This is a genomic window from Microbacterium sp. 8M (assembly GCF_902506375.1).
Lineage (GTDB): Bacteria > Actinomycetota > Actinomycetes > Actinomycetales > Microbacteriaceae > Microbacterium.
This window is the reverse complement of sequence record NZ_LR733284.1, coordinates 225,508-337,773: the sequence shown is the minus strand read 5'-3', so window position 1 is coordinate 337,773 and position 112,266 is coordinate 225,508. Positions and strand designations below refer to the sequence as shown.

At 70.6% G+C, this 112,266-nt stretch carries 102 protein-coding genes; 40 read left to right on the top strand and 62 right to left on the bottom strand.

Features of this window, described 5'->3' with window-relative positions; translation table 11 throughout:
• Positions 1-38 precede the first annotated feature (38 nt).
• Entirely contained in the window at positions 39-1,340 is a 1,302-nt protein-coding gene (locus tag AERO9AM_RS01555) for an ABC transporter substrate-binding protein (protein ID WP_159574581.1), read from the bottom strand.
• A gap of 292 nt (positions 1,341-1,632) precedes the next feature.
• Between AERO9AM_RS01555 and AERO9AM_RS01550 the strand changes: the two genes are divergently transcribed.
• Positions 1,633-2,940 (top strand): glycoside hydrolase 5 family protein, encoded by a 1,308-nt coding sequence (locus AERO9AM_RS01550; protein ID WP_201298550.1) that lies wholly within the window; start codon positions 1,633-1,635, stop codon positions 2,938-2,940.
• Positions 2,941-2,965: 25 nt separating this feature from the next.
• On the opposite strand, the gene AERO9AM_RS01545 is transcribed toward AERO9AM_RS01550, so the two are convergent.
• Positions 2,966-3,451 carry an adenylyltransferase/cytidyltransferase family protein gene (locus tag AERO9AM_RS01545; protein ID WP_159574580.1) on the bottom strand — a complete coding sequence of 162 codons (486 nt, stop codon included), beginning with the start codon at positions 3,449-3,451 and terminating at the stop codon, positions 2,966-2,968.
• Between the two features lie 146 nt (positions 3,452-3,597).
• A complete protein-coding gene (locus AERO9AM_RS01540) occupies positions 3,598-4,620 on the bottom strand; it encodes a LacI family DNA-binding transcriptional regulator (RefSeq protein ID WP_159574579.1) in 1,023 nt (340 codons plus the stop codon).
• Positions 4,621-4,707: 87 nt separating this feature from the next.
• On the opposite strand from AERO9AM_RS01540, the gene AERO9AM_RS01535 reads away from it, so the two are divergent.
• Positions 4,708-7,800: an alpha-mannosidase gene (locus tag AERO9AM_RS01535; protein WP_159574578.1), complete on the top strand. Its 3,093-nt coding sequence runs from the start codon at positions 4,708-4,710 to the stop codon at positions 7,798-7,800.
• 324 nt (positions 7,801-8,124) lie between these two features.
• On the opposite strand, the gene AERO9AM_RS01530 is transcribed toward AERO9AM_RS01535, so the two are convergent.
• From AERO9AM_RS01530 to AERO9AM_RS01515, 4 genes are all read right to left on the bottom strand, one after another.
• Positions 8,125-8,598 (bottom strand): S-ribosylhomocysteine lyase, encoded by a 474-nt coding sequence (locus AERO9AM_RS01530; protein ID WP_159574577.1) that lies wholly within the window; start codon positions 8,596-8,598, stop codon positions 8,125-8,127.
• A 107-nt stretch (positions 8,599-8,705) separates the two neighbouring features.
• Positions 8,706-9,371, bottom strand: a complete 666-nt coding sequence (locus tag AERO9AM_RS01525) for a hypothetical protein (protein WP_159574576.1) — start codon at positions 9,369-9,371, stop codon at positions 8,706-8,708.
• Between the two features lie 70 nt (positions 9,372-9,441).
• Complete coding sequence (locus tag AERO9AM_RS01520) at positions 9,442-10,020, bottom strand: hypothetical protein (RefSeq protein WP_159574575.1); 579 nt, start codon at positions 10,018-10,020, stop codon at positions 9,442-9,444.
• 67 nt (positions 10,021-10,087) lie between these two features.
• Positions 10,088-10,912 carry a serine hydrolase domain-containing protein gene (locus AERO9AM_RS01515; RefSeq protein ID WP_159574574.1) on the bottom strand — a complete coding sequence of 275 codons (825 nt, stop codon included), beginning with the start codon at positions 10,910-10,912 and terminating at the stop codon, positions 10,088-10,090.
• Positions 10,913-11,012: 100 nt separating this feature from the next.
• Between AERO9AM_RS01515 and AERO9AM_RS01510 the strand changes: the two genes are divergently transcribed.
• Both AERO9AM_RS01510 and AERO9AM_RS01505 read left to right on the top strand, forming a co-directional pair.
• Positions 11,013-11,609 (top strand): carboxymuconolactone decarboxylase family protein, encoded by a 597-nt coding sequence (locus tag AERO9AM_RS01510; RefSeq protein ID WP_159574573.1) that lies wholly within the window; start codon positions 11,013-11,015, stop codon positions 11,607-11,609.
• Positions 11,606-12,502, top strand: coding sequence for an RNA polymerase sigma-70 factor (locus AERO9AM_RS01505; protein ID WP_159574572.1), 897 nt, complete (start codon positions 11,606-11,608; stop codon positions 12,500-12,502). The genes AERO9AM_RS01510 and AERO9AM_RS01505 overlap by 4 nt, the downstream gene beginning before the upstream one ends.
• Positions 12,503-12,938: 436 nt before the next feature.
• On the opposite strand, the gene AERO9AM_RS01500 is transcribed toward AERO9AM_RS01505, so the two are convergent.
• Positions 12,939-13,727 carry a hypothetical protein gene (locus tag AERO9AM_RS01500; RefSeq protein WP_159574571.1) on the bottom strand — a complete coding sequence of 263 codons (789 nt, stop codon included), beginning with the start codon at positions 13,725-13,727 and terminating at the stop codon, positions 12,939-12,941.
• 14 nt (positions 13,728-13,741) lie between these two features.
• The gene (locus AERO9AM_RS01495) at positions 13,742-15,127 is read right to left on the bottom strand and encodes a glycine--tRNA ligase (RefSeq protein ID WP_159574570.1); all 1,386 of its coding nucleotides are present in this window, start codon (positions 15,125-15,127) and stop codon (positions 13,742-13,744) included.
• Between the two features lie 135 nt (positions 15,128-15,262).
• Between AERO9AM_RS01495 and AERO9AM_RS01490 the strand changes: the two genes are divergently transcribed.
• A complete protein-coding gene (locus AERO9AM_RS01490) occupies positions 15,263-16,732 on the top strand; it encodes a peptide MFS transporter (protein ID WP_159574569.1) in 1,470 nt (489 codons plus the stop codon).
• Between the two features lie 110 nt (positions 16,733-16,842).
• On the opposite strand, the gene AERO9AM_RS01485 is transcribed toward AERO9AM_RS01490, so the two are convergent.
• From AERO9AM_RS01485 to AERO9AM_RS01470, 4 genes are all read right to left on the bottom strand, one after another.
• The gene (locus AERO9AM_RS01485) at positions 16,843-17,718 is read right to left on the bottom strand and encodes an NAD-dependent epimerase/dehydratase family protein (protein WP_159574568.1); all 876 of its coding nucleotides are present in this window, start codon (positions 17,716-17,718) and stop codon (positions 16,843-16,845) included.
• A gap of 260 nt (positions 17,719-17,978) precedes the next feature.
• On the bottom strand, positions 17,979-18,389 hold the full coding sequence (locus AERO9AM_RS01480) for a hypothetical protein (protein ID WP_159574567.1): 411 nt from the start codon (positions 18,387-18,389) through the stop codon (positions 17,979-17,981).
• A 265-nt stretch (positions 18,390-18,654) separates the two neighbouring features.
• Complete coding sequence (locus AERO9AM_RS01475) at positions 18,655-20,622, bottom strand: M13 family metallopeptidase (RefSeq protein ID WP_159574566.1); 1,968 nt, start codon at positions 20,620-20,622, stop codon at positions 18,655-18,657.
• Positions 20,623-20,682: 60 nt separating this feature from the next.
• Positions 20,683-21,111, bottom strand: coding sequence for an SRPBCC family protein (locus tag AERO9AM_RS01470; RefSeq protein WP_159574565.1), 429 nt, complete (start codon positions 21,109-21,111; stop codon positions 20,683-20,685).
• Between the two features lie 181 nt (positions 21,112-21,292).
• Here AERO9AM_RS01470 and AERO9AM_RS01465 point away from each other — a divergent pair, with 181 nt between their 5' ends.
• On the top strand, positions 21,293-22,960 hold the full coding sequence (locus AERO9AM_RS01465) for a GspE/PulE family protein (protein WP_159574564.1): 1,668 nt from the start codon (positions 21,293-21,295) through the stop codon (positions 22,958-22,960).
• A gap of 48 nt (positions 22,961-23,008) precedes the next feature.
• Here AERO9AM_RS01465 and AERO9AM_RS01460 read toward each other — a convergent pair whose 3' ends face one another.
• From AERO9AM_RS01460 to AERO9AM_RS17615, 10 genes are all read right to left on the bottom strand, one after another.
• Positions 23,009-24,247: a type II secretion system F family protein gene (locus AERO9AM_RS01460; RefSeq protein ID WP_159574563.1), complete on the bottom strand. Its 1,239-nt coding sequence runs from the start codon at positions 24,245-24,247 to the stop codon at positions 23,009-23,011.
• Entirely contained in the window at positions 24,247-25,386 is a 1,140-nt protein-coding gene (locus tag AERO9AM_RS01455) for a type IV pilus twitching motility protein PilT (RefSeq protein ID WP_159574562.1), read from the bottom strand. Before AERO9AM_RS01455 ends, AERO9AM_RS01460 begins: the two co-directional genes overlap by 1 nt.
• Positions 25,383-26,156, bottom strand: a complete 774-nt coding sequence (locus AERO9AM_RS01450; RefSeq protein WP_159574561.1) for a hypothetical protein — start codon at positions 26,154-26,156, stop codon at positions 25,383-25,385. Before AERO9AM_RS01450 ends, AERO9AM_RS01455 begins: the two co-directional genes overlap by 4 nt.
• Entirely contained in the window at positions 26,153-26,824 is a 672-nt protein-coding gene (locus tag AERO9AM_RS01445) for a hypothetical protein (protein WP_159574560.1), read from the bottom strand. The genes AERO9AM_RS01450 and AERO9AM_RS01445 overlap by 4 nt, the downstream gene beginning before the upstream one ends.
• Positions 26,824-27,870, bottom strand: coding sequence for a pilus assembly protein PilM (pilM, locus tag AERO9AM_RS01440; protein ID WP_159574559.1), 1,047 nt, complete (start codon positions 27,868-27,870; stop codon positions 26,824-26,826). Before pilM ends, AERO9AM_RS01445 begins: the two co-directional genes overlap by 1 nt.
• A 42-nt stretch (positions 27,871-27,912) precedes the next feature.
• A complete protein-coding gene (locus tag AERO9AM_RS01435; RefSeq protein WP_159574558.1) occupies positions 27,913-28,818 on the bottom strand; it encodes a prepilin peptidase in 906 nt (301 codons plus the stop codon).
• Positions 28,815-30,551 carry a hypothetical protein gene (locus AERO9AM_RS01430; RefSeq protein WP_159574557.1) on the bottom strand — a complete coding sequence of 579 codons (1,737 nt, stop codon included), beginning with the start codon at positions 30,549-30,551 and terminating at the stop codon, positions 28,815-28,817. The genes AERO9AM_RS01435 and AERO9AM_RS01430 overlap by 4 nt, the downstream gene beginning before the upstream one ends.
• Complete coding sequence (locus AERO9AM_RS01425; protein WP_159574556.1) at positions 30,542-31,126, bottom strand: PulJ/GspJ family protein; 585 nt, start codon at positions 31,124-31,126, stop codon at positions 30,542-30,544. The genes AERO9AM_RS01430 and AERO9AM_RS01425 overlap by 10 nt, the downstream gene beginning before the upstream one ends.
• Positions 31,123-31,497 carry a type II secretion system protein gene (locus AERO9AM_RS01420; protein ID WP_159574555.1) on the bottom strand — a complete coding sequence of 125 codons (375 nt, stop codon included), beginning with the start codon at positions 31,495-31,497 and terminating at the stop codon, positions 31,123-31,125. Before AERO9AM_RS01420 ends, AERO9AM_RS01425 begins: the two co-directional genes overlap by 4 nt.
• Positions 31,498-31,569: 72 nt before the next feature.
• The gene (locus tag AERO9AM_RS17615; protein WP_159574554.1) at positions 31,570-31,950 is read right to left on the bottom strand and encodes a prepilin-type N-terminal cleavage/methylation domain-containing protein; all 381 of its coding nucleotides are present in this window, start codon (positions 31,948-31,950) and stop codon (positions 31,570-31,572) included.
• A 374-nt stretch (positions 31,951-32,324) separates the two neighbouring features.
• On the opposite strand from AERO9AM_RS17615, the gene AERO9AM_RS01410 reads away from it, so the two are divergent.
• A complete protein-coding gene (locus tag AERO9AM_RS01410) occupies positions 32,325-34,481 on the top strand; it encodes a M66 family metalloprotease (RefSeq protein WP_159574553.1) in 2,157 nt (718 codons plus the stop codon).
• A gap of 171 nt (positions 34,482-34,652) precedes the next feature.
• Here AERO9AM_RS01410 and AERO9AM_RS01405 read toward each other — a convergent pair whose 3' ends face one another.
• The gene (locus tag AERO9AM_RS01405) at positions 34,653-35,804 is read right to left on the bottom strand and encodes a sensor histidine kinase (RefSeq protein WP_236602442.1); all 1,152 of its coding nucleotides are present in this window, start codon (positions 35,802-35,804) and stop codon (positions 34,653-34,655) included.
• A gap of 218 nt (positions 35,805-36,022) precedes the next feature.
• Complete coding sequence (locus tag AERO9AM_RS01400) at positions 36,023-36,751, bottom strand: response regulator transcription factor (protein ID WP_159574552.1); 729 nt, start codon at positions 36,749-36,751, stop codon at positions 36,023-36,025.
• Between the two features lie 152 nt (positions 36,752-36,903).
• Here AERO9AM_RS01400 and AERO9AM_RS01395 point away from each other — a divergent pair, with 152 nt between their 5' ends.
• Together AERO9AM_RS01395 and AERO9AM_RS01390 are read left to right on the top strand one after the other, a co-directional pair.
• Positions 36,904-37,374, top strand: a complete 471-nt coding sequence (locus tag AERO9AM_RS01395; RefSeq protein WP_159574551.1) for a DM13 domain-containing protein — start codon at positions 36,904-36,906, stop codon at positions 37,372-37,374.
• A complete protein-coding gene (locus AERO9AM_RS01390) occupies positions 37,371-37,901 on the top strand; it encodes a hypothetical protein (protein WP_201298549.1) in 531 nt (176 codons plus the stop codon). The genes AERO9AM_RS01395 and AERO9AM_RS01390 overlap by 4 nt, the downstream gene beginning before the upstream one ends.
• Positions 37,902-38,047: 146 nt before the next feature.
• On the opposite strand, the gene AERO9AM_RS01385 is transcribed toward AERO9AM_RS01390, so the two are convergent.
• Positions 38,048-38,584, bottom strand: a complete 537-nt coding sequence (locus AERO9AM_RS01385; protein ID WP_159574550.1) for a J-domain-containing protein — start codon at positions 38,582-38,584, stop codon at positions 38,048-38,050.
• 649 nt (positions 38,585-39,233) lie between these two features.
• Here AERO9AM_RS01385 and AERO9AM_RS01380 point away from each other — a divergent pair.
• Entirely contained in the window at positions 39,234-40,400 is a 1,167-nt protein-coding gene (locus tag AERO9AM_RS01380) for an HNH endonuclease signature motif containing protein (protein WP_159574549.1), read from the top strand.
• A gap of 56 nt (positions 40,401-40,456) precedes the next feature.
• On the opposite strand, the gene AERO9AM_RS01375 is transcribed toward AERO9AM_RS01380, so the two are convergent.
• Entirely contained in the window at positions 40,457-40,909 is a 453-nt protein-coding gene (locus AERO9AM_RS01375) for a hypothetical protein (protein WP_159574548.1), read from the bottom strand.
• A gap of 186 nt (positions 40,910-41,095) precedes the next feature.
• On the opposite strand from AERO9AM_RS01375, the gene AERO9AM_RS01370 reads away from it, so the two are divergent.
• Together AERO9AM_RS01370 and AERO9AM_RS01365 are read left to right on the top strand one after the other, a co-directional pair.
• Positions 41,096-42,400, top strand: a complete 1,305-nt coding sequence (locus AERO9AM_RS01370; RefSeq protein WP_159577298.1) for an MATE family efflux transporter — start codon at positions 41,096-41,098, stop codon at positions 42,398-42,400.
• Positions 42,401-42,516: 116 nt separating this feature from the next.
• Positions 42,517-42,702: a hypothetical protein gene (locus AERO9AM_RS01365; RefSeq protein ID WP_159574547.1), complete on the top strand. Its 186-nt coding sequence runs from the start codon at positions 42,517-42,519 to the stop codon at positions 42,700-42,702.
• Positions 42,703-42,732: 30 nt separating this feature from the next.
• Here AERO9AM_RS01365 and AERO9AM_RS01360 read toward each other — a convergent pair whose 3' ends face one another.
• Complete coding sequence (locus tag AERO9AM_RS01360; RefSeq protein ID WP_159574546.1) at positions 42,733-43,455, bottom strand: TrmH family RNA methyltransferase; 723 nt, start codon at positions 43,453-43,455, stop codon at positions 42,733-42,735.
• 376 nt (positions 43,456-43,831) lie between these two features.
• Here AERO9AM_RS01360 and AERO9AM_RS01355 point away from each other — a divergent pair, with 376 nt between their 5' ends.
• The 3 genes from AERO9AM_RS01355 to AERO9AM_RS01345 all read left to right on the top strand — a co-directional run bounded on the left by AERO9AM_RS01355 (position 43,832) and on the right by AERO9AM_RS01345 (position 46,408).
• On the top strand, positions 43,832-45,121 hold the full coding sequence (locus AERO9AM_RS01355) for an Nramp family divalent metal transporter (RefSeq protein WP_159574545.1): 1,290 nt from the start codon (positions 43,832-43,834) through the stop codon (positions 45,119-45,121).
• A 199-nt stretch (positions 45,122-45,320) separates the two neighbouring features.
• Positions 45,321-45,668: a hypothetical protein gene (locus tag AERO9AM_RS01350; protein WP_236602441.1), complete on the top strand. Its 348-nt coding sequence runs from the start codon at positions 45,321-45,323 to the stop codon at positions 45,666-45,668.
• A 107-nt stretch (positions 45,669-45,775) separates the two neighbouring features.
• The gene (locus AERO9AM_RS01345; RefSeq protein WP_159574544.1) at positions 45,776-46,408 is read left to right on the top strand and encodes a metal-dependent transcriptional regulator; all 633 of its coding nucleotides are present in this window, start codon (positions 45,776-45,778) and stop codon (positions 46,406-46,408) included.
• A gap of 166 nt (positions 46,409-46,574) precedes the next feature.
• Here AERO9AM_RS01345 and AERO9AM_RS01340 read toward each other — a convergent pair whose 3' ends face one another.
• Positions 46,575-47,969, bottom strand: a complete 1,395-nt coding sequence (locus AERO9AM_RS01340; RefSeq protein ID WP_159574543.1) for an FAD-binding oxidoreductase — start codon at positions 47,967-47,969, stop codon at positions 46,575-46,577.
• Positions 47,970-48,121: 152 nt separating this feature from the next.
• Here AERO9AM_RS01340 and AERO9AM_RS01335 point away from each other — a divergent pair, with 152 nt between their 5' ends.
• From AERO9AM_RS01335 to AERO9AM_RS01315, 5 genes are read left to right on the top strand one after another with little or no spacing between them, the layout of a single operon-like run.
• Positions 48,122-49,261 (top strand): helix-turn-helix transcriptional regulator, encoded by a 1,140-nt coding sequence (locus AERO9AM_RS01335; protein ID WP_159574542.1) that lies wholly within the window; start codon positions 48,122-48,124, stop codon positions 49,259-49,261.
• 34 nt (positions 49,262-49,295) lie between these two features.
• Complete coding sequence (locus AERO9AM_RS01330; protein ID WP_159574541.1) at positions 49,296-49,679, top strand: VOC family protein; 384 nt, start codon at positions 49,296-49,298, stop codon at positions 49,677-49,679.
• A gap of 51 nt (positions 49,680-49,730) precedes the next feature.
• On the top strand, positions 49,731-50,561 hold the full coding sequence (locus tag AERO9AM_RS01325; protein ID WP_159574540.1) for an HAD-IIA family hydrolase: 831 nt from the start codon (positions 49,731-49,733) through the stop codon (positions 50,559-50,561).
• 2 nt (positions 50,562-50,563) lie between these two features.
• Positions 50,564-51,136: a YdeI/OmpD-associated family protein gene (locus tag AERO9AM_RS01320; protein WP_159574539.1), complete on the top strand. Its 573-nt coding sequence runs from the start codon at positions 50,564-50,566 to the stop codon at positions 51,134-51,136.
• Entirely contained in the window at positions 51,133-51,297 is a 165-nt protein-coding gene (locus AERO9AM_RS01315; RefSeq protein ID WP_201298548.1) for a hypothetical protein, read from the top strand. The genes AERO9AM_RS01320 and AERO9AM_RS01315 overlap by 4 nt, the downstream gene beginning before the upstream one ends.
• Positions 51,298-51,857: 560 nt before the next feature.
• Here AERO9AM_RS01315 and AERO9AM_RS01310 read toward each other — a convergent pair.
• Both AERO9AM_RS01310 and pyrE read right to left on the bottom strand, forming a co-directional pair.
• The gene (locus tag AERO9AM_RS01310) at positions 51,858-52,784 is read right to left on the bottom strand and encodes an ROK family protein (RefSeq protein ID WP_159574538.1); all 927 of its coding nucleotides are present in this window, start codon (positions 52,782-52,784) and stop codon (positions 51,858-51,860) included.
• A 163-nt stretch (positions 52,785-52,947) separates the two neighbouring features.
• Entirely contained in the window at positions 52,948-53,523 is a 576-nt protein-coding gene (pyrE, locus tag AERO9AM_RS01305; protein WP_159574537.1) for an orotate phosphoribosyltransferase, read from the bottom strand.
• A gap of 48 nt (positions 53,524-53,571) precedes the next feature.
• Between pyrE and AERO9AM_RS01300 the strand changes: the two genes are divergently transcribed.
• From AERO9AM_RS01300 to AERO9AM_RS01290, 3 genes are all read left to right on the top strand, one after another.
• Entirely contained in the window at positions 53,572-54,114 is a 543-nt protein-coding gene (locus AERO9AM_RS01300) for a YbhB/YbcL family Raf kinase inhibitor-like protein (RefSeq protein ID WP_159574536.1), read from the top strand.
• Positions 54,115-54,243: 129 nt separating this feature from the next.
• On the top strand, positions 54,244-54,675 hold the full coding sequence (locus AERO9AM_RS01295; RefSeq protein WP_159574535.1) for a GlcG/HbpS family heme-binding protein: 432 nt from the start codon (positions 54,244-54,246) through the stop codon (positions 54,673-54,675).
• A complete protein-coding gene (locus tag AERO9AM_RS01290; RefSeq protein ID WP_159574534.1) occupies positions 54,672-56,843 on the top strand; it encodes a malate synthase G in 2,172 nt (723 codons plus the stop codon). Before AERO9AM_RS01295 ends, AERO9AM_RS01290 begins: the two co-directional genes overlap by 4 nt.
• Positions 56,844-56,929: 86 nt before the next feature.
• Here the strand turns inward: AERO9AM_RS01290 and AERO9AM_RS01285 are convergent, their stop codons facing one another.
• The gene (locus tag AERO9AM_RS01285) at positions 56,930-57,457 is read right to left on the bottom strand and encodes a DUF6611 family protein (protein WP_159574533.1); all 528 of its coding nucleotides are present in this window, start codon (positions 57,455-57,457) and stop codon (positions 56,930-56,932) included.
• Between the two features lie 138 nt (positions 57,458-57,595).
• Between AERO9AM_RS01285 and AERO9AM_RS01280 the strand changes: the two genes are divergently transcribed.
• Both AERO9AM_RS01280 and AERO9AM_RS01275 read left to right on the top strand, forming a co-directional pair.
• On the top strand, positions 57,596-58,441 hold the full coding sequence (locus AERO9AM_RS01280) for an exodeoxyribonuclease III (protein ID WP_159574532.1): 846 nt from the start codon (positions 57,596-57,598) through the stop codon (positions 58,439-58,441).
• Positions 58,441-59,487, top strand: a complete 1,047-nt coding sequence (locus AERO9AM_RS01275; RefSeq protein WP_159574531.1) for an HAD family hydrolase — start codon at positions 58,441-58,443, stop codon at positions 59,485-59,487. The genes AERO9AM_RS01280 and AERO9AM_RS01275 overlap by 1 nt, the downstream gene beginning before the upstream one ends.
• 38 nt (positions 59,488-59,525) lie before the next feature.
• Here the strand turns inward: AERO9AM_RS01275 and AERO9AM_RS01270 are convergent, their stop codons facing one another.
• The 7 genes from AERO9AM_RS01270 to AERO9AM_RS01240 form a co-directional block, all read right to left on the bottom strand.
• On the bottom strand, positions 59,526-60,086 hold the full coding sequence (locus tag AERO9AM_RS01270; protein WP_159574530.1) for a hypothetical protein: 561 nt from the start codon (positions 60,084-60,086) through the stop codon (positions 59,526-59,528).
• 103 nt (positions 60,087-60,189) lie between these two features.
• On the bottom strand, positions 60,190-60,738 hold the full coding sequence (locus AERO9AM_RS01265; protein ID WP_159574529.1) for a hypothetical protein: 549 nt from the start codon (positions 60,736-60,738) through the stop codon (positions 60,190-60,192).
• Positions 60,739-60,782: 44 nt separating this feature from the next.
• Positions 60,783-61,361, bottom strand: coding sequence for a hypothetical protein (locus tag AERO9AM_RS01260; RefSeq protein ID WP_159574528.1), 579 nt, complete (start codon positions 61,359-61,361; stop codon positions 60,783-60,785).
• 131 nt (positions 61,362-61,492) lie between these two features.
• Positions 61,493-62,668 (bottom strand): carboxypeptidase regulatory-like domain-containing protein, encoded by a 1,176-nt coding sequence (locus AERO9AM_RS01255; RefSeq protein WP_236602440.1) that lies wholly within the window; start codon positions 62,666-62,668, stop codon positions 61,493-61,495.
• A 278-nt stretch (positions 62,669-62,946) separates the two neighbouring features.
• Positions 62,947-63,564 carry a dihydrofolate reductase family protein gene (locus AERO9AM_RS01250; protein WP_159574526.1) on the bottom strand — a complete coding sequence of 206 codons (618 nt, stop codon included), beginning with the start codon at positions 63,562-63,564 and terminating at the stop codon, positions 62,947-62,949.
• Positions 63,565-63,813: 249 nt separating this feature from the next.
• Positions 63,814-64,494, bottom strand: coding sequence for a winged helix-turn-helix transcriptional regulator (locus AERO9AM_RS01245; RefSeq protein WP_159574525.1), 681 nt, complete (start codon positions 64,492-64,494; stop codon positions 63,814-63,816).
• Between the two features lie 18 nt (positions 64,495-64,512).
• The gene (locus tag AERO9AM_RS01240; RefSeq protein ID WP_201298547.1) at positions 64,513-64,971 is read right to left on the bottom strand and encodes a VOC family protein; all 459 of its coding nucleotides are present in this window, start codon (positions 64,969-64,971) and stop codon (positions 64,513-64,515) included.
• A 152-nt stretch (positions 64,972-65,123) separates the two neighbouring features.
• Between AERO9AM_RS01240 and AERO9AM_RS01235 the strand changes: the two genes are divergently transcribed.
• The 6 genes from AERO9AM_RS01235 (at position 65,124) to AERO9AM_RS01210 (ending at position 71,621) form a co-directional block, all read left to right on the top strand.
• Positions 65,124-66,392 (top strand): sensor histidine kinase, encoded by a 1,269-nt coding sequence (locus AERO9AM_RS01235; RefSeq protein ID WP_159574524.1) that lies wholly within the window; start codon positions 65,124-65,126, stop codon positions 66,390-66,392.
• Complete coding sequence (locus tag AERO9AM_RS01230) at positions 66,389-67,168, top strand: response regulator (protein ID WP_159574523.1); 780 nt, start codon at positions 66,389-66,391, stop codon at positions 67,166-67,168. The genes AERO9AM_RS01235 and AERO9AM_RS01230 overlap by 4 nt, the downstream gene beginning before the upstream one ends.
• Positions 67,169-67,255: 87 nt before the next feature.
• Positions 67,256-68,515 carry a benzoate/H(+) symporter BenE family transporter gene (locus AERO9AM_RS01225; RefSeq protein ID WP_159574522.1) on the top strand — a complete coding sequence of 420 codons (1,260 nt, stop codon included), beginning with the start codon at positions 67,256-67,258 and terminating at the stop codon, positions 68,513-68,515.
• Positions 68,516-68,817: 302 nt separating this feature from the next.
• A complete protein-coding gene (locus tag AERO9AM_RS01220; protein ID WP_159577295.1) occupies positions 68,818-69,702 on the top strand; it encodes an ABC transporter ATP-binding protein in 885 nt (294 codons plus the stop codon).
• The gene (locus tag AERO9AM_RS01215) at positions 69,699-70,811 is read left to right on the top strand and encodes an ABC transporter permease (RefSeq protein ID WP_159574521.1); all 1,113 of its coding nucleotides are present in this window, start codon (positions 69,699-69,701) and stop codon (positions 70,809-70,811) included. The genes AERO9AM_RS01220 and AERO9AM_RS01215 overlap by 4 nt, the downstream gene beginning before the upstream one ends.
• A gap of 225 nt (positions 70,812-71,036) precedes the next feature.
• Positions 71,037-71,621 carry a nitroreductase family protein gene (locus tag AERO9AM_RS01210; protein WP_159574520.1) on the top strand — a complete coding sequence of 195 codons (585 nt, stop codon included), beginning with the start codon at positions 71,037-71,039 and terminating at the stop codon, positions 71,619-71,621.
• Between the two features lie 86 nt (positions 71,622-71,707).
• Here the strand turns inward: AERO9AM_RS01210 and AERO9AM_RS01205 are convergent, their stop codons facing one another.
• Positions 71,708-73,651 carry a glycoside hydrolase family 15 protein gene (locus AERO9AM_RS01205; RefSeq protein WP_236602439.1) on the bottom strand — a complete coding sequence of 648 codons (1,944 nt, stop codon included), beginning with the start codon at positions 73,649-73,651 and terminating at the stop codon, positions 71,708-71,710.
• Positions 73,652-73,811: 160 nt separating this feature from the next.
• Between AERO9AM_RS01205 and AERO9AM_RS01200 the strand changes: the two genes are divergently transcribed.
• Together AERO9AM_RS01200 and AERO9AM_RS01195 are read left to right on the top strand one after the other, a co-directional pair.
• Positions 73,812-75,200, top strand: a complete 1,389-nt coding sequence (locus AERO9AM_RS01200; RefSeq protein WP_159574519.1) for a glucose-6-phosphate dehydrogenase — start codon at positions 73,812-73,814, stop codon at positions 75,198-75,200.
• 234 nt (positions 75,201-75,434) lie between these two features.
• Positions 75,435-76,772 carry an MFS transporter gene (locus tag AERO9AM_RS01195; RefSeq protein ID WP_159574518.1) on the top strand — a complete coding sequence of 446 codons (1,338 nt, stop codon included), beginning with the start codon at positions 75,435-75,437 and terminating at the stop codon, positions 76,770-76,772.
• Between the two features lie 10 nt (positions 76,773-76,782).
• Here AERO9AM_RS01195 and AERO9AM_RS01190 read toward each other — a convergent pair whose 3' ends face one another.
• The gene (locus AERO9AM_RS01190; RefSeq protein WP_159574517.1) at positions 76,783-77,781 is read right to left on the bottom strand and encodes an AsnC family transcriptional regulator; all 999 of its coding nucleotides are present in this window, start codon (positions 77,779-77,781) and stop codon (positions 76,783-76,785) included.
• 87 nt (positions 77,782-77,868) lie between these two features.
• On the opposite strand from AERO9AM_RS01190, the gene AERO9AM_RS01185 reads away from it, so the two are divergent.
• Together AERO9AM_RS01185 and AERO9AM_RS01180 are read left to right on the top strand one after the other, a co-directional pair.
• Positions 77,869-79,305, top strand: coding sequence for a M28 family metallopeptidase (locus tag AERO9AM_RS01185; RefSeq protein ID WP_159574516.1), 1,437 nt, complete (start codon positions 77,869-77,871; stop codon positions 79,303-79,305).
• Positions 79,302-80,360 (top strand): alpha/beta hydrolase family protein, encoded by a 1,059-nt coding sequence (locus AERO9AM_RS01180; RefSeq protein WP_159574515.1) that lies wholly within the window; start codon positions 79,302-79,304, stop codon positions 80,358-80,360. The genes AERO9AM_RS01185 and AERO9AM_RS01180 overlap by 4 nt, the downstream gene beginning before the upstream one ends.
• Before the next feature lie 113 nt (positions 80,361-80,473).
• Here the strand turns inward: AERO9AM_RS01180 and AERO9AM_RS01175 are convergent, their stop codons facing one another.
• From AERO9AM_RS01175 to AERO9AM_RS01110, 14 genes are all read right to left on the bottom strand, one after another.
• Positions 80,474-81,841 carry an 8-oxoguanine deaminase gene (locus tag AERO9AM_RS01175; RefSeq protein ID WP_159574514.1) on the bottom strand — a complete coding sequence of 456 codons (1,368 nt, stop codon included), beginning with the start codon at positions 81,839-81,841 and terminating at the stop codon, positions 80,474-80,476.
• A 106-nt stretch (positions 81,842-81,947) separates the two neighbouring features.
• Positions 81,948-83,408, bottom strand: coding sequence for a nucleobase:cation symporter-2 family protein (locus AERO9AM_RS01170; RefSeq protein WP_236602438.1), 1,461 nt, complete (start codon positions 83,406-83,408; stop codon positions 81,948-81,950).
• A gap of 371 nt (positions 83,409-83,779) precedes the next feature.
• A complete protein-coding gene (locus AERO9AM_RS01165) occupies positions 83,780-86,002 on the bottom strand; it encodes an ATP-dependent Clp protease ATP-binding subunit (RefSeq protein WP_159574513.1) in 2,223 nt (740 codons plus the stop codon).
• A gap of 246 nt (positions 86,003-86,248) precedes the next feature.
• A complete protein-coding gene (gene allB / locus AERO9AM_RS01160; protein ID WP_159574512.1) occupies positions 86,249-87,646 on the bottom strand; it encodes an allantoinase AllB in 1,398 nt (465 codons plus the stop codon).
• 79 nt (positions 87,647-87,725) lie between these two features.
• Positions 87,726-88,451 carry an aspartate/glutamate racemase family protein gene (locus AERO9AM_RS01155; RefSeq protein ID WP_159574511.1) on the bottom strand — a complete coding sequence of 242 codons (726 nt, stop codon included), beginning with the start codon at positions 88,449-88,451 and terminating at the stop codon, positions 87,726-87,728.
• A gap of 18 nt (positions 88,452-88,469) precedes the next feature.
• Positions 88,470-89,999 carry an NCS1 family nucleobase:cation symporter-1 gene (locus AERO9AM_RS01150; RefSeq protein WP_159574510.1) on the bottom strand — a complete coding sequence of 510 codons (1,530 nt, stop codon included), beginning with the start codon at positions 89,997-89,999 and terminating at the stop codon, positions 88,470-88,472.
• 172 nt (positions 90,000-90,171) lie between these two features.
• A complete protein-coding gene (locus AERO9AM_RS01145; protein WP_159574509.1) occupies positions 90,172-91,185 on the bottom strand; it encodes a LacI family DNA-binding transcriptional regulator in 1,014 nt (337 codons plus the stop codon).
• 157 nt (positions 91,186-91,342) lie between these two features.
• On the bottom strand, positions 91,343-92,491 hold the full coding sequence (locus AERO9AM_RS01140; protein ID WP_159574508.1) for a glycerate kinase: 1,149 nt from the start codon (positions 92,489-92,491) through the stop codon (positions 91,343-91,345).
• Positions 92,492-92,510: 19 nt separating this feature from the next.
• Positions 92,511-94,298, bottom strand: a complete 1,788-nt coding sequence (gcl, locus tag AERO9AM_RS01135) for a glyoxylate carboligase (protein ID WP_159574507.1) — start codon at positions 94,296-94,298, stop codon at positions 92,511-92,513.
• Positions 94,299-94,438: 140 nt separating this feature from the next.
• Positions 94,439-95,353: a 2-hydroxy-3-oxopropionate reductase gene (locus AERO9AM_RS01130; protein WP_268892388.1), complete on the bottom strand. Its 915-nt coding sequence runs from the start codon at positions 95,351-95,353 to the stop codon at positions 94,439-94,441.
• The gene (locus tag AERO9AM_RS01125) at positions 95,350-96,150 is read right to left on the bottom strand and encodes a hydroxypyruvate isomerase family protein (RefSeq protein WP_159574505.1); all 801 of its coding nucleotides are present in this window, start codon (positions 96,148-96,150) and stop codon (positions 95,350-95,352) included. Before AERO9AM_RS01125 ends, AERO9AM_RS01130 begins: the two co-directional genes overlap by 4 nt.
• Positions 96,151-96,523: 373 nt before the next feature.
• Positions 96,524-97,342 carry a bifunctional allantoicase/(S)-ureidoglycine aminohydrolase gene (locus AERO9AM_RS01120; RefSeq protein ID WP_159574504.1) on the bottom strand — a complete coding sequence of 273 codons (819 nt, stop codon included), beginning with the start codon at positions 97,340-97,342 and terminating at the stop codon, positions 96,524-96,526.
• The gene (locus tag AERO9AM_RS01115; RefSeq protein WP_159574503.1) at positions 97,339-98,613 is read right to left on the bottom strand and encodes a DUF6986 family protein; all 1,275 of its coding nucleotides are present in this window, start codon (positions 98,611-98,613) and stop codon (positions 97,339-97,341) included. Before AERO9AM_RS01115 ends, AERO9AM_RS01120 begins: the two co-directional genes overlap by 4 nt.
• A 5-nt stretch (positions 98,614-98,618) precedes the next feature.
• The gene (locus AERO9AM_RS01110) at positions 98,619-100,010 is read right to left on the bottom strand and encodes an NAD-dependent malic enzyme (RefSeq protein ID WP_159574502.1); all 1,392 of its coding nucleotides are present in this window, start codon (positions 100,008-100,010) and stop codon (positions 98,619-98,621) included.
• Between the two features lie 193 nt (positions 100,011-100,203).
• On the opposite strand from AERO9AM_RS01110, the gene AERO9AM_RS01105 reads away from it, so the two are divergent.
• Together AERO9AM_RS01105 and AERO9AM_RS01100 are read left to right on the top strand one after the other, a co-directional pair.
• Entirely contained in the window at positions 100,204-100,995 is a 792-nt protein-coding gene (locus AERO9AM_RS01105) for an IclR family transcriptional regulator (RefSeq protein ID WP_159574501.1), read from the top strand.
• 176 nt (positions 100,996-101,171) lie between these two features.
• The gene (locus AERO9AM_RS01100; protein ID WP_159574500.1) at positions 101,172-101,477 is read left to right on the top strand and encodes a GIY-YIG nuclease family protein; all 306 of its coding nucleotides are present in this window, start codon (positions 101,172-101,174) and stop codon (positions 101,475-101,477) included.
• A gap of 112 nt (positions 101,478-101,589) precedes the next feature.
• Here AERO9AM_RS01100 and aceE read toward each other — a convergent pair whose 3' ends face one another.
• Entirely contained in the window at positions 101,590-104,295 is a 2,706-nt protein-coding gene (aceE, locus tag AERO9AM_RS01095) for a pyruvate dehydrogenase (acetyl-transferring), homodimeric type (RefSeq protein WP_159574499.1), read from the bottom strand.
• Between the two features lie 111 nt (positions 104,296-104,406).
• Here aceE and AERO9AM_RS01090 point away from each other — a divergent pair, with 111 nt between their 5' ends.
• Positions 104,407-105,177, top strand: a complete 771-nt coding sequence (locus tag AERO9AM_RS01090) for an SDR family oxidoreductase (protein WP_159574498.1) — start codon at positions 104,407-104,409, stop codon at positions 105,175-105,177.
• Between the two features lie 254 nt (positions 105,178-105,431).
• On the opposite strand, the gene pucL is transcribed toward AERO9AM_RS01090, so the two are convergent.
• The 6 genes from pucL to coaBC all read right to left on the bottom strand — a co-directional run bounded on the left by pucL (position 105,432) and on the right by coaBC (position 110,341).
• On the bottom strand, positions 105,432-106,325 hold the full coding sequence (pucL, locus tag AERO9AM_RS01085) for a factor-independent urate hydroxylase (RefSeq protein WP_159574497.1): 894 nt from the start codon (positions 106,323-106,325) through the stop codon (positions 105,432-105,434).
• Between the two features lie 12 nt (positions 106,326-106,337).
• Positions 106,338-106,679 (bottom strand): hydroxyisourate hydrolase, encoded by a 342-nt coding sequence (uraH, locus tag AERO9AM_RS01080; protein ID WP_159574496.1) that lies wholly within the window; start codon positions 106,677-106,679, stop codon positions 106,338-106,340.
• Positions 106,676-107,179 carry a 2-oxo-4-hydroxy-4-carboxy-5-ureidoimidazoline decarboxylase gene (gene uraD / locus AERO9AM_RS01075; RefSeq protein ID WP_159574495.1) on the bottom strand — a complete coding sequence of 168 codons (504 nt, stop codon included), beginning with the start codon at positions 107,177-107,179 and terminating at the stop codon, positions 106,676-106,678. Before uraD ends, uraH begins: the two co-directional genes overlap by 4 nt.
• Before the next feature lie 411 nt (positions 107,180-107,590).
• Positions 107,591-108,058 carry a thioredoxin-dependent thiol peroxidase gene (bcp, locus tag AERO9AM_RS01070; RefSeq protein ID WP_159574494.1) on the bottom strand — a complete coding sequence of 156 codons (468 nt, stop codon included), beginning with the start codon at positions 108,056-108,058 and terminating at the stop codon, positions 107,591-107,593.
• Positions 108,059-108,154: 96 nt separating this feature from the next.
• Complete coding sequence (locus tag AERO9AM_RS01065; RefSeq protein WP_159574493.1) at positions 108,155-109,030, bottom strand: HpcH/HpaI aldolase/citrate lyase family protein; 876 nt, start codon at positions 109,028-109,030, stop codon at positions 108,155-108,157.
• A gap of 93 nt (positions 109,031-109,123) precedes the next feature.
• The gene (coaBC, locus tag AERO9AM_RS01060) at positions 109,124-110,341 is read right to left on the bottom strand and encodes a bifunctional phosphopantothenoylcysteine decarboxylase/phosphopantothenate--cysteine ligase CoaBC (RefSeq protein WP_159574492.1); all 1,218 of its coding nucleotides are present in this window, start codon (positions 110,339-110,341) and stop codon (positions 109,124-109,126) included.
• A gap of 128 nt (positions 110,342-110,469) precedes the next feature.
• Between coaBC and AERO9AM_RS01055 the strand changes: the two genes are divergently transcribed.
• On the top strand, positions 110,470-111,174 hold the full coding sequence (locus AERO9AM_RS01055; RefSeq protein ID WP_201298546.1) for an NRDE family protein: 705 nt from the start codon (positions 110,470-110,472) through the stop codon (positions 111,172-111,174).
• Between the two features lie 2 nt (positions 111,175-111,176).
• Positions 111,177-111,920: a lipoate--protein ligase family protein gene (locus tag AERO9AM_RS01050; protein ID WP_159574490.1), complete on the top strand. Its 744-nt coding sequence runs from the start codon at positions 111,177-111,179 to the stop codon at positions 111,918-111,920.
• Positions 111,921-112,266 lie beyond the last annotated feature (346 nt).

The following is a 112,266-nucleotide window of genomic DNA, read 5'->3' as shown; positions in this document are numbered from 1 at the left end:
TCCGGGTGCTGGCGTCCTGCATGTCTGTTCTCCCGGTCCTACTTGTCGATGCGGTTCTGGTTGGCGTAGTCGACGGCCTTCTTCAAGGCCTCCTTCGGCGTGATGTCGCCCTTGACCGCCAGTGCCATCTGCTGGTCGAAGTACTTCTTCATGTCATCGGTCCACTGGAAGGGCGAGGCCTTCGCGTCCTTGATCGCACCGAACATGATCTTCATCGCCTGCACCTGCGCGGGATCGGTCGTGCCCTTCGCGACGTTCTCGACGACCTGATCGGATCCCTCGGCCGTGCCGGGCGCGAAGCCGACGGCAAGCGAGACGAACTTCACCTGGTTCTCCTCGTTGGTCGCGAACTCTGCGAACGCGAGGGCCGCCGCCTTGTTCTTCGAGGACTTCGCCACGTTCAAGCCCTGCACGAACAGGGGCGGGACGCCGGGCCGAGCGGTGGCGACCGTGCCTGCGACGAGCGTCGGCGCCTTGGCCTTCAGGTCGCCCGCGAACCCGGAGCCGCCGGTCGTGTACGCGACCTTGCCCTGCAGATACGCCTCGGCGTTCCCGCCGTATGCCGCCGTCAGCGCCTCGGGCGGCATCGCGCCGGCCTTGTAGGCGTCGGCGTACTGCTGCACGAGCTTCTCCGCCTCGGGAGAGTCGAACACGAAGGTGCCGTCGTCCTTCATGACCGGGATCTTCGCGGCGATGAAGGTGTCCAGACCCGGCATGGACGAGACCAGCTGCACCTTGCCCTGAGACTCGGCCGCGACCTTCTTGGCGAGCTCCAGCCAGTCGGTGGTCGAGGTCGGCAGGTTGTCCGCCGTCACGCCGTACGGCTTGAGCATGTCGAGGTTCCACCAGGACGCGTCCGTGCCGAGGTACCAGGGCAGACCGTATGTGCCGGTGACGCCGGAGTAGTTGCTGTAGGCGCTCAGCCCGCCCGCGTTGTAGACGTCCTTGATCTTCGGATCGGCCTTCGCGAGATCCACCAGCTGCCCGGCCTTCACGAGGGGGAAGGCGATGTCGGGCGGCAGGTTGAGCACATCGGGCAGATCGCCCGCCTTCGCCTGACTCAGGATCTTCTCCTGGTAGCCGTCACCGGGCTGGTCGAGCCATTCCACCTTGACCTTCGGGTGCGCCTTCTCGAAGGCGGCGATGAGGTCGTTGAAGTACGGGGTGAACTTCTCGTTCTTGAGGGACCAGGTCTGGAAGCTGATGCTGCCGCTCAGCTCACCGCTCGTGTCGATCGGCCCGTCGCTGCCGCTCGAGGCAGCGGATCCGCCCGTGCAGGCGCTCAGCGTCAGCGCGGCGATCGCGGTCAGGCCGACCGCGAGGGATGCTCGGAACTTCATGGACTTTCTCCTTCGAAATGGCCAAGGGCCGTCGCCCGGGAGGACGACGCAGATACTGAAACGCTATAGCCGAAACCCTGCCATATCCGGAAGGCGTCGTCCAGTCGCAGTTTGGACCCTGTCGAACAATCCCTGATTTTCCGCATTCTGCTGGCCGCTTCGGGCCAGCGCGGGACCCCTGGCTCTGAGTCATTTGACCTACACGGGGACTAAACCCCTATAGTTGATGGATCTCCGCCCCCGCGCCGTTGCACGACGCTCACAGGCCTGGACGTCTCCGAGAGGACCCCGCGTGACCACGCCCGCCACTGCCGATACCCCCGTGCGGTTCGGTGCGAACTACACGCCGTCACAGGACTGGATGCACGCCTGGCTCGACCTCGACCTCGACGCCGTGCGCCGCGACTTCGCCGGACTCGCAGCGCTCGGTCTGGACCACGTGCGGATCTTCCCGCTGTGGACCGTGCTGCAACCCAACCGCACCCTCATCCGCGAGAAGGCGATCGCCGACGTCCGAGCAGTGGTCGACGCAGCTGCCGAGTTCGGCCTCGACGCGAGCGTCGACGTGATCCAGGGCCACTTGTCGAGCTTCGACTTCATCCCGTCGTGGCTGTTCACCTGGCACGACAAGAACATGTTCACGCACCCGCAGGCGCTGAGCGGCCAGGTCGCCCTCGTCGAGCGACTCGGCGAAGCGCTGCGCGACGCGCCGGGCTTCCTCGGCTTCACGCTCGGCAACGAGGTGAACCAGTTCTCCGCCGCCGTGCACCCGCACCCCTGGCCGGTCACCCCCGATGAGGCGGCGGGCTGGCTCACCACGCTGCTCGACGCGGCGGAGCGCTCCGCCCCGGGGCTGCCGCACGTGCACAGCGAGTACGACGCGGCCTGGTACATGGATGGGCACGGCTTCGTGCCGAGCCACGCGAGCCGCATCGGCGCGATGACCACCGTGCACTCCTGGATCTTCAACGGCACCGCGCAGCGCTACGGCGGGCGCAGCGTCGCCAGCGACCGGCACGCCGAATACATGATCGAGCTCTCCCGGGCGTTCGCGACCGATCCGCGGCGTCCCGTCTGGCTGCAGGAGGTGGGCGCCCCGTCGAACTGCCTCTCCGCCGACGAGATGCCGGGCTTCCTCGAAGCGACGGTGCGGGCCGCGGCGCGCACGGAGAACCTCTGGGGCGTCACGTGGTGGTGCTCGCACGATGTGAGCCGCCAGCTGGCCGACTACCCCGAGCTGGAGTACTCCCTCGGGCTCATCGACCAGAGCGGCGCGGCCAAGCCGATCGGGCGCCGCTTCGCCGAGATCATCCCCGAGCTGCGGGAACGGCGTCCGGCGCCCGCACGGCCGACCGCGATCGAGATCGAGATCGACGAGCAGGAGATCCCGGTCAGCCGCGCCGCGATGAGCCCCGGCGGCGCGATCTTCCAGGCCTGGGTCGACGCGTGCGAATCGGGCCTCGACCCCGCCTTCGTGACATCCCGCGACGCATCCGATCCCGCGGCCCTCGCCGCGCGCGGGATCAGCGGCCTCATCCGCCCCGACCTGAGCACCGGATCCGGCACCTACTCCTCAAACAACACCGTCGTGGAGGCCTGACCCGGATCCGGACGAGGTCCTGCGGTCAGGCCCCGGCGGATCCGTTGACCCGCTCGGCCTCCTTGGCCGCGACGATCTTGCGCAGACCGGAGCTCGAGAAGCGGTGGTCGCGACGGTTGAAGTACAGCTCGATGCCGGCCTCTTCGCAGTAGGCGCGGCCGGTGAAGTCGCGGTCCTGGTACTCGTCGCCGACGATGCGCACGTCGAGCTTGAAGGAGCGGAGGATGTCCTCCAGATCCTGCTCGGTGGAGTACGGCACGATCTCGTCGACGTACTCGCAGCCGCGCAGCTGGATGTAGCGCTCGACCACGGTCTGCGTGGGGGCGTTCTTCTCCGGGCGGTCGAGCGTGGGATCCATCTGCAGACCGCAGATCAGGTAGTCGCACTGCCGCTTGGCCTCGGCGAGCATCATGATGTGGCCTGCGTGCAGCAGGTCGAAGGTGGAGAAGGTGATCCCCACGCGCGGCCCCGGGTTGTAGTCCTGGTGCTTCTTCGCGGCGTCCGGCGTCATCTGCGGTTCCTCTCGTCGGGCGTAGGGAGATCCTATCGGACCGGCCCGCACGGGCTCTGGGAGGGGCCGCCTCCGGAAGGCCCTCGGCAAGCCGCTCAACGGCCCAGGCTCGCCGCCCGCGCCGGGCGGGTCAGCGAGCGACCGTGTCAGTGCGCAGGCGCGGCCGTGCTCTCGCGGATCGTCAGCGCGGGCGCCGTGCCGCGGCGCGAGGGCAGCGGCTCGGCGGATCCGATCCGCTCCAGCAGGAAGGTCGCCGCCTGCTCGCCGAGGGCGAAGGTGTCGCGGGTGAGGCAGGTGATGGACGGGTGCACCAGCCCGGTGACCACGGAGTCGTCGAAGGATGCCACCGACAGCGCGCGCGGCACAGCGACGCCCATCTCCTGGGCGACCCTGAGGCCCGCGATCGCCATCACGTCGTTGTCGTAGACGATGGCACTGGGTCGGGCGGCGCGGCTCAGCAGCGTGCGCGTGGCCGCGGTCGCCGCCGCCGGCGAGAAGTCGGTGACGAGGGTCTCCCCCGTCGCTCCGCGGCCGGCGAGCGCGGCGAGCACGTCGGAGCGGATCCGGGTGTGCTGGAACTCCGCGGGGCCCGAGACGTAGGCGATCTGGCGGTGCCCGAGCGCGGCGAGGTAGTCGAACAGCGCATGCGCGGCCGCTTCGTCGTCGAGCCAGATCGTCGGCGGATCACCGGCGGAGTCACTGCTGCCGATCACCACGGCGGGCAGCGGCAGGGACGGCAGCAGCGCCAGACGCGGGTCGTCGTCGCGCGGGTCGATGACGATCACGCCGTCGACCTGGTTCGCACTGTGCCAGCGCCGGTAGGTCGCCATCTCCTCCTCGATCGAGGAGACCACGACGAGCTGCAGCGCGATGCCGTGCAGGGCGAGCGCGGACTGCACGCCGGCGATGAGGTCGGTGAAGAACGCCTCGGTGCCGAGGGTGCGCGCAGGGCGGTTCACGGCGAAGCCGACGACGTCGGCGCGGGATCCGACCAGCGCGCGGGCGGCCGAGCTGGGCTGCCACTGGTGCTGCTCCGCGATCTCGAGGATGCGCCGGCGCGTCTGCTCGCTGACACCAGGGCGCCCGTTCAGCGCGAACGAGACGGCGCCCGGCGACACACCGGCGAGGCGCGCGATATCGGCGATGGTGATGCGCTTCGCCTGTGACATAGACTCACCGTACTAGATCGTTTTAGTTGGGCTACGGGACCAGGATCCCCGGCGTCCCCATTCTCGCACCGCAAAGGAGCACCCCCCGTGCACGAAGAGACCTCGCTCACCGTCGGCCGCGTCATCCGCGTGCTCACCGAGCGGGTGCGCCCCGCCGTCCACTCCACCCGCGTCCCGCTGGAGATCGCCGCGCACGCCTTGCCCGGCGAGCCCATCGCGCCCGCCGACGGCCTGGCCCTCGACTACGCGCCCTTCAGCGCGGGTCAGCAGTGGGGGCCCGCATGGGGCACCACGTGGTTCCGGCTCCGCGGCACGGTGCCCGCGGAGTGGGCGGGCAAGCGCGTCGAGGCGCTCGTCGACCTCGGCTTCGACATCAACATGACCGGCTTCCAGTGCGAGGCGCTGGCCTATCGCGTCGGACCCGATGGCGAGCCCGTGCCGGTGAAGAGCCTCAACCCGCGCAACCAGTGGCTGCCGATCGCCGAGACGGCCGAGGGCGGCGAGACCGTCGAGCTGTTCCTCGAGGGAGCGTCCAACCCCGTGCTGCTGGACTACCACCCCTTCCTGCCGACCCAGGAGGGCGACATCCTCACCTCCTCGCCGGATCCGCTCTACCGCGTCCGGCACATGGATCTCGCCGTGTTCGAGACCGAGGTGTTCGAGCTCTCCCTCGACCTCGAGGTGCTGCTCGAGCTGCAGGCGGAGCTGCCCGAGACCAGCCCCCGCCGCATGCGGATCCTGCAGGCGCTCGACAACGCCCTCGACGTGCTCGACCTGCAGCGCATCGTGGAGACCGCCGGCGACGCCCGCGCGCAGCTGGCGGAGGTGCTGGCCGCGCCGGCCGACGCGAGCGCCCACCGCATCGCCGCCATCGGACACGCGCACATCGACTCCGCCTGGCTGTGGCCGCTGCGCGAGACGGTGCGCAAGGTCGCCCGCACCACGTCGTCGATGACGAGCCTGCTCGAGGAGCAGCCGCAGTTCCGCTACGGCATGTCCAGCGCGCAGCAGTACGCGTGGATGAAGGAGCACCGCCCCGAGGTGTGGCAGCGGATCAGGGCCGCCGTCGCCGAGGGCCGGTTCCTGCCGCTCGGCGGCATGTGGGTGGAGTCCGACACGGTGATGCCGACGGGCGAGTCGCTCGTGCGGCAGTTCTCGCACGGGCAGCGGTTCTTCGAGCGGGAGTTCGGGATCCGATCGAAGGGCGTCTGGCTTCCCGACAGCTTCGGCTACTCCCCCGCCCTGCCGCAGCTCATGCGCCGGGCCGGTTTCGAGTGGTTCTTCACGCAGAAGATCTCCTGGAACCAGCGCAACGTGTTCCCGCACCACACGTTCGAGTGGGAGGGCATCGACGGATCCCGGATCTTCACGCACTTCCCGCCGATGGACACCTACAACTCGCAGCTCAGCGGCATGGAGGTCGCCAAGGCGTCCCGCCAGTTCAAGGAGAACCGGGTCGCGACCCGCTCGATCGCTCCGGTCGGCTGGGGCGACGGCGGCGGCGGCACGACCCGCGAGATGACCGGCAAGGCCTCGCGCCTCGCCGACCTCGAGGGCAGCGCGCGGGTGGAGTGGATCCATCCCGACGAGTTCTTCGACGCCGCCAAGGCGGAGCTGCCGGATCCGTCCGTGTGGGTCGGAGAGCTCTACCTCGAGCTGCACCGCGGCACCCTCACCAGCCAGCACGCCACCAAGGCGCTGCACCGCTGGGCCGAGCAGGCGCTCATCGAGGCGGAGCTGTGGGCGTCGACCGCCGCGGTGCGCCTCGGCGCGGCCTATCCGCATGACGAGCTCGACCGGCTGTGGCAGACCGTGCTGCTGCACGAGTTCCACGACATCCTGCCTGGCACGTCGATCGCCTGGGTGCACCGGGAGGCCGTCTCCGTGCTGTCCGGCGTGCTCACCGATGCGCGCGCGCTGTCCGACGCCGCGCGCACGGCGCTCGCGGGATCCGGCGAGGTGGAGCTGGTGTTCACGCCCACGTCCGTCGGCGTCGGATCCGGCGCCCGTGCGCTGGGCGCCGCGGCCCTCCCCACGGGGTCGTTGAGCGAGGACGGCGAAGCCGGCCGAGACGAAACGCCGTCCGACGCCGATCCCGCGCAGATCCGTTACGTGCCCCTGCCCGTCACCCTCACAGAGACCCCCGACGGCTACCGTCTCGAGAACGGGATGGTGATCGTCACGGTCTCGCCGGAGGGTCTCATCACCTCCGCGATCGACAAGGCGTCGGGGCGCGAGACGATCCCCGCGGGCCGTCCGGCGAACCTGTTCCAGCTGCACCAGGACTTCCCCAACATGTGGGACGCGTGGGACATCGACAAGTACTACCGCAACCGCGTGGACGACCTCACCGAGGTGGCGTCGATCACCGCGTCAGTCGAGGACGGCGTCGCGACCGTCGTCGTGGAGCGCCCGTTCTCCGCGTCGTCGCTGCGGCAGACGATCACGCTGGCTCCCGGATCCCGCACCGTGCACCTGCGCAACGAGATCGACTGGCACGAGACCGAGAAGCTGCTAAAGCTGGCGTTCCCGCTGGACGTGTTCGCGCGGGAGACGGCCGCTGAGACGCAGTTCGGCTTCCAGCGCCGCGTCACGCACGTGAACACGAGCTGGGAGGCCGCGAAGTTCGAGACCTCGATGCACCGCTTCGTGCTGGTGCAGGAGGACGGCGGGTTCGGCGCCGCGCTGGTGAACGACTCGATCTACGGGTACGACACCACGCGCGACGTCGACGGCGACGACGTCACCACCACGGTGCGGCTGTCGCTGCTGCGCGCTCCGCGCTTCCCCGACCCGGACACCGACCACGGCCGGCACGAGATCCGGGTGGGCCTCGTGATCGGCGCGGACGCCGCGATCGCGACCGCCGAGGGCATCGCCCTGAACGCGCCGGCGACCATCGTCCGCGGTGCGAACGAGGTCGAGCCGCTGGTGTCCGTCGACGGTGAGGGAATCGTGGTGTCGAGCGTGAAGCTCGCCGACGACCGTTCCGGCGACGTCATCGTGCGCGTATACGAGGCGCTCGGCCGGCGCGCGAGCGGATCCCTGTCGGTCGGCTTCGAGCACGGCGGGATCCGGGAGGTGTCGCTCATCGAGGACGAGCTGGAGGCCCCGCGCACCGGCGAGGCGCTGTCGCTGCGCCCCTTCGAGGTGCGCACTCTGCGCATCGCCCGCGCCTGACGCCCTTCGTCTCGTCGCTGCGCTCCTCGCTCAGGGACCGGCCCCGGTTCCTGAGCGAGCGCAGCGAGACGAAGGACCCGACCCCCTGGTTCCTGAGCGAGGAGCAGCGAGGCGAAGGACCCGACCCCCTGGTTCCCGAGCGAGCGCAGCGAGACGAAGGACCCCACCCCCTGGTTCCTGAGCGAGCGCAGCGAGACGAAGGACCCCGGACCCCGCCCTTCGTCTCGTCGCTCCGCTCCTCGCTCAGGGACCGACCCCGGGCACTCCGCCCTTCGTCTCGTCGCTGCGCTCCTCGCTCAGGGACCGACGCCGAGCGCAGCGCCGTCAGGCCAGGATGCGCGTGAACGCATCGCGGCTGATCCCTTGCTCCAGGATCCTGGCCGACCACTCCCGGGCGCCGTGCAGGCTGTGGTCGCGGTAGTTGCCGCACTCGATCGCGCTGACACCGGGCACGTCGCTCCACTCGGCCTCCTCGGCGATGAAGCGCAGGCTGTCGGTGATGGCGGCGACCAGCGCCGGAACCTCGGGGCGCCCCCAGGTGATGAGGTGGAAGCCGGTGCGGCAGCCGAACGGCGAGATGTCGATGACGCCCTCGACGCGGTCCCGCAGGAGGGATGCAAGGGTGTGCTCGATCGTGTGCAGTGCGGCGGTGGGGATCTCGCCCTCGTTCGGCTGCACGAAGCGCACGTCGAAGTTGGAGATCTCGTCGCCGTGCGGACCCTGCTCGACGCCGATGAGGCGGATGTAGGGCGCCTTGACGGCGGTGTGGTCCAGGGTGAAGCTCTCGACCTCGGCCATGGCGGTTCTCCTTCGGTGGCGACAGGTGACGGAACCGGATCCGGTCCGGATCCGAGGCTACCCCGCCCCCTGCGGGCGAGGGCCACGGCCCGCAACACGATGACGGGTCAGGAGTTCGCCGAGGAGTACACGGGCACGGATCCCGACTCGGACCGCACTCCCAGCACGATCGCGAGGATGCCCAAGAAGACGACGGCGAGCGGCCGCACGAGTCCGAACGCACGGAACACGGCGAGCAAGCCGGATACGTCCTCACCGGATGAGAACAGCGGCGACCAGAACGGCGCGTTCGGAATCAGGAACGCCAGCGTCACCGTCCCCAGCGCCCAGAGGGGCGCCCAGTTCCATGGTCGCGGAACGACCCCGACGCGCGCGATTTGCGTCGCTCCGATCATCGCCAGCATGAAGACCACTGTCAGCTGGGTCCAGAAGAAGATCTCGCCGATGGACACCTGGCTGCGGAGCGGAACGACCCTTCCCTCGGTGGCGGGGAGCACAACGGACGCGACATAGGGCGCGACCAACTGGACCACCACGAGTGCGATCACCGCTCCGGTGCCGAGCGGTCGCCGCGCCGTCACGCTGCCGGCGCGCCCGATCCCGATCACCAGCAGGAGCGCCCCGGCGGCGAACAGCCAGTCGGAGGCGCGGTACAGCGGGGCGAGCGCTCCCTGTGCGAGCTGCACGAGCGCAGAGGCGACCAGAAGCGCTCCGCCGAGGATCCACGTGCGCCGGCGCTGGACCGCCCCGGATCCGCTGTCGACGATGACCATATCCAGACGCTAGCCTGGCAAGCGGCCCGCCCGCATCCACGGCGCGCGAATCCGGCCCGCGACGACCGTTCTACTGCCGGAGCGGCGGCGGCAGCACGCCGGACGCGGTCGTGGCTCGCGTACCCAGCACGATCGCTACGGCACCGAGGAACGCCTCACCCAGCACCGCTGCGATCATGCCGGCCCATGCTCCGATCGTCGAGACAGGCGTACCGAGCGACCCTGACGAGAACAAGCCGAGCCCCACTGCGCCGATGACCCACGAGAAGGCGAGCACCCACGCCGGAGCCCAGTTCCACGGCGAGGGAACAGTGCGTACGACGCCGATCAGGACGACGGCGAGCACGGTCAGCACCACCACCACGGCCTGGTACGGGAGGTAGACGGCCGCCCAGGCGTCTTCCTCCGCGTAGGGATTCCCTTCATCTTTCGGGATGAGACCGGATACGAGTCGCTCCGCCAGCGGGTTCGCCACTGCGAGCTGCAGAATGACCACGATCGTCGCGAAAGGGCGTCGTCCGGTCACGCTCCCGGCCGAGCCCCAGCCGATCACGAGGATCAGGACGCCGAGCGCCCACAGCGCGTCCTTCGCGTACGCGATCCCGGCCAGTGGACCTCGTGCGACCAGGCCGAATACGGCGGACAGCACCAAGAGACTCCCGCCGATCACCCAAGTGCGCCGACGCTGGAGATCAGCGTGCGCAGGCGCACTGTCCTCAGTCGCCATAGCGGTCGGCGATCTCCTCGGTGAGCGCGGGCCAGATCCGCTTGTGCTCCTCGCCGAACGGCACGCCGGAGAGGAACGCCGCCGCGATGTCGCGGGAGCGGTCGATGAACAGGAAGCTGCCGAGCGCGCCGAAGTGCCCCGCGGTCTCGGGCGGGAACGTGTCGGCCAGCCAGTGCGGCGACTTGACGCCCTTGAGCTCGAAGCCCAGGCCCCACTGGTTGTCGGCGTACGAGCCGTAGCCGGGCACGATGCCGCGCAGTCCCGGGTGGGAGACGGTGAGAGCGAGGTCGCGCAGGGCCACGGGGATCAGCGTGGGGCGCAGCACCTCGCGGCCGAAGGCCAGCAGATCCTCGATCGGTGCGAGCGCTCCCGCCGACGGCCGGCCGGTGACGTCCGTGCGCTCCATGCCGAGGGGCAGGACCACCTCACGGAGCATCCAGTCGGCGAAGTCCATCCCCGCCGCGTCGCCGATGTGCGCGGCAAGCGCGTCGAACCCCGCGTTCGAGTAGATGCGGCGCTCGCCGACCGGACGCAGGGGCTCCTCCCCCTCCATGGGCAGGCCGCTGGTGTGGTCGAGCAGGTTCAGCACGGTCGCGCCCGCGGGGCCGGCCGGCTCGTCCAGATCGACGAGCCCGCGATCGACGGCGACGAGCGCGCCCCAGGCGGTGAGCGGCTTCGTCACCGAGGCCAGGGGCAGGACGGCCTGGGGGTCCCCCTGCACGGCGAGCGTGCGCTCGGGGCCCGTGACCCCGACGAGGGCCGGATGCGGGAAGCCGTCGGTCGCGGCGAAGGTCGTCGTCTCCACGGGATCCATCGTCCCATGAGGCGGATCCGGATCCGGATGTCACACTTCGGCGCCCGGCGGTGTCTCCATGATCGAAGGCGCGAGGAACGCGCCACGGAAGGAGCAGATCATGACGAACACGACCAGGATCCCGGCCGTCGAGGTGACCGGCCCGTTCGGTGCGCTGGTGAAGACCATCGCGCGACGCAAGCTCGGCCTCGTGCCCGACTCGCTCGGGGTGATGTGGCAGCACCGGCCGGTGATGATGGACATGATGAGCTTCGGCGGCAAGACCGAGAAGTGGCACGAGCTCGACAAGGGGCTCTCGACGCTGGCGACCATGGCGGCGGCCGCGACCGTCGGCTGCAGCTTCTGCCTCGACCTGCACTACTTCATGGCGCACGACCACGGCCTCGACGAGGACAAGGCCCGCGAGGTGCCGATCTGGCGCGAGTCGACGCGGTTCACGCCCCTGGAGCGCCTCGTGATGGAGTACGCGGAGGCCATGAGCCAGACGCCGCCGGCGGTCACCGACGAGCTGTCCGACGCCCTGCTGGCGGAGATCGGCGCACCGGCGCTGCTCGAGCTCGCCGCGAAGGTCGGCTACCTCAACGCGACCGCCCGCACGAACATCGCGCTGGGCATCCACTCCGACGGCTTCGCGGATGCATGCGGGCTGGCGCCGCTGGCGACGGCCGCCCGGACCGGCGTAGCGTCGCAGTCATGACCAGCGCGCCGGGAGCCGAGTCCGAGGATCCGTTCGTCACCCACCGCGGGCTGCTGTTCACGGTGGCGTACGAGATCCTCGGATCCGCGGCCGACGCGGAGGACGTGCTGCAGGAGTCGTGGCTGCGCTGGGACGAGGTGGATCGGGAGCGGATCCAGGATCCGCGCGCGTACCTTGTGCGGATCGTCACGCGGCAGGCGCTGAACCTGCTCAGGGCGGCGTCCCGCCGACGCGAGGAGTACGTCGGCCCGTGGCTGCCGGAGCCGCTGCTGACCACCGCGGATGTGGCCGAGGACGTGGTGCTCGCCGAGAGCGTGTCCGTGGCCATGCTCACGGTGCTGGAGACGCTCGGGCCGACCGAGCGCGCCGTGTTCGTGCTGCGTGAGGTGTTCGACGTGCCGTTCGACGAGATCGCGGAGGCCGTCGGCAAGACCCCGGCGGCGGTGCGCCAGATCGCGCACCGGGCCCGCAGCCACGTCGCCGCCCGGCGCCCGCGGGTCGCGGTGGACGCCTCCGAGCACGACCTCGCGGTGCAGCGGTTCATCGCGGTGATGAACTCCGGCGACGTGCAGGGGCTCATGGACGTGCTGGCACCCGACGTGGTGTCGGTCACCGACAGCGGCGGTCTCGTGCGGCACGCGGCACGCCGCCCGCTGCACGGCGCGGACCGGGTGGTGGCGTTCCTGCAGGGCAGCATCGCCAAGCTCGACATGGCCTTCACCGTCGTGCCGCTCCGGGTCAACGGCATGCTCGCCGCGGGCATCCGGGTCGGCGGCGAGCTGCTCGCGGCCGTGAGCTTCACGGTCGAGGACGGCCGCATCACGCAGGTGTTCTCCGTCGCGAACCCGGGCAAGCTGTCCGCCCTCGACGCGGCGGCGCCCCTCGCCCGCTGACGGCGGCGCTCGGCTCTTCAGGCTTCGCGCGCCGAAGCCCCCTCCGCGCGCCGACGCCCCCTCCGGATCGTGTCCGCCCGGAGGGGCGTCGGCAGCCTGAGGGGGCCTGGATGATTGATCCGCCCGCGGTGCGCAACCCGCTGGCGCAGGCGGGGCGGATCCCGGGGTTCATCGCCCAGCTCGTTCCTTGCATATTGCGAAGGATCTGCGCTTCTTTCCAGGCAGATCGCCGATAAGAGCCGGCGAATACGCGTGAAACTGGTTCCAGACCCCCTCCCGCACGCAAAGGAGCACCCGCATGGAACGCGACCCCGAACTGTTCGACACCGACGCGCTGCTGCACATCGGCCGCCCGGTCTGGTTCGAGAAGCACCCCTCGCAGGCCGAGGGCGAGGACTTCTGACCGCGCGCCGATCGGCACGGACGAGGCCGCGATTCACTTCTGTGATTCGCGGCCTTTCCTCTGCCCGCCCGTGCGCGGCCTCTGCCCGCCCGTGCGCGGCGCACGGCGGGCACGCTCCTCGCGGCGTTCGACGCGGAAGTAGGCGAGCACGCACGCCACCATCACCGCCACGAGGACGCGGGTGACCCATAGCATCGGCTCCGACCTCACCGTGACGGCGTCGATCGGCACCCCGAACACCACGGCGAACATCGCCAGACCGGAGCCGCGTGACGGCGACCAGCCGTGTGTGTCGAGTGCCGCGGTCGCCGTGGCGCCGGAGATCGCGACGAGAAGTAGCAGCACCATGGTGAGGATCGTGCGCGGCGCCCGATCGCCGCGTCGGGTCAGCGCCTGCAGCAGGACCACCACGGGCCACAGCACGATCATCCCGACGAGGATCCCGAGGAGCTCGGCGAGCGGCACGAGCAGCAGGGCGAACAGCAGGGCGGATCCCGGCCCCTCGCCGTATCCGTCCGGCAGCGCGATCGCGGCCCCGCAGGGCAGCCCCGCGGCCGGCACCATGCCCCCGGCGCCCCACCACGCCGCCCGGGACGCAACCGGAGCTCCGGTCAGGGCGAGGGCCGTGACCACCGCGGAGACGAGCGCCGCGGGCAGCCCGCCGAGAGCCATCAGCCGCGCCGACTCCGGATCCTCGATGCCCCGCATCGCGAACACGACGACGGCGCATCCGAGCACGAGCAGGATCCCGACCGCGATGACCGCGTCGACCGCGCGACGACCGCGCGACGATGCCCCCGCCGAGACGTCCGGCGAGGGCATCGGCGAAGTCACGCTCAGGCGCCCTTCAGGCGCTCCGACAGGTAGGCGTCGAGGCCGGCGAGTGGCACGCGCTCCTGGGCCATGGTGTCGCGGTCGCGCACCGTCACCGCGTCGTCCTCGAGCGAGTCGAAGTCGATGGTGACGCAGTACGGGGTGCCGATCTCGTCCTGGCGGCGGTAGCGGCGGCCGATCGCGCCGGCGTCGTCGAAGTCGATCGCCCAGTGGCCGCGCAGCGTGTCGGCGACCTCGCGCGCGAGCGGCGAGAGGCGCTCGTTGCGGCTCAGCGGCAGCACGGCCACCTTGACCGGAGCCAGGCGCGGGTCGAGCTTCAGCACGGTACGCACGTCGGTGCCGCCCTTGGCGTTGGGCACCTCCTCCTCGACGTAGGCGTCCACGAGGAACGCCATCATCGAGCGGGTGAGGCCGAACGACGGCTCGATCACGTACGGCACGTACTTCTCGCCCGAGGCCTGGTCGAAGTAGCTGAGCGAGGATCCGGAGGCCTCGCTGTGGCTGGAGAGGTCGTAGTCGGTGCGGTTGGCGACGCCCATGAGCTCTCCCCACTCCTTGCCCGCGAAACCGAAGCGGTACTCGACGTCGATGGTGCCGGCGGAGTAGTGCGCGCGATCCTCCTCGGGGACGTCGAACTGGCGCATGTTCTCCGGGTCGATCCCGAGGTCGACGAACCAGTCCCAGCACGCCTGCACCCAGTGCTCGAACCACTCCTGCGCCTCCGCCGGAGGCACGAAGTACTCGATCTCCATCTGCTCGAACTCGCGGGTGCGGAAGATGAAGTTGCCGGGGGTGATCTCGTTGCGGAACGCCTTGCCCACCTGGCCGATGCCGAACGGCGGCTTCTTGCGGCTCGCGGTGAGCACGTTCGAGAAGTTCACGAAGATGCCCTGCGCCGTCTCCGGGCGCAGGTAGTAGAGGCCGGACTCGTCGTCGACGACGCCGAGGTAGGTCTTCACCAGACCGGAGAACGCCTTCGGCTCGGTGTACTGCCCCTTGGTGCCGCAGTTCGGGCAGGGCACGTCCGCGAGGCCGTTCTCGGCCGGGCGCCCCTTGCGGGCCTCGAAGTCCTCGATGAGGTTGTCGGCGCGGAAGCGCTTGTGGCAGTGCAGGCACTCGACGAGCGGATCCGTGAACGTCTCGACGTGGCCCGAGGCCTCCCACACGCGCTTGGGCAGGATGATCGACGAGTCCAGGCCGACCATGTCGCCGCGGCCGCGCACGAACGTCTGCCACCACTGGCGGCGGATGTTCTCCTTGAGCTCGGTGCCGAGGGGTCCGTAGTCCCATGCCGACCGGGAACCGCCGTAGATCTCACCCGCTTGGAAGACGAACCCGCGGTGGCGGGCGAGGGCGATGACCTTGTCAAGACGGGACTGTTCGGCCACGGTGGCTCCAATGGTCGCGATGAGGCGGGGAATGCGCACGAAGAGGCGCATTCCAATCCTATCCGGGCCGCTCCGCGATCCCTTCCCCGGGGCCGCGGGCATGCCCTCCGCGGTCGAGGCGCGTACGGTCGAAGGATGAGCACCGCACCGGAGAAGGCGAAGCACGGCGAGCACGACACCCGATTCTTCGGGCAGCCCTGGGCGCTCGCGCACCTGTTCGGGGTGGAGATGTGGGAGCGGTTCAGCTTCTACGGCATGCAGGGGATCCTGCTGATCTACCTGTACTACTCGGCGACCGACGGCGGTCTCGGACTCGACAAGGCCGTCGCCGGCGGCATCGTCGGCGCGTACGGCGGATCCGTCTACCTGTCGACGATCCTGGGCGCCTGGATCGCGGACCGGATCCTGGGATCCGAACGCACCCTGTTCTTCAGCGCGATCGTCATCATGGCCGGCCACATCGCCCTCGCCCTGTTGCCCGGCGTCGCGGGCGTCGGCGTCGGACTCGTGCTCGTCGCGATCGGATCCGGAGGGCTCAAGGCGAACGCGACCTCGGTGGTCGGCACCCTCTACAGCGCCGACGACCCGCGGCGCGACGGCGGGTTCTCCCTCTTCTACCTCGGCATCAACCTCGGTGCGTTCCTCGGTCCGATCCTCACCGGCCTGCTGCAGTCGACGATCGGCTTCCACTTCGGCTTCGGTCTCGCCGCGGTCGGCATGGCGGCGGGCCTCGCGCAGTACTCGTTCGGGCGGCGCGGCCTCCCCGAGGAGGCGCACCGGGTCGCGAACCCGCTGCCCCGGGGCCGCTACGGCGTCGCCGCGGCCATCGCGGCCGGCGCCATCGTGCTGCTCGTGGTGCTCGTGCTCACCGGCGTGATCCGGGCGGACAACCTGTCGACGGTCGTCATCATCGCCGCCGCGGTCGCCGCCATCGCCTATTTCGCGGTGATCCTCACCAGCCGCCGCATCGACGCCACCGAGCGCTCGCGGGTGTGGGCGTTCCTGCCGCTGTTGATCACGAGCGTCGCGTTCTGGTCGCTGTACCAGCAGCAGTTCACCGTGCTCACGGTCTATTCGGATGAGCGGCTGAACCGCGACCTGTTCGGGTGGGAGATGCCGGTGTCGTGGGTGCAGTCGATCAACCCGGTGTTCATCATCGTGCTCTCCGGCGTGTTCGCCGCGGTCTGGACGAAGCTCGGCGCGCGCCAGCCCTCCACGCCCGTGAAGTTCGCGCTGGGGGCGATCGTGATGGGCGCCGCGTTCCTGCTGTTCCTGCCGTTCGCGAACGGCCCGGCGAACTCGACGCCGCTGCTGGCGATCATCGGGATCCTGCTGGTGTTCACGATCGCGGAGCTGCTGCTCTCGCCGATCGGGCTGTCGGCGGCGACCAAGCTCGCGCCCGCCGCGTTCCACACCCAGATGGTGGCGCTGTTCTTCCTGTCGGTCTCACTCGGCACGGCGATCTCCGGCTGGCTGGTGGGGTTCTACGACCCGAAGAACGAGGTGCCGTACTTCTCGATCCTCGGCGCCATCGCGGTGCTGGTCGGCGTCGGGCTGCTGGTGTCCGCCAGGCCGGTGCTCGCGCTCATGAAGGGCGTGCGCTGACCTGACGCCGGGCGGCGGCCTGCGCTGAACGTGCGGCGGGCCGGGCGATCGCAGCCCGGCCCGCCGTGGTGCGCAGCGTGCGGTGACGCGCTGGCCCGCCCGCCGTCGCATCAATGCGCGGCGACGCGCTCGCCGAGGTACTCGCCCGCGGCGAGCTGCTCCAGGAGCGGGCGCGCGGCCGGGGTCCAGCCGAGCTCGGTGCGCGCCTTGGCGCCGGACGCCTGCTCGTCGAGGAGGAGCGCATCCGCGAACGCCTCGCCCAGCCGGGCGCGGGTGTCGGCGGCGCTCTCCGGGCGCACGCCCTCGGCCACGTCGTACCCGGCGGCGATGGCCTCACCGAGCTCGCGGACGGTGGGGTTCTGTCCGGACGCGCCGATGTAGGTCTCCCCCGCGCGGCCGTTCTCGAGCGCGAGCACGTACAGCGCACCCAGGTCGTCGACGTCCACCGTGGTCCAGTGCTGGCTGCCGTCGCCGATCAGGCGCACTCCGCCGTCGGTCTCATCGGTGAGCAGCCGGATCAGCCCGCCGCCGCGCCCGTACACCAGAGCCGGGGCGACGACGATCCCGCGCACGCCCGCGGCGCTCAGGACCCGCTCCTCGCCCGCGCCGCGCCAGGCAGTGAGGGCAGGGCGGTCGAGGGGCGTCTCCTCGGTGATGTCGTCGCCGGAGCCGTAGCTCCAGATGCCGCCGGTGTGCACGAACGGCTTGCCGGTGCCCTCGATCGCGCCGAGCACGGCATCGATGAACGCGGCGTCGTGCTCCGCGGTGGAGGCCGTGTGGATGACACCCTCGGCCGCGGCCGCCGCCTCGGCCACGAGGGCGGCGTCTGCCACGTCGCCGATGAGGGCGACGGCGCCGGCCGCCTCCGCAGTGCGCGCCTTGGCCGCGTCGCGGACGAGAGCGGTCACGGTGTGCCCCTGCTCGAGCAGGCGGGCGAGGACAGAGGATCCGATGTAGCCGGTCGCGCCGGTGAGAAGTACCTTCATGCCTTTCGCGAACGCCCGCCGCGCCGGATCCTATTCCCGCCGGTCATTCCGGCCGGGCACGGGCGCGGCGCCGGCGAGCGGGCGCGGGCGTGGCGTCGGTGCGCGGGCGCGGGCCGGTGCACGGGTTGCGGCCGACTGCACGGCCTGTCGACGCAGGCATGCCGTGCGCTCGACGAGATCCCGCGCGCCGGGGGCGCACGAGGCCTGCGCTGGCGGAGTCAGCGGCGCGCCCACCCATCAGCCGGCGCAGCGACCCTCGGTCAGCGGGCGAGGGTGCGGCCGTCGGGGTCGCCGGGGCGGTGCGGCCGCAGCCGGGGCGGAAGCGGCCATTCCAGGACGTAGCGCTGCGTGGGCGGGCGCTGCATGTCGCCGAAGTCGTCGACCTTGACCGTGATCCGGCCGTCGCCCTCGGGAACGACCTCCACGATCCGCACGCGCAGCAGCTCGGTCTCTGAGCCGGTCGAGGGGCTCTCGCCCTCCAGGATCCACGGATCCGCGAGCCAGCCGATCCCGTGCTCCTCGAGCGCTGCCTCGGCGTCCAGCCAGTCGATCGGCCCGGTCACCTCGCGCCCGAGCACGTCGACTGCGAGCCAGTCCGTGCCCTCGGGCCGGATCCATCCGAGCAGCTCGCCGTCCTCACGGCGGTGCGGTATCCAGTCTGCGGGGATCATGCGCCGAGCCTAGCCCGGCGGGATCCGGGCCCGTCCCTGAAAGACTCCCCGTCGCCGAAAGATGGAAAAGGTCGCTCCCCGGTCTCTCCGAGCAGCGGAATCCATCTCGCCGCCCGGCTGCCCTTCCCCGCGAGATGGAAAACGTCGTTCCCCGGCCCCCCTGAGCAACGAAATCCATCTCTGCGCGGGGCGCCCGCTCCGGCCTCACCCGACGCGCGAACGCCCGCCCCGCAGTCGGGACGGGCGCTCGGCGCGGAACGCAGGGTCACCAGATCGTGACGCGCTCCTCGGGGGCGAGCCACAGCTTGTCCGACTCGGTCACGTCGAACGCGTCGTAGAACGCGTCGATGTTGCGGAGGATCTGGTTGCAGCGGAACTCGTTCGGCGAGTGCGGGTCGATCGTGAGCAGGCGGATCGTCTCGGCCTCGCGGCTCTTCTGCTGCCAGACCTGACCCCAGCTCAGCAGCAGGCGCTGCACGCCGGAGTACCCGTCGATCACGGGCGCCTCCTGGCCGCCGAGCGCGATCTCGTAGGCCTTGAGCGCGATGCCCAGGCCGCCGAGGTCGCCGATGTTCTCGCCGATCGTGAGGGCGCCGTTCACGTGGTGCTCCGCGGCGAGACCCTCCGGCACGAGCGCGTCGTACTGCGCGATGAGCGATGCCGTGCGCTGCTCGAACGCGGCGCGGTCCTCGTCGGTCCACCAGTCCTGCAGCTTGCCGTCGCCGTCGTAGCGGCTGCCCTGGTCGTCGAAGCCGTGGCCGATCTCGTGGCCGATCACGGATCCGATCCCGCCGTAGTTCGCGGCCGCGTCGCGGCCCGCGTCGAAGAACGGGTACTGCAGGATGGCCGCCGGGAACACGATCTCGTTCATGAGCGGGTTGTAGTACGCGTTCACCATCTGCGGCGGCATGAACCACTCGTCGCGGTCGATGGGCTTGCCCACCTTGCCGATCTGGCGGTCGTGCTCGAACTGCGCGGCGCGGCGGGCGTTGCCGACCAGGTCGCCGGCGTCGATCGTGACGCTCGAGTAGTCGCGCCAGGTCTTGGGGTGGCCGATCTTCGGCGTGAACGTGTCGAGCTTCGCGAGCGCCTTCTCGCGGGTTGCCGGGCTCATCCACTCCAGCGTCGTGATCGACTGCCGGTAAGCCTCGAGCAGGTTCGCGATGAGCTCGTCCATGGCGGCCTTGGCGGACGGCGGGTAGTGCCGCTCGACATAGACCTTGCCGACGGCGTCGCCGAGCGAGCCCTCGACGAGCGAGACGCCGCGCTTCCACCGCTCCCGGATCGTGGGGACGCCGGTGAGCTCGGTGCCGTAGAAGGAGAAGTTCTCCTGCACGATGTCGTCGGTGAGGTAGGCGGCGAGGCCGTGCACGACCTTCGCGCGCAGCCAGGCCTTCCAGTCGTCGAGACGCTCGGCGGTGAGCAGGGATCCGAGGCCGGCGAAGAAGCTCGGCTGATAGACGACGACCTCGTCGAAGGCGGCGGATCCGGCAGGGCCGGCGACGGCGTCGCGCCACGGGGCGAGATCCACGCCCACGAGCTCCTGGAGCTCGTCCCAGCTCTTGAGGTTGTAGGTCTTGACCGCGTCGCGGCTCTCCACGTTGTCCCAGTGGTGCGCGGCGATCTCGTGCTCCAGCGCGAACGCCCGCTCGGCCTGGTTCCCGGCGTCGGCGACGCCCGCGAGGGTGAGGATCCGCTCCAGGTGCGCCCGGTACGCGGTGCGGGTGCCCTCGAAGTTGTCCAGACGGTAGTAGCTCTCGTCGGGCAGCGACAGCCCCGCCTGCACGAGGAACGGGACGTAGCGCTCGGGGTCGCCCGGATCCGGCTCCACGAAGACGCCGATGAGCGCCGCGACGCCCTGGCGGTCGAAGGAGCCGACAGTCGCGAGGAACTCGCCGATCGTGGTGATCGCGTCGACGGCGGCGAGCGGCTCGGCCAGCGGTGCCGTGCCGAGGGCCGCGATGCGCTCGGTGTCCATGAAGCTCGCGTAGAGGTCGCCGATCTTGCGCGCCTCGGTTCCGGGTTCGGCCGTCTGTGCCTCCTCGATGATGGCGCGGACGTCCTTCTCGGACTGGTCGGCCAGCATGTGGAAGGATCCCCAGCGGGCCTTGTCGGCGGGGATCTCGGTGTTCTCGAGGAACGTGTGGTTGACGTGCCGGTAGAGGTCGTCCTGGGGACGGATCGCGGGGTCGAAGTCGCCGATGGCGAGCCCGGAGGGAAGAACGTCGGTCATGACGATCAGCCTATGCGGCGCGGTCGACATCGCAGGGGCGCCATCGCGATTCGCGAAACGTCAGGACTCGAGCAGCGCCTTCGCCTTGTCGAGTGCCGCCATCTCCGCGTCCATACTCTTCTGCACGGCGCCACCCATGAGCAGCTTCTTCACACCGGTTACCTCGGCCGACAGCGTGAACGTGACGCTCGTGCCGGCCGGTGTCCCGGCGAAGGTGTAGCTGCCCACCGGTCGCACGGGGCCTGCGATCGTTACGAACGCGTAGCGCCTCGGCACGACGTACTCGGTGATCCGGATGTCGGCGGTGATCGCGCGTCCGCCGGGGCCGGCGACCACCTGGTGCACGATCGCGCCCCCGGCAGGAGCGCCCTCCGCGCGCATCTCCTTCACGCCGCGGCGCCACGTCGGATCTTTGCTCGGGTCGGTGAAGAACGCGAAGACGGTCTCGATAGGGGCGGCGATCTCGATCGTCCGGGATGCGGCGGGCATGAGGCGATTATCCTGCCTCGCGGCAGCCGCGGGAAGACGTCGGGACGGGTCGTCGACGCCCCGCGGAAGCGGCCCGCACGGCTCGGCAGAGCCAACCGGAATATCGCTCTGCCGCAGCGGCCCGCGCCGCTCTAGGATGAGCGGAGAGCGGCTTTGGGGAGTCGCCCGGATTGGGGATCCCATGCGCGGTCTGGGACAGATGCTCGTGCTCACCGGCGCGGCGCGCGCCGAGGACGTGAACGCCGCCGTGTCCGCTGTCGGCGACGGAGACGCACTGCCCGGCTACCTGCTGCGGCACGGCCTCGTCAACGAGGTGCAGCTCGCCGAGGCGGTGTCGGTGGCGACGAGCACGCCGTACGTCGACCTCTCCACCTACCCGCTGGATCCCGAGGTCATCGCGCTCGTGCCGGGGCAGCTCTGCCGCCGCTACCGCATGATCCCGCTGCGCCACAACCGCGACCAGCTCACCGTCGCGATGGTGGATCCGACCGACATCATCGCCCTCGACGACGTCGCCAGCCTCACCGACCTGCGGGTGAGCCCCGTGGTGGTCACCGATGAGGCGCTGAATCAGGCGTTCGAGCGCTTCCTGCGCTCCGACGAGGAGCTCACCGACCTCTCCGAGCAGATCGGCGAGGCGTCGGGGGCGTCGAACGTCGTCTTCACGGAGCAGCTCGACGACCAGGATGCGGATGCGCCCGTGGTGCGGTTCGTGAACCTGCTGATCACGCAAGCCATCAACGACCGGGCGAGCGACATCCACATCGAGCCCGGCGAGCACCGGCTCACCGTGCGGTTCCGCATCGACGGCGTGCTGCACGAGATGCAGCGCGCCGACCGCAGCATCCAGGACGGCGTGATCTCGCGCCTGAAGATCATGTCGTCGATCGACATCGCCGAGAAGCGCGTGCCGCAGGACGGCCGCATCTCGGTGCTGCACGAGGGGCGCAGCGTCGACCTGCGCGTGGCGACCCTGCCGACGGTATGGGGCGAGAAGATCGTGATGCGCATCCTCGACAACAGCGGCCAGGTCATGCTCATGTCGGATCTGCTCTTCTCGGAGCGCAACGAGGAGCGCTTCACGCAGGCGATCTCGCGCCCGCACGGCATGGTGCTCGTCACCGGACCGACCGGATCCGGCAAGTCCACCACCCTGTACACGGCGCTGCGCGCGGTCGCGAACCCGCGGGTGAACGTGATCACCGTCGAGGATCCGGTCGAGTACCGGATCCCGGACATCAACCAGATCCAGGTCAATCCCCGCGCCGGGCTCACCTTCGCCACGGCGCTGCGGTCGATCCTGCGCGCGGATCCGGACGTCGTGCTCGTCGGGGAGATCCGCGACCGCGAGACGGCGGCGATCTCGGTCGAGGCCGCGCTGACCGGCCACCTCGTGCTGTCGACGCTGCACACCAACGATGCACCGAGCGCGCTCACCCGCCTCGTGGAGATCGGCACCGAGCCGTTCCTCGTCGCCACCGCGTTGAGCGCCGTCGTCGCCCAGCGGCTGGCCCGCCTGCTCTGCACCAAGTGCCGCCAGCCGATCGACGACGACCGCGCCATGCTCGAGGCCGTCGGGATGCCGCTCGACCTGATCGACGGCGCGACCGTCCACCGCGCGGTGGGTTGCCCGGCCTGCTCCAACACGGGTTACCGTGGCCGCGTCGCCCTGCACGAGGCGATGGAGGTCACCGATCGCATCGAGCAGGCGCTCGTCGGCCGCGCCACCGGCGGCGAGCTGCGCGAGATCGCCCTGGAGCAGGGCATGATCCCGCTGCGCGATGACGGCTGGGCCAAGGTCGCCCAGGGCATCACGACGATCGAGGAAGTCCTCCGCGTCTCGGTGTAACGCGCGTGCGCCCGCGCCGGTGTGCCGGCAAGACGCACCGGGCGGCGCTCAGTGCTGCTTGGCCAGGTCTCCGTAGAGGGTGAAGATCGGCAGATACAGCGAGATCACCATGCCGCCGATGACGATGCCGAGGCCGACGATCAGCACGGGCTCGATGAGCGACGACAGCTGCTCGGTGGCCGTCTCCACCTCGTCCTCGTAGAAGTCCGCGATGCTAGCGAGCATCTCGGCGAGGGTGCCCGACTCCTCGCCGACCGCGACCATCTGCGACACCATCGGCGGGAACACCTCGGCCTTGGCGAGCGGTGCGGAGAACGAGCGGCCGCCCCGGATGGACTCCTGGATGTCGCGCACGGTCTGCTCGACCTTCCAATTGTTCGACGCTTGGCCGACGATCGACAGCGCCTGGATGATCGGCACTCCCGCATCGAGCATCATCGAGAGGTTCCGCGTGAACCGGGCCACGGCCATCTTGGTGAGCAGCTTGCCGAAGATCGGCAGCTTCAGCAGGAACGGATCCACGACTTTGCGGTACGCGTCGGTGTAGCGGTTGCGCGCCCACCAGATCCACACGATGATCGCGATCACAGCGACGACCGGCGCGATCCATTTCATGTTCTCGGACACGGTCACCAGTATCTGCGTCGGCAGCGGCAGGCCCGTGCCGAGGCCTTCGAACATGTTCTTGAACACGGGAACGACGAAGATCAGCATCGCCGTCACGCCCAGGATCGCAATGACGAGCACGACGAGCGGGTACGTGGTCGCGGCCCGGATCTTCGCATGCAGGTCGGCCTGCTTCTGGTAGGTCTCGGCGATCGAGGTGAGGGCCTTGCTGAGGAATCCGCCGGCCTCTCCGACCCGGATGATCGACACCATGAGCGGCGGGAACACCTGCGGATGACGCGCCATCGAGGCGGACAGCGAGGATCCCGACTCCACATCGGTCTGCACGGTGATCAGCACCTGCTGCAGCTTCTTGTCGTCGGCCTGTTCGGCCAGCACCGTGAGCGTGCGCAGAAGAGGAAGACCCGCGTTGATGAGCGCCGCCATCTGCCGCGAGAAGATCGCCAGGGTCTTGGCTGAGACGCCCCGACGGAACGACGGCAGCGTGATCTCCCGGTGCAGACCCGTCTTCGCGACCGGCGCCACATGCAGCGGTGTGAGACCCTGCGCGCGCAGCTTGGCGGCGACGACGCTGTCACTCGATGCGTCCATCGAGCCCTTGACGGTGCGAGCGGCCGCGACGTCGAGCGCCTGGTACTCGTACTCTCGTACACCGGCCATCAGGAACCCCACTCCTTGAGCTGCGAACCACCAGCGAACGTCGACCACGACTCCGCGTCGATGTCAGCCGGCTGCACATGCACGCCATCGATCGATTTCGGATCCACCGCGAAGGTGCGGGCCACATGCGCAGCGATCAGCCCCTCGCCGACGAGGCGGCGCAGATCCTGATCGAGAGTGTGCATGCCGACGGCCTGGCTCGCTTGCATCGTCGAGTACAGTTGCGACACCTGCCCCTCGCGGATGAGGTTGGCGACTGCGGGGGTGTTGATCAGCACCTCGGTCGCGATCGTGCGGCCCGCGGTCTGCGCGCGCGGCAGCAGCGTCTGGCTGATGATGCCCTGCAGGGTGTCGCCGAGCTGGGTGCGGATCTGGTGCTGCTGATCGGCCGGGAACACGTCGACGATGCGGTTGACCGACTTGGCCGCTCCCTGGGTGTGGAGCGTGGACAGCACGAGGTGCCCGGTCTCCGCGGCCGACAGGGCGGTCGAGATCGACTCGGGATCGCGCAGCTCGCCGACGAGGATCACGTCGGGATCCTGCCGCAGCACGCGGCGCAGCGCTTCGGCGAACGACTCCGTATCCGACCCGACTTCGCGCTGGTGGATGAGCGCCTTGTTGCTGGTGTGGTGGAACTCGATCGGGTCCTCGATGGTCACGACGTGCACCGGACGCGTGTTGTTGATGATGTCGACCATCGCGGTGAGAGTGGTGGACTTGCCGGATCCGGTCGGACCGGTGAGCAGCACGAGGCCCCGTGGGCGCAGCGCGAGATCCGCCGCGATCGCTGGGGCGCCGAGCTCCTCGAGCGTGAACACCCGGTCGGGGATGTACCGCAGCGCCATCGCGATCTCGCCGAGCTGGCGGAAGACGTTCACGCGAAAGCGTCCGACCCCCTCGGCGGCGTGGGCGAGATCGACCTCTCGACGGGTGGCGAACTCCTCCCTCTGCGAATCGGTCATGAGGTCGTACGCCGCCTGTTCGACCCAGTCGTGGCTGAGCCGCTCCTCATGCCCCGTTACCGCGACGAGGTCTCCGTCCACTCGCATGAGCGGCGGCGCTCCGGCCGTGAGGTGTACGTCGCTGGCGCCGGCGCGGGCGCCGACGGTCAGAAGCCGGGTCAGGGCCGCGGCGGTCATTTCGCCCCTCCTTGCGGGCCTGTGGCGGGTGCGACGAACGCGACCAGGTCGAGCGTGATGCTCAGGTTCCCGTCCCCTCCCTGGACGGTCGCCTTGTCGACGCCCAGGAGCCTGCCGGATCCACGAAGCCCGTCGAGGAAGTTCTGCGCGGCAGTCATGTCGGGTGCTGTGGCGGTGACCGTGAGCGGGATCTGCTGTCGCACATCGGCCGTGGCCGCCGTTGCAGCAGTGCTGCCGCCCGCTGCGGGCGCGCTCGCGCCTGCAGCCTGGGAGGTCTGATCCGCGGCGCTGCTCGCCTGAGCAGCGGTGCTCTTCGCCTGCGCCACGGGATCCGATCCGCCGGTGGGCTGAGGCGTCGGCTGCGGCGCGGTCTGCGCCTTGGCCGCGGCGTCCGCGCCGGGACCGGCAGGGACAGGGGCCTTCCTCGGAGCGTAACTCGCGAGGTCTCCGCGAGTGATCGCCGTGATCACCGCGCCGGACCGCTCGGCGGATCCGGCGATGACGTCGAATGCGCGATCGAGGTCGGGAACCGCGGGGATCTGCGTGCGCAGATCCTGCACAGCCGCGTCGATCTCGCCCTTGCGCGCCTTCTGCTTCTGCAATGCCGAGATCTGAGCTTCGTAAGTGGCGTTCGTCGCTCCCGTCTGAACGGCGTCACCGAACGCACCGAACGCCTGACCGAGAAGGGGCATGACCCCGACGATGGCGGCGAGTACGAGGATCGCCGCGGCGACGAGGGCGCCGACGAGATTGATGAGCGACTTGGTCACTTCGTCACCGCCTTGGCGTAATTGCCCGAATAGACCGTCTGATCGAAAGTGACGTCCACTTTGTACGTGAACCTGCCGGCCGCGCTCGCGCCGGATGTGGTGGAGTTCGCGTCGGCGGTGAGGACGCCCTCGACGGTCCGCAGACTCCGCACGTAGGCTCCGAGATCGAGCGCCGTGCCGCTGTCGAGAGTCAAGGTGCCGGTGAGTCCGACGCCCGTCTTGGCCGCCTTCTCGTCGGCCTTCGCGTCCTTGCTCGTCACCGGCGCTGCGCCTGGGGTGAGTTCGAAACCGGTGAGATTGGTGTCAGCCGGCAACGACCCACGGATCCGGTCGAAGATCCCGGCCCACGACAAGTCGGAGCCCATCGCCTCGGCGCGGAGCTGGGTGAGATCGGCTTCGGTCTTCAGCGCGTTGCTGACGTCGGAAAGGGCGGCGATCTGTCCGATCAATTGCGCCGAGCGGGCCTGCTCGGCGGCGAGCCGCTGCTGCGTGAACAGGTTCACCGCGAAAGCTCCGGCGATGAGTACGACGGCGAGCAGTATCGCGAGCAGGCCCACACGCACCCAGGTGCGACCGAGCGCATCACGTTCGCGTCGCTCGACCTCCGAGCGCGGCAGCAGGTCCACTCGGGGCGGGCCACCCGGGGTTACAACAGTGATGCGTGCCATCAGCGGTCCTTTCCGAGAGCGAGCCCAGCGGTGCTCACAAGGTTGAGGGCGAGGTCCCCGGTGGGCTCTGTGATCTGGAGCGGCAGCACGTCATGCAGAACAGCGGTGCGCATCGGTGCGTCGAGAGTTGCGGCAAGCCCCTGCGCGACGCCGTCGACAGCGGCGCCTGCTCCGGTGATCAGCACTTGACCGATAGGGGGTACCCCGTCCTTGTTCAGGTAGAAGGCCAGGGTGCTGCGGATTCTCCCGATGACCTCGGCCACTGGTTTGTTGCCCGTGTCGGAGCGCAGCGCTCCCATCGGCACGATGCCCGCCGCGCCGACAAGTTCTGACGCGGCTACACGCGTCGGATCCACCCGAGTCGCCGCAACGAACGTGCCGTCCTCCGGGGCGATCTGGGCGTTCCGGCGACGCACGGCGAGGGTTTCCAAGTCGACCGGCGTGATCCGCACGAAGTCGGGGATGCCGTCACGCAGGATGACGATCTGCGTGGTGTGGTCGCCGATGTGGACCGCTGCAGCCGTGCCTTCAGGGGCGATGCGCGCGGCGGCGCGCGCGAGCCCGAAAGTGGCGAGGTCGACGCCGTCGATCCGGATCTTGGCCCGTGAGAACGCGGTGATCATGTCCTCGATCGTCGAAGCCACCGCGGCCACCAGCAGGCCGTGCAGCTGATCTCCTTGCTGTGACGTCGGGTAATAGTCGAGCACTGCCTGCGCCACGGGCACAGGCAGCAGATCCTGCACCTGGAAAGGCAGTGCCTGACGCAACATTTCAGGTGCGATCGCTGCGGTGCTGTGCTCACGCACGAGCACTCTCCGGTTGGCGATGCCGAGGGTCGCCGTCTTAGCCCGGATCCGCGCCGTGCTCCACAGTTCCCGGATCGCCGTGGCGACAGCGCCCTGGTCGAGCACCTCCGAGTCGTGCGCGGAATCGGGCGGCAGAGCGATCTCTCCGTACGCGAGCACCTGCGGTTGGCGCTCTGTCGACACCTCCACGGCGCGCACGCTCTCTTCGGTGATCTCAACACCGACATGCGATCTCGTCATGTTCTTCCCCAAGTCCCCATGCGCCGTGCCTGCCCCTCAGGCTCAGCTCAGTCCCAGCATTCCGACATACCAGCGTCCAACCGGCTCACCCACCGCGATCCCAGCCCAAGCACCCGCGATCATCCACGGCCCGAACGGGATCGCCGTCCTGCGTTTCGCTCGGCGCAGCAGGATCAGAGTGAGGCCGTACAGGCCACCGAGCACGAACGCGGCGAAGGCGCCGACGGCGAGAGCTGCCCAGCCGGTCCAGCCCAGGAACAGCCCCACGAGGGCGGCGAGCTTCACGTCTCCGCCGCCCATGCCGCGCGGGCTGATGAAGCGCACGATCGCGTAGAACGCATAGAGGATCGCCGCCCCGGCTACCGCACGCAGGAGGTCGTCCCAGCCGATCGCCGATTCTGCCGCGTCGGGCGCCGGACGCATCCACGCACCCATCGCCGCCGCGATGCTCAGCAGCACGACCCCGACGACGATGCTCGGCAGCACGATCGCGTTCGGCAGCCGCTTCGTGTCGAGATCGATGACGGTCAGCACGATGGAGACCGCAGCGAAGAAGAGGAACGCGACGAGCACGATCCAGAAGACGGGATTCTCGACCAGGTTCCAGACGCGCGTGCTGAGCGGTGCCGGCGTCTCGGAGCCGACCCGCACGGAGCGCACCCCGCTCAGGACCCACCACGTCACGCCCACGAACACGACCCCCGTGAATGCCTCGATCAGCGGGTACTGCGCGCTGATCGGAGCGCGGCAATTCGCGCACTGCCCCCGCAGCGCCAGCCACGACACCACCGGCACGTTCTGCCACCACCGGATCGGAGCGTCGCACTCGGGGCAACGGCTCTCGCGCAGCAGCGAGATCCCGGCGGGCACGCGATAGGCGACGACGTTGAGGAAGGATCCGATCACGAGCCCGAACAGCCCGGCGCAGACAAGCAGGAAGGCGGTCATGGTATCTCCGCCTGCGACACCATGCTTCCGAGCGACAGCGTGTAGGTGGTGCTGCCGGCAGCGCCACCGGATCCGAGGATCTTGCAATCCATGTTCGGCATCGGCGACGGACTGGGGTTCCATGACATCGGCGTGCAGGTGAAGTTGCCGTTGTAGGTCATAGATCCGCCGACGTAGAACTGGCCCGTCAGCGTTCCCGTCCAGGTGCCGTTCAAACCGCAGGGAGTGTAGACCATGATGCGCGGCGCGATCGTGACGGCGCCAGTCGTGAAGCTGTCGCCTGAAGGGCGCCCGCAGTCCGTGGCCACGTTCCCGGTGTTCAAGCTCTGATGCACGAAGAAGATCTGCGAGGTCGGGCTGGACGGCCCGCCCAGGTTGCCGTTGATCTGCACCTTCATCGATTTCCCGGGGGCGATGAGGAAGACTGCATCGGTCGGCACATTTCCGCCCGTCAACGTGATGGTTGTCGTGTTTCCGGACGTGGCGAAACAACTCGAGCCTGAGTAGTCCAAGATCACAGGACCGGTCGCGGTGCTGAGTGCGGTGTCGGGGTTGGCCGGGCAGGTGAGTTTCGTCGCCACCGCGGGCGCCCCTTGCCATGCCGTGCCCGTGCCGAACTCGATCCAGCTCGTCATGGCGTATACCGTGCCCGCCGTCGAGCCGCCGTTCTGGGAGGAGTTCAGTGGCGGCGAGAACGCCGGCGCCGCCCCTACGCTTCCAGTGAGCGCGGTGCCATCTGGGTGCTTCCAGTTGGATGCGGAGATCACAGGAGCCGTCGGACGGCCGGTTACCGTCGTGAGGACGGTGCCGACGTTCGGCCCCGTTCCGCTCAGTGTCACTGTGCCGCCCGAGGCGATCTGTCCGCAATTGGCCCCGTCGGCGGCAACGCAGTTCGCGCCCACCGTCACACCGTTCGAATCCATCGAGACGAGGCCACCTGCGATGATGCTCTTCCCGATCGTGATCGGGTTGGATCCAGCATTGCCACCGTTGGACGTCACGGACCCGTTCGCGAAGATGTTCCCGGTGATGTCGCATCCACCCGTGATCGTGACGTTGCCGCCGTTCGTCCCGTCGGATCCGCCGAGCACCCAGAGGTCGCCGTCGATGACGCTCGATCCGCTGCAGGTGTAGTTGCTCGTACGCACCACGAGATCGCCCTTGAGCGTGTTGCTCGACGAGCCGCCGCCGACGCCGTGGAATGATCCGTTCGTTCCTGCCATCGTGCCGCTCTGAGAAGTGTGAGAGACGACCTGCCACTGGTACACCGAGAGCGTTGTGGTCTTCTCGGCCGACACACTGTTGGTGCCGTAGCCGGTCGACTGGATGACGATGTAGTTCGTATTCTGAGTCGGACATGCCGGGGCGACGCCGTTGTTCCAGGCTGACGGCGCTGCACCGGTGATGGACTGAGCTTTCGTCGAGAAGTATGGGCCGCTCGGCTGCCCGACAGAGCTGGCCGACATGGTGGCGGTTGAGCAGGTGCCCGCGGCGTTGGCCGCGACCAGCGCGGCGACGACCGTGTCCCTGCCGGATTCGGCCGCCACGAAGGCCTGCGTGTTGCTGCGGTTGGTGATGTTGCCGTTCGTCACGAAGAAGATCGCCGCAGCGATCGTCGCCGTCGCGATGAGTCCGATCAGCATCACGAACACGACCAGCACAAGAGCGACGCCTTCGTCGTTCTTGTGCTGGCTTCTGCGCCATCGGTCGGACAACTCGTGGATCAGAAGCATGTCTGCGTACCTCCGCCGGGCAACGTGCCCCAGCTTGAGTTCCGCAGGTAGGCCGTGCCTTCGAAATGCACTGTTGGCCCGTTCGCGCTGGTCGCGTCGAAGGAGTATGCGACATCGCTGCCGACCTGCGTGAAGAAAGGCACGAGCACTCCGCCGGAGTTCTTGTGCTGAGTGATGCCGGACTGCCATGTGGGCCAAGGCGCCGCCCCGACGCGGGCGCCCGACGTCGTGGTCAACTGGGCGGTTCCGCCGTTGAGGTTGAACGCCATGCAGGCGTTCGATCCCGACATCGCGGTCGCCACGACGAGCGTCGGACCTGAGGACAGACTGGACGCCAGCGTGGGATCAGTGATCTCGTAGGCCACGGCGTTGCGCATGGCCTTCTCGATCTGGGAAGCCACGAGCTGACCACGCTCGGCCGCGTCTACCTGGTCACTGACGCTCGCTTGGGCTTTCCACGTGTTGAAGAACACGACGGCGATCCCCGTGGTGATCAGTCCGAGGATCACCACGTAGAAGATCAGCTCGACGAGGGAGAAGCCCTCATCGTCTGCCGAGTCGCGGTCTTGGTTCATGGGATGTACACCAGTGCCTTCACGGACGCCAGCGTGCGATTGTCGGAGTCTTTGGCCGTGAGGTTGAGGCTCGCGACGCTTCCTGTCGTGCAGCTGTAAGTTCCCGAGGTCGTGAACACCTGCTTCGCGCCATCGGTGAAGCTCTGCGTCGACGCCGCGCTCATCACCGAATTGCACGTGTGGGTCTGCCGCGCCTGCTCGACGAGAGTGTTCAGCTGCCGGGTTGCGGTCGCCGTGGTGGACTGACGCGCTGCGTAGATCAGCCCGTTGTAAAGCGCGGGAATAAGAGCGATCGTGATGATCGCAAGCAAGAACATCGCAACGATGAGTTCGACAAGGCCGAAGCCTCCCTCATCCGCGCGAGGATCCATGGACACGCTCATTACCCCCAGAGCAGACTCGGCCGGGACCGGGAGCCGGTCCCGGCCGTAGTTCGCGGACAGTCAGCAGCCGGGCCCAGACTTGAACGCCGTCGCGACGCTGATGTAGTTCTGGCCGTCCGGGTTGTATCCGCTGACGCAGATGGTCGATGCCGTGGTTCCCGAAACTGCCAGAACCGTGCCGTTCACGGCTTGCGCCGACACATCGACGGTGGCTCCGGAGGCGACCTGAGCGACCGCCGTAGTGGATGCGTTCTTGGTGTTCGACTGGGTCGCCCCATCCACCGAGGTCTTCTGGATGAAGCCGAACAGCGGCAGCGCAATCGCGACCAGGATTCCGATGATCACAACGACGATGATCAACTCGATGAGTGAGAAGCCGGCTTCTTCGCCGTTCTCTCGTGCCGCTTTCTTTGCCTCGAGGGCGCGACGAATAGTGAGCATTGCTTGTCCCCATTTCAGAGTGTCGTTTTTGGGTAGAACGAACTCTGCGAACCGGCGCGTCCCCTACGCCATTAGCCCGGATGGTTCCGGTCCCCAGATTCGGAGTCGAGCTGTCCCAAAGCTCTCATCCTGCACACAGGATGGACCCTTCGAAGCCCGGATGCAAGACCTGAGACGAAACCGCTATTTCGGAATTCCAAGAAGGGCTGCGCGCATACCTTTCGGGGAGGCTCCGGGAGCGGATCACGGAACGTCCTTTCGACAGCGCAGGGACCGAAGAGCGACATGATGAGCGGCCGACGGGATGTCGAGATGTATCACCGCGCCGTTCGCCGCCTCTTCACCGGCACACACCGCCACAGATGGAGGCTGCCATGCCCGACCTCAGCGATCTCGTCCAGACACTCGAGCGCCTGCGCGATGCGATCGACGTGCGCTCCCCGCTGTTCACGCAGCGCCCCGTCGGCATCGAGGTGACCCAGGCGGTGCAGTACTACCACGCGGCGGAGCACCTGACCGATCCCGCGGATCGCAAGGCCGACAACGCGGCACTGCTGGTCGCCTACAAGCCCGCCGTGGTGCGCGTGTACGTCGCGCCTTCGGCGCTCGTGCGGACGGGCGATCCGATCGGCGGCACCCTGCTCCTCGAACGGCGATCGGGCCTGTTCGGGCCCTGGCACGAGGTCATCACCCTCTCACCCTGGCTTCTGCCCACCGTGACGCCCGTCGACGACGGTTACGACGACGAGCGCAGCCGCTTCGACCGGACCCTGAACTTCCGGATCCCGGCGGAGCAGTTCTTCGGGAGCATGCGACTGACGGTGACGCTGGACGATGGGCAGTTGCTCAGCACCACGGTGTCGGCACGCCTCGTGCAGACCTTGCGCGTACGCGCGATCCTCGTGAGCTACCAGGGCCCGAGCACGTCGAACCCGCCGGCGGGAACGACGGCGGCGACCATCACCGTCGCGGCGCCGACGCTCGCCGATGTGCAGACCACCGCGGCACTCGCGTTCCGGATGATGCCCGTGCAGCAGACCGGGTCTTTCATGACCGCCGGAACCCTCGCCTGGACGCAGCCCCTCGACGACGTGCGCAGCTCCCCCGGCGCCTGCTCCACGAACTGGGGTGCGCTGCTCACCGCCCTGGGCAACATCCGCACCAACGACGGCAACCGAGCCGACGTCGTCTACTACGGGATCCTGCCGTCAGGGATCCCACTGAACGTTCCCGGCTGCGGCAACGACGGACTCGGGGCGGGCGCCGCGGGCGACACGGCGACGTTCGTTCACGAGATCGGGCACGGCTACGGCTTCCCCCATGCCCCCGCCGGCAACGCGGGAACCACGGATCCGGACTACCCCGTCTACGAGCCGAACATGTCGGGATCCATCGGCGAATACGGCACCGACATCCAGACCGGCGCCGTCTTCACCCCCGCGACCTCGACCGACTACATGAGCTACGGCGCCAACCGCTGGATGTCGCTCTACCACCACAAGGGGCTGCTCGAGCATGACCGACTCGCTCCCACCTGGATTCCGGAGCCGAACCCCTTCGACCGCACCGCCGTGGAGTTCGATCCCAAGAACCTCTGGTGGCCGGACCCGCCGTGGCGCAAGGGCCAGATCGAGAAGTACGCCACCGAACGGATGATCGTCATGAGCGGCGTCATCGACGAGGCCGGTGTGGTGACCGTCGATTCGGTCGCCCGTGTCGAGGCGAACTCCGCCCTGGTCGGGCCGCCGATCAGCTGGACCGCCCAGCTCGTCGGCGCGTCGGGAGAGATCGCCTCCCGCGTGACTCTGGCGCGGGAGGTGCCGTTCGGCGGCGAGGACTGCGGTTGCGCGCCCTCACCGGCAGACGACCCCGACCGGCTTCCCCTGCGGTTCCGCGCACTCGTGCCCGACACCGAACTCGGATCCGCGCTGCGCATCGTCGACGGACGCGGCGAGGAGGTGTGGGTCAAGAAGGCCCCAGCGGATCCGGCGCGGTTCACCCGGGTCACGGCCGAGACCGTCGAAGGACGCGCCGTACGACCGCGCTGGGACACCGCCGGCGAGCCCGCGTCGGACGTGTGGGCGCAGGTCAGCACAGACGGCGGCCGCACGTGGCGCGGGCTGGCGGTGGGCCTCGCAGGCCGCGTCGCGGATCTGGACCTCACCGGTCTGCCGGCCGGGGAGGCGCACGTGCGGCTGCTCGCACACGACGGGTTCAGCACGGCCGTCTCCGACGCGGCGCCGATCCTCGTGCCCGAGCTCGAGCCCTTCCCGGCGATCCTGTTCCCATCCGACGGCTCCGTCGTGCCGGCCGACGTGGAGGTGGAGGTGCACGGCAGCGCTGTGGACCAGGGCGGGGATCCGGTCGACGACGAGCTGCTGCGTTGGGAGGTCGACGGGAGGGTCTTCGGCCGCGGGCGCATCGCCACGCTGCGGGTCGAGCCGGGCGAGCACACCGTGACCCTGCGCTCCACCACGCGGCTCGCCGCCGAAGCCTCGGTGCGGATCACCGCGGAGCCGCTGACGCGCTGAAGCGGGTGCCGGCCGCTCGCCGGCTCGCGGGTGCCGGCCGCTGAGCTCGTCGAAGCGTCCGGCCGGCGGGCTCCGGCCCTTCGACAGGCTCAGGGAGCGATCCGGGTTCGTCAAAGCCCGAGATGCGTCGTCCGGCCCCTTCGACAGGCTCAGGGACCGGACGCTCAGGCGTCAGGCCGCGGGCGCCCCGACGGGCAGCTCCACCTTCAGGCAGAAGCCGTCGTCGGTGTGCTCTGCGAACACGTCGCCGCCGTGCGCCCGCGCGAGACCCCGCGCGATCGCGAGGCCGAGCCCTGCTCCCGAGGCGACCGCGTCGGGAGCGGTGCCCGCTGTGCGGGACGGATCCGACCGCCAGCCGACCTCGAACATCCGATCCAGATCCTCGACGGCCACGCCGCTGCCGTGGTCGAGCACGGCGAGCACGAGCCGGTGCGGCGACGGCGACTCGGCGAAGACGAGGATCTCGGATCCGTCCGGCGCGTGCCGCACGGCGTTGGTCAGCAGGTTGACGATCACGCGGGTCAGCTGGTGCGGATCCGCCCAGAGCACGTGCCCCTCGATCCCCTGCTGCACGATCCGCACCCCGTGCTGCCCTGCGGCGGCGCTCACATCGGCGACCGCATCGGAGACCACGTCGAGCAACTCCACCTGCTCGGGGCGCAGCCGCAGCGACCCCGAGGTGATGCGCGACAGCTCGAAGAGATCGTCGACCATGCGCCCCATCGTGTCGACCTGCGCGCGCACCTGCGCCGGGAACGCGGCCGGATCCGCAAGCCCTGCCTCGGCGGACTCGGCGAGCGCGCGGATCGCCGTGAGCGGGGTGCGCAGGTCGTGCGAGATCCACGCGAGGAACCGGCGGCGGTCGGAGTCGAGGCGCTCCAGTTCGGCCCGGGCGTCGTTGAGCCTGGCGGACACCTCGGCGAGCTCGGCGGACAGGTCGTCGAACTCGCGCCACCCGCTCGAGTCGCCGTCGACGACGTCGCCCGCGCCCACCCGGCGCACCGCGGCCGCCAGGTGCTGCACCGAGCTGCGCGCGGCACGCGCGGTGATCCAGGCCGTCGCGAGCGCGGACAGCAGAGCCGCGCCGAGCACCCAGACCAGCACGGTGAAATCGTGCGGGGACAGGTACATCTCGGCCGAGATCGCCAGCACGCCGGTCGCCAGGGCGAGCACCGACGCGACGCCCACCACGACGAGCCGGAACGTCAGCCCTGCCCGCCGCGCGCGGCGCAGCACGAGCACGGCGGCGAGCGTCACCACGGCGGCGCAGCCCAGGGCGGTCAGCACGATGAGCAGCACGTCGAGCGCGCTGAGCGGCATCATGAGCTCACTCCGTGCGCGCTGCGGGAGGAGCCGGCCCTGTCTGCGCCGCTGCCTACGCCCACGCCGGCGACGAGATGGAAGACGAGATGGAAAACGTCGCCCCGCACGGCGTCAGAGCAGCGAAATCCATCTCCAGGGCGCTCGGTGCTCGCGCTGAAGATGGAAAACGCTCCGGCGCGCGCTCCACGAACGACGAAATCCATCTTCACCCCCACCCGTCAGTCATTCGCGGGCCGGAACGAGCCGGATCCGTCCGCCGAGAACCGGTACCCGGCGCCCCACTCCGTGAGCAGGTGCACCGGATGCTGCGGATCCTGCTCGATCTTCTCCCGCAGCCGACGCACGTGCACCGTGACGGTGGAGCCCTCGCCGAACGACCAGCCCCACACCTCGCGCAGGATGTCGTCGCGCGAGAGCACCTCGCCGTCGTGCTGCACGAGGAACGCGAGCAGCTCGTACTCCCGCGCCGCGAGCAGCACCTCCTGCCCACGCACGTAGACGCGCCGACGGCCGGGATCCAGCCGGAAGTCGCCCCGCACGATCTCGCGGGTCGGCGCGGCCGCGGCGCGCGACCGGCGCAGCAGCGCGTCGACCCGCAGCAGCAGCTCGCGCAGGGCGAACGGCTTCACCAGGTAGTCGTCGGCCCCGTTCTCCAGCCCCTCGATGCGCTGCTCGACCTCGCCGAGCGCGGTGAGCATGATGATCGGCACAGCGGAACGCTCCCGCGCATCGCGCGCCAGCTCGTCGCCGCTGATCCCCGGGAGCATGCGGTCGACGATGAGCACGTCGGGCGGATCCGCGCGCACGGCACGCCGCGCCGACACCCCGTCGCCGAACGCGTCGACGAGGTAGCCGTTCGCCCCGAGGTAGCGCTCGACCGCGACCCGCACGGTCGGGTCGTCCTCGACGAGCACCGCCCGGGGCACGGAGGTTCCGGGCGTCTCCATACGCCGAGATTAGACCTGTCGCGATGACGGGATCCGAGTTCCTTACGGCCTCGAAAGAACTCCCCCGCCGCTGCGCCGGGCTGCCTAGCGTCGGATCCGTTCTCGACTGCCGGCGGATCCGTCGTCGGCGCTTCCCCGGAATGGAGAAAACCATGCGCAAGACCACATTCGTCCCCGCGTCGCTCGGCGTGGCGGTGCTCGCCCTCGGCCTGACGCTCGCGGGCTGCAGCTCTACGCCGACCGCATCCTCGCCCTCCGCCGACACGATGTCCAGCTCCTCGGCGATGCCGTCGGAGTCGCCGATGTCGACCGCGGATCACATGTCGAAGACCGGCACGTTCATGGGGCTCAACGGCAAGTCCGTCAAGGGAACGGTGACGATCTCGGGATCCGATCTGACCCTCACCGGGTTCTCCTCGGACGAGGGTCCCGACCTGCACATCTATCTCACGAACGGAACCGACGAGGCCGCGGTCAGCGCCGGCAAGCAGATTGACCCGGTCGCGTTCGACAAGGAGTCGCAGTCGTTCATGCTGAACGGGGTCGACGCGTCGATGTACACGGACGTCGTCATCCACTGCGACAAGGCCAAGGCAGTGTTCGGGGCCGCCGCGCTGTCATGACCGGCGTCGGGGCGGCTGCGCCGTCGCGGTTCGGGGAGCCGGCTCGGGGCGGCTCGGCGACGCGCCGCGGAGCGCGCTGGCTCACCGGGACGTCCGTGGTCGGCGCGCTGGCGCGGGTCGCCGCGGGCGTGCTGTGGCTCGGCGAGGGGACGCTGAAGTACCGCGCCGGATTCGGAGCCGCCGACATCCTGCTCGTCGCGCAGGGCGCCTCCGGCAACAGCCGGGTGCCGTTCTACTTCCGCCCGCTGGGGGCGCTCATGCAGGCCGCGCCGGGGCTGTTCGGTGTCGCGATCCCGGCTCTCGAGGTCGCGATCGGCGTGCTGCTCGTGCTCGGCCTCGGCCGGGTGGCGACGACGGTGGTGGCGCTCGGATCCGTCGCGACGCTGATGCTGTACTGGTCGTCGGATCAGCTCATCGCCCAGTATCCGGTGATGGTGCTGCTGTCGGCGATCGTGCTGGCGCTGCCGTGGTCCGGTCGCGTCGGGGTGGCATGGCTGTGGGAGCGCAGGCGGCGCGCTGGGCGATGATGGGGGCGAGGCGGATCCGGTCCCTGAGCCTGTCGAAGGGCCCGGCTCCGCAGACCGCGCCGGTCCCTGAGCCCGTCGAAGGGGCCCCGTCGAAGGGCCCGGTCCACAGACCGCGCAGCGCGCCACGTCTGCTCCGCTGCTCGACCTCAGCCTCTGCGGAACCAGCGCTTCTTCGGCTCGACCGCGGGGGCCGGCTCGTTCTTCGCGGCGGCCTCACGACGCTCCCGCCAGGCGGCGACCTCGGCGTCCACGTCTCGCGGCTTGGTCACCACGGGCGGACCGCCGAGGAGCTGACGGCGCGCCTCGATCACGCGGCGGTTGAAGTCCTCCAGCACCGCGCGGACGTCCGCCTCCCGATGCAGCGAGTCCAGCTGCGTCGCGAGCTCGCGGTCCTCCACACGCAGCATAAGCGCCGGCGGGCCGAGGCCGGTGAGGTTCTCGCGCTCGATCTTGCGCCGGATCCACCAGTCCGGATCATGGTGATCGCCGAGCCCCGGGATGGGCTTGCCTGCACCGGGCAGATCGTCGAACTTGCCCTGGCGCATCGCGACCTGGATCGCCGTCTCGACGATCGCCGGCATGGTCTCCGCGTTCAGTGTGGACGGCGGTGGCGCCGCGTCCTCCGCTCTGCGGCCCAGCAGTCGCTCGGCGTGCGAGCGGCGCCGCTGTTCGTCGTCGGCCATCGCGCTCCTCCGGTTCTCGTCGGACCTCGGGTGGTTCCAGCGTACGGCGAGACGGGATAGCCGGGGCCCGGGTCGCGCACCGACTGGTCGCGGCCTCCACGATCCCTGAGCTTGTCGAAGGGACGGCACGGTCCGGTGCAGGGATTGACCGCGACCCGGGCATGGTTGCCCATCGTCCCCCACAAGTGAACATCCGAACGAGTTGTGCACAGATTGCGTTTATCCCTCTGATCTGGTGTTCGAATGTCGGTGGCCACGGGTTGAATGGGGGCATGACATCGACCGCGACCCAGGTTCTCGAGCAGCTGGACGGGCTGCTCCGCGACCTGTGCGCGTCACCCGAAATGGAAGCCTGCTTCGACGGGCCGACGGGTCCGGAGCTCGTGTCGGCGCTGCAGACAGCCGGGGCGGCCCGGCGCCGCCTGGACGCGGTGGTCACGGGGTTGGTGGGGCAGGTCGAGGACCGGGACCGGCGCCTTTCCGCCGAACGCGTCTCCTCGACGGTGGGCTGCCGAGACGTGACCGAACTGCTGCGACGCTCCCTGCGCACCGACGTGGCAACCGCCCGGCAGTTCGTGCGGGCCGCCCGATTGACGCACCGGGATGTGGTGCTGTCCACGGGTGACCTGCTGCCGGCCCCTACCCCGCCATGGCCGAGACGTTGCGGGACGGGGTCGTGTCGGTTCCGGGGCTGTTGGCCGCGATCGGGCCGGTGGAGCGCGCGGGTAACCGGATCCGTCCCGAGGAGCGGGAAGCGGTGGACGGACTGCTCGCCGCGACCGCGCATGGGGAGGACCTCCCCGACGAGCATGGTCGTCCAGGCCCCGCGCCGTCGACGGACGAGCTGGCGGAGTACGCCCGGGCGATCATGCTCGCGTTGGACCCGGACGGCGCCGAACCCGACGACGCGAAAGCCGACCGCAACCGGTCCTTCTGGATGGGACCCCTCCGCGGCGGAGTCCACCCCATCGGTGGTGGGCTGATCCCCGAGGTCGCCGGGCTGCTGCAACGACTGCTGGACGGGTTGAACAACCCCGCGGCGGGCCGATCGCCCGACCTTGGATCCGACACGGTGAATCCCGGCAGCGACGCGGATCGCCCGGAACGTTCCCCGAATGTCGGCGGTGTGCGCTTCGAACCTGACGGCGACCCCGACGGTGAGGACCCGGGCGGGATCGACGGCTTGCCGGCCCCGGAGGATCGCCGGACCCGCACCCAACGCGACCACGACAACCTCGCCATGATCCTCACCGCCGCCGCGAGCGGCGGCATGCCGGACCTGGGTGGTGCCGCCCCGACGCTCGTGGTGTCGGTCACGGCGGAGGCATACGCGTCCGGAAACGGGCGGGCGTTCATCGAAGGCACCGGCGATGACGTCCCCCTGTCCGTAGCACACCACACCGCCTGCGCCGGTGGGATCCAGCGGGTCCTGTTCGACGAGCGCGGACAGATCGTGTCCATCGGGACCACCGCGCGGATCTTCACCGCCCTGCAACGCCGCGCCATCCAGCTCCGCGACCGGGAATGCATCATCCCCGGCTGCCACATCCCCGCGACGTGGTGCGAGATCCACCACGTCCAGGAATGGGCGAACGGCGGCCCCACTCACACCAGCAACGGCGTCGCCCTCTGCTGGCATCACCACCGCACCCTCGACACCTCCGGCTGGGAGGTCCGGATGCGGCACGGAGTCCCCGAAATCCGAGGCCCGGCGTGGTGGGACCCCTACCGGGACTGGCACAGACCCCGCACCCGCACCGGCGACCCCGAGAGGATCCACCGAGAGCTCACCCACGCCGGAACACCACCCGGATGACCCCTAGCGCGATCGCGCACTTTAGGTTCGGAACATCAGGCCGTCTCGGCGCAGGGCTAGCGGTCGCCCTTCCGCGTCTTCCACCAACGAATCACACGCCAGACTGCGGCGATCACGACGGTCAGGACGATCACCGCGCCCCCGGCGAACAGTGTGACACCTACGCCACTGGCGAGCGCCGAGAGTGTCGGCACAACGTTTCCTGTCGCGACCGAGGCAAGCACCACGCCCGCAATGAGAAACACACCGCCCATGAGAAATGAGCGCTCCAGGTCCGAGAAGATCTCGACCCCGGACTTGCCGTATTTCAGCGCGATGGCCTCTCGACGCGTTGCGAGCGCATGGCGCCCTGCGCTGGGCGGCATGTCCTTGAGGATCTCATTCAGTGCGAGGAGTTCCTTGGCCGGACGCGGCTCGCCCCGCGAGGCCGAGAACGAGAGCAATGCCGAAATCAGGACGAAGACACCCGTCACCGCCGCTGCGGCAACAACGATCCAGTTGCTTCCCATACCCGCCGAGCGTAAACACTGCCCGACTCGAGCACGACGCTTTTCCACGCGCGAGCCTGTGTCCGTCCTCGCCCCTAGGCTCGAACGGTGCCCTCGCCGACCCCGAACGACAGCCCTCACGGAACCCCGAGCCGACCGTCGCGCCGGCTCCCGGGCGAAACCTCGACCCCGAGGTCGGCGTCGACGCTGAACCGCGAGATCATCCGGCTCGCGGTTCCCGCGCTCGGCGCCCTCGTGGCCGAGCCGGCGTTCCTCATGGTCGACGCGGCACTCGTCGGGCACCTCGGCACGACGCCCCTCGCGGGGCTCGGCATCGCATCGGCGGTCCTGCAGACGATCGTCGGGCTGATGGTCTTCCTGGCGTACTCGACGACGCCCGCCGTGGCGCGGCGGTTCGGCGCCGGCGAGCACGGCGACGCCGTGTCCGTCGGCATCGACGGCATGTGGCTGGCACTCGGACTCGGCGCCGTGCTCGCGGTGCTGGGATCCCTGCTGACCCCCGCCGTGATCCCCCTGTTCGGGGCGACCCCCGCGGTCGCCGAACAAGCCGTCGCCTACCTCACCCCCTCGATGTGGGGCCTGCCCGCGATGCTCGTCGTCTATGCCGCGACGGGGCTGCTGCGCGGCATGCAGGACACCATGACGCCGCTGTGGATCGCCGGCATCGGGTTCGCGGCGAACGCGCTCCTGAACGCCCTCTTCATCTACGGCTTCGGCTGGGGCATCGCCGGATCCGCATTCGGCACCGTCGTGGCCCAGTGGGGCATGGTCGGCGCCTATGTCGTGGTGATCGGTCGCCTCGCCCGCCGGCACGACGCGTCGATCTCGCCCGAGCTGGGCGGGATCCGCGGATCCGCCCGCTCCGGCGGGTGGCTGTTCCTGCGCACCGTGAGCCTGCGCGTGGCCCTGCTCGCGACAGTGGCCGTGGCGACGGACATCGGCACGCGCGAGCTCGCCGGCTGGCAGGTGGTGTTCACCGTGTTCTCGGCAGCCGCCTTCGCGCTCGACGCACTGGCGATCGCCGCGCAGGCCCTCATCGGCAAGAGCCTGGGAGCAGGGGATCCGAACGGCGCACGGCACGTGCTCGCCCGCACCGTCGCCTGGGGCGCGTGGTTCGGCGTGATCGTCGGGGTGCTCATCGCTGCCCTGTCCGCGGTCATCGGCCTCGCCTTCACGGGCGACGCGGCGCTCGCGGCCCTGATCCAGCCGGCGCTCATCGTGCTCGCCGTCGCCCAGCCGATTGCCGGCGTCGTGTTCGTGCTCGACGGCGTGCTCATGGGTGCCGGGGACGCCCGCTACCTGGCCCTCGCGGGAGGCCTCAACCTCGTGCCGTTCCTGCCCGCGCTCGCGATCATCGTTGCCACCGGCGTGGCGGGCGTGGCCGGCCTGATCTGGCTCGCGGTCGCGTTCTTCATCGTGTACCTCGGAGCACGCCTGACCACTCTCGGGCTCCGCGTGCGCACCGGGCGGTGGCTGGCGATCGAGGCCTGAATTCGTCTCCGGTCCGCACAGGCCGGGCCCGTGTGATCTTGCCCACGGGGTTCGCAGCGCTCTGCCGTGGAGCCCGATCAGCGCGCATGCTGGATACGAGCGCGAAGGAGAGCGAGATGTCCGAAGTGGATCAATGGTGGATCGCGATCGCCGCGCTCGGCCTCGCGGTCGCCATGCTGCTTGCGAGCGGCTTCGCCGTGATCGCTGCGACATATCCGATGGATCCGCGCGTACGACGCACGGAGTTGCTCCGGGAGATCTCCCGCCTGGAGCGACGAATCGACCACCTCGAGCGCCGCTGACCTGCGTCGGTCGGCCTCAGGGCCACCTCGTCAGCCCCCGTGCCGCCGGCACCACTCGTACATGATCACGGCCGCCGCGGCGCCGGCGTTGATCGAGCGCGTGGATCCGTACTGCGTGATCTCGACGTGCCCGGAGGCCGCAGCGAGCGCCTCCTCGGAGAGCCCCGGTCCTTCCGCGCCGAACAGCAGCACGCAGCGCTCGGGCAGCTCCGCCCGGTCGACCGGCACGGCGCCGTCGAGGTTGTCGACGGCGATGATGGGGATCCGCTCGGCCGCGGCCCAGGCCGCGAAGTCGGCCACCGTCTCGTGGTGCACGACGTGCTGGTACCGGTCCGTGACCATCGCGCCCCGCCGGTTCCACCGCCGTCGGCCGATGATGTGCACCGTCTCGGCGAGGAACGCGTTGGCGCTGCGCACGATCGAGCCGATGTTCATGTCGTGCTGCCAGTTCTCGATCGCCACGTGGAACGCGTGCCGGCGGGAGTCGAGGTCGGCGACGATCGCCTCCATACGCCAGTAGCGGTAGCGGTCGACGACGTTGCGACGGTCGCCGTGGGCGAGCAGCTCGGGGTCGAGGCGCTCATCGGAGGGCCACTCCGCAGGCCCACCCGGCCACGGGCCGACACCGTGCGCCGCCTCGGCCTCCGGCACAGGATCCGGTGCCGCCTCGGGCAGTGCGGTGGGCTGAGCGCCCGACTCCGGCGCCGCCGCGGACTCGGGGTCGGATGCGGCGGCGGGCTCAGGATCCTGCATCACGCCAGCGTATCCGGCGGCGGTGCACCACGAGCGGCGGCCGCCCTTCGTCTCGCTGCGCTCGCTCAGGGACCGGGGGCGCACCACGTCGCGCCTCGCTCGCCCTGGGACGGGGCGCACCAGGTCGCGCTTCGCTCACTCAGGGACCGGGGGCGCACCACGTCGCGCTTCGCTCACTCAGGGACCGGGGGCGCACCACGTCGCGCTGCGCTCGCTCAGCGACGGGGAGGGCACACCACGTCGCGCGTCGCTCGCTCAGCGACGGGGAGTCCACACCGCGTCGCACTGCGCCTTCTCAAGAACCGAGGGCCGCGCAAACCTCTGGCGGGCCGATCCAGATATTTCGGCGACCCTAAAAATGAGGTAGCTTTTCGGTATGCCGAAAACGTCCGTGACCGTCGCAGCGCCAGGCACGGGAGCGCCCGCGCCCGTACGCGGCGTGGCTCTGCTGGGCCCCGCCCTCGTCGCCGGGGTCGCGTACGTGGATCCGGGCAACGTCGCGAGCAACATGACAGCCGGCGCCGGCTACGGCTATCTCCTGGTGTGGGTGGTCGTCGTCGCGAACGTGATCGCCTGGCTCGTGCAGTACCTCTCCGCGAAGCTCGGCGTCGTCACCGGTCGCAGCCTGCCAGAGCTGCTGGGCGACCGCCTGCACCACCGCTTCGCCCGCCGCGCCTACTGGCTGCAGGCCGAGCTCGTCGCGATGGCGACCGACATCGCCGAGGTCATCGGCGGCGCGGTCGCCCTGCAGCTGCTGTTCGGCCTCCCCCTGCTCCTGGGCGGGCTCATCACCGGGGCCGTGTCGATGGTGCTGCTGGCCGTGCAGGGCCGGCGCGGCGCGCGCCCCTTCGAGTTCGTCGTCATCGGGCTGCTCGCCGTCGTCACGGTCGGCTTCCTCGCCGGGTTGCTGGTCGCCCCGCCGGATCCGTCCGCCGCGGTCGGCGGGCTCGTGCCACGCTTCGCCGACTCCGGCTCGGTGCTGCTGGCGGCGTCGATCCTCGGCGCGACGATCATGCCGCACGCGATCTACGCCCACTCCGCCCTGGCGCGCGACCGGTTCGGCGCGGCGCCCGTGCACCCGGGCGGCGACCCCGAGCCTCTGCGGCGCACGCCGGTGGCGCGCCTGCTCATCGTCACCCGCTGGGACGTCACCCTTGCGATGGTCGTGGCCGGCGCGGTGAACCTGGGCATGCTGCTGCTCGCCGCCGCCACGCTCCCAGGAGTGGAGGGCACCGACTCACTCGAGGGCGCGCACGCCGCGATCACCACCCAGCTCGGCCCGCTCATCGGCACCCTGTTCGGGATCGGTCTGCTGGCCTCCGGCCTCGCGTCGACCGCCGTCGGGGCGTACGCGGGCGCCGAGATCATGCACGGCCTGCTGCGGGTGCGCATCCCGATGCCGGTGCGGCGGCTGATCACGCTGATCCCCGCCCTGCTCATCCTGGGCCTCGGCGTCGACCCCACGTTCGCGCTCGTTCTCAGCCAGGTGGCGCTGTCGTTCGGGATCCCGTTCGCGCTCATCCCGCTGGTGGCGCTCACCGCCCGTCGGCGAACACTCGGACGCTACGCGAACCGGCCCTGGACGACCATCGCCGGCATCGTCGCCGCAGCCCTGCTCATCGCGCTCAACGCCGTGCTGCTCTGGCTGCTGCTGACGGGAGCCTGAGCCGCATCGCGCCACCCGGATCCCGTATCCAGATCCGGCTGGGTGGCGGATCCAGGTACGGATGGGTGACGGATCCAGGATCCAGATCCGGCCGGATCCCGGGTCCAGGTCCGGATGGGTGGCGGATCCAGGTCCGGATCCACCGAACGGAGGACCCCGGCCGGATCGGACGGACGGGCGCCGCGGGTAGGCTCGAGGGATGGCCCGATCCCGCCGCCCGTCCGCCGCGCAGCGCGCCGCCGAGAAGGCGGAAGCGCAGGCCGCCGCCCGCCGCGCCGTGCGGATCTGCACCTGGGCGTCGCTTGTCACCGCCGTGCTCGGGATCCTCCTGGTCGCCGTGCCGAAGCTCATGCCGGTCGGCAGTCCATGGGTGCAGCTCGCGCTCGGCGCGCTCACCCTGATCCTGGCGTTCCGCGCGCGGTCGATCGGGATGCGCGGCATCGAGGGCTTCGACGGCCGGCTCTCTTTGCTGGGCGCCCTCGCAGGGTTCGCGATCATGTTCTTCGCCGGGCAGGCCGCCTTCGCCGTGCTGTCCTCGCTCGGGTAGGAACAGCGCAGACGATCCCTGAGCTTGTCGAAGGGCCCGTAACCCGCGGCCCGGACGCTTCGAGAGGCTCAGCGGCCGGCGGCCGACGCACGCCCTAAGGTGGATCCGTGGAATCCCCCGCGGCCGACGACTACCTGAAGACGGTGTACGCGCACACCGAGTGGCAGCCGGCGCCGATCACTCCGTCACAGCTCGCCGCCAAGCTCGGCATCGCCCCGTCGAGCGTCACCGAGATGGTGAAGAAGCTGGCGGCCGCCGGCCTGGTGTCGCACGTGCCCTACGGCGCCGTGCGTCTCACCGAGGACGGGGAGCAGCGCGCTCTCGGGATCGTCCGGCGGCACCGCCTCATCGAGACCTGGCTCGTGCGCGAATTCGGGTACGCCTGGGACGAGGTGCACGACGAGGCCGAGGTGCTCGAGCACACCATCAGCGACCGCCTGCTCGAGGGGATCGACGCGCGCCTGGGCCGGCCCCGCTTCGACCCGCACGGCGACGCCATCCCCGACGCCTTCGGCCGCGTCGAGCGCGTGCCGTTCGTGCTGCTCGCCGACGCCGATGCCGGCCACACGGGTCGCGTGCTGCGCGTGGACGACCGGGACCCCGAGCTGCTGCGCACCCTGGAGTCGGCGGGCCTCGTGATCGGCGGCGAGGTCGTCGTCATCCCCGGCGGCCTGCGCATCGACGGCGCCGCAGTGGCCCTGCCCGAGGGTGCGACCGACGTGGTGTGGCTGTCGGCCTGAGGGTGCAGGCGGATCCGCGGCGGTTCCGCCGGGATCGGTGGCCCGTCCCGGCGGAAGCCGGCGCCGCGGATGTCGGAGGTGCACCGCGCGTCTGCAGCACGCGCTCGGGTTCCACGCGGCGAACACCCGCGCGGGATTGTCCGCGCTGAGCCAGACGCTGCCGGGCTCAGGCCGTCGGGACGGGGTGCGCCGCGACGAAGGTGCGCAGCGGGTCGTAGATCGCCCTGGCGCGGCGCAGCCGCTCGGCGACCTCGGGGGTGAAGGCGCCCTCGGCCCCGGACGCGCGTTCCACGAAGTTCAGGTACGGCGCACCGTCCCGCCAGTTCGACATCGCGCCCACGATCGCCCCCGTGCGCGCGAAGGCAGGCTCCACGAACTCGGGAGCGGGCGCCACGTCGATGGCGAGCAGCGCGTACTCTCCCGCGAGCCGGCTGACCGCCGCGTCCCCGGGCTCGGCCAGGGCCCCGCCGAGCTGGCGCAGCTCTACGATCATCGGCGCCTCGGCGACCCCCGGGCCGGCCGCGTCGAGCAGCGCGGTGAGCGCGGTGTCGTCGAGCGCACCCAGCATCGCGTGGTCGCCCACGCCCGGCGTCGGGGCGGGCGGATCCATGTGCACGTCCAGCAGCCCCACGGCCGGGATCCGCGCGAAGGTGTCCAGCTCCGGTGCAAGCGCGCGCAGGGGCGCGAGCAGTTCGACTGCCCGGTCGTCCTCTGCCAGGACAGCACCGTCGACGACCACGAGCGAGCGGCCGCTCAGGAACGGCGGCAGCTCCGGCACGGGAGGGAACCGCAACAGGCGCAGGCTGGTGGTGACGGCGCGGTCACGGCCCGGCCCTTCCTGCCCCGCGGCGTCCGAACCGGTCCAGTCGCGCCAGGCGCGCAGCACAGCCGGCGCTGCGCTGATGTCCCAGAGCAGGAAACCCGCGTACACATCGGCGATCGGCAGCAGCTCGAGCTCGATCGCCGTCACCACGCCGAAGCTGCCGCCCCCGCCGCGCAGCGCCCAGAACAGCGCCGGGTGCGAGTCGGCACTCGCACGCACGACGTCGCCGCCGGACGTGACGACCTCGAACGCCCGCACGTGGTGCGCCGCGAGACCGTGCGCGCGGCCGTAGAACGACAGGCCGCCGCCCAGCACATAGCCGGCCACGGCCACATCGCCCGCGCTGCCGTGCAAGGCAGTGAGCCCGTGCGGAGCGGCGGCGACGACGACATCGCGCCAGAGGGTGCCCCCGAGGACGCGGGCGATGCGGCGCCCGGGATCGACCTGCACCCCGGTGAGGCCGTCCAAGCGCAGCAGCATCGCATCGTCGAGACCGCGCGCGGCGAGCGGAAGGGCCCCGTGCCCCGTCGACTGCGGGGCGACCCGCAGGCCGGCCGACGCCGCGGCACGCACGGCCGCGACGACCTCGGCCACGGTGCGGGGCGCGGCGATCGCGGCCGGACGCTGGTCGGCGGCGAGGTTCCAGGCGAGGCGGCCGCGCTCGTAAGCCGCCTCGCCGGCCAGGGCGATGCCGTCGACGCCCTGCAGCATCGAGAGGTCGCGGGTGAGGGTGTGCATGGTCTTCTCCGTTCCGGTGCGGCCGGCGGACTGCCGGGCAGGAGACCACTCTCGGCATCAGCGCGTCGACCGGCCATCCCAGCCCGCCCGGGAATCCCGACCCCCAGAACGCTGGGATTCCCCCGCGGGCGGCGGCGCACGATACTGGTGGCATGATCAGCGCCCTCACCGCTGAACGGGTGCGCACCGACATCGAGGTGCTCTCCCGCGCGGGCCTCGCCGTCGACGACTTCCTGAACGAGTCGATCGCGGCCCTGGGGCGCGTGCTGCCGAACATCGCCGTCTGCGTCGGCACGCACGACCCGGTCACGGAGATGCTCACGAGCGGACGCAAGTTCGGCGACCTCGCCCGCCGCGACGCCGAGGATCCGCTCTTCGCGATCCTCGAGTACGGCGGGGAGGAGAGCACGGCGTTCAGCGAGATCATCCGCTCCGCGACGCCCGCGGTGGCGATGCGTGCGGCCGGGCTCGGGGCACCGGGCGCCTCCGTCCGGATGGACCGCCTGATCCGGCCTCTCTTCGGCTACGGCGACGAGCTGCGCCTCGCGTTCCGCGACGACGCCGGGCTGTGGGGCGGGATCGCCCTGTTCCGCGGCCCGGACGACCCCGCGTACGACGCGGAGGAGGTCGAGTGGGCCGCGGCTCTGTCGGGTGCGTTCGCGCGCGGAGTGCGGATCGGGATCCTGGCGCAGCTGACCTCTCGATCCCTGCGGGACACGACCGCGAGCGGGCCCGCGGTCGTCGTGATCGACGCAGCCGACGAGGTCGTGCGCATGAGCATCGGCGCGCAGCAGCGCCTGCTGCAGCTCGGCGCCGCCGCAGACAGCACGGACCCGCTCGGCACCGTGTACGCTCTGGTGACCGCCGCCCGCCGCCTGCGCGGAATGCCGGGCGAACAGGTGCCTCGGGCGCGGGTGCGGACCCGCTCCGGGGTGTGGTTGATCCTGCATGCGTCGCCGCTGGCGGCCCGCGACGACGACCACGGCGAGGTGGTGGTGACGATCGAGGAGGCGCGCCCCTCCGAGGTCGTCGATCTGGTCGTCGCGGCCGTCGCCCTCACCCCGCGCGAGCGGGATGTGACGGCGATGGTGCTGCGCGGCGCGGAGACGAAGGAGATCGCCGCAGCGCTGCACGTGTCGGCCTACACGGTGCAGGACCATCTGAAGGCGATCTTCGACAAGGTCGGCGTGCGCAGCCGACGCGAGCTCATCACACGCGTCTGGCTGGACCAGTACCTCACCCGCGCGGGTCAGCCCGTCGGGCCCTCGGGCTGGTTCCTGCCCGAGGCCTGACAACGGCGCCCGGAAGGCGGTGGAGGGAGAGGACATGACGGGCACGACGCTCGGACCGATCGGACAGATCTCGCGCCGCGTGAACGACATCGATGCCGCGGTCGCCTGGTACCGCGACGTGCTGGGGCTCCCGCACCTCTACACCTTCGGCGATCTCGCGTTCTTCGACGCCGGCGGCACGCGGCTGTTCCTCAGTGCAGTCGACGAAGGCGCCGGGGACAAGGGCGAGTCCATCCTGTACTTCCGCGTCGATGACATCCATGCGGCGAGCGCGTCGCTCACCTCCCGCGGGGTGGTCTTCACCCATCCGCCGCACCTGATCCACCGGCACGACTCCGGTGTCGAGGAGTGGATGTCGTTCTTCGCGGATCCCGACGGCCACACGCTCGCGCTCATGAGTCAGGTGCCGCCCGCGTAGCGATCCGGCCTCGTCATCCGCTCGTAACCCCGGCACCTCTAGGCTGGGCGCATGGCACAACGCGACGACATCGAATGCTGGCTCACCGACATGGACGGTGTGCTCGTGCACGAGAACGACGCCATCCCCGGCGCCTCCGAACTGCTCGCCAGCTGGGAGAGCAACGGCATCCCCTACCTGGTGCTCACCAACAACTCGATCTTCACCGCCCGCGACCTGTCGGCACGCCTGCGCACCAGCGGGCTGAATGTTCCGGAGGAGCGGATCTGGACCTCCGCGCTGGCCACGGCCGACTTCCTCCAGCAGCAGGTCCCCGGTGGATCCGCATTCGTGATCGGCGAGGCCGGGATCCTCACCGCCCTGCACGACGCGGGCTTCATCATGACCGAGACGAGCCCGGACTTCGTGGTGGTCGGCGAGACCCGCAACTACTCCTTCGAGGCGATCACCAAGGCGATCCGTCTCATCAACGACGGCGCACGGTTCATCGTCACCAACCCCGATGCCACCGGCCCGAGCGCCGACGGACCGCTGCCCGCCACCGGCGCGATCGCCGCCCTCATCACCAAGGCGACCGGCAAGGATCCGTATGTCGTCGGCAAGCCGAATCCGATGATGTTCCGCTCCGCGCTCAACAAGATCGGCGCCCACTCCAAGCGCACCGGCATGATCGGCGACCGCATGGACACCGACGTCGTCGCGGGCATCGAGGCGGGACTGCACACCGTGCTCGTGCTCACCGGCATCAGTGACACCGCGGAGATCGAGAAGTACCCGTTCCGGCCGGACGAGGTCGTGCAGTCGGTGGCCGACCTGATCCCGCGCATCACGGACACGATCCGCACGATCCCGTCGAAGGCGGCTAAGGCCGCGAAGGGCTGAGCATGGGCGCCCTCGACGACGGTGTGAGGGTGGTGGCGGAGGACGTCGCCGCCTGGCGGGCCTGGCTCGTCGAGAACCACGCGACGTCGACCGGCGCGTGGCTGGTGCGCCCGCGCCCCGGCAACGACGATGTGCACGTCGGCTACGAGGACGCGATCCTGCAGGCGCTGTGCTTCGGCTGGATCGACGGACCCGTGCGCACCTTCGACGACCGCATCGGCGGGCTCTGGTTCGCGCCGCGCCGGCCCTCGAGCGGCTGGGCCGCGACGAACAAGGCCCGCGTGGCGCTGCTGGAGGAAGCGGGCCTGCTCGAGGCCGCCGGGATCCGGGCGATCGAGGTCGCCAAGGCGAACGGCGCCTGGACCGTGCTCGACGGGCCCGAGGCCGGCATCGAGCCGGACGACCTCGCGGCGGCCCTCGACGCGTCGCCCCTGAGCCGCGCGGGGTGGGACGCGTTCCCGCCGTCGGCGAAGAAGCTCGGCCTCACGCAGATCGCGATGGCGAAGCGCCCTGAGACGAGGGCCGCGCGGATCGCGAAGATCGTGGCCGACGCGGCCGAGGGGAAGCGGCCATGAGCACGAATCCGATCCTGTGGGTCGCCCTGGTGATCGCGCTCGGCACGCTCACGGCGTGGATCGTGCAGCTCGTGCGCAACCGCCGCGGCGGCTCGGCCCGCGACCGCGGTGCGTGGTGGGAAGGCCCCTGGGACGAGGACGATCCGCCGCGGGAGCGCTGAGCCCTTCTGGCCGTGCCCGCCGTGCCGCGCCGGCACGCGCCCGCGCCCGCGCCCGCACGAGACCGCGCCCGCGACCGCGCCGAAACAGGCGAACGCGTCGCAACAGGCACAGCGGGTCCGCATCCGCCTGTTCTCGCGTGATCGCCTGTCCTCGCGCGAGCGTCCGCCGGACCCCGCCTCGGCGCAGGCCGGACCCGCTGCGCCGGCCGCTGGCCGAACCGCGCCGGCACGCGCCCGCGCCCGCACGAGACCGCGCCCGCGACCGCGCCGAAACAGGCGAACGCGTCGCAACAGGCACTGCGGATGCGGATCCGCCTGTTCTCGCGCGAGCGTCCGCCGGACCCCGCCGCGGCGCAGGCCGGACCGCGCCCGCGCCGAAACAGGCGAACACGTCGCAACAGGCACAGCGGATCCGCATCCACCTGTTCTCGCGTGATCGCCTGTCCTCACGTGATCGCCTGCACTCGAGCGATCCCCTGTCCTCGCGTGACGGCCTGTTCTCGCGCGAACGTCCGCCGCACCGGATCCCGGCGAGCGGAGGGCGAGCCGAAGAGCGGCCCCTACGCCCGCAGCACGAGCGCGGCCGCGCCGATGAGCGGGCCCTCGTCGCCGAGCCCCGAGCGCACCACGCGGGTGCGGCGGGAGTAGTCGTGCGCGGCGGTCGCCGAGAGCGCGGACTGCACGAGCTCGACGTAGTCGGCGGAGACCCGGGAGAAGCCTCCCCCGATCGCGACGACCTCCAGGTCCACCAGCGTCGACGCGTCGGCGAGAGCGGCGCCGACCGTGCGCGCGGAGCGCTCGATCGCGGCGCGTGCGATGGGGTCCCCGGCGGCGGCGTCCCGGGCGAGGTCCTCGCCCTGCGCGCCGGTCCAGCCCTGCGTGCGGGCCCAGGCCACGCTCGCCGGTCCCGACGCGACCTGCTCGACCGTGAGCTCGGGCGTCGCGTGCACCTGACCCAGGTGGCCGGCGTTGCCCGACGACCCGGGGAGGTACCGCCCGTCCACGACGAACCCTCCGCCGACCCCGGTCGACACCACGATCGACAGCGACGCCGCGGCGCCCCGCGTGGCACCCAGCCACGACTCGGCGAGCGCGAGGCAGCCGCCGTCGTGCGCCAGGACGGTCGGCACCGGCGCACCGAGCGCCGCGGCCGCGGCATCGCGCACCGCGCCCCGCAGGTCGAACCCACGCGCCTCCGGCATGTTCACGGGGCTGATCGTGCCCTGCTCGCGGTCGACTGGGCCGGCGCTGCCGATGCCCGCGCCGACGAGCTCGTCCTCGGGGCTGCGGCCGGCGACGGCGTGCGCCACGACCTCCTCGATCGCGGCGCTCAGCGAGGCGAACGTGGCGTCGGGCCCGGTCGGGCGGCGGCTGCGGGTGCCGTCGACGACGGTCCCGTCGGCGCGGACCAGGGCGGCCTCGAGCTTGGTGCCGCCCACGTCGACGGCGAGCGCGACGCGGCGGTCCTCGGAAGCGGATCCGGTCATGCGGCACTCCTCATCTCAGCGGATGGAACGGCGGGGGACAGCAGGCTCACGCGCCGGCGACGGATGCACGATCTCGCGACGGCTGCACGACCGGATCCGCGGACCGGCCCTGCAGGCGTCGCCAGATCCTGCAGGCGAAGCGCAAGGGGCGAGACAGCCGCGGTCACTGCGGGTCGAGCCCGAGGTCGTCGAGGTCGATCGCGGCGAGCCACTGCAGACCTGCCGCCTCGACCGCGGCCTGGGCGCCGGTCTTGCGGTCGACGATCGAGATCACGGCGACCGGCTCTGCGCCGGCGGCGCGGAGCACCTCGACGGCCTTGAGCGGGGAGCCGCCCGTGGTCGACGTGTCCTCGACGACGACCACGCGCTTGCCGGCGACGTCGGCGCCCTCGATCTGGCGGCCGCGGCCGTGGTCCTTGGGCTCCTTGCGCACCACGAACGCGTCGACCGGCTTCCCGGCGCGCACCGACTCGTGCATCACCGCGTTCGCGATCGGGTCGGCGCCCAGCGTGAGTCCGCCTACCGCGGCGATGCCGTCGAGACCCTGCATGAGATCCAGCACGATGCGGCCGATCGCCGGCGCGGCACGGTGGTCGAGCGTGAGGCGCCGCATGTCGACGTAGTAGCTCGCCTTCTTGCCGCTGGCCAGCGTGAAGTCGCCGTGGAACACCGCCTCGTCCTTGATGAGGGCGATGAGCGCCTGTCGGTCGGCTTCGAGTTCGGGGGTGCTGAGCGTCACGGCTCAAGTCTAGAGTTTCCGTATCCGTGCACACGAGGAGGATCCCGCATGCTCGACGTCGACACGTACGCCGCCCTCGCCCGGCTGAAGCCGGTGCCGCCGCTGGAGCTCTCCAGCCCCGACTTCGACCCGGACGGACCGCTGCCGGTGTGGGCGTGGTCCGAGTCCCGCGGGGGCGACGACCGCTCCCCCGGCCTGGTGTGGGGCGAGCCGCCGGCCGGCACGAAGAGCTTCGCCCTGTCCGTGTACGACCCCGACGCCCCGACCGGATCGGGTTTCTGGCACTGGGCGGTCGCCAACCTCCCCGCCGATGTGCGCTCGCTCCCCGCGGGTGCGGGCGACGGCGAGCCCGGCTCCCTGCCCGCGCAGGCGGTCACCCTGCCCAACGAGGCGCGCCTGCAGCGCTACATCGGGGCGGCCCCGCCCGCGGGCACGGGCGTGCACCGCTACGTCATCACGGTCGACGCGCTCGACATCGACGAGATCGACCTGCGTGGCGACGAGACGCCGGCGTATCTGGGCTTCAACAGGCACTTCCACGTGCTGGCGCGCGGGATCCTGGTCGGGACGGCGGATCCGGCCGAACGCTGACCGGATCCGGATCCGGAAAGCAGCCGGATCTCGCTTCTTTCGAGATGTGGAATCCAAGATTCACATTGTGATAATCTCCTCGTGAGAGGTAATCTCGACATCGAGATAAATCACGCCGAGGAGACGCCGATGTCCACGCACCGACAGACCGTCACGATCACGTACGAGACGGCTGCGCGCGCCGTGGCGCTGGCGCTCGAGATCGGCGCGGAGCGCGGCCTGCCCACGGTCGCCGCCGTGGCGGATCCGTCGATGACCCTCATCGCCTACGGCATGGCCGACGGGTCGACCCCGCACAGCGCCGACACCTCTCAGCGCAAGGCCTTCAGCAGCGCCTCGATCCGCCGCCGCACGGGGCAGATCCCTGCGGCTCTGGCCGCGACCCTGCCGCTCGGAACGGGCGGCACCATGACCACGATCGACGGGGGCGTGCCGATCTTCTTCGGCGAGCATCACGTCGGCGGGCTCGGCATCGCCGGCGGTCCACCCGCGCTCGACGCGGAGATCGCCCTGGAAACCCTGAAGCGCCTCGGCGCTCGCACAGAAGGAATGGAACTATGACCTCGTACCTCTCCCGCGCAGACCTGTCGGTCGCCGCGCCGATCGTCGAGTTCGCTGAAGCGTCGCTTGCCGATTCCGGTCGCGACGCCACGGCGTTCTGGGCGGGCGTGAGCGAGATCGTGCACGACCTGGTGCCGCGCAACGCCGCGCTGCTCGCCCGCCGCGATGAGCTGCAGCAGCAGATCGACGAGTACCACCGCCAGCACCCGGGACAGCCGGATCCTGCCGCGTACCGTGCGTTCCTCACCGAGATCGGCTATCTCGTGCCCGCTCCCGAACAGGTCGCCGTCACCACCGAGGACGTCGACCCGGAGATCGCGACGATGGCCGGCCCCCAGCTGGTCGTCCCCCTGCTGAACGCGCGCTTCGCCCTGAACGCCGCGAACGCCCGCTGGGGCTCGCTGTACGACGCCCTGTACGGCACCGACGCCATCGAGCGCACCGGCGAGCTGGCCCCGGGCAAGGAGTTCAACCCGAAGCGCGCCGCGGCGGTGGTCGCGTTCGGCCGCGAACTGCTCGACGAGATCGCCCCGCTCGTGGAGGGCTCGCACCGCGACGCCACCGGGTACCGCGTCGACGCTGGCGGCCTCGTCGTGGCGACCGCCGCAGGCGACCGCCGTCTCGCCGACCCTTCCGCCTTCGTCGGCTACACCGGCGAGGCCGATGCCCCGGCGACCGTGCTGCTGGTGCACCACGGCCTGCACGCGGAGATCCTCATCGACCGTGACGGCGCGATCGGCCGCACCGACGCTGCGGGCGTGCAGGACATCGTCCTGGAATCGGCGCTCACCGCGATCCTCGACCTCGAGGACTCCGTGGCCGCGGTCGACGGCGACGACAAGGCCCTCGGCTACCGCAACTGGCGCGGCTTCATGGACGGCACGCTCACCGAGAGCGTCACCAAGGGCGGCAAGACCTTCACGCGCGCGCTCAACCCCGACCGCACCTACCGCACCGCCGACGGCGGCGAGGTGACCCTGCCCGGCCGCGCTGTGCTGTTCGTCCGCAACGTCGGCCACCTCATGCGCACCCCCGCCGTGCTCGACCGCGACGGCGAGGAGGTCTTCGAGGGGATCCTGGACGCGATCATGACTGCGCTCGGATCCCTGCCAGAGCTGGAGGGCGCGAACAAGGGATCCAACTCGCGCACCGGATCCATGTACATCGTGAAGCCGAAGATGCACGGACCGGACGAGGTCGCTTTCGCCGTCGAGCTGTTCGGCCGGGTCGAGGAGCTGCTGGGCCTGCCCGCCCGCACCATGAAGGTTGGAATCATGGACGAGGAGCGCCGCACCTCGGCGAACCTCGCCGCCGCGATCGCCGCCGCGAGCGACCGGGTCGTGTTCATCAACACCGGGTTCCTCGACCGCACCGGCGACGAGATCCACACCTCGCTGCACGCGGGGCCGTTCCTGCCGAAGGCCGAGATCAAGGCGCAGCCGTTCATGAAGGCGTACGAGGACCGCAACGTCGCCATCGGCGTCGCGAGCGGCCTCAGCGGACGCGCGCAGATCGGCAAGGGCATGTGGGCCGAGCCCGACCTCATGCACGACATGCTGCAGAAGAAGCTCGCGCATCCGCTGTCCGGCGCGTCGACGGCCTGGGTCCCGTCGCCCACGGCCGCCACTCTGCACGCCCTGCACTATCACCAGGTCGATGCGTTCGCCGCGCGTGAGGCGCTGCCTCCCGTCGACGACAGCGCCCTGGAACGGCTGCTGGTGCCGCCGCTCGCGGATCCCGCTGCGCTCACGCCCGAGGTCGTCGCGACCGAGGTCGACAACAATGTGCAGTCGATCCTCGGCTACGTGGTGCGCTGGATCGACCAGGGCATCGGCGTCTCCAAGGTGCCGGACATCCACGACGTGGGCCTCATGGAGGACCGCGCCACGCTGCGCATCTCGAGCCAGCTGCTCGCGAACTGGCTGCAGCACGGCGTGATCACCGAGGAACAGGTGGACGACAGCCTGCGCCGCCTCGCGGTGGTCGTGGACGCGCAGAACGCCGGCGACCCGAACTACGAGCCGCTCGCCTTCGCCGAGGGTTCGGAGCCCGGGATCGCGTACACCGCGGCGCGCCGCCTGATCACCGAGGGGGCCGCACAGCCCAGCGGCTACACCGAGCCGCTGCTGCACGGCCTGCGTCGCGAGAAGAAGGCCGAGCAGGCCTGACCTGTCCCGTTTCGAAGCGCGCAAATGGCTCCATCCGCCCCTCGGATGGAGCCATTTGCGCGCTCTCAAAGGTGACCGCGGGCCGGTCAGGATCTGGCGTGCGCGTAGGCGGCACGCCAGATGCGGTCGAAGGCCTGGGGATCCAGGGCGCCTGCGCGATAGGCGGCGCTCGCGCCCTGGATCGAGTCGGCGATCGCGTCCAGCCTGCGCTGTGCGTCGCGGTCCTCGCCGTCCACCCTCAGCCCCGAGCTGCACGACGTGACCACGGCGGCCGCCCGGCGCACCCCGCGCGTGCGGCGCGCAAGGACGGCGCCGAGCGGAATCGCGGCCGCGGCGATCGCTGCCAACGCCCACAGCGGCGGGATGCCGGCCGCCGCGCAGCCGATCCAGAGGAGCAGTCCACCGCCGAACGCCAGGACGCCGTATCCGCGCGCGACGTCGGCCCGCCGCCGGTCGCGTTCGGAGGCGTCCGGGGAGTAGATGACGAGCGTGCTGGACACGACGCCGTAGCGACTGACCGAGCGCGACAGATAGCCCCAGTGCGGGCGCGCCCGCCGCCCGGCCGGCGGAACGGGCTGGCGCGGTGAAGGCGTGGATCGCTGTTCGATGACCATGGATCCACCCTGCGCCGCCACCGGCGCCCCCGACGCCGGTCCCCACGGAATCCGAACGGCTCCGAGCCGGATCCCTGCGTTTCCCGAACGCCTCCGCGGGCGACCATCGGTGTCCCCGCCCGCCCGTAGGCTGGATCCATGCGCCTGGCCACCTGGAACGTCAACTCCATCCGCACCCGCGTCGCCCGCACGGTCGAGTTCGCCGTGCGCGAGGACATCGACGTGCTCGCGATGCAGGAGATCAAGTGCAAGCCGGAGCAGTTCCCCTACGCGCCGTTCGAGGAGGCCGGCTACCACGTCGAGGTGCACGGCTTCAACCAGTGGAATGGTGTCGCGATCGCGAGCCGCGAGCCGATGACCGACGTGCGCACCGCGTTCGACGGCATGCCGGGCTTCGCCAAGGGCCACGAGGGACCGGACGCGCCGCAGGAGGCACGCGCGCTCGGCGCGATCGTGAACGGCGTGCGGGTGTGGAGCCTGTACGTGCCCAACGGGCGCGCGCTCGGCGATCCGCACCTCGATTACAAGCTGCACTGGCTCGACGCCCTGCGCACCGCGACCGAGGCCGAGCTCGCCGCCAAGCCCGACCTGCCGCTCGCCCTGGTCGGCGACTTCAACATCATCCCCTTCGACCACGACAACGGGGATCCGGACATCGTGGTCGGCCGCTCCACGCACGTCTCCCCCGAGGAGCGGGCTGCGTTCTTCGCGCTCGAGACGGCGGGCGTGCAGGACGTGGTGCGACCGCTGCTGCCCGAGGGCTACACCTATTGGGACTACCAGCGCCTGAAGTTCCCGCGCAACGAGGGGATCCGCATCGACTTCGTGCTGGGCTCCCCGGCGTTCGCCGACGCGGTCAAGGGCGCCTCCATCCACCGCGAGGAGCGCAAGGGCGAGCAGCCCAGCGACCACGTGCCGGTGGTCGTCGACCTCGATCTGGCCGGTGCCCCCGAGGACGACGATCTGCCGATGATCTTCGCCTGATGAGCACGGTCGCGGATCCGGCCGACGCCGCCCCACAGGGGTCGTTGAGCGAGGACGAGGAACCCGCCGCCCATCGGTCCCTGAGCGAGGAGCGCAGCGACGAGACGAAGGGCGCCCCGGCCCCTGAGCCTGTCCCCGCACCGGTCCGTGAGCCAGCCCCCGCCCCGGCCCCTGAGCCTGTCGAAGGGACGCTCGGTCGAGGGGCGCTCGCTTCGACAGGCTCCGCGACCGGATCCCGGATCCGCCTCATCGCCACCGACCTCGACGGCACCCTCCTCGACCCGTCCGGGCGCGTCACCAGCCGCACCCGCGCGGCGCTCGACGCGGCGCGCGCCGCCGGCACCGTCGTGGTCCCCGTCACCGCACGGCAGCCGATCGGGTTGCGCGCGATCGCGGCCGAGGCCGGCTTCGACGGCTGGGCGCTGTGCGGCAACGGCGCGTACGGGATCCACCTCGGCACACGGGAGCAGCTGTTCGCCTCGGAGATCGCCGTGCCGGTGCAGCAGCGGATCGCACAGGAGCTGGGCGAGCGGATCCCGGATCTGCTGTTCGCCAGCGTGCGCGAGGCCGGCGAGGTGTTCGTCGCGCAGGAGGGGTACGCCGAGGTCGCGACGCTCAGCGACCACAAGCGGGATCCGCGGACGATGGGCGCCGTGCCGCTCGCCGAGGTGCTGGGCGCGCCCAGCCTGAAGCTCGTGATCCGGCACCGCTCCCTGACGCCCGCGGAGATCTTCGCGGTGCTGGGCACCCTGGATCCGGCGGGCTTCGCCGCGACGCTCTCCGGCGCGCCCTTCGTGGAGGTCATGGCCGAAGGCGTCACCAAGGCCACGGGACTCGCGCAGCTCTGCGCGGCGCTCGGCATCGACCGCACCGAGGTGCTCGCCTTGGGCGATGCGCTGAACGACGTCGAGATGCTGCGCTGGGCCGGCCGCGGCATCGCGATGGCGAACGCCGAGCCCGAGGCGATTGCGGCGGCCGACGAGGTCACCGCATCGAACGCCGACGACGGCGTGGCGGCGGCGCTGGAGCGGATCCTGGCAGGCTGAACGCTCGCGGCGACCTCTGCGCGGGTCGCCTCGCGTCGTCACACGATGAGAGTCGATGCGACGAGATTCAGGGCGACGAGCACGTGCACGTTCTTCTGGACCAGCATGATCCCGGAGGGGATGCTCGTGATCAGTGTGCCGACCAGCAGCGCGATGAGTATCGCGAATGGGAAACGGAGGACGTCGGCGCTGATCATCCCCGCACCGAAGTACAGCCAGGAGGCGAGCAGCGCGGCGCTTGTCAGCAGTACCGTGCCGGGCGGGAACCATTCGCTCAGCCGGCGCTGCAGCATCCCGAACAGGAACCAGCGCCATACGACCGCCGCTGCCACCCAGCCGAGCGGCTCGAGAACGTCGACGCCGGGCCCCACACGGATGACGAGCACCACGACTGCGATCGGCACGAGCAAGTACAGCCACATCGCTCGCGAGTAGGCGAACAGTGCCCGCGCATCGTTCGGGTAGGCGAGCGTGAGAGCCAGGGCCATCCCCGCTGCGATGCACCCCTGGAACAGTAGCGCCTCTGTTTGCGCGAGCTCACCGCCAAACGAGGAGAGGGCCGGCGTCAGCTGCTGCGCGGCGACCCATGCAATCATCACCGCCGCGATGCGAAGCCACGGCTTTCTGGTGCGATTCCCGTCTGCCGAAGGGACGCTGCCGTGACCGACCCGGCTCAGCTCATCGCCTCGCGGTGCGGACATGTCACCCGCCGCTCTTCTGGTTGAAGCGTGCCTCGAGGGCGTGCACCGCCTTCTCCGTGAGGGCACTGCGAGGCAGGATCGAGGTCACGGGCGAAGACTTCGGCCGCAGCATCACGCTGTCGGCCGTGAGCCACATACGACTGTAGACATCGAGAGTGACCCGCGTGCTCCCGAGCGCTGCTGTTTGCCAGAGATGGTTGCCGTCGGATCCCGCTTCCACGACCGATCCGATCGGATATGAAGTGAGCACGGCCGTCCGCGGCCCCCTCCGCAGCCGGTAGAGGATCGCGCTCAACGACAGCCCGAGGAACACGACCGCGAGAACGAGCATCCAGTCCCCTGATCCCTCGGCGAAGGCGTGCCAGGTGCTGATCAACGCGATGAGAGCGACACCTCCTGCTACCCCGAGCAGGACCAGGATCAGCATCGCGTCCTCAGTCAGCCTGTTGCGCAGATCCGCAATGAGGCGCTCCTGAGTGTGCGCGTCGACGACGAGGCGACCCTGCGTCTCCGATCGTCCGTGATCGCTGAGCTCATCCGCGTGATCCATCTCGCGCTCCGTTTCTGAGTAGTCGTCCGCCGGCGCCGTACCGGCTACTTCAGCTCCAGCGAATCGAAGAACGCATCGTCGCGCTGTTCTCCGGTCTGCAAGAGCCCGAGTCCGTAACTGCGGTCGTCCGTGATCACCATCAGCGCCCATGCACCGGACCCGTTCATAGTCATGCGAGCTGCGAGTGCGCTTCCGCCCTTGACCGCCACCGGATGCGATTCGACCACGGTCGCCCCGCTTGCAGCCACTGCAGCTTGCAGGATCGACTGCACCGTCGCCGACTCGCCGACTTCCGGAAGGCTGTAAGCCCCATATTCCTTCTGCTTGTTGCTCCACTGGGCCAGGGTGGCCTTCACCGAGGCGCCCGGAACAGTCGACGATGTGACCGTCGGCTCCCCCGGGAACAGCACCCGATAACCGTCGCCCGAATACTCGACCCCCTGGGCAGCGGACACCGACTGATCCGCGTACTTCAACAGCATCGGGGTCGCCACAGACGCGCCGAGAGCGACGACCGCACCGAGAGCGAGGGTGAGGATGAGCTTCTTCTCCTTCCCTCTCCACCCGCCTCGAAACAGCACGTCCGTGAACGTCACGCCCTTCTCGGGCTGGAAATCCGTCATCTCACCCTCGTCTCAGCGGTCACCGATCGGACGATCACCGCCATCGCTCTCCCACCAACCAGCCCCTCGCACGGCAGGCTGAGCCGAGCCCAGTGCGGGATTCGACGCGACGCGAATCCCGCACCGATGATTCAGGCCCGCTGACGCCGCACGCGCGTGAGCACGACGCCGGCCACCAGCAGGACTGCGCCGAGGCCGACCACCCCGAGCGGAATCTCGGATCCCGTCGCAGCAAGCTGTGCGCTCGAGCCCGTCGAACCCGAAGCGCCCGCACCGGCCGCAGTTGAGCCGCTCCCCGAGCCGGACCCGTCCGATCCCCCCTGCGCAGGCGGCGCGGAAACGGTGAGGGGCGCGCTGCCGCTGAGGGTCGACATCGCACCTGTGAGCACGATCTGATGATCGCCGACAGGCGCATCCGTCGGGATCGTGACGGTCGTGTCCACGACGCCGTCACCGTTGGCTGCCACGGACGCGAGCACGACGGGCGTGGAGTGCAGCTCGATGCCCACCGGCTCACCGGGAACGAAGCCCGACCCGGTCACGTGCACCGACCCTCCGGGCTGGACGGCGGCGGTGGACAGCGTGACCTCCGCGCTGAGCGACGCGAGATCGAAGTCGACAGCCGTGGTGTCGCCCGAGCTCGAGACGACGACCGGCGTCGCGTCCGCGGCCGACGCGGCGTGCGAGTAGTACTGAGGCGCAACCGCCCACGCGAGTCCCTCAGTGGGCTCGACCCGAACCGTGTACGCGCCGGGACCGACCTTGATCGCATACGTCCCGTCGGCGTGGACATACGTCATCCCGACGTTCTGTCCGCCGGCCTCGGCGATCACAGCAAGGCTCGCGGAGCGTCCGCGCAGATCGGTCGAGCCATCGATGAGCACCGACCCCCGGATGGACACGGTCGCTTCAAGGCTCGCATCGATCCCTGTGACGTCCGAGCCGTCGACGACGGTGATGGGCGTGGCGTCCTGGGGATTCGCCGCACCGTCCCACCACTGCGGAGCAAGGTTCAGATACGGGTCGCTGAACGATGCCGTGTACTGACCTGCCGCGACCGCGGTGATCCGGTAGGCGCCCGTTTCATCCGTGGACGCGAAGAAGTAGCCGTTGTCGCCGCGCACGGTCACCGAAATGCCAGCCGCCGGCGATCCATCCGAGGCGCGGGTCACGGTCCCGCTGATCGTGCTGGTTCCGGCCGTCGGGGCGGCCGAGGCCGTTCCCACTCCGGCGAACATCAGCACCGCGGCCAGCAGTGCGGTCAATGCCGCCTTCCAGCCTCGGCGCATGGGCACACGTGCAGACATCCTGGTCCCCCCGACGGGTCAGCGGTCGCGCTCCTTCGTCGGACGCGGCCGGAGCCTGAGGATCAGGCGTCGATGCAATCTACCGTCACAGGGTTCTCTCAGGAAAGAGCAAATCGCAGGAATATCACCCAGACACATGGGGACAGCCGCACTCCCCAGAGTGCGGCTGTCCGTTCAACGTCCCCACGCGTTAGCAGGACTGTAGTTTCACCGCGCACCTGCGACCAGAGGGATCCGCAATATTCCGGTCACGAATGGGAAACGGACGCGGACTGCGGTCACATGGTGCCGGTCTGCACGTCACCCGGAGCCGGCGCATAGCGCAGCAGCAGCGTGCCGCCGTCGCCGGATTCGGCATGCAGCAGGTGCAGGTTGTGCGGAGCCGCGCCGTCGGGGAAGACCTTCTTGCCCTGGCCGAGCACGATCGGATACACCCACAGCTGCAGCACGTCGTAGAGCTGTTCGTCCAGCAGGGTGTGCACGAAGTCGACGCTGCCGATGACGTGCACGTCCTCGTGCCGCTCCCGCAGCGCGGCGAGTTCGGCCGGCAGATCCGCACCGACCCTGCTGCTGCCCTGCCAGTCGAGCTCGGTGTCGGCGTTCCGCGACGCCACGTACTTCGGCACCCGGTCGAACAGCTGCCCGATCGGCCCTTCTGGGCCCGTGGTGTGCTGCGGCCAGTAGCCCGCGAAGATGTCGTAGGTGCGGCGTCCGAGCAGCAGCGCGTCGAGGGTCTCCATCCCCGCCATGACGCTGCGCATGACGGCCTCGCTCGGCAGCGGCGCCTGCCAGCCGCCGAAGCGGAAGCCGTTGGAGGGATCCTCCTCGGGACCGCCCGGCGCCTGGGCGACGCCGTCGAGCGTGGTGAACAGGTCGATGATGATACGTCCGGTCATGATGTCTGCTCCTTGTTCGATGCGTTCCGGATCCGCCCTGCAGCGGCTCCCTATCCGCGAGACTGCAACTGTCCGCGAGACTGCAACTGAGCGACGAGACAGACGAATTCTGTTGCCGTCTCGTCGCGTGGTTGCAGTCTCGCGGTCACGGTAGGCCGGGCCCCTCGACAGGCTCAGGGACCGGCGGTGGTGCGTAGGCGGGGCCCTTCGACAGACTCAGGGACCGGCGGTGGGCGCCCGCTCGCGACGCTACGCCGCGATCGGGTCGATGTGGAAGGCCTGCGCGAAGGCGTCCAGGATCCGCTCCTCGCCGCGCGCGACCGCGACCAGATCCTGCGCGATCGCCTCGGCGGGGGTGACGTCGCCCGCGATGAGGTGCCGGATCCCGGGCCCGGCTACGACGACGGCCTCCGGTTCGCCGGCGGGGAGCACGCCCCCGATGGGCGGAGCAGGCGGGGCGAGCTGCGCCACCTGAAGCGCCGCGTCGCGGACGATCACCCGCAGGGCGACGTCGCCGACGTGCAGCTCGATGTCGAGGTCGCGGGCCTGATCCGGCCGGAACGAGGTGCGCAGCGCCATGGTGAGCGAGTCGGGCGTGACCACGTCGCCGTCGTCGGGGTCGCCCATCGCCTGGAAGCCCCAGCGCCCGAGCGCGAGCACGATCGGCTCGAGTGCACGCCCGTACGGCGTGAGCTCGTACACGAGCCCGCAGCTGCGCAGCGGCACGCGTCGCACCACCCCGCCGTCCTGCAACTCCTTGAGTCGTGACGACAGGATGTTCGTCGGGATCCGCGGAAGGCCCTGCTTCAGGTCGGTGTACCGGCGCGGACCGACGAGCAGGTCGCGCACGATGAGCAGCGCCCAGCGCTCCCCGATCAGCTCGACCGCGGTCGTCACGCCGCAGTACTGGCCGTAACTGCGCGCGGCCACGTCAGGCCCTCGCCTGCATCAGGCCCCGGCCGGCTGCACCGACGGCTCAGCCTCGGCGCCCTCCGCTGCGCCGCCGGCTTCGGCTGCGTCCTCCGGCACGGCGTACAGGAAGCCGAGCGAGTTGCCGTCGGGGTCGTCGAGGTCGCGCATGTACATGAAGCCGTAGTCCTGGGCGGGCTTCGGCTCGGCGCCGCCCGCGGCCACGCCCTTGGCGACGATCTCGTCCACCTCCTCGCGCGAGTCGCGGGAGAAGTTGATCGACACCTGCGCCGCCGCGGCCGGATCCACGATCGGCTTGTCGGTGAAGGTCGCGAAGAACTCGCGCGTGATCAGCATGAGGAGGACGTTCTCCTGCGCGACGAAGCAGGTGCCGTTCTCGTCGGAGAACTCGGGGCGGATCGGGAAGCCGAGCGCGGTGTAGAAGGTCTTCGCGCGCTCGAGATCCGAGGTGGGCAGGCTGATGAAGACGTCGGTCATGATGACTCCTTTGTCCCGGGATCCTGGGCGGCCCCGATGGATCCAGCTTGCTTTTAACAAGCAAGCTTGTCAAGAGCAAGTAACGATCCAGACAGGAGGGGTCCGCCGTGCGGGGGATGCCGGCGGCCGGCCGCCGGTCCTACGGTGGAAGGATGCCGTTCACCCGCACGCCCTCGCCGCGCGAGCTCCGGCAGGATGTGCTCCTCGCGGCGATCCTCTTCGTCGGCGGGATCCTCAGCGCCGCACTGTCGTCGATCGCGAAGGTCTACGGCGCAGAGCAGGCCCCGCTGTGGACGGCGATCCCGTACGTCGCCGTGTTCTCCGCGGCTCTCGCCGTGCGCCGCCGCCGGCCCGCGGTCGTGGCCGTCGTGGTGTCGCTCGCGTTCGTCGTGGCCACCACGCTGCGCGTGCCCGAGATCTACGGCGGCAACATCGCGATGTTCATCGCCCTCTACACGGTGGGTGCCTGGACGGACTCCCGCCGCAGGGCGTTCTTCGTGCGCGCGGGCATCATGCTCGTGATGGCGGCGTGGCTCGTCATCGAGATGTACCGCCAGGCGATCGAGCAGGCCGCGAAGGCCGATGTCAGCGCCGGGATGTTCTCGCCCCTCGTGGCGTTCCTCATGCTGCAGGTGCTGCTGAATGTGCTGTACTTCGGCGGCGCCTACTACTTCGGCGAGCGCAGCTGGAACGCCGCCCGCCAACGCGCCGCGCTCGAGCAGCGCACCGCCGAGCTCGAGCATGAGCGCGCCCTGAGCGCCGCCCAGGCCGTCGCCCTCGATCGGGTGCGCATCGCCCGCGAGCTGCACGATGTGGTCGCGCACCACGTCTCCGTCATGGGCGTGCAGGCGGGAGCGGCCCGGATGATGATCCCGCAGGATCCCGAGGCCGCCACCGGGATCGTCGCCGGCATCGAGGACTCCGCCCGCGACGCGATCCGCGATCTCCACCAGCTGCTCGACACGCTGCGTGCGCCCGGCGACAGCGAGGAGGCCGCCTCCACGGTCGACGTCGACGACATCGCCGAACTCGCCGAGGCCAGCACGGCAGCCGGCCTGCCCACGCGCCTGCAGGTGATCGGCGACCCGTTTCCGCTGCCGCCCGTGACCGCCGTGAACCTGTACCGCATCGCTCAGGAGTCGCTCACGAACGCGCGGCGGCACGCAGGCCCCGACGCGGAGGCGGATGTGCGGATCCGGTACGAGCCGGGATCCGTCGAACTAGAGGTCGTCAACACGGGCCGGCTGGTCACCGGGCTGCGCCCCGGGCTCGGCCAGCTCGGCATGCGCGAGCGGGCGACCGCGTCGGGCGGGACGATCGAGCTCGTCCCGCGCCCCGCCGGCGGATTCCGCGTGCGCACGACGCTGCCCGTCCCGTCATCCGCCCCGGAAGCGCCGAGAGAACGGAGGGAGACCGCATGACCGCGCCGATCCGCGTGCTGCTCGTCGACGACCACGCCATGCTCCGAGCCGGATTCCGCACCATCCTCGACCTGCAGCCCGACATCGCCGTCGTCGGCGAGGCGGCGACCGGATCCGAGGCCGTGGCGCTCGCGGGATCCCTGCTGCCCGACGTGATCACCATGGACGTGCAGATGCCCGACATGGACGGGATCGAGGCGACGCGGCGGATCCGCGCGGACGATCGGATCCGCGCATCCATCGCGATCGTGACGACGTTCGACCGTGACGACTACCTTTTCGACGCCCTCGACGCCGGGGCGAGCGGATTCCTGCTCAAGAACGCCGGCCCGGAGGAGCTCGTGGCCGCCGTGCGGGCGCTGGCCGCGGGCGACGGCATGCTCGCTCCCGAGGTGACCCGGCGCGTGCTGCAGCGCTTCGCCGCCGTGCCGGCGCCTGAGCCCGTCGGAGGCACGCACGCCTCCGGATCGGTCCCTGAGCCCGTCGAAGGGACCCTGTCTGCCTCGGGCGCTTCGACGAGCTCAGCGTCCGGGTCTGCCCTGCCGGCCCTGCCCAGCGTCGCCCTGCCCAGCGCCGCACTGCCGGAGCCGCTGACCGACCGCGAGTCCGAGGTGCTGCGCCTGGTCGCCGAGGCCTGGAGCAACGCCGAGATCGCGGCCGAGCTGTTCATCGGCGAGGCGACGGTGAAGACGCACGTGTCGCGGATCCTGCAGAAGCTCGGCGCGCGCGACCGCGTGCAGGCGGTCGTGCTCGCGCACCGGCTCGGCCTCGCCTGAGCCTTCGGGCGTGCCAGCTCCTCAGGCCCGCCCGTCGCCACGGCACCCCCGGCCGGCCGCACGCGATGCGCCCGATAGCCTCTCCTCATGGCCGAAACCGCGAGCCCGCCGATCCCCCGCACGCCGCTGTCCCGCCCGATCATGGCCGGAGTGGTCACCGCGCTCGTCGGGTTCACGAGCTCGTTCGCGGTCGTGCTCACCGGCCTCGCCGCCGTCGGAGCGACCCACGCGCAGGCCGCGAGCGGGCTGCTCGCCCTCAGCCTCACGATGGGGATCGCGTGCATCGTGCTCGCCTGGCGCTACCGCATGCCCATCACCTCCGCCTGGTCCACGCCCGGCGCGGCGCTGCTCGCAGCCACCGGGGCGGCGGGCGGCGGTGCGGCAGGCGCGGGCGGCGCGATCGACGGAGGGTGGCCGGCGGCGGTCGGGGCGTTCCTCATCACGGCAGGCCTGATCCTGCTCACGGCCCTCGTGCCGCAACTCGGATCCCTCATCGCCGCGATCCCGCCCTCCATCGCCCAGGCGATGCTCGCCGGCGTGCTGCTCCCGCTCTGCCTCGCCCCGGTAGCGGGGCTCGCGAAGAACCCGTGGGGTGTGATCCCCGTCGTCCTGACCTGGCTGGTGTTCGCTCGGCTGGCTCCGCGCTGGGCGGTGCCGCTGGCGTTCCTCACGGCGACCGTGGTGATCGTCGTGGGGATCGCGACCGGCGCCTCGACCAGCTCAGGGGCGGGGACCGGCTCGGGGACCGTCGTGGATCCCGCCGTGCTGCTGCCGCGCGTCGAGCTGACCATGCCGACGTTCACGATCGGATCCCTGGTCGGCATCGCCCTGCCGCTGTTCATCGTGACGATGGCGTCGCAGAACGTGCCCGGCGTGGCCGTGATGCGCAGCTTCGGCTACGAGGTGCCGTGGCGCCCCGCGATGCTCGTGACCGGGCTCGGCAGCGCCCTCGGCGCCCCTGCCGGCGGACACGCGATCAACCTCGCCGCGATCAGCGCCGCCCTCGCCGCCGCACCGGACGCCGAACCGGATCCGAAGCGCCGATGGATCGCCGGCGTCTCCACCGGGGTGTCCTACCTGGTGCTCGGCGTGTTCTCGGCCGCGTTCGCCGCGCTCGTGGTGCTGGCGCCGGTCGCCGTCATCCCGGCGGTCGCCGGGCTCGCCCTGTTCGGGGCGTTCGGATCGGCGGTGCAACAGGCGATCGACGACCCCGGCGAGCGCACCCCGGCCGTCGTCACCTTCCTCGTCGCCGCGAGCGGGATGGCGTTCTGGGGCGTGAGCGCCGCGTTCTGGGCGCTCCTCGCCGGCCTGCTCGTGCGCGGCGCGCTGCACCTCGGCAGGCGCTGAGCGGACGCCGGGCCGGTCGTCGGAAAACGGCGGAGGGGTTCCGCGTGTCGCGCCTCCGCAGGCTGAGACACGCCGTTGCCGCACATGGCCTCCTCCGTTTTCCGACCGGCTCCCCCGCGCGCCGGATCGCAGCGTCGCCGAGCATCCGCCCCCGGGGGGATGCCCCCGCGGCATCGCGCTGAATACGGTGAAGGCATGCGCCGCACCGAGCGAACGCCGCACCGAGCGAACGTCGTACTGAGCGAACGGAGTGAGACGAAGTGACCACCGTGCTTCCCGAGAGCAGGATCGGGACATCCGGCCTGCTGGAGCTGCAGGGCCTCACCAAGAGCTACGGATCCCGGCGCGTGCTCGACGACGTCTCGTTCCATGTCGCGCCCGGCCGGCTCACCGGCTTCGTCGGCGGCAACGGGGCGGGCAAGACCACGACCATGCGGATCGTGCTGGGCGTGCTCGGCGCGGACGCCGGCACGGTGCGGCTCGGCGGGCACGATGTGGGCGCCGCCGACCGCCGCCGCTTCGGCTACATGCCCGAGGAGCGGGGCCTCTACCCCAAGATGAAGGTGCTCGAGCAGGTGGCCTACCTCGCCCGGCTGCACGGCTTCGCCAAGGCCGATGCCACCGCACGCGCCGAGGCGCTGCTCGCCGAACTCGGCCTCGGCGAGCGCCTGCACGACACGATCGAGTCACTCTCCCTCGGCAACCAGCAGCGGGCGCAGATCGCCGCCGCGCTCGTGCACGACCCCGAGGTGCTCATCCTCGACGAGCCCTTCTCCGGACTGGATCCGCTCGCCGTCGACGTGGTCGCCGGCGTACTGCAGTCGCGAGCGGCGCAGGGTGCGTCGATCCTGTTCTCCTCGCACCAGCTCGACGTCGTGGAGCGGCTGTGCGACGACCTCGTGATCATCGCCGGCGGCACGATCCGCGCGGCCGGCTCCCGCGAGGAGCTGCGCGCCCAGCACTCCGCCCCGCGCTACGAGCTCGTCTCCGACGCCGATGCCGGCTGGATCCGGTCCGAACCGGGCATCACGGTCGTCGACTTCGAGCGCGGCACGGCCGTCTTCGACGCGGACACCCCGGCCGACGCTCAGCGTGTGCTGCGCACCGCCCTCGACCACGGCGCCGTGCACGCCTTCACGCCGCAGCATCCGTCCCTCGCCCAGATCTTCAAGGAGGTCATCCAGTGAGCACCGCGACCGCGCCGAGCACGAGCGCCCTCTCGACCGGCAACGGCATCCTCCTCGTCGCCGAGCGCGAGATCGGATCCAAGCTGCGCAGCAAGGCCTTCCTGATCTCGACCGGGATCCTGCTGCTCATCGCCCTCGCCGGCGTGCTGATCGGCGGGTTCATGAGCAAGAACACCTCCGACACGAAGATCGCGGTGACCGCCGAGACCGCGCAGGCGGTGCACGGTCTGCCCGGGCTGAAGCCGACGGAGGTGGCCGACGCGACCGCCGCCGAGCGGCTCGTGCGGGACGGGACGGTCGAGGCCGCGCTCGTCCCCGACCCCGGCGACGCCCCGTTCGGCTACAAAGTCGTCGTGCTCAAGGACACCCCGAGCAGCCTGGAGGCCCTGCTCGCCAAGACGCCGAAGGTCACGGTCCTCGAGCCGGACACGACCAACCCGCTGCTGCGCTATCTGGTGGCGATCGGCTTCGGCGTGGTGTTCCTGATGGCGGCATCGACGTTCGGCGCGACCATGGCGCAGAGCGTCGTGGAGGAGAAGTCCACGCGCGTCGTGGAGCTGCTGCTCGCGGCGATCCCGGCCCGGGTGCTGCTGGCGGGCAAGGTGCTCGGCAACACCGTGCTGGCCATGGCGCAGATCCTCGCACTCGCGGCGATCGCGGTGGTCGGCCTCATCGTCACCGGGCAGAACACGGTGCTGGAGGGGCTCGGGGCGCCCCTGGTGTGGTTCGCCGTGTTCTTCCTGTTCGGGTTCGTGCTGCTGGCATCGCTGTTCGCCGCAGCGGCCGCCCTCGTGTCGCGGCAGGAGGACATCGGATCCACGACCATGCCGATCACGATGCTCGTGATGGCGCCCTACATCCTCGTGATCATCTTCAACGACAACCCCGTGGTGATGACGATCCTGTCGTACGTGCCGTTCTCGGCGCCGGTGGCGATGCCGGTGCGGCTGTTCGTCGGCGAGGCGCAGTGGTGGGAGCCGCTGCTGTCGCTCGTGATCCTGCTCGCGACCTGCGTGGCCGCCATCCTCGTCGCCGCGAAGATCTACGAGAACTCGCTGCTGCGCATGGGCGCGCGGGTGAAGCTCGCGGAGGCGCTCTCAGGACGCTGAGCGATCCTGGACGCCGCAACCACAGCCGCGAGACTGCAACCGAGCGACGAGACTGCACCACTCTGCTGCAGTCTCGTCGCGGGGTTGCAGTCTCGCGGACGCGGGAGGGCGATGACGGATCCGGATCCAGGCATCCGGGAATATTCACGCGCATGGATCGTTGAGGTCTTGCAGGCGGACGACGGGGTCCGACATCCGAACCATCGACCCGAAAGGCCTCATCGCATGAGCACGCCTGCCATCGACCGCACCGCAGTCACCGACGCCCCGATCCTCGACGTCCTCGCCGAGCGCTGGAGCACCCGCATCTTCGACACCACCGCCGCCATCGACGAGGACGCCCTCGCCAGCGCGCTCGAGGCCGCCCGCTGGGCTCCGACCGCCGTGAACTTCCAGCCCTGGCGCGCGATCGTGGCTCGCCGCGGGTCCGCGTCGCACGCGAAGGTCGTCGCCACCCTGGCCGGCTTCAACAGCACCTGGGCCGCCGACGCCGCGGCTCTCGTCGTGTTCATCGCCGAGACCACCCGTGACGGGGAGCCCATGGCCTGGGCGCTCTACGACACCGGCCAGGCCGCCGCGCACTTCACCGTGCAGGCGCACGCCAACGGCCTTTCCACCCACCAGATGGGCGGCTTCGACCGCGACGCCCTCGCCGCGGCGTTCGACCTGAGCAGCGACTTCACCCCGATCTCGGTCATGGCCGTCGGTGAGCTCGGCGACATCCGCACGGCGAGCGAGGAGCTGCAGCAGCGCGAGAACGCGCCGCGCACCCGCCGCCCGATCGCCGAGACCGTCATCGTCAACGACTGATCACTCGGATCCGAACGCCCTCTCCGCTCACGGAGGGGGCGTTCGTCGTTCCCCGCCAAGCACCGCACGGGCCGCAGCCGCAGCCGTCAGCGCTTGCGGGGGCGCCCCGAGGCGAGTGCGTCGGCGGCGCGGATCAGGGAGAGGTGCGAGAACGCCTGCGGGGTGTTGCCGGCGTGGCGGCGGCCGACCGGGTCGTACTCCTCGCTGAGCATGCCGACGTCGTTGCGCAGCCCGCACAGGCGGTCCATCAGCTCCTGCGCCTCGCCCCGCCGGCCCGTCGCGGCGTACTGCTCGACGAGCCAGAACGAGCACGCGAGGAACGTGTGCTCGTCGCCGGGCAGCCCGTCGACCCCGGTCCCGGTGCGGTACCGGTTCACGAGCCCGTCGTGGATCAGGGTCTGCTCGATGCGCTCGACGGTCGCGAGCATCCGCGGGTCGTCGGGGGCGCAGAAGCCGGTGCGCGGGATGAGCAGCAGCGAGGCGTCGACCTCGTCCGTGGCGCGGTGCTGGACGAACCAGCCGTGGTGTACGCCGAGCTCGTCGATCTCCGCCCGCAGCCGGTCGCGCACCTGCCTCCAGCGCTCGACGGGTCCGCTGGCCCCCTCCTCCTCGACCGCGCGCACACCGCGATCGAACGCCGCCCAGAGCATCACCCGGGAGTGCGTGAAGAACTGCGGATCCCCGCGGATCTCCCACATGCCGTTGTCGGGCCGGTCCAGCAGCTCCTCGACGTGCCCCAGCAGCAGACGCTGCAGCGACCACGACCGTGTGGACTCGGCGAGCCCCGCACGGCGCGCCGCGGCGAGCGTCACCATCACCTCGCCGATCACGTCGGCCTGGTACTGGCGGGCGGCGTCGTTGCCGATCCGCACAGGCACGGATCCCTCGTAGCCCGGCAGCGAGGGCATCACGCGTTCGATGAGCTCCCGCTCGCCCGCGAGCCCGTACATGATCTGCACGTCGGCGGGATCCCCGGCGACCGCACGCACGAGCCAGTCCCGCCATGCGCGCGCCTCGTCGGCGAGCCCGTGCGCGAGCAGCGCCTCGAGCGTCAGCGCGGCGTCGCGCAGCCACACGTAGCGATAGTCCCAGTTGCGCACCCCGCCGAAGTCCTCGGGCAGCGAAGTGGTCGCCGCCGCCGCGATGCCGCCGGTGTCGCGGTTCGTGAGCGCCCGCAGGATCAGCAGCGACCGCCGCACCGCGTCCTGGTGGGGACCGGTGTGCGCGATGCCGGACGCCCAGTCCCGCCACCAGCCCGTGGTGCGGCGCAGCGAGTCGTCGACGTCGAAGCGCTCCGGCGTACGACGGTACGACGGGAACCAGGTGAGCACGAGGTCGACCGTGTCGCCCTCCGCCACCGCGATCTCGCCCGTATGACTGTGACCGGCGGGCCGCAGCGCCGCCCCGCGGACCACGACCGCATCGGGTCCCGCCGTCGCCGTGATCTCCGGAGCCGGCGCGGTGCCGGTCTGGTGGATCCAGGGCATGGCGCGGGCGTAGTCGAACCGGATCCGCAGTTCCTGCACGAACCGCACCGTGCCGCGGATCCCCGAGATGCGGCGCACCACGTCGGTGCGCTCGCCCGGCGCGGTCTCCGCCATGCCCGCGGACTCCTGCTCGTGCGGACCCTGTTCGGGCGGATCCTGTTCGGACGGATCGTGTTCGGACGGATCCTGTTCGGTCCGGTCCTGCTTCGCGGGCTCCGGCGCGGGCTGACCCGTGCCCGGCCGGTCGGGACCGCTCGGGACGATCGGCATCCACTCGCGCACCTCTGCGACGCCGCCGGCCGTCTCCCAGCGCGTGACGAGGCAGAACGTGTCCTCGTCGTAGCGGCGGGTCGCGGTCGCCTCGGGGTCGTCCGGGCGCAGGCTCCAGTGCCCCTGCTCCCGTCCGCCGAGCAGCGCGCCGAACAGCGAGGCGGAATCCAGTCGCGGGGCGCAGAGCCAGTCCACGCTGCCGGCGCGCGACACGAGCGCCGCCGTGCGGCCGTCGCTCAGCAGCGCATAGTCCTCGATCGGGGGGTTGGGCACCTCCGCAGTCTCGCATCGTCCGCACCGTCACGGACCCTTCGACAGGCTCAGGGACCGCAACCGTGCGCGGCACGGACCCTTCGACAGGCCCAGGGACCGCAACCGTGCGCGGCGCGTCAAGATCCGGGACGGATCCGCATTCGGAACGTATCGTGGGCGCATGACCACCCCGACGACGCTGCTCATCCTCGGTGCTTCCGGCGACCTCACGTCGCGCCTGCTCCTGCCCGCGATCGCCCAGCTGCTGCGCCGGCAGCCCGACCGCGCGCTCGTGCTGCGCGGCGCCGGATCCGACGACTGGTCGGACGAACGCTGGCAGGAGGCCGTGCGCACGGCGTTCGCCACGGTCGACGCCGAGGACCAGCTGCCCCGGATCGCCGGCACCACTTATACGAAGGCCGACGTCACCGACAAGGATGCCCTGGCCGGGCTCATCGCCGGCATCGAGGGATCCCTCGTCATCTACTTCGCGCTTCCCCCCGCGGTCACCGAGGCCGCATGCGAGGAGCTCGTCGACATCCCGCTGCCGGCCGGCACCGTGCTGGCGCTGGAGAAGCCGTTCGGCAGCGATGAGAAGAGCGCGGCCGCGCTGAACGCCCTCGTCACGCGGATCGTGCCGGAGAACCAGGTGTTCCGCGTCGACCACTTCCTGGGCCGGTCGACGATCCTCAACATCATGGGCGTGCGGTTCGCGAACCGCCTCGTGGAACCGGTGTGGTCGGCCGATCACGTGGAGTCCGTGCTGGTGCGCTACGACGAGGCGCTCGCGCTGGAGAACCGGGCGCGCTACTACGACAAGGCGGGCGCGCTGGTCGACATGATCCAGAGCCACCTGCTGCAGGTGCTCGCGATCCTCGCGATGGAGCAGCCCGCGGATCTGGACGAGATCGACCTGCGCGACGCGATGGCCGCCGCGCTCCGGGCCACCCGGATCGTCGACGGCGACCCTGTCCGATCCACCCGCCGCGCCCGGTACACCGCCGGTACGATCGGTGACCGGTCGATCCCCTCGTACACCGACGAGCAGGGCGTCGACCCCTCCCGCAACACCGAGACGCTCGCGGAGATCACCTGCGAAGTCGACACCGCGCGCTGGGCGGGTGTTCCGTTCACGCTGCGCAGCGGCAAGGCGCTCGGCGAGCGCTGCGCGGAGATCGTGGTCACGTTCCGGCCGGTGCGGCACATCCCCGGCGGACTCACGGGGCGGCCGAACGACGGCGGGGTGCTGCGCTTCTCCCTCGGACCCGACCGGATCGAGCTGGAGCTGAACGTGAACGGCGGCGACGATCCGTTCGCCCTGCGCCGCGACGTGCTGTCCACCGAGCTGGGCAAGGGCACGCTGCTCGCCTACACCGAGGTGCTCAGCGAGATCCTGGACGGCGACGTGGCGCTCTCGGTGCGCGGCGACGCCGCTGAGCAGTGCTGGCGCATCATCCAGCCGGCCCTGGACGCCTGGAGGTCGGGGGCCGTGCCGATGGACGAGTACGCGGCCGGATCGCGCGGCCCGGAGGACTGGGCCACCTCCTGCGTTCCGCAGACCGCGTCCTGACGGGGGCGCGCGGGCGTCCTTCGTCTCGCTGCGCTCGCTCAGGAACCGGGGAACGCTGCGGTCGCTCAGGAACCGGGGAACGCTGCGCTCGCTCAGGAACCCGGGGACGCTGCGCGCGCTCAGGAACCGGGGAGGGCAGGCGGCGAAGGCAGATCCGCAGCACGGCGCCGACGGGAATGACGGATCCCGCCCATCGGATCGGCGGATCCGCCCGACCGACCCTACGATCGGCGCATGACCGCGCTCCCCCGCCGCGTCCGTATCGGCTACGCCCTGTGCGGCATCTCGTCGGGCACCTACGGCACCGTGCCGGGCCTCATCCTGATGCCGTTCCTCACAGACCTCCTCGGCGTGCAGGCGGCGATCGCCGGCATGATCGTCTTCGCCCCGAAGGCATGGGACTTCTTCCTCAACCCGATCGCCGGCCGGCTCAGCGACCGCTCCCGCAACACGCGCGACCGCCGGCGTCCGTTCATGCTGCGCGCCGGGATCCTGCTCGCCCTCGCCTTCTCCGCGATGTTCTTCGGTCCGACGGCCCCACCGGTCGCGGCCGCACTGTGGGTGCTCGTGGCGTTCCTCGCCTCGGCCACGGTCTACGCGTTCTTCCAGGTGCCGTATCTCGCGATGTCGGCCGAGATCACCGACGACTACACCGAGCGCACGCGGATGATCAGCTGGCGCGTGATCGTCTTCACGCTCGCCATCCTGGTCTCCGGCGCGGCGGCCCCGGCCCTCGTCGAGGCCTTCGGCGGCGTGACCGGCTACCGGATCATGGCGCTCGCCATGGCGGTGCTCATCCTCGTAGGCACCGCGGGCGTCTGGTTCGGCACCCGCTCGGTGCCGCTGACGCGTGGCGAGCAGGCCGAGGGGCGGCTGTTCGCCCAGCTCGCGATCGTGCTGCGGGACGCGGACGCGCGCACGCTCATCGTCGCCTTCGTCCTGCAGGCGGTCGCGATCGGCATGGTGCTCGGCGGCGTCGTGTACGTGGCGCGGCACGTCGTGCACGATCCATCGGTCGCCACCTACAGCTTCGTGTGCTTCGTCGCCCCCGCGATCGTGCTCACGCCCGCATGGAGCCGGCTCGGATCCCGGATCGGCAAGAGGTCGGGGTTCGTGGTCGCCACCGTCACGATGGCAGCCGGCCTGGTCGCGCTGGTGGCCGCACGCGCGGGCGACGCGGTGCCGCTGCTCGTCGCCTCCGGGGTGGTCGGCGTCGGCTACGCGGGTGCGCAGCTGTTCCCGCTGGCGATGCTCCCCGACCTCGCCGCCGAGGACGCCCGGCGCAGTGGCACCAACCGGATCGGGATGATCTCGGGGATGTGGTCGGGGTTCGAGCTGCTCGGCTACGCCCTGGGACCCGCCCTGCTCGGGCTCGTGCTGACGCTCGGCGGCTACCGCCCCGGCACCGGCGACACGACAGTGCAGTCCGACAGCGCGCAGTGGGCGATCGTGCTCGGGGTGTCGATCGTGCCGGCCGCGCTCTGCCTGGTCAGCCTGATCCCGCTGTCGCGCTACCGCCTGGACGGCCGCCTGCGCGCGGAGGCGGCACGGGCGTCCGCCGACCTGCCCTGATCGGGTCCCGTCACCACCGCGGAGGGATACGGGCGATCGACCGGCCGAACGCGTCGAGCTCGTGCCCGTTGCGCTTGACCGTGCGCAGCACGGTCCAGCGGTCGACGATCTCGACGTCCGGCCCCCAGGACCGCTCGATCGCGGGCAGGGCCGTGAGCGACCGCGCCCGCACGCATGCGAACAGGGGCGCCGGGCCCACCGCCACCCCGGCGCGGTGCGCTTCGGGCAGCCGCGCCGCGCGCGCTGCGGCCGACTCGGGGTCTGTGGAGCGCGCCCAGAGCACGGCGCCCCGGCGGTAGCCCGCCGCGGGCATCGCCAGGTCGCAGCCGAAACGCAGCAACCCCGCCGCGGTCGCCCGCTCCACGGCGCGGCGCGCGGTCGCCTCGGACACGCCGAGGCGCACGGCGAGCGCCGCCGACGGCATGCGAGGATCCTCGTCCAGCACGTCGGCGATCTCCGCGACGATGTGCGGCTTGGGCGGCCGGGGCGCGTCGGCCGCGGACGGACGGGCGCCGCGGGGCGCGGGACGGAGGAGGCGCTGCTGCGTGGCGGAGAGCACGGGCAGCCGCCACGTGGAGTCCTCCGCGGACACGCTCGCGGCGACGTCCATCCGCAGCACCGCGGCGTCGGTCTCGAGGGCGCGCACCCGCTCCCCCAGCTGCGCCAGCCCCTCGGAGGCGGCGACGAGCAGCAGGAGCCCCGCCGAGGTCTCGTCGACGCCGAGCACCCAGGGCCGCCGGACGGCCGCGGCCTGCGCATCGGTGGTGATCCCGGGATGCACCAGCACGAGGGCGAGGTCGGTGCTGGACGCCCAGCGCTCCGCCGTGGGCCACGCGGTGAGCCAGGCCAGGCCCTCGTCGTTCAGAGCGCTCCAGTGCCGCACCACCGTGGCGGCGTCCACGCCGACCGCGGCGGCGATGCGGGTCCAGGGCGCCCGCGCGTCGAGCTGCAGGGCATGCACCACGGCGAGGTCGATCTCGTCCAGGGGCCGGGGATCCGTCGCGTCCATGTGACGAAGACTACGCAGGATGCCGAGCTGAATGGCGTTTCGCCGTGATCCGGAGCCGAAATCAGAGCGAAATCCTACGCTCGCCTCATGAGCTTGACGACCACGCAGATCCTGGCCACGATCGAGGATCTCGTCGCGCTCGCCCCGCGCGCCACCGGCTCCCCCGGGGGAGCCGCGGCAGCCGCGTACGTCGAGGAGCGCTTCTCCCGCGCGGGCCTTGCGACCGAGATCCTCGAGGTGCCGTCGTTCGCGTGGCGGGCGACCGAATGCCGCGTCGAGGCCGGCGACGCCCTCGCGGTGCCCTGCTCGCCGATCCTGCACTCCGCCCTCCCGGCGCACGATTGGACCGGGGAGGTGCGTCACGTCGTCGAAGCGCCGGTCGTCGACATCGGCGCCGACCGGGTGCGCCGGCACGACGTGCGCGGCACGATCGTGCTGTTCGACCTCACATTCGACATGACGCTCGCGCACACCCTGCCGCTCACGCTGTTCCTGCACGATCCGGGCCGGCGCGTGCTGCGCCGCGACGTGCTGCGCAGCCGCAACCCCTACGTCACCTCGCTCGCCCGCACGATGCGCGACGCCGCGGCGGCGGGTGCCGTGGGTGTCATCGGCGTACTGCGCGACTACCCGGACTCGCTCGGCTACCACAACGAGTACTACCGGCGCACGCTGTTCCGCCTGCCCGGCGCCTGGGTCACGCGCGCGGGAGGCGCGCGGCTGCGCGCGGCGCTGCGCCGCTCGCCCCGGGCGACGATCACCCTGGGCGTCGAGCGCTCGGAGGTGGTCTCGCGCACCGTCATCGGCGTGCTGCCGGGCAGTGATCGCGGAACCCGCGACGAGGCGATCATGATCCAGTCGCATCACGACTCGGTCGGCGACGGAGCAGTGGAGGACGCGTCGGGCGCCGCCGAGGTGATCGCGCTCGCCGAGCAATACGCGGCCGAGTCCCGCGCGGGGCGGCCGCCGCGCAAGACGCTGCTCTTCACGAGCTTCGACACCCACTTCACCGGCTATCAGGCGCACCGGGAATTCGCCCGCCGCCACGTGCTCGCGCCGGACGCACGCTGGCGGATCGTGCTCAACGCCACGATCGAGCACATCGGGCTGCGCGCCGTGGAGGGCGCCGACGGAGGGTTCGAGAGCACCGGGGAGACCGAGCCGCGAGGCATCTTCCTCAACGTGAGCCCGGCGTTCACCGCCCGCATCGCGGGACTGATCCGCCGCCACCGGCTGCATGCGACCAGCATCCTGGGATCGGGGCTGCTGGAGTTCTTCGCGGGCGGCATCCCCACCGACGCCTCGTTCACGTTCGTCTCGGGGGTGCCCACGGTGAGCCTGATCTCCGGCCCGCTCTACCTGTACGACGACGCCGACACGATCGACCGGATCGACGTCGCCCAGCTCGAGCCGGTGGCCCGGTTCTTCGCCGACGTCGTGGACGACGCCGACCGGCACCGCGGCTCGCTCCTGGGCACGCTCCCCGCGGGCCTGCGCCGCCTCCTCCCGCGGGGGCGCTGGTGAGCGACGCGACGGCGTACGGCCCGGCCAGCGGATCCGGTATCCGTCACGGATCCACGCGCATCGTGCGCTTCCCGGGCGAGGACGGACCGGAGACGGGGATCCTGCATCTCCCCCTCGCGGAGGCACCGCTCGGCGGCCATCCGATCGTGGTGCTCGGGCACATGACGACGGGAGGCTCGCGGCGCTCCGCCCCGAGCCTCGGCCATCCGGGGCACCCGGAGTGGCGGCGCATGTCGCAGGGCGATGCCCTGTGCGACCTGCTGCTGCGGCGCGGCATCGCCGTGATGCGGCCGGACTACCCCGGGATCGGCAGCGGCGGAGTGCATCCCTACCTCCTGGGGGCTCCGCTGGCCGGATCCCTACGCGCGATGATGCGCGCCCGCCGCACCCTCGACGACCGGCTCGGCGACGACTGGGTCGCCGCCGGTCATTCCGAGGGCGCCGTCGCCGCGCTGTTCGCCGGCACATCTGCCGAACCCGACGAGCGCAGCCGCCTGCGCGGCGTGGCGGCCGTGACTCCCGTCACCCGGATGGATCTCAGCATCCGCACCTCGCTCGCACTCCCCGGCACCGCGCCGGGCTCGGGAGTGGTCTCGGCGCTCATCGGACTCATGCTGCGCGGCGCGGCCACGGCGGATCCGATCCTCGGGGCGCTGATCGACGGCGACGGCCTCGATCCCGCCGCGCGGGAACGATGGGACGACCTGGACCGCCTCTGCCTCAGCGAACTGGCGGCCGCCGGTTCCTGGGGCGGCATCGCGCCCGGCCGCATCGGCGGACCTGAGGGCAGGGCGCTGTTCGCGCGCCTGTACGCGTCGTTCCGGGAGAACGACGTCGCCGCCCTGACGGGGTTCCGAGTCCCTGTGCGCATCGACGCCGGGTGGTTCGACGAGGTCGCGCCCGCGCCCCTCACCGCCCGGCTGCTGCGGGCCTATCGGCAGGCCGGGGTCGACCTGACGGCCCGCTGGTGGCCGTCGCACCACTCCGGGACGATGCGCGCCCGGCACGCCCCGCGGCACACCGCCGCCTGGATCGCGGCCCGCCTGGCGCGCTGAGCCGGGCAACCCACGTGCTTCGTCTCGCTGCGCTCGCTCAGGAACCCGCGCGCACCGGCTCCTGAGCGAGGAGCGCAGCGATGAGACGAAGGACGCCTCCTCGGCAACACCGGTCAGGCGTGCCGGGCGAGCAGGCGCCGCGCGGCCGCGCTGTGCTCGGCGATGAGCTGCGGCACGTCCAGTCCCACGATCTGCCCGTCGAGCACGCGCCAGACGCCGCCCACCATGACCCGGTCGGCGCGGTCGGCGCCGCACAGCAGCAGCGCGGCCACCGGGTCGTGGCTGCCGGAGAACCGCAGCTCGTCGAGCGTGAACATGGCGAGGTCCGCCTGCTTGCCCGGGGCGAGCACGCCGATGTCGCTGCGGCCCAGGGCACGCGCCGACCCCTGCGTCGCCCAGTCCAGCGCCCGCTCCGGGGTGACCGCCGCGGCGCCGTAGCGGAGCCGCTGCAGGTACAGCGCCTGGCGCACCTCCATCATCATGTTGGAGCCGTCGTTCGACGCGGATCCGTCCACGCCCAGCCCGACCGGGACGCCGGCGGCCTCGAGCTCGACGGCCCGCGCGATGCCGGAAGCCAGGCGCATGTTCGAGGTGGCGCAGTGCGAGACGGCGGTGCCGGCCGCACCGAGCCGCGCGATCTCGGCGTCGTCGAAGTGGATCCCGTGCGCGAGCCAGGTGCGCCCTCCCAGCCAGCCGACGCTGTCGAGGTAGTCCACCGTGCGCAGCCCGAACCGCTCCCGGCAGAAGTCCTCCTCGTCGATGGTCTCCGCGAGGTGGGTGTGCATCCGCACGTCGAGGCGCTCGGCGAGCGCGGCGGTGTCGCGCATCACTCCGGTGGTGACGGAGAAGGGCGAGCACGGTGCGAGCCCGATCTGCACGAAGGCGCCGTCGCCGCGCTCGTGATACGCGCCCACCAGCCGCTCGCTGTCGGCGAGGATGACGTCCGCGTCCTGCACGGTGCTCTGCGGCGGCAGCCCGCCGTCCTCCTCACCCAGCGACATGGATCCGCGCGTCAGCGTCGCCCGCATCCCGAGGCGCTTCACGACCTCGACCTGCACGTCGATGCCGTCCTCGAGCCCGTCGGGGAAGAGGTAGTGGTGGTCGGCCGCCGTGGTGCAGCCGCTCAGCAGCAGCTCGGCGAGCGCGGCGGTGGTCGCGAGCTCGAGGTCGCGCGGGGTGAGCCCCGCCCAGACCCCGTACAGACCCTTCAGCCAGGGGAACAGTTCGGCGCTGACCACGGGCGTCCAGGCCCGGGTGAGGGTCTGATAGAAGTGGTGGTGCGTGTTGATGAGACCCGGGATGATCACGTGCCGCGACGCGTCGACGGTCTCGTCGACGGGCGCCGAGGGAGTGCCTCCGGCGGGCACGGCCTCGAGGATGCGCGACCCCGAGACGACGAGGCCGCCCCGGGCGTCGGCGCTGTCGCCGGTGTGGATCCCCAGCGGGTTCTTCAGCCAGAGGGTGCGGGTGGGTTCGGACATCGGTGCGGCTCCTTCAACGGGATGAGCGGAGCCGGGTGGCCCCGCGGGGGCCAGCTCAGTGTTGACCTGTCTGCTGATCCAGGTTGCCCCCGCGGGGTGGGCGGTGTCAGTGCGCCGGATGCTCCACCGGGACCTCGTTGCCGTCGCGGTCGACGATCTTACCGTCCACGATCGAGTCGCCGTCCTCGAACGCGTCCAGGTAGGCGACCGGGATGCTGCGCGTCGGCGCGGACACGAACGCGTTCTTGCGCTTGACGCTGCCGAGGTGGTTGAACAGCAGGTTCAGCAGGATCGCGGTGACCGCCGCCGAGCTGATGCCCGAGTGGAAGATCGTCACGAACCAGGCCGGCATCGCGTGGTAGATGTCGGGCTTCGCGATCGGGAGCATGCCCACGGCGAGCGAGGTCGCGACGATCACGAGGTTCATGTTGTCCTTGTACTCGACGCGCGCGAGGGTGCGGATGCCCGACGCGGCGACCGATCCGAACAGGACGAGGCCGGCCCCGCCGAGCACGGGCTGCGGGATGGCTCCCACGACCCGCCCGAGCACGGGCAGCAGGCCCAGGATGACGAGAACGCCACCACCGGCGGTCACCACGAAGCGGCTCTTCACGCCGGTGATCGCGACCAGGCCGACGTTCTGCGCGAACGCGGACTGCGTGAAGGTGCCGAAGACCGGCGACACGGCGCTGGAGAGCATGTCGGCCCGCAGGCCCGCGGCGATGCGCTTGGAGTCGACCTTCGTGCCGACGATCTCGCTCACGGCGAGGATGTCGGCCGTGGTCTCGGTGAGCGTCACCAGGATGACGATGAGCATCGAGATGATGGCGGCGATGTTGAAGGTCGGCAGGCCGAAGCCGAAGACCTGCGGAAGGGCGAAGATCGGCCCCTCGCCGACCTTGCTGAAGTCCGCCTTCCCGAGGATGACCGCGACGATGGTGCCGAGCACGATCGCGAGCAGGATCGCAAGACGGGAGATCGCCCCCACCGGGATCTTGCTGAGGATGAGCACGATCACCAGGGTGATGCCGGCGAGCATGAGGTTCTCCGGCAGCGCGCCGTTCTCCGGCTTCGCGCCGGGGCCGTAGATCCAGCCGGCCGCGACCGGCAGCAGGCTGAGGCCGATCGTGGTGATCACGGTGCCCGTCACGACCGGCGGGAAGAAGCGGATGATGGTCGCGAACACCGGGGCGATGAGCAGGCCGATGACCGAGGCGGCGATCACGGATCCGAACACGGCCGGCAGTCCGCCGCCGTTCGTGACGATCGCACCCATGGTGGCGACTCCGGCGAACGAGACGCCCTGCACGAGCGGGAGCTGGGATCCGAAGAACGGGATGCCCACGGTCTGCAGGATGGTGGCCAGACCGCCCATGAACAGGCAGGCGGCGATGAGCACGCCGATGTCGCCCGGCTCGAGGCCCGCGATCTGCCCGATGATGAGCGGCGGCGCGATGATGCCGCCGTACATCGTGAGCACGTGCTGGATTCCGTAGCCGATGGTCGCGCCGATCGACAGCCGCTCGTCCTCGGGACGGGCGACCTCCTTCTTCTGCTTGGTAGTCAATTCGACCTCTTCGTCGTGGGGCAGAGCACCGGGTGAGCCGAGCGCCGGCCGGCATGCAGCGCCAGTGCGGCGATACGGTGCGGGCGCTCCGTCCGTCGCGACGTACGGGACGGACTGCTGTTGGTCCAGGTGCGTCTCCGGCTCTGGAGACTTCCTCAGGCTACGGCGGCACTCCCGCAGGAGTCAAGAACTTTTTCCGAATCTCGGATCGTGGTTTCCGCAATGCGGATATCCTGATGACGTGCATCAGCGCCTGGAGACACAGGAAAGGGGCCCGGATCAGGAAGATCCGGGCCCCTGCGTCCTTCGTCTCGCTGCGCGGATCCTGACAGCGAAGCGAGACGAAGGGCGCTCAGGAACCAGCGCCGGCGTCAGTCGTCGAGCAGCTCGGCCTCGATCACGTCGTCGGCATCCGCCGGCGGCGCCACCGGATCCGCGGGCCCCTCGCTGGTGAGCACGAGGCCGGATCCGTCCGCGGCGACATCCACCCGCACGATGTCGCCGTCGCGTACGCGACCGCTGAGCAGCGCCGTGGCGAGCTTGTTCTGCACCTCGGTCTGGATGAGGCGGCGCAGCGGCCGCGCACCGAACACCGGGTCGTAGCCGCGCTCGGCGAGCCACGACCGCGCGTCCGGCGTGACGCCGAGCGTGAGCCGGCGCTCGTGCAGTCGGCGCTGCAGCTGGTCCACCGCGAGCTCCACGATCTGCGCCAGGTCGTCCTCGCTGAGAGCCGCGAACATCACGATGTCGTCGAGCCGGTTCAGGAACTCCGGGCGGAACGACTGCCGCACCAGCGCCATCACCGCCTCGCGCTTGTCCTCGGGCGACATCACCGGGTCGATGAGGATCGGGGATCCGATGTTGCTGGTGAGGATGAGGATGACGTTCGAGAAGTCGACCGTGCGCCCCTGGCCGTCGGTCAGGCGGCCGTCGTCGAGCACCTGCAGCAGCACGTCGAACACCTCGGGATGCGCCTTCTCGATCTCGTCGAGCAGCACCACGCTGTACGGGCGCCGGCGCACGGCCTCGGTGAGCTGACCGCCCTGCTCGTAGCCGACGTACCCCGGAGGGGCGCCGACGAGGCGCGAGACGGTGTGCTTCTCCCCGTACTCCGACATGTCGATGCGCACCATGGCGCGCTCGTCGTCGAAGAGGAATTCGGCGAGTGCCTTGGCGAGCTCGGTCTTGCCCACACCGGTGGGACCGAGGAACAGGAACGAGCCGGTGGGGCGGCCCGGGTCGCTGATCCCGGCGCGGGAGCGGCGCACGGCGTCGGAGACGGCGCGCACGGCGTCCTTCTGGCCGATCAGGCGCTTGCCGAGCTCGCTCTCCAGGTGCAGCAGCTTCTCGGTCTCGCCCTGCAGGAGCCGGCCCACCGGGATCCCGGTCCAGGCGGCGATCACGGCGGCGATGTCCTCGTCGGTGACCTGCTCGTTGACCATCCGGCCCTGCTGGGCGTCGACGGTGGCCTCGGCCTGCTCGGCTTCGGCGATGTCGCGCTCGAGGCGCTTGATGGTCTCGTACTCCAGCTTCGACGCGCGCGCGTAATCGGCCTGGCGCATGGCCAGGTCGCGCTGCGTGATGGCGTCGTCGAGCTGCTTCTTGAGCTCGCCGACGCGGTTCAGCCCCTGCCGCTCTCGCGCCCAGCGAGCCTCGAGGTCGGCGAGCTCCTTCTCCATGTCGGCGAGCTGCTCGCGCAGGTGCCCGAGACGCTCCTTCGACGCCGGATCCTTCTCCTTCTTCAGGGCCAGCTCTTCGATCTTCATGCGGTCGACCTGGCGCTTGAGCTGGTCGACCTCGACCGGACTGGAGTCGATCTCCATCTTCAGCCGCGACATCGACTCGTCGATCAGGTCGATCGCCTTGTCCGGCAGCTGACGGCTGGGGATGTAGCGGTTCGAGAGCGCCGCCGCCGCGACCAGCGCGTTGTCGGAGATGGTCACCCCGTGGTGCGCCTCGTAGCGGCCCTTGAGTCCGCGCAGGATCGCGATGGTGTCCTCGACCGACGGCTCGCCGACGTAGACCTGCTGGAAGCGGCGCTCGAGGGCGGCGTCCTTCTCGATGAACTCGCGGTACTCGTTGAGCGTGGTGGCGCCGATGAGGCGCAGCTCACCACGGGCCAGCATGGGCTTGAGCATGTTGGAGGCGGCGACGGATCCCTCTCCCCCGCCCGCGCCCATGAGCACGTGCAGCTCGTCGATGAAGGTGATGATGCGGCCGTCGGACTCGGTGATCTCCTTGAGCACGCTCTTCAGGCGCTCCTCGAACTGGCCGCGGTACATCGCGCCGGCCACGAGGGCGGAGATGTCCAGGGCGACGAGCTCCTTGTCCTTCAGCGACTCGGCCACGTCCCCCGCGACGATGCGCTGCGCGAGCCCCTCCACGACCGCGGTCTTGCCGACGCCCGGCTCACCGATGAGCACCGGGTTGTTCTTGGTGCGTCGGGTGAGCACCTGGCTCACCCGCCGGATCTCCGTGTCGCGTCCGATCACCGGGTCGAGCTTGCCCTGCCGGGCGCGATCGGTGAGGTTGATGCCGAACTGCTCGAGCGCCGATTGCTGCTCGTCCTGCTGTGCCGTCTGAGGGGTGGCCATTCGTCCTCCTGAAGTCTCCTTGCGTGTGGTGCGGAAGAGTCGGATCCGGTCCGCCCTTCAAAGTTGAGTTGATACGACTCAAGTTTAGCGGATGGGGGTCACGGAGACAAGGGTCCGGGGACGTGCAAAAAGCCGGCCCGATCAGACGATCGGGCCGGCTTCTGCGAGGGAGAGGGTCGGCAGCGGATCCGCCGCCGATGGGGACGCCGTTGTCCGCGCATCGTCGGCGAGCCGAGTGCCGTGGAGTCAGCCGACCTCCGCCATGCCGCGGCGCAGCAGTCGGCCGCGCGGCGTGGTGAAGTCGATCTCCTCGCCGTGCAGGTAGGTCTTGCGGACGCGACCGGCGAGCGGCTTGCCGTTGTACGGCGTGAGCGGGTTCTTGTGGTGAAGCTTCGTGACGTCCACGATGTAGGCGTCGTCGGCCGCGAAGATCGAGAAGTCGGCGTCGTAGCCGGGCGCGATGCGCCCCTTGCCGGTGAGACCGGCGAACTGCGCCGGCTTCTCGCTCATCCACGAGACCACGGTCTCCAGCGACAGCCCGCGCTGGCGCGCCTCGGTCCAGATCAGCGACAGGCCGAGCTGCAGCGACGCGACGCCGCCCCAGGCCACCGCGAAGTCGCCGTTCTCCAGGTCCTTGAGATCCAGCGTCGACGGCGAGTGGTCGGACACGATGAAGTCGATCGTGCCGTCCTCCAGCCCCTGCCAGAGCAGCTCGCGGTTGCCGGCCTCGCGGATCGGCGGACAGCACTTGAACGCGGTCGCGCCGTGCGGGATCTCCTCCGCGGTGAGGGTGAGATAGTGCGGGCAGGTCTCGACGGTCAGCTTGATGCCGTCGTGCTTGGCCGAGCGCAGCATGGGCAGCGCGTCCGACGAGGACAGGTGCAGGATGTGCGCCCGAGCGCCGGTCCAGCGGGCGCGCTCGATCACCTCGGCGATCGCGAGGTTCTCCGCACCGCGCGGACGCGAGGCGAGGAACTTGGCGTAGTCGTCGCCGTCGGGCTTGGGGGCGCGGTCGATGGCGCGGGAGTCCTCGGCGTGCACAATCATGACCGAGTCGAAGGTGGCGAGCTCGCGCATGTCCTCCTCGAGCTCATCCGGATCCAGCGGCGGGAACTCGTCGACGCCGCTGTGCAGCAGGAAGCACTTGAACCCGAATGCGCCCGCGTCGTGCAGCCCGCGCAGCTTATCGCGGTTGCCCGGAACCGCGCCGCCCCAGAAGCCCACGTCGACGTGCACCTGGTCGCGGGCGACGTCGCGCTTGATGTCCAGCGCCTCCACGTCGATCGTCGGGGGGATGCTGTTCAGCGGCATGTCCAGGATCGTGGTGACGCCACCGGCCGCGGCCGCCTTCGTCGCGGATGCGAAGCCCTCCCACTCGGTGCGGCCCGGCTCGTTCACGTGCACATGGGTGTCGACGAGACCGGGGATCAGCGTCTCGTCGTCGGCGAGCTCGATGATCCGGTCGCCCTGAAGGCCGTTGCCGAGCGGCTCCATCGCGAGGATGACGCCGTCGCGGACGCCCACCTCGCGGGACCGGATCCCGGAGCTGGTGAGGACCCGCTCCCCGCGGATCACCAGGTCGAAGTGCGAACCCGAGTGGTCCTGCGACGTTCCCTCGGCGTTGTTTTCGGTCTCCTGCGCCATGTTGCGGAGTTCCCTTCTGCCGGCGCCGCCGCCGGCCTCGTCTGACTGGTCTCTGAGATGAATCGATTGTGCTCTGGATTCAGCGCGCGGGCACCGGGAATCCGGTGATGCGCTTCGGCCGCGGCGCCGCGTAGGTGCGGATCTTGGACGTCGAGAGCCCGAGACGGACGAGGCTCTCAGCCACGGCGACCGCGGCCTGCACGCCGTCCACGACCGGTACGCCGCAGCGCTCGACGACGCGGTCCTTGAGCTCGGCCATGCCGCCGCAGCCGAGCACGATGACCTCGGCGCGGTCGATCTCCACGGCCTTCTGCGCCTCGGCGGCGATCGCCTCGATCGCACGCTCCGGATCGGACTCGAGCTCGAGCACGCCGAGCCCCGAAGAGCGCACCGACGCGCAGCGGTCGTGAAGACCGCCGAGGATCAGCCGATCCTCGATGAGCGGCACGGTGCGGTCGAGGGTGGTCACCACCGAGTACGAGCGACCCAGGAACATCGCCGTGGAGGCCGCGGCGTCTGTGATGTCGACCACGGGGACCGTGAGCAGCTCCTGAAGGCCTTCCCGGCCGTGCTCGCCGTACCCGGCCTGGATGACGGCGTCGTACGGACCCTCGTATCGGAGAACCTTGTCCATCACCGCGATCGCGGCGAGATAGCTCTCGAAATTGCCTTCGCAGCTGTCGGCGCCGAAGTCGGGTGTCAGTCCGACGATCTCGGTCCCCGGCGATGCCGCCGCGCGTGCCGCCTCGGCGATGGCGTCGGTCATCGCCTCGGTGGTGTTGACGTTCGCGACGAGAATGCGCATGACGCTCCTCTCCTGATCTCAGTGGCTGACGTCCACCGCGATCGCGGTGCCGTCGACGTCGTGGAAGGGACCGCGCCGGTCGGCGATGATCGCGTAGATGATCGCGGCGGATCCGGCGGCGACGAACCAGGAGAAGTCGCTGATCGCCTGGAAGACCGGCAGGAACGTGAACAGCAGGGACAGGGCGCCCGCGATGATCAGCGCGATCACGGCGCGGGGGTTGAAGCCCTTCACGTAGGCGTACTCGCCGACCGGAGAGTCGGAGTACAGCTGGGGCACGTTGATCCGCTGCTTCTTGATCAGCCAGTAGTCGACCATGATGATGCCGAACAGCGGGCCGAGCAGGGCTCCGAGGCCGCCCAGGAACACGCCGATCACGACCGGGGAGTTGTACATGTTCCAGGGCGTGATCACGAGGCCGATCACGGCGGAGATCAGGGCCGCACGCCGGAAGTTCAGGTGCCGCGGGAACAGATTGTTCAGGGCGTAGGTCGGTGCCACGAAGTTGGCCATCAGGTTGACCGCGACGGTCAGGGCGATCAGGGCCAGCGACGCGAGCACGAGCAGGAACGTGTTCGGGATGGCCGCGACGATCTCGGAGGGCGAAGTGATGAGCGTGCCGTTGATCGTGAAGCTGCCGCCGGTGAGGATCACGACGATGACGCCGAAGAACAGCATGTTGATCGGGATTCCCCAGAAGTTGCCCTTGACGATCGCCCTGCGCGACTTGGCGCCGCGGGTGAAGTCGCAGAAGTTGAGCACGAAGGTGCCGTAGATCGAGACCCACAGCGACGCGGCGCCGAGCATCCGGATCCAGCTCTCGTCGCCCGCGGCCGTCTTCGTCGGCGCCCAGTCGACCTGGAAGCCGGACTGCACGAGCACCCAGACCGCGAGGACCACGAATGTGGCGAGGATGATCGGGCCGGCGAACGCCTCGTACTTGCGGATCATCTCCATGCCGTAGCTGACGATGATCACCTGGACGATCCACAGCGCGGCGAAGGTGATCCAGCCCAGCGGCGACAGACCGAGGAAGGATCCGCCCTGCAGATCCTTCATGCCGGGGGCGATGGCGATCAGGACGACCTGCAGCACCTGGGACGCGAGGTAGGTCTGGATGCCGAACCAGGCGATCGCGACGCAGCCGCGGAGCAGGCCCGGGATCTGCGCGCCGTGGACGCCGAACGCGATCCGGCTCATGACCGGGAAGGGCACGCCGGTCTTCTCGCCCATGAACCCGGAGAGACTCAGGAGCAGGAAGAGGAACAGTGCGCCGAAACCGAGCGCGCCGAGGATCTGCCCGCCCGAGAGGCCGAGCGTGAAGAGGCCGATCGCGAACGCGTAGTTCCCGAGACTGTGCACGTCGTTCGCCCAGAGGGTGAAGATGCTGTACGCGCTCCAGTGGCGGCTCGGCCGATTGGTGGGAGCGAGATCCCGGTTGTACAGACGGGGGCTGATGCCCGCCTGCACCGCGAACACGGCTGAGGGCGCCTCATCGAGCCCCTCGGAGCTGCGGCTCGGTACATGGACGTAATCGTTGGACGTCATCGTGATTTGAACCCCTCTCGGCGGCGACAGTGCCGTCGACACTCGATTTCACAATCCGGAATCAAGGTTTCGGATGAAGATATGGTCGCGCCAGGATCCGAAGGGGACAACATCGTTTGCGGAATTTGGATCGGCTTCGGGCGCTCGACGGCGCCGGACCCGCCGCCGCGGATCACATTGCGGGCTCAGACGCGTGCCTCGGCCGCGCCGTCGAGGCACGCTCCACCAGTTCGAACTCGAGCCGCAGGTGCGACGTGAGCGGTGCGGCGCTGCTCAGCCGGCGCTCCAGCAGCCGCGTCAGCTGCGACGCCCAGACCTGAAGGTTCGCCTTCATCGCCGTGACCGGCACCGTGGCGCGCTCCGCGATGACGCTGTCCATCATGTTGGCGACCAGCACGTCTTCTGGCACGCGGAGCCCTCGCGCCCGAACCGTCTCGATCGCCCCCACCGCGAACACATCCGATGAGGTGAGGAAGGCATCGGGCGGCGTCGGCGTGCCCAGCAGCGAGTCGGCCGCCGCCGCACCGCCGTTCTGCCCGCGGACGGGTTCCAGCTCCCTCACCAGTACGGGGAGGCCCCGCGAGCGCATCTCCTGAACGTAGACGCCCGCGATCGAGTCCAGGTACGTGTTGTGCGTCGACCCCACGATCAGCGCCGGACGCCGCGCCCCGCGCTCCAGCAGATGGGTGAGGAGCGCTCGCGCATTGGCGACGTGGTCGGCGCTGATCCACCACGGGAACTCATCGTCGTCGGGATCCCGATCCAGGGTCACGGTCGGGATGCCGCGCTGGATGAGGGCGCGGAGCACCTCGTCCCCGCGGCGCGGGTGCAGCAGCACGAAGGCATCCAGCCTGCCGATCTGCGCGCCGATGTCATCGAGCGAGAGGAACGAGGAGACGGAGAAGCCGGCACTCAGCAGGGCCACCAGAACCGCCCCGGCGACAGACGTGAACGCATCGGAGCCGGACGCGAACCCGGGGATCGCCTCCGGCGGGCGCAGCAGAAGGCCGACGGTGCGCTGACCGGTGTCGCGCTCCATCGTGAAGCCGAGGTCGAAGGCGGCCTTGAGCACCGCCGCCTTGGTCGCGGCCGACACCGGGCGGCGCCCGCTGAACGCGTGCGACGCGGTCGTCGGGGAGACTCCAGCAAGGGCCGCCACATCACGCAGGCGCGGGCGCTCCGTCATGCGTGCACCTCGACCGTGAGATCTTCCACCGCATCCTCGAGATCGTTCACCGACCTCCGATCCTACGCGCGACGACGACGGCGGCGGCGGCGGCGGCGAGCATGTCAGCCGGTGCGTGCGGTCCCGGCGCTTCGACAGGCTCAGCGTTCGGGACGACTCAGGCCCGCGCGGCGAGCTGCCCGATCTCGGCGCCGATGCGGCGGCCCACCTCGGTGAGCAGGCGGACCGCCTCGGCCATACTGCGGGCCGGATCCGGCTCGAGCTCGCTGAGCGCGTAGACCCGCTCGAAGCCCGCTGCGGCCGCAGCCTCGGGGGTCAGGGTGGATCGGCCGCACACCGCGATGACGGGGATTCCCGCCTCGCGCGCCGCCGCGGCGACGCCGAGCGGGGTCTTGCCGCCCAGGCTCTGGTCGTCGAGGCTGCCCTCGCCGGTGATCACGAGGTCGGCCCTGGTGTCGTCGGCGCCGAGCGCGTCGGCGAGGCCGGTGAGGCGCTGTACGACCTCGACGCCGGGCTCGCGCCGGGCACCGAGCGCTGCGAGCGCCGCATAGCCGACGCCCCCCGCACCTCCCGCCCCGGGCAGCTCGGCGGCGGGGCGGATACCGGGCTGCTGCTCGAGCAGTGCGACGTAGCGGGCGAGAGCCGCGTCGAGGGCGGCGACGTCGTCCGGGCTCGCGCCCTTCTGCGGCCCGAACACCGCGGCCGCACCGCGCTCGCCGAGCAGCGGGTTGTCCACGTCGCTCGCGAGCACGATCTCGACGTCGGCGAGCCGCGGATCCAGATCCGAGACATCGACCGCTGCGATGCGGGCGAGCGCGCCGCCGCCTCCCGGCAGCTCGTCGCCGTCGGCGTCGCGGAGCGAGACCCCGAGCGCCTGCAGCATGCCTGCGCCGCCGTCGGTGTTGGCGCTGCCGCCGATCCCGAGCACGATGCTCACAGCCCCGTGATCGAGCGCCGCCCGGATGAGCTCCCCCGTGCCGCGGCTCGTGGCGCCGAGCGCATCCTTGACGCCGCCGGGGAGCAGGTCGAGCCCGCTGGCGGCGGCCATCTCGATGATCGCCTGCGTGCCGCGCACCCCGAAGCGCGCCTCGACCGGCTGCCCCGTGGGCCCCGTCACTGTCGCGGTAACCGCCTCGAACCCGGCGGCGAGCGCGGCATCGACCGTGCCCTCGCCGCCGTCCGCGACGGGGACCGCGTCGATGACGGTCCCTGGCGCGGCCTCCGAGATCCCCGCGGCGAGCGCGGCGGCGACCTCCGGCCCCGTGGCGGAGCCCTTGAACTTGTCCGAGGCGATCAGGATGCGCATGCGTCTACCTTGGCAGGGTTCAGTCGAGCAGCGCGTAGATCGCCTCGGGGGCGTCGGCGGGCGACGTGGCGAGGTCCTCGAACTCGTTCACGGTGTCGAGATCCGCACCCATGGCGATGTTGGTGACGCGCTCGAGGATGACCTCGACCACCACCGGCACCTGGAACTCGTCGCGCAGGCGCTGCGCCTCGGCGAAGCCCGCGGCGAGGTCCTCGGGACGCTCGACGCGCAGCGCCTTGCAGCCCAGGCCCTCGGCGACCTTGACGTGGTCCACGCCGTAGCCGGTGGCGATGGACGACGCGTCCTGCGGGGTGTTCACGTTGTCGAACGCGAGCGAGACCTCGTAGTCCATCTCGAAGCCGCGCTGGGACTGGCGGATCAGGCCGAGGTAGCTGTTGTTCACCACGACGTGGATGTACGGCAGCTTGTGCTGCGCACCCACGGCGAGCTCCTCGATCATGAACTGGAAGTCGTAGTCGCCCGAGAGCGCGACGACCTGCTCGCCCGGCTTGCCGCGCACGACGCCGAGGGCGGCGGGGCCCGTCCAGCCCAGCGGGCCGGCCTGGCCGGCGTTGATCCACTTGCGCGGGCCGTAGGCGTGCAGCAGCTGCGCGCCGGCGATCTGCGACAGGCCGATCGTGGTGACGTACGTGGTGTCGCGATCGAACGCCGAGAGCATCTCCTGGTACACACGGTGCGGCTTCATCGGCACGTTGTCGAAGTTCGTCTTGCGCTGCAGGCGCGCCTTGCGATCCCGGCACTCCTGCGCCCAGCCGTTGTAGTCGGGCAGCTCGGCGACGCGGTCGCGGGCCGCCTCGAGCAGCGCGTCGATGAACGCGCCCGCGTCGGAGACCACGCCGTAGTCGGGCGCGAACACGCGGCCGATCTGGGTGGGCTCGATGTCGACGTGCACGAAGGTGCGGCCCTTGCGGTAGGTGTCCAGGCCGCCGGTGTGACGGTTCGCCCAGCGGTTGCCGATGCCGAGCACGAAGTCGCTCTCCAGGAAGCTCGCGTTGCCGTAGCGCTGCGAGGTCTGGATCCCGACGAGGCCGGCGGCCAGCGGGTGGTCGTCGGGCAGCACGCCCCAGCCCATCAGGGTCGGGAACACGGGCACGCCGAGGGTCTCGGCGAGCTCGACGAGCTTCTCCGAGGCGCCGGAGTTCACGACGCCGCCGCCCGCGATGATCGCGGGGTGCTGGGCGGCGACGAGCATGTCGAGCACCTTCTCGGCCTGCGCGCGGGTCGCGGCGGGCTTGGCCACCGGCAGCGGCTCGTAGGTGTCGATGTCGAACTCGATCTCGGTCATCTGCACGTCGAACGGCAGATCGATGAGCACGGGTCCGGGGCGGCCGGAGCGCATGATCTGGAACGCGGTCTGGAAGACGCCGGGCACCTGGGCGCCCTCGAGCACGGTCTTGGCGAACTTGGTGACGGGCTTCGCGATCGATGCGATGTCGACGGCCTGGAAGTCCTCCTTGTCGAGCTTCGCCACCGGCGCCTGGCCGGTGATGCAGAGCATCGGGATGGAGTCGGCGATCGCGGCGTACAGGCCGGTGATCATGTCGGTGCCGGCGGGGCCGGAGGTGCCCAGGCACACGCCGATGCGGCCGTCGGCCGTGCGGCTGTAGCCGTCGGCCATGTGGCTCGCGCCCTCGACGTGGCGAGCGAGGGTGTGCCGGATGCCGCCGTTGGCGCGCATCGCGGAGTAGAGCGGGTTGATGGCGGCACCGGGGAGGCCGAACGCCTCGTCCGCCCCCTCCTTGATGAGGATCTGGACGATCGCGTCCACTGCGCGCATGCGGGTCATGGGAGTTTCCTTAGGTTCCGTGGGGTCGCTCGCGCCCTTCGTCTCGTCGCTTCGCTTCTCGCTCAGGGACCGGCCTTGGGTCGGTTCCTGAGCGAGCGGAGCGAGACGAAGGACGCCTGGGCGACCCCGAAAAGTGTGGGTCAGTCGCGGCCGGAGAGCTCGGTGGTGAGCTTGAACAGACCGGAGTGGTCGAGGCCGCCGTCGCCACGGGCGACGAGGGCGTTCACGAGCTGCGCGACGGCGGCGCCGAGGGGGACGGTGACCCCCGCCGAACGCGCCGCCGAGGTGACGATGCCCAGATCCTTGTTGTGGAGGGCGAGACGGAAGCCGGGCGCGAAGTCGCGGTTCAGCATCTTCTGCCCCTTCTGGTCGAGGACCTTGGATCCGGCCAGGCCGCCGCCGAGAACCTTCAGCGCCGCGTCGGTGTCGACGCCGAACGCCTCGAGGAAGACGACCGCCTCGGCCAGGGCCTGGATGTTGACGGCCACGATGAGCTGGTTGGCGGCCTTCACGGTCTGTCCGGCGCCGGAGGGGCCGACGTGCACGATGGTCTTGCCGATCGCGTTCAGCACGGGCTCGGCCTTGGCGAAGTCCTCCGGAGACCCGCCGACCATGATCGACAGCACGGCGTCGATCGCGCCCTGCTCCCCGCCGGAGACAGGGGCGTCGACGGCACCGAGGCCGGCGGCCACGGCCTCCTCCGCGAGTTCCTTGGCCACGTCGGGCCGGATCGAGGAGTTGTCGATCCACAGCGCGCCGGCCTTGGCGTTCGCGAAGACGCCGTCCGGGCCCTGCACTACGCCGGCCACGTCGGGCGAGTCCGGAACCATCGTGATGATGACGTCGGCGTCCTTCACGGCGTCGGCGATGCCGGTCGCGCCGGTGCCGCCGGCGGCGACGAGCTCGTCGATCGCCTCCCGGCTGCGGTTGTAGCCGACGACGTCGTAGCCGGCGGTGACGAGGTTCTTGGCCATGGGCAGGCCCATGATGCCGAGGCCGATGAATGCGATGCGGGTCATGTCTTCGCTCCTTCGCGGGAAGTCGGTGCGGGTCAGGCCTGAGCGGCCGCGGTGGTGACCCAGGCGAAGGGATCCGCCTGGGTGGCCTTGTACTCGAGGCCGATGACGCCGTCGTAGCCGCCGGCCTGGGCGTCGGCGATCCACTGCGCGAGCGGCAGCTCGCCGGTGCCGGGCTCGCCGCGGCCGGGGGCGTCGGCGATCTGGATGTGGCCGAACTCGGCGGCGTGGCCGGCGATGACCGCGGGCACGTCGTCGCCGTTGACGGCGAGGTGGTAGAAGTCGGCGAGGAGCTTGACGTTGTCGACGCCCTCCTCCTGCTGCACCCGCTCGATGATCGCGAGCGCGTCGGCCGCCGTCTTCAGCGGGTAGGTCTCCATGCCAGAAACGGGCTCGAGCAGCACGACACCGCCGAGCTCGGCCACCGCACGGCCCGCTGCAGCGAGGTTGCGCACGGCGAGGTCGTCCTGCGCCTGCGCGTCGACGCCCTCGAGGCGGTTGCCGTACAGGGCGTTGAAGGCCTTGGTGCCGAGGCGGCGGCCGATCTCGACGACGACGTCGACGTTGGCGGCGAACTCGTCCTCGCGGCCGACCCACGACACCAGGCCGCGGTCGCCGCCCGGCATGTCCCCGGCGAAGAAGTTGAGTCCGGTGAGCTGCACGCCGGCATCCTGGATCGCCGCGACGAACGCGTCGACCTCGTCCTGAGCAGGCACGGCAACCGAGAACGGCCACCAGAACTCCACAGCGTCGAAACCCGCAGCCTTCACGGCGGCCGGGCGCTCGAGGAGCGGCAGCTCGGTCAGCAGGATCGAGGCGTTGACGGTGTAACTCATGAGATCGTCCTTGATGTCTGTCTTGGGTTCTTCCGAATTATGGAAAGAAAATCTTGATTGATGAAAGTTTACGCGGAGGGGTGGCGGGATGTCAACGGGTCCGGATCCCGACCCCGCCGGTCCCTCTCGACGCCCCTGGCCCTGGAGATGGATTTCGTCGTTCCCGGAGCGATGGGAGAGACGTTTTCCATCCCGCTCGCCTGCGCACGTCTGGCAAGAGATGGTTTTCGCTGCTCCACGACCGCGGGGAGAGACGTTTTCCATCTCCACCGGGTCCGAGCCGCGTGCGCTCGACAGCCCACTGCACGGGAGCGAACAGGAACGACGAACGCCGCCCCGACCGGGAGCGGCGTTCGTCGTATCCGGATCCGGATCAGGTGAGCTTGATCTGCCGGTTCATGTCCTTGTACAGCAGGTAGCGGAAGTCCTCCGGGCCGCCGGCGTAGCAGGCCTGCGGGCAGAACGAGCGCAGCAGCATGTAATCGCCGGCCTCGCACTCCACCCAGTCGTCGTTGAGGCGGTACACGGCCTTGCCCTGCAGCACGAACAGGCCGTGCTCCATGACGTGGGTCTCCGCGAAGGGGATGGATCCGCCCGGCTTGAAGGTGACGATGTTCACCTGCATGTCGTGCGCCATGTCATTCGAGTCGGCGAACCGGGTCGTCGCCCACGCGTCGGTGCCCACCATCGGGACGGGCTCGATGTCCTGGTCGCGGGTGACGAACGACGCGGGGGCGTCGACGCCCTCGAGCCACTCGTAGGCCTTGCGGATCCAGTGGAAGCTGGTGATCTCGTCGCCCTCGTTCGCGAGCGACCAGTTCGCCCCCGGCGCGAGGAACGCGTAGCCGCCCTCCTCGAGCACATGCGTCTCGCCCTCGAGCGTCAGCGTGAGCTTCCCTGTGGTGACGAAGACGACGCCCTCGACGCCGGCCTCGGGCTCGGGCTTGGCCGCTCCCCCGCCGGGCGAGATCTCGACGATGAGCTGCGAGAACGTGGTCGCCGAGCTCGGCGTCGGGCGGGCGATGATCCAGGCGCGGGTGTTGGTGAACCCGGGCAGGCTGCTCGTGACGATGTCGCGCAGCACGCCCTTCGGGATGAAGGTGTAGGCCAGCTTGACGACCGCGCGGTCGGTCAGCAGGTCGGTCTGCGGGGGCAGCCCGCCGGCGGGCGTGTAGTAGGTGCGGGTGCTCAAGAGACGGCCTCCTTGGTTGCGAGTTTGGGGTGGGCGAGCCGGACGAGCTCTGCAGGCTCGGATCCGGTCGCGGAGCGGACCTCATCGGCCGTGAGCGCGCCGCACTCCAGGCCGCGCACGACGAACCGCGCCAGGGCGCGCGCCGTCGCCGGCTCGTCCATGATCGTGGCGTCGCTGCCGTGCAGGTAGTTGTCGAGGCGCTTCGCGGCGGCCGCGAAGCCCTCGCGGTAGAACGCGTAGGTCGCCAGGTACCGGGTCGGCAGCTGCGCGGCGTGCAGGTCCCAGCCTTGGTAGTAGCCGCGCTCGAGCGAGCGGCGCACCAGGCGGGCGTGCAGCTTCCACGCCGCCTCGACATGGTCCGGCTCTCCGACGGGGATCACGTTCGTGGATCCGTCCGAGAGGCGCACGCCGGTCTCGGCGACGGCGACCTGCATGACCTGCTTGGCGAAGTCGGCCGCCGGGTGCTCCATGGACTGGTACGCGGCGGCGATCTGCAGCGAAGCGCTGTAGTCGTAGGTGCCGTAGTGCAGCGCGCTCACCCGGCCGTCCGCCCGATGCAGCAGCGTCGCGACCGGGACGGATCCATCCGCCGCCACGATCAGCTGCGGCGTCTCCATCTGCACCTCGAAGCGCAGACGCCCGTGGGCCAGGCCCAGGCGCTCCTCGAACACCTCGCACAGGGCGACCATGGCCTCGACCTGCTCGACCGTGGTCACCTTGGGCAGCGTCAGCACGAGGCCGTCCGGGAGCCCGCCGTTGTTCGCCAGCGTCGTGAGGAACAGGTCGAGCGTGCGGATCCCGCGGCGGCGCGTGGGCGCCTCGAAGCACTTGAACCGGATGCCGATGAACGGCGGTGCGACGCCCGCGGCCACGGCGGCGGCGACGCGCTCGGCGGCGAGCACGGCATCCGCGTCCTCCTCGCCGTCCGGGCGGGCGCCGTATCCGTCCTCGAAGTCCAGGCGGAGGTCCTCGATGGGCTCGCGCTCGAGCTTCGCGTCCACGAGCGGCGCGAGCTCCCCGGCGAGCGCGCCGAGGCCGACGGCTTGGGCGAGCGCGGTCGTGCCGCCGAACGCGGCGACGGCCTCCACCGCGGTGCGCCCGAACGCGGCGGGCAGGTCGGGGCGGAACCGGTCGGCCGGCACGTACAGCGTGTGCACCGGCTGGCGGGATCCGTCATCGCCGGGGTACTCGGTCTTCAGCAGCGTGTCGGTGCCCGCGAGGCGGGCGTCGACGGCGGCGAGGTCGTCCTCGCCCAGGGTGCCTGCGGACAAGAGGCTCACTCCTTCGACGACTCGACGACGCGCACGATCGCCTCGGCGACGGCACCGGCCACGAGCGGGTCGAACACGCTCGGGATGATGAAGCTCGCGTTGAGCTCGTCGTCGCCGACGCGGTCCGCGATCGCCTGCGCGGCTGCGACCAGCATAGGCGGGGTGATGTCCGACACGCCGGCGTCGAGCAGGCCCCGGAAGAAGCCGGGGAACGCGAGGACGTTGTTGATCTGGTTGGGGAAGTCGCTGCGCCCGGTCGCCACGACGGCGGCGTGCTTGGAGGCGACGATCGGGTCGACCTCGGGGGTCGGGTTCGCCATCGCGAACACGATCGCGCCGTCGGCCATGCCCGCGATGTCGGCCTCGTCCAGGATGTTCGGCGCGCTCACGCCGATGAACACGTCGGCGCCCACGAGCACCTCCTTGAGCGTGCCCTTCACGCCGCGCGGGTTGGTGGTCGCCGCGAGCTGGATCCGATGCGCGTCGGTGTACTCCTCGTCGGGGTGGATCGCGCCGTTGCGACCGCAGGCGACGATGTCGACGGCACCCTCGGCGAGCAGCAGCTGCACGATCGCGTTGCCCGCGGCGCCCACGCCCGAGACCACGATCTTGACGTCGCCGATCGTCTTGCCGACGACCTTGAGCGCGTTCTGCAGCGCCGCGAGCGTGACGATCGCCGTGCCGTGCTGGTCGTCGTGGAAGACGGGGATGTCGAGTTCGTCGCGCAGGCGCGCCTCGATCTCGAAGCAGCGGGGTGCGGCGATGTCCTCGAGGTTCACGCCGCCGTAGACCGGGGCGATGGCCTTGACGATCTTGATGATCTCCTCGGTGTCCTTGGTGTCCAGGCACACGGGCCACGCGTCGACGTTGGCGAACTGCTTGAACAGCGCCGCCTTGCCCTCCATCACCGGGAGTGCCGCCTCGGGGCCGATATCGCCGAGGCCCAGCACCGCGGTGCCGTCGGTGACCACTGCGATGGTGTTGCGCTTGACGGTGAGGTTTCGGGCCTTGCTCTTGTCCTCGGCGATCGCCATGCAGACGCGCGCGACGCCCGGCGTGTAGGCGCGGGACAGGTCGTCGCGGTTGCGCAGCGGCACGCTGGGGACGACCTCGAGCTTGCCGCCGAGGTGCATCAGGAAGGTGCGGTCGCTGACGGCGCGCACGGTGACGCCCTCGAGCGACTCGATCGCGGCGCGGATCTGCTCGGCGTGCTCCTCGCCCGCGGTGTTGCAGGTGAGGTCGACCACGATCGTGGCCGGGTGCGACTCGACGACGTCGAGTGCGGTGACGGCCGCGCCGGCCGCCGCGGCCGCCGCGGCGAGCTCGCTGGTCACGTGGAAGTTGGACGGCGCGTCGATGCGCAGCGTGATCGAATTGCCGGGACCCGGGTTCGCCATGATTCCTCCTCATCGAGGCGTCCCGGGCGGAGCCGCGGGCGCTGGTTGCGGTGATGAACTTCTTTACAACTTTCGTATTGTGGACACTATTATCTCTATCGTGGAAGTCTTGCGCAAGGCGAGGTCCGGATCCGCTCGGATTTCCGGCGCGCGGCTCTCGCATGATGGAATAATCACGACGACGGGAGCAGAGATGACCGACAATTCACAGGCGAAGGACGCCGGTCAGAAGGCGGGCAAGAGCGCAGGATCCGGGGTGCAGTCGGTCGAGCGCGTGTTCGAGCTGCTCGAGCTCGTGACCGACGCCGGCGGCGACGTGACGCTCAGCGAGCTGTCCGCCTCGACGGACCTGCCCCTCCCGACCATCCATCGCCTGCTGCGCACCCTGGTCTCCCTGGGCTACGCACGCCAGCTGCCCAATCGGCGGTACGCGCTCGGCCCGCGCCTGATCCGCATCGGCGAGGGCGCATCCCGCCAGTTCGGCGCGCTCGCACGCCCGCAGCTGAAGACGCTCGTGGATGCACTCGGCGAGAGCGCCAATATGGCGGTGCTCGACGGCGACATGGTCGTCTACGTCGCCCAGGTGCCCTCGCAGCACTCCATGCGCATGTTCACCGAGGTCGGCCGCCGCGCCAACGTGCACGACACGGGCGTCGGCAAGGCGATCCTCGCCCAGCTCGACGACGACACCGTGCGCGGCATCGTCGGCCGCACCGGCATGTCGACCCCGACGCCGTACAGCATCGGCACCGTCGACGCCCTGCTGAAGGAGCTGGACGTCATCCGCGAGCGCGGCTACTCGATCGACGAGCAGGAGCAGGAGATCGGCGTCCGCTGCTACGCGATGGCCGTCCCCGGCGCGCCCACCCCGACCGCGGTCTCGGTCTCCGGCCCGATCGCGCGCGTCACCGAGGAGTTCGGCCAGCGCGCCGTGCCGCTGCTGCGCGACGCCGCCGCCGCCATCGCCGCCGACCTCGAGGCGTAGGCCCGCGCTCCCCGGGGTCGTTGAGCGAGGAAGCGAAGCGACCGAGACGAAACGCCGTCCCCTGCAGGAAACCGCGTTTCGTCCCGCTCCGACTGCGTCGGTGCTCGCTCAACGACCCCGGGGCGCGCCAGGCGCGACGGCCGTGGAGTGTCCTCGACGCGGATTAGCATCCGGGCATGATCGGATACGCGTACATCCTGCGCTGCAGTGACGGCACCTTCTATGCCGGCAGCACCAATGACCTGGACCGCCGCCTGGAGGAGCATGCGGCCGGGGAAGGCGCGGCCTACACGCAGCGGCGTCTTCCTGTCCAGCTCGTCTGGCCGGCCGAGTTCGATCGGGTCGACGAGGCCTTCGCGTGGGAGAAGCGGATCCAGGGATGGAGCCATGCGAAGCGAGCGGCGTTCATCGAAGGCGGACTCGAAGCGATCCGCGGATGGAGTCAATCGGCACGGCTCCCGGCTTCTCCCCGGGGTCGTTGAGCGAGGACGCGCAGCGACCGAGACGAAACGCCGTCCCCTGCAGGAAACCGCGTTTCGTCTCGCTCCGACTGCGTCGGTGCTCGCTCAACGACCCCCGGGGGTAGCCCGCGGGCTACTCCGCGTCGGTGCCGCTCGTGCCGGCGTTGACGTCGAGCAGGCGGTACTTCTCCGCAGCCGCCGCGGGGACGGACGGATCCACCTCGCCGCGCTTGGCGAGCAGCTGCAGCGTGCGCACCACGACCGAGGGGCCGTCGATCTTGAAGTACCGGCGGGCCGCGGCCCGGGTGTCCGAGAAGCCGAAGCCGTCCGCACCCAGGGTCGCCCAGTCGTTCGGCACGAACTGGCGCACCTGGTCGGGCAGGTCCTTGGCGTAGTCGCTGACGGCGACGATCGGGCCGGTGGATCCGGCCAACTGCGACGCGACGAACGGCACCCGCGAGCCGCGCCCGAGGAACTCGTCCTCCTCGGCGGCGACCGCGTCACGGCGCAGCTCGGTCCATGAGGTCACCGACCAGACGTCGGCCTGCACGCCCCAGTCGGAGGCCAGCAGCTGCTGCGCTTCCTGCGCCCACGTCACCCCGATGCCCGACGCCAGCAGGTGGGCCCGGGGCGCGTCGACCGGAGCGATCCGGTGGATGCCGCCCAGGATCCCCGCGACGTCGACGCCCTCGGGTTCGGCCGGCTGCACGATCGGCTCGTTGTAGACCATGAGGTTGTAGATGACGTTGCGGTCGGTCGAGTCCGGCCCGTACATGCGCTCGATGCCCGCGCGCACGATGTGGCCGATCTCGTAGCCGAACGCCGGGTCGTAGGTCACCACGGCGGCGTTCGTCGCGGCGAGCAGCGGCGAGTGCCCGTCGGCGTGCTGCAGCCCCTCGCCGGTCAGCGTCGTGCGCCCCGCGGTGGCCGAGATGAGGAAGCCGCGCGCCATCTGGTCGGCGGCCGCCCACAGCGAGTCGCCGGTGCGCTGGAAGCCGAACATCGAATAGAAGACGTACACCGGCACGAGCGGCACGCCGTGCGTCGCGTACGCGGTGCCCGCGGCGGTGAAGGCGGCGATGGATCCGGCCTCGTTGATGCCCACGTGCAGGATCTGTCCGGCCGTGGATTCCTTGTACGAGAGCACGATGTCGCGGTCGACGGCGAGGTAGTTCTGCCCGTTCGGGTTGTAGATCTTCGCGGTCGGGAAGAACGCGTCCATGCCGAAGGTGCGGGCCTCGTCCGGGATGATCGGCACGATGCGCTTGCCGAACTCCGGGTCGCGCATGAGGTCCTTCAGCACCCGCACGAACGCCATCGTGGTCGCGGCCTGCTGCTTGCCGGATCCGCGTGCGGCCACCTCGTACGCCTTCGCGTCGGGCAGGGCGATCTGGCCGGACGCGTTCGGACGCCGCTCGGGCAGGTAGCCGCCCAGAGCACGCCGGCGCTCCTGCATGTACCGGATCTCGGGCGCATCCTGGCCGGGGTGGTAGTACGGCGGCTGGTACGGGTCGGCCTCGAGCTGTGCGTCGGTGATCGGCACCCGCAGGTGGTCGCGGAAGTCCTTGAGGTCCTGCAGCGTGAGCTTCTTCATCTGGTGCGTCGCGTTGCGCGCCTCGAAGCGCGGGCCGAGCCCGTAGCCCTTGACCGTCTTGACCAGGATCACCGTGGGCTTGCCGTTGTGCTCGAGCGACTTCTGGTACGCCGCGAACACCTTGTGGTAGTCGTGGCCGCCGCGCTTGAGGCCCCAGATCTGATCGTCGGTGAGGTTCTCGACGAGGGCGAGCGCCCGCGGATCCTTGCCGAAGAAGTGCTCGCGGATGAACCCGCCCGACTCGGCCTTGTACGTCTGGTAGTCGCCGTCGCGGGTGGTGTTCATGATGTCCAGCAGGGCGCCGGAGTCGTCGCGGGCGAGCAGATCGTCCCACTCCCGGCCCCACACCACCTTGATGACGTTCCAGCCCGCGCCGCGGAAGAAGCCCTCGAGCTCCTGGATGATCTTGCCGTTGCCGCGGACGGGCCCGTCGAGGCGCTGCAGGTTGCAGTTCACGACGAAGGTGAGGTTGTCGAGGCCGTCGTTCGCGGCGAGCTGCAGCAGACCGCGGCTCTCCGGCTCGTCCATCTCGCCGTCGCCGAGGAACGCCCAGACGTGCTGGTCGCTGGTGTCCTTGAGGCCTCGGCCCAGCAGGTAGCGGTTGGACTGGGCCTGGTAGATCGCGTTCATCGGGCCGATGCCCATCGACACGGTCGGGAACTCCCAGAACTCCGGCATGAGCCGCGGGTGCGGGTAGGAGCTCAGCGCGTGGCCCTCGCGCGACTTCTCCTGGCGGAAGCCGTCGAGGTCCTCCTCGCTGAGGCGCCCCTCCAGGAACGCGCGGGCGTACATGCCCGGCGAGGCGTGGCCCTGGAAATACACCTGGTCGCCGCCCCCGGGGTGGTCCTTGCCGCGGAAGAAGTGGTTGAACCCGACCTCGTACAGTGTCGCGGCGCCCGCGTAGGTGGAGATGTGGCCGCCGACGCCGATGCCGGGCCGCTGGGCGCGGTGCACCAGGATCGCGGCGTTCCAGCGCATCCACGCGCGGTAGCGGCGCTCGAGCTCCTCGTCGCCGGGGTAGGCCGGCTCGTCGGCAGCGGAGATCGTGTTGACGTAGTCGGTCGTGGCCGTCGGTTCCGGCGTGTAGCCGGCGCGGGCCGCGAGCGAGCGCACGATGTGCTCGCCGCGCTCGGGTCCGCGCTGCGCGACGAGCGCGTCCAGCGACTCGAGCCACTCTGCGGTCTCTTCGGGGTCGTGATCCAGGGTGTCGGATCCGAGGGCGGCGGAGGTGCTCTGTTCGCGCATCTTCGGCCTTTCTGTGAGATGGGGGGCGGCTGCCGGTCCGGCAGCGGGGTGGATCTGCTAGATGTAGGTGGCTGCCGGTTCGGCAGCGGGGTCGAGTCTCGAGGAGGGACGATGGACGGACGCATCGCCGTGGTGACGGGCGCGGGTTCCGGGATCGGGCGCGCCGTGGCGCGCGCCATGCTGGACGCCGGCTACCGCGTGGCGCTGGCCGGGCGGCGCGAGGATGCGCTGGCCGAGACGGCGCGCGGGCGGGCGGACGCCGGCGGAGGCGTGCCCGCGAACGCGCTCGTGGTGCCGACCGATGTGACGGCGGAGGCGGAGGTGGACGCCCTGTTCGACCGCGTGGTGCGCGAGTGGGGCCGCGTGGACGTGCTGTTCAACAACGCCGGCGCGTTCGGACCCGCCGTGTCCGCGGCGGACATCGAGCTCGCCGACTGGGAGCAGACGCTCGCGGTGAACGTCACCGGCGCCCTGCTCTGCGCGCGGGCGGCGATGCGCGTGATGCGCGCGCAGACCCCGCAGGGCGGCCGCATCATCAACAACGGATCCATCTCGGCTCAGGCGCCGCGCCCGCTGTCCGTGGCGTACGCGGTGAGCAAGCACGCGCTGACGGGACTGACCCGGTCCATCGACCTGGACGGACGCCCGTTCCGCATCTCCTGCGGCCAGATCGACATCGGCAACACCCGCACCGAGATCATGGACGAGCTCGGCGTCGGATCCGGGGCCCTGCAGGCCGACGGCACCCGCAAGGTCGAGCCCACGTTCTCCGTCGACGAGGCCGCGCGCGCCGTGCTGTTCATGGCGGACCTGCCGCCGGAGGCCAACATCGGCGCCCTCACGATCACCGCGAGCGGGATGCCGTTCGGTGGGCGCGGCTGAGGGATCGCGGGGGTTCGCGATCATCGGCGGACCTCCTCGTCCCCGCGTCCCCTCTGCCGAGGCCGTGGGACTCCTGCTCGATTCCAGATCCGGTTCATTCCAGATCATGGAAGTTTTCTTTCAGATTACGTAACTAGTCTCCTCCGGCGCGGGCCGCTTGTCAAGGTTGCGCGGGCTCGCGGATCCTGCGGAGACGACGAATGCGGGGCCCGGCGAACCGGACCCCGCATTCTCGAATCGATGGCGGCTGACGCTCAGCAGAAGCCGGCGATGCCGTCCCACGACCAGTGGTCGCCGTCGGCGCCCTCACGCAGGAACGACGCCTCGATGAGTCCGTACGGACGGTCGGCGGCGTAGAACACCTCGTTCGGGTTCTCCAGGCCGAACGGCGACAGGTCCACGACGAAGTGGTGCTTGTTCGGGGTCGAGAAGCGGATCTCGTCGATCTCGGGGTGAGCCTCGAGCACCGCCTCGGCCATCTCCTTCAGCGTGTGCTGCAGCGCGTAGGAGTAGTTGCGCGAGAAGCCGGCGAGGAGCAGACGGCGCACGTCCGCGTAGACCTCGTTGAAGTCGAGGTCGTTGCGGTTGTAGCGCCACTTGGCCGTCACCGAGGTCGCGAGGATCCGGTCCTCCGTCTCGGGGAGGGTCGTGTACTTGTCGCGCGGGTAGCCGACGAAGCCGCTCGCCGTCGACTTGAGAACCGTGAGGTCCTGCAGACCCGCGATGATCGTGGTGTCGTCGCCGTCGATCTGCACGACCGCGGTGCGGGTCTCGGTGCCGCCGCGCACGAACGCGTGGTCGTGCTCGCCGTTGTCGCCGTCGATGCGCAGCCAGGTGTACTGCTCGGCCGCCCAGCGTCCGCCGGTGACCCAGTCGAACTCGCCGGTGAAGTGCCGGCCGAGGCGCAGGAGGAACTCCTCCGGGCTGCCGATGCCGTCCTTCGCGAAGGCGTAGACGGTGTTCTTCTGGGTGTCGGTGGCGACGACGTGCTCGTTGTTTCCGTCGAAGTGCGCCGAGGCGAAGTCGCCGCGCAGCTGCGAGGTGACGTTCAGGTCCTCGATCTCGTGACGGGCGGTGTCGCGCGTGATGCGGACGACGCGGTTCTCGGCCTTGCCGTACTGGTTCTTGCCCAGGGTGATGGTGGTCATCTCGGGTTCCTCTTAGCTTCCTCGGTAGGTGGAATAGGCGAACGGACTGAGCAGGAGCGGCACGTGATAGTGCGCCTGCCCGGCGTCGACCTGGAAGGTCAGCACCACCTCCGGGAAGAAGGAGTCCGTGGAGATGCCGGCGAAGTAGGCCGCGGTATCGAACCGGAGGCGGTAGATCCCGCTCTCCAGCCGCTCCGGGCCCAGCTCTTTCACCCGCCCGTCAGCATCGGTGAAGCCCGAACCGATCCCAGTCCACGCGTCGCCGTCGCGGGCTTCGAGCACGACGGCGACGCCGGGCGCGGGGCGCCCGAGAGTGGTGTCCAGGATGTGGGTGGTCACGTGGGAGACGCTCATGCGCTCGCTCCTTCGGTCTGGATGGCCGCCGCCAGGCGCAGGGCCGCGATCTCCCGCAGCTGCTGGTCGACGACGGCGAGCTCCTGCTCGGGGGTGTGCCCGAGCCGCTGCTGCAGCAGGCCCAGGATCTCCTCGGCGGTGCGACCGGCGGCCCGCACGAGGAAGACGCGGTCGAACCGCTCCTCATAGGCGCGGTTGCCTTCGGCCAGCGCGGCGGCCGTGACGTCGTCGACGCTCGGCTGCTCGCGGCGCGAGTGCGCGGCCTCGGCGCTGGTGCCGTCGACCCTCGCCCCGATGCGCGGGTGGTGCGCCAGCGCGCCGTCGAGCTCGGCCTCGCTCAGCGGAGCGGCGACCTCGAGGGCGGCGACGGAGAGCGCGTCGACCGAGGCGTAGGGCCGGCCGTCCACGATTGCGTCGATCCAGCGGGGGATGTCCAGTGCGGGCTTCACGGTGGTGACCGCGGCGGCGCGGTCGGCCGTGTTGAACTCCTCGAGCAACATCTTGATCCTCAAGCCATGCTGGCATCCGGCGTGTCGTGCTTACGGACGGATCCTATCGAGAGGATCTCTTCTCCTGTTTCCAGGAGATTTCCGCAGTCCGGAACTGTTATTTCAGCATGTGCAACCATTCTGCGGACCGGATCCGGCGTTGTCAAGCGGATCCGAAAGACGTTCCCCTGTGTCACGCCCTGCCCGGCTCCGGGGAGAGGGAAAACGCACCTGGCAGCCGCCCTGGAGCGACCTTTTCCATCTTCTGAAGCCGATCACCGCCCGGGCGAGAGGGAAAACGCACCTGCCGGACGGCCCGGAGGTGCGTTTTCCATCTTCGGCGAAAGGGATCGACCCGAGCGGGAGCCGCAGCGACGGATCCGACCCGAGCGGGAGGCGCAGGCGTCGGATCCCGGAGCGGGCTCAGACGCCGAGCTCTTCGCGCAGGCGCGCCACGTGGCCGGTCGCGTCGACGCCGTACTCGGCGCGCTGCACGACGCCGTCGCCGTCCAGCACGAAGGTGGAGCGGATGACGCCGTCGAACGTGCGGTCGCCGACCGTCTTCTCGCCCCACACGCCCCACGCCTTCGCGACGGCGGCGTCGCTGTCGGCGAGCAGCGGGAACGTCAGCCCCTCGGCGTCGGAGAACGCGCGGATGTCGGCGACCTCGTCGGGCGAGATGCCGATCACGGAGTAGCCGGCGGCGTCGAGCGACGAGAGGTTGTCGCGGAAGTCGCAGGCCTCGGTGGTGCAGCCGGGGGTGGCCGCCTTCGGGTAGAAGTACACGACGACGTTGCGGCCGCGGTAGTCGTCGAGGGCGACGCGGGCGCCGTCGGCGTCCTCGAGGGCGAAGGCGGGGGCGGTGTCACCGGGGTTCAGGCGAGTGGTCATGATGTCTCCGTTCGGATGGGGGTCGGGATCCGGTCCCTGAGCCTGTCGAAGGGCCCGGAACGGCGGATCCGTGCTTCGAGAGCTCGGATGCCGGGCTCAGGGGACGACGGGCAGCACGCCGAAGGCCTCGGCGAGCTGCATGATCTTGCGGGCGCGGCCGAGGCGGGGCAGGTCGCTGCCGTCGCGGACGATGCGGCCGCGCGCGTCGAAGTCGGCGAGGAACTCGTACGCCCAGTCGACGTCGGTGCGGGTGGGACTGATGACCTCGTTGACCACAGGCGTCTGGTCGGCGGAGAGGCAGAGCTTGCCGGTCATGCCCATGGACACGGTGATCGCCGACTGCTCGCGCAGGATCGGGTGGCTGGATCCGACCGTGGGGCCGTCGATGGGGCCGGGGAGTCCCCCGGCTCGGCTGGAGATCACCAGGCGCGCCCGCGGGTAGGCCATGGCCTCGCGGTCGGCCGACATGCCGGTGTCGCGGCGGAAGTCGCCGCTGCCGAACGCGAGCCGGAACACGCCCTTGGCGCGGGCGATCTCGGTGGCGTTCTCGATCCCCACCGCCGACTCGACGAGCGCCACCACGGGCACCTTCGCGCCGAGGCGGTTGTAGGTGTCCATGACCTGTCCGCCGAACTCGGCCTTGGCGAGCATCACGCCCTGGAGGCCCGGGGCGTCGCGCAGCCCGTCCAGATCGGGCGACCAGTGCTCGCTGGTCGCATCGTTGATGCGCACCCAGGCGCGGTTCGGCCGTCCGTCCGCGGCGGAGCCGTGCAGCCAGCGCACGACGTCGTCGCGGGCGGAGTCCTTCTTGCTCGCGTCGACCGCGTCCTCCACGTCGAGCACGATCGCGTCGGCGTGGGAGCGCGCGGCATCGTCGAACGTCTCCGGCTTGGTCGCGGCGACGAGGAGCCACGAGCGCGCCAGCTCCGGCGCGATCTCGCGCGGGCCGGCCTGGGGAAGCGGAGCGTTCATTTCATTCCATCCTATGAAACTTGATTCTTGCGATATGAAAAGAGTAACGGTTGCGGGCACGCGGTCGCCAGCCTGGAGCGGCACCGCCGCGCGTCAGCGTCGCAAGGAGAGCACCGCGTCCCACACGGCGGCGGCGACGCGGCGCTTGGATCCGGCGACCTCGGCGACCACCTCGCCGTCGGGTCCGATGAGCTCCACGGCGTTGTCGGGCTTCTCGAACCCGTGCTCGGCGTCGGCGAGGTTCACCGCGAGCAGGTCGGCGCCCTTGCGCTCGCGCTTGCGGCGCGCGCGCTCGCGGCGCGCCTCGGGATCGGCCGAGGTCTCGGCGGCGAAACCGACGAGGATCTGACCGTCCGGGCCCGCCCCGTCGCGACGGGCGGCACCGAGCGCGGCGAGCACGTCCTCGTTCTCGACGAGGTCGATCCGGTCGAGGATCCCGTCCTCCTTGGTGAGCTTGTGCGGCGCGGCCTGGGCCGGGCGGTAGTCGGCGACCGCCGCCGCCATGATCACCGCGTCCGCCGTTACGGCCGCCTCCTTCATCGCCGCCGAGAGCTCGGCCGCCGTCGCGACCGGGCGGATCCGGATGCGCGGACGCGCCGCCAGGGCGAGCACGTCGCCGGCCAGGTTCGCGGCGATCAGGTCGACCGCGGCACCGCGGGTGGCGGCCTCGACCGCGAGGGCCACGCCCTGGCGGCCGCTGGAGCGGTTGCCGAGGTAGCGCACGGGATCGATCGGCTCCCGCGTGCCGCCTGCGGAGACCGCGACCCGCAGGCCCGCCAGATCCTGCGGTGCGAGCAGGCGCAGCGCCGCCTCGGCCACCGCCTCGGGCTCGCTCATGCGCCCGGGCCCCGTGTCGCCGCCGGCGAGCTCGCCGTCGTCGGGGCCGATCACGTGCACCCCGCGCTCGACGAGTGTGCGGACGTTCGCCTGCGTCGCCGGATGCGCCCACATCTCCGCGTGCATGGCGGGGGCGACGAGCACCGGGGCGGTCGCGGCGAGCAGGGTGGTGCCGAGCAGGTTGTCGGCGATGCCGGCCGCCATGCGGGCGAGCGTGTTCGCGGTCGCCGGAGCGACGACGACGAGGTCCGCGCCCTGGCCGAGGGCGACGTGGCGCACCTTCGCGACGTCGTCGTGCACGCTCGTGGTGACCGGGTTGCGGCTGATCGCCTCCCAGGTCGGCGCGCCGACGAAGCGCAGCGCGTCCTCGGTCGGGACGACGGTGACGTCGTGGCCCGCCTTCACCAGGATCCGGACCAGGTGCACCGACTTGTATGCCGCGATGCCGCCGGAGACCCCCACCACGATGTCCATCCCTCGATTCTGCCATTCGGGTCCCGCGTGCCGGCCGCTGCTCCGCCGGGACCCGACGCGGCCGTCCGCCCGGCGGGGATGCGCCCCGCACGCGCCTCGACGCGCCGCGCGTGCCTAGACTGAGGCGCGTGTGCACGGTCGTGATCCAGGTCGATGCCGCCGAGCGGGCCGAGGGCCTCGGGCCGCGGCTGCTGGCGGTGCGGGACGAGGATCCGCAGCGCGAGTGGGATGCGCTCGGCGAGTGGTGGCCCGATCAGCCCGGAGTCGTCGGGATCCGCGATCGTCGCGCCGGCGGCGCCTGGCTCGCCGCCGATCCGGCGACCCGCCGTCTCGCGGTGCTGCTGAACCGCGCCGACGTGCTCGACCTCCCCGACGACCAGGCGGTGTCTCGCGGCACGCTGGCGCTCGCCTCCGTCGCCGGCGTCTCGCCGTCGGGTTCGCCGCGCATGAACGGGTTCAACCTGCTCGAGGTCTCCCCCGCCGGCGCGCGCGTGCTGTCCTGGGACGGGGCGACGCTGCGGGAGACGCCCGTGCCCGCCGGGGTGCACATGATCGCGCACGACGACCTCGACGATCCCGGCACGGCGCGCATCGCCCGCTGGCTGCCGGAGTTCCGCGCCCGTCCCGCGGACGGCGACGACTGGCCGGAGTCCTGGATCCGGCTGCTCGCCGAGACCACCGCACTGGATCCCTCCGACGACCGCGCGATCATCCGGGACAACCGGCCGCACGGCTACCCCACGCAGTCCCTGCTGTATGCGACCGCCGCGGTCGACACCGCCGGCGTCGAACTGCGGGACCACACCCTGCCGGCGCCGGCGCACTGGGGCTGACGATGCCGACCCGATCCTCCGACGGCCTCGACTCCGGCACCGGTACCACCTCCGACGACCTCGACTCCGGCCCCGGCCTCGCCCTCGTTCCCGGCCGGCTGATCCGGCAGGCGTCTCCGCGCCCGGACGATCTCGGGCGCTCCGTCGAGCTGTTGCGCGAGGTCGCCACGGGCGTCGGCCCCGCACGACTGCTGCGCCTCTACACGCCGGCGCCGACGCTCGCCCTCACCCGGCGGGAGAGCCTGATGCCGGGCTACGACCTCGCCGTGGCCGCCGCCGGGCGCTTCGGGTTCACGCCGGCGATCCGCCCGACCGGCGGCCGCGCCGTCGCCTACGACGAGACGTGCCTCGTCTTCGACCTCGTGGAGCGCGAGGACGCCCATGCGGATCCCTCCGCCCTGTTCGCGCAGGCCGGCCGCACCATCGTCGGCGCACTTCGCGGACTCGGCGTCGACGCGCGGCTGGGCGCGGTGCCGGGCGAGTACTGCCCCGGCGAGTACAGCATCAACGCCCGCGGCTCCGTGAAGCTCGTCGGCACCTCGCAGCGCGGGGTGCGCGGCGCCCGGCTGCTCAGCGGCATGCTGGCGTTCGGCGAGGTGGACCGCTTCGTCGCGGTTCTCACGGAGGCCAACGCCGCGCTCGGGCTGGACTGGGATCCGCGGACCTTCGGATCCCTGCTCGTCGAGGCGCCGGCGGTCTCGCGCGAGGACGTCGAGGAGGCGCTCGCCGCGGCGCTCATCGCCTGACTGGCGTGCGTGGGGCCGGGCCGGCGCGCGACCGGCTCAGCGACCAGCGACCGGGCCGTCGAGCGACATGTCCAGCGGCTCCCCGCGGCGGACGGGTCCGACGACCCCGCCCACGGCGAACCGACCCATCGGCGAACCGGCGCACCGGCGGACGGATGGGCAGGGCTCCCCATGTCGCCGTCGCATCGCGGCGAGTAGCGTCGGCGACGGAGGCGAGCGCCAGCGTGCCGCGAGACACCGCCTGGTCGTCGGGGAGGTCGAGCACGTCGGCGCGGTTCAGCAGCACCGCGAGACGGCGGGTCGCCGGATCGGCGGCGAGCCAGGCGCCGCCGGCGCGACGATCGCG

Coding starts and splice junctions, on each gene's coding strand:
- AERO9AM_RS01555 (WP_159574581.1), bottom strand. CDS start 1,340: ATGAAGTTCCGAGCATCCCTCGCGGTCGGCCTGACCGCGATCGCCGCG.
- AERO9AM_RS01545 (WP_159574580.1), bottom strand. CDS start 3,451: ATGACGCCGGACGCCGCGAAGAAGCACCAGGACTACAACCCGGGGCCG.
- AERO9AM_RS01540 (WP_159574579.1), bottom strand. CDS start 4,620: ATGTCACAGGCGAAGCGCATCACCATCGCCGATATCGCGCGCCTCGCC.
- AERO9AM_RS01530 (WP_159574577.1), bottom strand. CDS start 8,598: ATGGCCGAGGTCGAGAGCTTCACCCTGGACCACACCGCCGTCAAGGCG.
- AERO9AM_RS01525 (WP_159574576.1), bottom strand. CDS start 9,371: ATGGTCATCGTCGACAGCGGATCCGGGGCGGTCCAGCGCCGGCGCACG.
- AERO9AM_RS01515 (WP_159574574.1), bottom strand. CDS start 10,912: ATGGATCCCGTGGAGACGACGACCTTCGCCGCGACCGACGGCTTCCCG.
- AERO9AM_RS01510 (WP_159574573.1), top strand. CDS start 11,013: ATGACGAACACGACCAGGATCCCGGCCGTCGAGGTGACCGGCCCGTTC.
- AERO9AM_RS01505 (WP_159574572.1), top strand. CDS start 11,606: ATGACCAGCGCGCCGGGAGCCGAGTCCGAGGATCCGTTCGTCACCCAC.
- AERO9AM_RS01500 (WP_159574571.1), bottom strand. CDS start 13,727: ATGCCCTCGCCGGACGTCTCGGCGGGGGCATCGTCGCGCGGTCGTCGC.
- AERO9AM_RS01490 (WP_159574569.1), top strand. CDS start 15,263: ATGAGCACCGCACCGGAGAAGGCGAAGCACGGCGAGCACGACACCCGA.
- AERO9AM_RS01485 (WP_159574568.1), bottom strand. CDS start 17,718: ATGAAGGTACTTCTCACCGGCGCGACCGGCTACATCGGATCCTCTGTC.
- AERO9AM_RS01480 (WP_159574567.1), bottom strand. CDS start 18,389: ATGATCCCCGCAGACTGGATACCGCACCGCCGTGAGGACGGCGAGCTG.
- AERO9AM_RS01475 (WP_159574566.1), bottom strand. CDS start 20,622: ATGACCGACGTTCTTCCCTCCGGGCTCGCCATCGGCGACTTCGACCCC.
- AERO9AM_RS01470 (WP_159574565.1), bottom strand. CDS start 21,111: ATGCCCGCCGCATCCCGGACGATCGAGATCGCCGCCCCTATCGAGACC.
- AERO9AM_RS01465 (WP_159574564.1), top strand. CDS start 21,293: ATGCGCGGTCTGGGACAGATGCTCGTGCTCACCGGCGCGGCGCGCGCC.
- AERO9AM_RS01460 (WP_159574563.1), bottom strand. CDS start 24,247: ATGGCCGGTGTACGAGAGTACGAGTACCAGGCGCTCGACGTCGCGGCC.
- AERO9AM_RS01455 (WP_159574562.1), bottom strand. CDS start 25,386: ATGACCGCCGCGGCCCTGACCCGGCTTCTGACCGTCGGCGCCCGCGCC.
- AERO9AM_RS01445 (WP_159574560.1), bottom strand. CDS start 26,824: ATGGCACGCATCACTGTTGTAACCCCGGGTGGCCCGCCCCGAGTGGAC.
- pilM (WP_159574559.1), bottom strand. CDS start 27,870: ATGACGAGATCGCATGTCGGTGTTGAGATCACCGAAGAGAGCGTGCGC.
- AERO9AM_RS01435 (WP_159574558.1), bottom strand. CDS start 28,818: ATGACCGCCTTCCTGCTTGTCTGCGCCGGGCTGTTCGGGCTCGTGATC.
- AERO9AM_RS01430 (WP_159574557.1), bottom strand. CDS start 30,551: ATGCTTCTGATCCACGAGTTGTCCGACCGATGGCGCAGAAGCCAGCAC.
- AERO9AM_RS01425 (WP_159574556.1), bottom strand. CDS start 31,126: ATGAACCAAGACCGCGACTCGGCAGACGATGAGGGCTTCTCCCTCGTC.
- AERO9AM_RS01420 (WP_159574555.1), bottom strand. CDS start 31,497: ATGGATCCTCGCGCGGATGAGGGAGGCTTCGGCCTTGTCGAACTCATC.
- AERO9AM_RS17615 (WP_159574554.1), bottom strand. CDS start 31,950: ATGCTCACTATTCGTCGCGCCCTCGAGGCAAAGAAAGCGGCACGAGAG.
- AERO9AM_RS01410 (WP_159574553.1), top strand. CDS start 32,325: ATGCCCGACCTCAGCGATCTCGTCCAGACACTCGAGCGCCTGCGCGAT.
- AERO9AM_RS01405 (WP_236602442.1), bottom strand. CDS start 35,804: ATGATGCCGCTCAGCGCGCTCGACGTGCTGCTCATCGTGCTGACCGCC.
- AERO9AM_RS01400 (WP_159574552.1), bottom strand. CDS start 36,751: ATGGAGACGCCCGGAACCTCCGTGCCCCGGGCGGTGCTCGTCGAGGAC.
- AERO9AM_RS01395 (WP_159574551.1), top strand. CDS start 36,904: ATGCGCAAGACCACATTCGTCCCCGCGTCGCTCGGCGTGGCGGTGCTC.
- AERO9AM_RS01390 (WP_201298549.1), top strand. CDS start 37,371: ATGACCGGCGTCGGGGCGGCTGCGCCGTCGCGGTTCGGGGAGCCGGCT.
- AERO9AM_RS01385 (WP_159574550.1), bottom strand. CDS start 38,584: ATGGCCGACGACGAACAGCGGCGCCGCTCGCACGCCGAGCGACTGCTG.
- AERO9AM_RS01380 (WP_159574549.1), top strand. CDS start 39,234: ATGGCCGAGACGTTGCGGGACGGGGTCGTGTCGGTTCCGGGGCTGTTG.
- AERO9AM_RS01375 (WP_159574548.1), bottom strand. CDS start 40,909: ATGGGAAGCAACTGGATCGTTGTTGCCGCAGCGGCGGTGACGGGTGTC.
- AERO9AM_RS01365 (WP_159574547.1), top strand. CDS start 42,517: ATGTCCGAAGTGGATCAATGGTGGATCGCGATCGCCGCGCTCGGCCTC.
- AERO9AM_RS01360 (WP_159574546.1), bottom strand. CDS start 43,455: ATGCAGGATCCTGAGCCCGCCGCCGCATCCGACCCCGAGTCCGCGGCG.
- AERO9AM_RS01355 (WP_159574545.1), top strand. CDS start 43,832: ATGCCGAAAACGTCCGTGACCGTCGCAGCGCCAGGCACGGGAGCGCCC.
- AERO9AM_RS01350 (WP_236602441.1), top strand. CDS start 45,321: ATGGCCCGATCCCGCCGCCCGTCCGCCGCGCAGCGCGCCGCCGAGAAG.
- AERO9AM_RS01340 (WP_159574543.1), bottom strand. CDS start 47,969: ATGCACACCCTCACCCGCGACCTCTCGATGCTGCAGGGCGTCGACGGC.
- AERO9AM_RS01335 (WP_159574542.1), top strand. CDS start 48,122: ATGATCAGCGCCCTCACCGCTGAACGGGTGCGCACCGACATCGAGGTG.
- AERO9AM_RS01330 (WP_159574541.1), top strand. CDS start 49,296: ATGACGGGCACGACGCTCGGACCGATCGGACAGATCTCGCGCCGCGTG.
- AERO9AM_RS01325 (WP_159574540.1), top strand. CDS start 49,731: ATGGCACAACGCGACGACATCGAATGCTGGCTCACCGACATGGACGGT.
- AERO9AM_RS01320 (WP_159574539.1), top strand. CDS start 50,564: ATGGGCGCCCTCGACGACGGTGTGAGGGTGGTGGCGGAGGACGTCGCC.
- AERO9AM_RS01315 (WP_201298548.1), top strand. CDS start 51,133: ATGAGCACGAATCCGATCCTGTGGGTCGCCCTGGTGATCGCGCTCGGC.
- AERO9AM_RS01310 (WP_159574538.1), bottom strand. CDS start 52,784: ATGACCGGATCCGCTTCCGAGGACCGCCGCGTCGCGCTCGCCGTCGAC.
- AERO9AM_RS01300 (WP_159574536.1), top strand. CDS start 53,572: ATGCTCGACGTCGACACGTACGCCGCCCTCGCCCGGCTGAAGCCGGTG.
- AERO9AM_RS01295 (WP_159574535.1), top strand. CDS start 54,244: ATGTCCACGCACCGACAGACCGTCACGATCACGTACGAGACGGCTGCG.
- AERO9AM_RS01290 (WP_159574534.1), top strand. CDS start 54,672: ATGACCTCGTACCTCTCCCGCGCAGACCTGTCGGTCGCCGCGCCGATC.
- AERO9AM_RS01285 (WP_159574533.1), bottom strand. CDS start 57,457: ATGGTCATCGAACAGCGATCCACGCCTTCACCGCGCCAGCCCGTTCCG.
- AERO9AM_RS01280 (WP_159574532.1), top strand. CDS start 57,596: ATGCGCCTGGCCACCTGGAACGTCAACTCCATCCGCACCCGCGTCGCC.
- AERO9AM_RS01275 (WP_159574531.1), top strand. CDS start 58,441: ATGAGCACGGTCGCGGATCCGGCCGACGCCGCCCCACAGGGGTCGTTG.
- AERO9AM_RS01265 (WP_159574529.1), bottom strand. CDS start 60,738: ATGGATCACGCGGATGAGCTCAGCGATCACGGACGATCGGAGACGCAG.
- AERO9AM_RS01260 (WP_159574528.1), bottom strand. CDS start 61,361: ATGACGGATTTCCAGCCCGAGAAGGGCGTGACGTTCACGGACGTGCTG.
- AERO9AM_RS01255 (WP_236602440.1), bottom strand. CDS start 62,668: ATGTCTGCACGTGTGCCCATGCGCCGAGGCTGGAAGGCGGCATTGACC.
- AERO9AM_RS01250 (WP_159574526.1), bottom strand. CDS start 63,564: ATGACCGGACGTATCATCATCGACCTGTTCACCACGCTCGACGGCGTC.
- AERO9AM_RS01240 (WP_201298547.1), bottom strand. CDS start 64,971: ATGACCGACGTCTTCATCAGCCTGCCCACCTCGGATCTCGAGCGCGCG.
- AERO9AM_RS01235 (WP_159574524.1), top strand. CDS start 65,124: ATGCCGTTCACCCGCACGCCCTCGCCGCGCGAGCTCCGGCAGGATGTG.
- AERO9AM_RS01230 (WP_159574523.1), top strand. CDS start 66,389: ATGACCGCGCCGATCCGCGTGCTGCTCGTCGACGACCACGCCATGCTC.
- AERO9AM_RS01225 (WP_159574522.1), top strand. CDS start 67,256: ATGGCCGAAACCGCGAGCCCGCCGATCCCCCGCACGCCGCTGTCCCGC.
- AERO9AM_RS01210 (WP_159574520.1), top strand. CDS start 71,037: ATGAGCACGCCTGCCATCGACCGCACCGCAGTCACCGACGCCCCGATC.
- AERO9AM_RS01200 (WP_159574519.1), top strand. CDS start 73,812: ATGACCACCCCGACGACGCTGCTCATCCTCGGTGCTTCCGGCGACCTC.
- AERO9AM_RS01195 (WP_159574518.1), top strand. CDS start 75,435: ATGACCGCGCTCCCCCGCCGCGTCCGTATCGGCTACGCCCTGTGCGGC.
- AERO9AM_RS01190 (WP_159574517.1), bottom strand. CDS start 77,781: ATGGACGCGACGGATCCCCGGCCCCTGGACGAGATCGACCTCGCCGTG.
- AERO9AM_RS01185 (WP_159574516.1), top strand. CDS start 77,869: ATGAGCTTGACGACCACGCAGATCCTGGCCACGATCGAGGATCTCGTC.
- AERO9AM_RS01175 (WP_159574514.1), bottom strand. CDS start 81,841: ATGTCCGAACCCACCCGCACCCTCTGGCTGAAGAACCCGCTGGGGATC.
- AERO9AM_RS01165 (WP_159574513.1), bottom strand. CDS start 86,002: ATGGCCACCCCTCAGACGGCACAGCAGGACGAGCAGCAATCGGCGCTC.
- allB (WP_159574512.1), bottom strand. CDS start 87,646: ATGGCGCAGGAGACCGAAAACAACGCCGAGGGAACGTCGCAGGACCAC.
- AERO9AM_RS01155 (WP_159574511.1), bottom strand. CDS start 88,451: ATGCGCATTCTCGTCGCGAACGTCAACACCACCGAGGCGATGACCGAC.
- AERO9AM_RS01150 (WP_159574510.1), bottom strand. CDS start 89,999: ATGACGTCCAACGATTACGTCCATGTACCGAGCCGCAGCTCCGAGGGG.
- AERO9AM_RS01145 (WP_159574509.1), bottom strand. CDS start 91,185: ATGACGGAGCGCCCGCGCCTGCGTGATGTGGCGGCCCTTGCTGGAGTC.
- AERO9AM_RS01140 (WP_159574508.1), bottom strand. CDS start 92,491: ATGCGCATCCTGATCGCCTCGGACAAGTTCAAGGGCTCCGCCACGGGG.
- gcl (WP_159574507.1), bottom strand. CDS start 94,298: ATGACCCGCATGCGCGCAGTGGACGCGATCGTCCAGATCCTCATCAAG.
- AERO9AM_RS01125 (WP_159574505.1), bottom strand. CDS start 96,150: ATGAGTTACACCGTCAACGCCTCGATCCTGCTGACCGAGCTGCCGCTC.
- AERO9AM_RS01110 (WP_159574502.1), bottom strand. CDS start 100,010: ATGGCGAACCCGGGTCCCGGCAATTCGATCACGCTGCGCATCGACGCG.
- AERO9AM_RS01105 (WP_159574501.1), top strand. CDS start 100,204: ATGACCGACAATTCACAGGCGAAGGACGCCGGTCAGAAGGCGGGCAAG.
- AERO9AM_RS01100 (WP_159574500.1), top strand. CDS start 101,172: ATGATCGGATACGCGTACATCCTGCGCTGCAGTGACGGCACCTTCTAT.
- aceE (WP_159574499.1), bottom strand. CDS start 104,295: ATGCGCGAACAGAGCACCTCCGCCGCCCTCGGATCCGACACCCTGGAT.
- AERO9AM_RS01090 (WP_159574498.1), top strand. CDS start 104,407: ATGGACGGACGCATCGCCGTGGTGACGGGCGCGGGTTCCGGGATCGGG.
- pucL (WP_159574497.1), bottom strand. CDS start 106,325: ATGACCACCATCACCCTGGGCAAGAACCAGTACGGCAAGGCCGAGAAC.
- uraH (WP_159574496.1), bottom strand. CDS start 106,679: ATGAGCGTCTCCCACGTGACCACCCACATCCTGGACACCACTCTCGGG.
- uraD (WP_159574495.1), bottom strand. CDS start 107,179: ATGTTGCTCGAGGAGTTCAACACGGCCGACCGCGCCGCCGCGGTCACC.
- bcp (WP_159574494.1), bottom strand. CDS start 108,058: ATGACCACTCGCCTGAACCCCGGTGACACCGCCCCCGCCTTCGCCCTC.
- AERO9AM_RS01065 (WP_159574493.1), bottom strand. CDS start 109,030: ATGAACGCTCCGCTTCCCCAGGCCGGCCCGCGCGAGATCGCGCCGGAG.
- coaBC (WP_159574492.1), bottom strand. CDS start 110,341: ATGGACATCGTGGTGGGGGTCTCCGGCGGCATCGCGGCATACAAGTCG.
- AERO9AM_RS01050 (WP_159574490.1), top strand. CDS start 111,177: ATGCCGACCCGATCCTCCGACGGCCTCGACTCCGGCACCGGTACCACC.